At 70.3% G+C, this 112,725-nt stretch carries 97 protein-coding genes and 1 pseudogene (1 of these 98 only partly in view); 50 read left to right on the top strand and 48 right to left on the bottom strand.

Annotation, left to right across the window (positions count from 1 at the left end; genetic code table 11):
- The 5 genes from J2847_RS08905 to J2847_RS08885 all read right to left on the bottom strand — a co-directional run.
- Positions 1 to 1,109, bottom strand: the 5' portion of a protein-coding gene (locus J2847_RS08905; RefSeq protein WP_209778660.1) for a S41 family peptidase. 319 nt of this gene lie to the left of the window's left edge; the window shows 1,109 of its 1,428 coding nt (coding positions 1-1,109); it begins with the start codon at positions 1,107 to 1,109; its stop codon lies beyond the left edge, outside the window.
- 259 nt (positions 1,110 to 1,368) lie between these two features.
- Positions 1,369 to 2,091, bottom strand: coding sequence for a sugar transferase (locus tag J2847_RS08900; protein WP_209778659.1), 723 nt, complete (start codon positions 2,089 to 2,091; stop codon positions 1,369 to 1,371).
- 150 nt (positions 2,092 to 2,241) lie between these two features.
- Positions 2,242 to 3,447 carry a nickel-dependent hydrogenase large subunit gene (locus J2847_RS34810; RefSeq protein WP_209778658.1) on the bottom strand — a complete coding sequence of 402 codons (1,206 nt, stop codon included), beginning with the start codon at positions 3,445 to 3,447 and terminating at the stop codon, positions 2,242 to 2,244.
- A 201-nt stretch (positions 3,448 to 3,648) separates the two neighbouring features.
- A complete protein-coding gene (locus tag J2847_RS08890; protein WP_085552639.1) occupies positions 3,649 to 5,325 on the bottom strand; it encodes a methyl-accepting chemotaxis protein in 1,677 nt (558 codons plus the stop codon).
- 128 nt (positions 5,326 to 5,453) lie between these two features.
- Positions 5,454 to 8,543, bottom strand: a complete 3,090-nt coding sequence (locus tag J2847_RS08885; protein WP_209778657.1) for a response regulator — start codon at positions 8,541 to 8,543, stop codon at positions 5,454 to 5,456.
- A 284-nt stretch (positions 8,544 to 8,827) separates the two neighbouring features.
- Between J2847_RS08885 and hypF the strand changes: the two genes are divergently transcribed.
- From hypF to J2847_RS08870, 3 genes are all read left to right on the top strand, one after another.
- Positions 8,828 to 11,173, top strand: coding sequence for a carbamoyltransferase HypF (gene hypF, locus J2847_RS08880; RefSeq protein ID WP_209778656.1), 2,346 nt, complete (start codon positions 8,828 to 8,830; stop codon positions 11,171 to 11,173).
- 78 nt (positions 11,174 to 11,251) lie between these two features.
- On the top strand, positions 11,252 to 11,707 hold the full coding sequence (locus J2847_RS08875; RefSeq protein WP_209778655.1) for a DoxX family protein: 456 nt from the start codon (positions 11,252 to 11,254) through the stop codon (positions 11,705 to 11,707).
- A 65-nt stretch (positions 11,708 to 11,772) separates the two neighbouring features.
- Positions 11,773 to 13,050 (top strand): hypothetical protein, encoded by a 1,278-nt coding sequence (locus J2847_RS08870; protein ID WP_325169350.1) that lies wholly within the window; start codon positions 11,773 to 11,775, stop codon positions 13,048 to 13,050.
- 208 nt (positions 13,051 to 13,258) lie between these two features.
- Here J2847_RS08870 and cybH read toward each other — a convergent pair whose 3' ends face one another.
- The 6 genes from cybH to J2847_RS08840 all read right to left on the bottom strand — a co-directional run bounded on the left by cybH (position 13,259) and on the right by J2847_RS08840 (position 20,141).
- Entirely contained in the window at positions 13,259 to 14,077 is an 819-nt protein-coding gene (gene cybH, locus J2847_RS08865; protein ID WP_209778654.1) for a Ni/Fe-hydrogenase, b-type cytochrome subunit, read from the bottom strand.
- Positions 14,078 to 14,099: 22 nt separating this feature from the next.
- Positions 14,100 to 15,914 carry a nickel-dependent hydrogenase large subunit gene (locus tag J2847_RS08860; RefSeq protein WP_209778653.1) on the bottom strand — a complete coding sequence of 605 codons (1,815 nt, stop codon included), beginning with the start codon at positions 15,912 to 15,914 and terminating at the stop codon, positions 14,100 to 14,102.
- A gap of 2 nt (positions 15,915 to 15,916) precedes the next feature.
- On the bottom strand, positions 15,917 to 16,990 hold the full coding sequence (locus J2847_RS08855; RefSeq protein WP_179166032.1) for a hydrogenase small subunit: 1,074 nt from the start codon (positions 16,988 to 16,990) through the stop codon (positions 15,917 to 15,919).
- A gap of 217 nt (positions 16,991 to 17,207) precedes the next feature.
- Positions 17,208 to 17,960 (bottom strand): thioesterase II family protein, encoded by a 753-nt coding sequence (locus tag J2847_RS08850; protein ID WP_209778652.1) that lies wholly within the window; start codon positions 17,958 to 17,960, stop codon positions 17,208 to 17,210.
- Between the two features lie 110 nt (positions 17,961 to 18,070).
- Positions 18,071 to 19,810, bottom strand: coding sequence for a sensor histidine kinase (locus J2847_RS08845; protein ID WP_209778651.1), 1,740 nt, complete (start codon positions 19,808 to 19,810; stop codon positions 18,071 to 18,073).
- A gap of 148 nt (positions 19,811 to 19,958) precedes the next feature.
- Positions 19,959 to 20,141, bottom strand: coding sequence for a DUF3553 domain-containing protein (locus J2847_RS08840; RefSeq protein WP_209778650.1), 183 nt, complete (start codon positions 20,139 to 20,141; stop codon positions 19,959 to 19,961).
- Positions 20,142 to 20,262: 121 nt separating this feature from the next.
- On the opposite strand from J2847_RS08840, the gene J2847_RS08835 reads away from it, so the two are divergent.
- Positions 20,263 to 20,916, top strand: coding sequence for a histidine phosphotransferase family protein (locus tag J2847_RS08835; protein ID WP_233474386.1), 654 nt, complete (start codon positions 20,263 to 20,265; stop codon positions 20,914 to 20,916).
- Between the two features lie 93 nt (positions 20,917 to 21,009).
- On the opposite strand, the gene J2847_RS08830 is transcribed toward J2847_RS08835, so the two are convergent.
- Positions 21,010 to 21,183: a hypothetical protein gene (locus J2847_RS08830; RefSeq protein WP_209778648.1), complete on the bottom strand. Its 174-nt coding sequence runs from the start codon at positions 21,181 to 21,183 to the stop codon at positions 21,010 to 21,012.
- Positions 21,184 to 21,385: 202 nt separating this feature from the next.
- On the opposite strand from J2847_RS08830, the gene J2847_RS08825 reads away from it, so the two are divergent.
- The 5 genes from J2847_RS08825 to J2847_RS08805 all read left to right on the top strand — a co-directional run bounded on the left by J2847_RS08825 (position 21,386) and on the right by J2847_RS08805 (position 27,243).
- The gene (locus J2847_RS08825) at positions 21,386 to 24,163 is read left to right on the top strand and encodes a hybrid sensor histidine kinase/response regulator (protein ID WP_209778647.1); all 2,778 of its coding nucleotides are present in this window, start codon (positions 21,386 to 21,388) and stop codon (positions 24,161 to 24,163) included.
- The gene (locus J2847_RS08820; protein WP_085552651.1) at positions 24,160 to 24,660 is read left to right on the top strand and encodes a chemotaxis protein CheW; all 501 of its coding nucleotides are present in this window, start codon (positions 24,160 to 24,162) and stop codon (positions 24,658 to 24,660) included. Before J2847_RS08825 ends, J2847_RS08820 begins: the two co-directional genes overlap by 4 nt.
- Positions 24,661 to 24,757: 97 nt before the next feature.
- The gene (locus tag J2847_RS08815; protein ID WP_209778646.1) at positions 24,758 to 25,123 is read left to right on the top strand and encodes a response regulator; all 366 of its coding nucleotides are present in this window, start codon (positions 24,758 to 24,760) and stop codon (positions 25,121 to 25,123) included.
- Between the two features lie 183 nt (positions 25,124 to 25,306).
- Positions 25,307 to 26,404: a protein-glutamate methylesterase/protein-glutamine glutaminase gene (locus J2847_RS08810; RefSeq protein WP_209778645.1), complete on the top strand. Its 1,098-nt coding sequence runs from the start codon at positions 25,307 to 25,309 to the stop codon at positions 26,402 to 26,404.
- Positions 26,401 to 27,243, top strand: coding sequence for a CheR family methyltransferase (locus tag J2847_RS08805; protein WP_209778644.1), 843 nt, complete (start codon positions 26,401 to 26,403; stop codon positions 27,241 to 27,243). Before J2847_RS08810 ends, J2847_RS08805 begins: the two co-directional genes overlap by 4 nt.
- Positions 27,244 to 27,298: 55 nt before the next feature.
- Here J2847_RS08805 and J2847_RS08800 read toward each other — a convergent pair whose 3' ends face one another.
- The 4 genes from J2847_RS08800 to ctrA all read right to left on the bottom strand — a co-directional run bounded on the left by J2847_RS08800 (position 27,299) and on the right by ctrA (position 29,060).
- Complete coding sequence (locus J2847_RS08800; RefSeq protein WP_209778643.1) at positions 27,299 to 27,526, bottom strand: hypothetical protein; 228 nt, start codon at positions 27,524 to 27,526, stop codon at positions 27,299 to 27,301.
- Positions 27,527 to 27,558: 32 nt separating this feature from the next.
- Positions 27,559 to 27,774: a hypothetical protein gene (locus J2847_RS08795; RefSeq protein WP_085552655.1), complete on the bottom strand. Its 216-nt coding sequence runs from the start codon at positions 27,772 to 27,774 to the stop codon at positions 27,559 to 27,561.
- An 82-nt stretch (positions 27,775 to 27,856) separates the two neighbouring features.
- The gene (locus tag J2847_RS08790; RefSeq protein WP_085552656.1) at positions 27,857 to 28,066 is read right to left on the bottom strand and encodes a cold-shock protein; all 210 of its coding nucleotides are present in this window, start codon (positions 28,064 to 28,066) and stop codon (positions 27,857 to 27,859) included.
- A gap of 253 nt (positions 28,067 to 28,319) precedes the next feature.
- A complete protein-coding gene (gene ctrA, locus J2847_RS08785) occupies positions 28,320 to 29,060 on the bottom strand; it encodes a response regulator transcription factor CtrA (RefSeq protein ID WP_085552657.1) in 741 nt (246 codons plus the stop codon).
- A gap of 264 nt (positions 29,061 to 29,324) precedes the next feature.
- On the opposite strand from ctrA, the gene fliI reads away from it, so the two are divergent.
- The 3 genes from fliI to J2847_RS08770 all read left to right on the top strand — a co-directional run bounded on the left by fliI (position 29,325) and on the right by J2847_RS08770 (position 32,307).
- Positions 29,325 to 30,662, top strand: a complete 1,338-nt coding sequence (gene fliI, locus J2847_RS08780) for a flagellar protein export ATPase FliI (protein ID WP_209778642.1) — start codon at positions 29,325 to 29,327, stop codon at positions 30,660 to 30,662.
- A complete protein-coding gene (locus J2847_RS08775; RefSeq protein ID WP_085552659.1) occupies positions 30,659 to 31,093 on the top strand; it encodes a flagellar export protein FliJ in 435 nt (144 codons plus the stop codon). The genes fliI and J2847_RS08775 overlap by 4 nt, the downstream gene beginning before the upstream one ends.
- Before the next feature lie 323 nt (positions 31,094 to 31,416).
- A complete protein-coding gene (locus J2847_RS08770; RefSeq protein WP_209778641.1) occupies positions 31,417 to 32,307 on the top strand; it encodes a prephenate/arogenate dehydrogenase family protein in 891 nt (296 codons plus the stop codon).
- Positions 32,308 to 32,414: 107 nt separating this feature from the next.
- Here J2847_RS08770 and J2847_RS08765 read toward each other — a convergent pair whose 3' ends face one another.
- Both J2847_RS08765 and J2847_RS08760 read right to left on the bottom strand, forming a co-directional pair.
- Positions 32,415 to 33,011: a cold-shock protein gene (locus J2847_RS08765; protein ID WP_211114671.1), complete on the bottom strand. Its 597-nt coding sequence runs from the start codon at positions 33,009 to 33,011 to the stop codon at positions 32,415 to 32,417.
- A 209-nt stretch (positions 33,012 to 33,220) separates the two neighbouring features.
- A complete protein-coding gene (locus J2847_RS08760; RefSeq protein WP_209778640.1) occupies positions 33,221 to 33,727 on the bottom strand; it encodes a YchJ family protein in 507 nt (168 codons plus the stop codon).
- Between the two features lie 187 nt (positions 33,728 to 33,914).
- Between J2847_RS08760 and J2847_RS08755 the strand changes: the two genes are divergently transcribed.
- From J2847_RS08755 to J2847_RS08745, 3 genes are all read left to right on the top strand, one after another.
- Positions 33,915 to 34,589, top strand: coding sequence for a ribonuclease HII (locus tag J2847_RS08755; RefSeq protein ID WP_209778639.1), 675 nt, complete (start codon positions 33,915 to 33,917; stop codon positions 34,587 to 34,589).
- A 90-nt stretch (positions 34,590 to 34,679) separates the two neighbouring features.
- On the top strand, positions 34,680 to 35,762 hold the full coding sequence (locus tag J2847_RS08750; protein WP_085552665.1) for a site-specific DNA-methyltransferase: 1,083 nt from the start codon (positions 34,680 to 34,682) through the stop codon (positions 35,760 to 35,762).
- A 123-nt stretch (positions 35,763 to 35,885) separates the two neighbouring features.
- Positions 35,886 to 36,269, top strand: a complete 384-nt coding sequence (locus tag J2847_RS08745; protein WP_209778638.1) for a dihydroneopterin aldolase — start codon at positions 35,886 to 35,888, stop codon at positions 36,267 to 36,269.
- A 39-nt stretch (positions 36,270 to 36,308) separates the two neighbouring features.
- Here the strand turns inward: J2847_RS08745 and pcaG are convergent, their stop codons facing one another.
- From pcaG to J2847_RS08705, 8 genes are all read right to left on the bottom strand, one after another.
- Complete coding sequence (pcaG, locus tag J2847_RS08740; protein ID WP_085552667.1) at positions 36,309 to 36,857, bottom strand: protocatechuate 3,4-dioxygenase subunit alpha; 549 nt, start codon at positions 36,855 to 36,857, stop codon at positions 36,309 to 36,311.
- A gap of 3 nt (positions 36,858 to 36,860) precedes the next feature.
- The gene (gene pcaH / locus J2847_RS08735; protein ID WP_085552668.1) at positions 36,861 to 37,580 is read right to left on the bottom strand and encodes a protocatechuate 3,4-dioxygenase subunit beta; all 720 of its coding nucleotides are present in this window, start codon (positions 37,578 to 37,580) and stop codon (positions 36,861 to 36,863) included.
- 74 nt (positions 37,581 to 37,654) lie between these two features.
- Complete coding sequence (locus J2847_RS08730; protein ID WP_209778637.1) at positions 37,655 to 39,061, bottom strand: 3-carboxy-cis,cis-muconate cycloisomerase; 1,407 nt, start codon at positions 39,059 to 39,061, stop codon at positions 37,655 to 37,657.
- Between the two features lie 9 nt (positions 39,062 to 39,070).
- Positions 39,071 to 39,493, bottom strand: a complete 423-nt coding sequence (gene pcaC / locus J2847_RS08725; RefSeq protein WP_459208592.1) for a 4-carboxymuconolactone decarboxylase — start codon at positions 39,491 to 39,493, stop codon at positions 39,071 to 39,073.
- Positions 39,494 to 39,517: 24 nt separating this feature from the next.
- The gene (pcaD, locus tag J2847_RS08720; protein WP_209778636.1) at positions 39,518 to 40,324 is read right to left on the bottom strand and encodes a 3-oxoadipate enol-lactonase; all 807 of its coding nucleotides are present in this window, start codon (positions 40,322 to 40,324) and stop codon (positions 39,518 to 39,520) included.
- Between the two features lie 193 nt (positions 40,325 to 40,517).
- Positions 40,518 to 41,717: a 3-oxoadipyl-CoA thiolase gene (gene pcaF, locus J2847_RS08715; protein WP_209778635.1), complete on the bottom strand. Its 1,200-nt coding sequence runs from the start codon at positions 41,715 to 41,717 to the stop codon at positions 40,518 to 40,520.
- 3 nt (positions 41,718 to 41,720) lie between these two features.
- Positions 41,721 to 42,527: a CoA-transferase subunit beta gene (locus J2847_RS08710; RefSeq protein ID WP_209778634.1), complete on the bottom strand. Its 807-nt coding sequence runs from the start codon at positions 42,525 to 42,527 to the stop codon at positions 41,721 to 41,723.
- Positions 42,527 to 43,405 carry a CoA transferase subunit A gene (locus J2847_RS08705; protein ID WP_209778633.1) on the bottom strand — a complete coding sequence of 293 codons (879 nt, stop codon included), beginning with the start codon at positions 43,403 to 43,405 and terminating at the stop codon, positions 42,527 to 42,529. Before J2847_RS08705 ends, J2847_RS08710 begins: the two co-directional genes overlap by 1 nt.
- Before the next feature lie 350 nt (positions 43,406 to 43,755).
- Here J2847_RS08705 and J2847_RS08700 point away from each other — a divergent pair, with 350 nt between their 5' ends.
- From J2847_RS08700 to J2847_RS08680, 5 genes are all read left to right on the top strand, one after another.
- Positions 43,756 to 44,940, top strand: a complete 1,185-nt coding sequence (locus tag J2847_RS08700; protein ID WP_209778632.1) for an ABC transporter substrate-binding protein — start codon at positions 43,756 to 43,758, stop codon at positions 44,938 to 44,940.
- Positions 44,941 to 45,009: 69 nt separating this feature from the next.
- A complete protein-coding gene (locus J2847_RS08695; protein ID WP_209778631.1) occupies positions 45,010 to 45,879 on the top strand; it encodes a branched-chain amino acid ABC transporter permease in 870 nt (289 codons plus the stop codon).
- Positions 45,876 to 46,904, top strand: a complete 1,029-nt coding sequence (locus J2847_RS08690) for a branched-chain amino acid ABC transporter permease (RefSeq protein ID WP_209778630.1) — start codon at positions 45,876 to 45,878, stop codon at positions 46,902 to 46,904. The genes J2847_RS08695 and J2847_RS08690 overlap by 4 nt, the downstream gene beginning before the upstream one ends.
- Positions 46,901 to 47,659 carry an ABC transporter ATP-binding protein gene (locus J2847_RS08685; protein ID WP_209778629.1) on the top strand — a complete coding sequence of 253 codons (759 nt, stop codon included), beginning with the start codon at positions 46,901 to 46,903 and terminating at the stop codon, positions 47,657 to 47,659. Before J2847_RS08690 ends, J2847_RS08685 begins: the two co-directional genes overlap by 4 nt.
- Positions 47,649 to 48,404, top strand: coding sequence for an ABC transporter ATP-binding protein (locus J2847_RS08680; protein WP_209778628.1), 756 nt, complete (start codon positions 47,649 to 47,651; stop codon positions 48,402 to 48,404). The genes J2847_RS08685 and J2847_RS08680 overlap by 11 nt, the downstream gene beginning before the upstream one ends.
- A 24-nt stretch (positions 48,405 to 48,428) precedes the next feature.
- Here the strand turns inward: J2847_RS08680 and J2847_RS08675 are convergent, their stop codons facing one another.
- Both J2847_RS08675 and J2847_RS08670 read right to left on the bottom strand, forming a co-directional pair.
- The gene (locus J2847_RS08675) at positions 48,429 to 48,773 is read right to left on the bottom strand and encodes a Lin0512 family protein (RefSeq protein WP_233474385.1); all 345 of its coding nucleotides are present in this window, start codon (positions 48,771 to 48,773) and stop codon (positions 48,429 to 48,431) included.
- Between the two features lie 116 nt (positions 48,774 to 48,889).
- On the bottom strand, positions 48,890 to 50,098 hold the full coding sequence (locus J2847_RS08670) for a 4-hydroxybenzoate 3-monooxygenase (RefSeq protein WP_209778626.1): 1,209 nt from the start codon (positions 50,096 to 50,098) through the stop codon (positions 48,890 to 48,892).
- A 177-nt stretch (positions 50,099 to 50,275) separates the two neighbouring features.
- Here J2847_RS08670 and J2847_RS08665 point away from each other — a divergent pair, with 177 nt between their 5' ends.
- The 5 genes from J2847_RS08665 to J2847_RS08645 all read left to right on the top strand — a co-directional run bounded on the left by J2847_RS08665 (position 50,276) and on the right by J2847_RS08645 (position 56,511).
- On the top strand, positions 50,276 to 51,256 hold the full coding sequence (locus tag J2847_RS08665) for a helix-turn-helix domain-containing protein (RefSeq protein ID WP_209778625.1): 981 nt from the start codon (positions 50,276 to 50,278) through the stop codon (positions 51,254 to 51,256).
- A 35-nt stretch (positions 51,257 to 51,291) separates the two neighbouring features.
- On the top strand, positions 51,292 to 52,125 hold the full coding sequence (gene cysE, locus J2847_RS08660) for a serine O-acetyltransferase (RefSeq protein WP_085552681.1): 834 nt from the start codon (positions 51,292 to 51,294) through the stop codon (positions 52,123 to 52,125).
- Between the two features lie 141 nt (positions 52,126 to 52,266).
- Entirely contained in the window at positions 52,267 to 52,980 is a 714-nt protein-coding gene (locus J2847_RS08655; RefSeq protein ID WP_209778624.1) for a glutathione S-transferase, read from the top strand.
- Between the two features lie 258 nt (positions 52,981 to 53,238).
- The gene (gene ppc / locus J2847_RS08650; RefSeq protein WP_209778623.1) at positions 53,239 to 56,025 is read left to right on the top strand and encodes a phosphoenolpyruvate carboxylase; all 2,787 of its coding nucleotides are present in this window, start codon (positions 53,239 to 53,241) and stop codon (positions 56,023 to 56,025) included.
- A gap of 282 nt (positions 56,026 to 56,307) precedes the next feature.
- Positions 56,308 to 56,511 carry a hypothetical protein gene (locus J2847_RS08645; RefSeq protein ID WP_209778622.1) on the top strand — a complete coding sequence of 68 codons (204 nt, stop codon included), beginning with the start codon at positions 56,308 to 56,310 and terminating at the stop codon, positions 56,509 to 56,511.
- A 40-nt stretch (positions 56,512 to 56,551) separates the two neighbouring features.
- On the opposite strand, the gene J2847_RS08640 is transcribed toward J2847_RS08645, so the two are convergent.
- The 3 genes from J2847_RS08640 to J2847_RS08630 all read right to left on the bottom strand — a co-directional run bounded on the left by J2847_RS08640 (position 56,552) and on the right by J2847_RS08630 (position 61,762).
- A complete protein-coding gene (locus tag J2847_RS08640) occupies positions 56,552 to 59,488 on the bottom strand; it encodes a hybrid sensor histidine kinase/response regulator (protein ID WP_325169349.1) in 2,937 nt (978 codons plus the stop codon).
- Positions 59,485 to 60,909, bottom strand: a complete 1,425-nt coding sequence (locus J2847_RS08635; protein ID WP_209778620.1) for a sigma-54-dependent transcriptional regulator — start codon at positions 60,907 to 60,909, stop codon at positions 59,485 to 59,487. The genes J2847_RS08640 and J2847_RS08635 overlap by 4 nt, the downstream gene beginning before the upstream one ends.
- A gap of 82 nt (positions 60,910 to 60,991) precedes the next feature.
- The gene (locus J2847_RS08630; RefSeq protein ID WP_209778619.1) at positions 60,992 to 61,762 is read right to left on the bottom strand and encodes an FCD domain-containing protein; all 771 of its coding nucleotides are present in this window, start codon (positions 61,760 to 61,762) and stop codon (positions 60,992 to 60,994) included.
- A gap of 581 nt (positions 61,763 to 62,343) precedes the next feature.
- Between J2847_RS08630 and lldP the strand changes: the two genes are divergently transcribed.
- From lldP to J2847_RS08590, 8 genes are all read left to right on the top strand, one after another.
- Entirely contained in the window at positions 62,344 to 64,053 is a 1,710-nt protein-coding gene (lldP, locus tag J2847_RS08625; protein WP_209778618.1) for an L-lactate permease, read from the top strand.
- 100 nt (positions 64,054 to 64,153) lie between these two features.
- The gene (locus tag J2847_RS08620) at positions 64,154 to 67,027 is read left to right on the top strand and encodes an FAD-binding and (Fe-S)-binding domain-containing protein (protein WP_209778617.1); all 2,874 of its coding nucleotides are present in this window, start codon (positions 64,154 to 64,156) and stop codon (positions 67,025 to 67,027) included.
- A 14-nt stretch (positions 67,028 to 67,041) separates the two neighbouring features.
- Positions 67,042 to 67,809 carry a (Fe-S)-binding protein gene (locus J2847_RS08615; protein WP_209778616.1) on the top strand — a complete coding sequence of 256 codons (768 nt, stop codon included), beginning with the start codon at positions 67,042 to 67,044 and terminating at the stop codon, positions 67,807 to 67,809.
- A complete protein-coding gene (locus J2847_RS08610; RefSeq protein WP_209778615.1) occupies positions 67,802 to 69,235 on the top strand; it encodes a LutB/LldF family L-lactate oxidation iron-sulfur protein in 1,434 nt (477 codons plus the stop codon). The genes J2847_RS08615 and J2847_RS08610 overlap by 8 nt, the downstream gene beginning before the upstream one ends.
- Complete coding sequence (locus J2847_RS08605; RefSeq protein ID WP_209778614.1) at positions 69,228 to 69,917, top strand: LutC/YkgG family protein; 690 nt, start codon at positions 69,228 to 69,230, stop codon at positions 69,915 to 69,917. Before J2847_RS08610 ends, J2847_RS08605 begins: the two co-directional genes overlap by 8 nt.
- A gap of 129 nt (positions 69,918 to 70,046) precedes the next feature.
- Entirely contained in the window at positions 70,047 to 73,493 is a 3,447-nt protein-coding gene (locus tag J2847_RS08600; protein ID WP_209778613.1) for a pyruvate carboxylase, read from the top strand.
- A complete protein-coding gene (locus J2847_RS08595; protein ID WP_209778612.1) occupies positions 73,493 to 73,705 on the top strand; it encodes a hypothetical protein in 213 nt (70 codons plus the stop codon). Before J2847_RS08600 ends, J2847_RS08595 begins: the two co-directional genes overlap by 1 nt.
- Positions 73,706 to 73,925: 220 nt before the next feature.
- Entirely contained in the window at positions 73,926 to 75,008 is a 1,083-nt protein-coding gene (locus J2847_RS08590; RefSeq protein ID WP_209778611.1) for a PDZ domain-containing protein, read from the top strand.
- A gap of 109 nt (positions 75,009 to 75,117) precedes the next feature.
- On the opposite strand, the gene J2847_RS08585 is transcribed toward J2847_RS08590, so the two are convergent.
- Positions 75,118 to 76,434: a D-amino acid dehydrogenase gene (locus J2847_RS08585; RefSeq protein WP_209778610.1), complete on the bottom strand. Its 1,317-nt coding sequence runs from the start codon at positions 76,432 to 76,434 to the stop codon at positions 75,118 to 75,120.
- 263 nt (positions 76,435 to 76,697) lie between these two features.
- Between J2847_RS08585 and J2847_RS08580 the strand changes: the two genes are divergently transcribed.
- Positions 76,698 to 78,278 (top strand): sigma 54-interacting transcriptional regulator, encoded by a 1,581-nt coding sequence (locus J2847_RS08580; RefSeq protein ID WP_209778609.1) that lies wholly within the window; start codon positions 76,698 to 76,700, stop codon positions 78,276 to 78,278.
- A 341-nt stretch (positions 78,279 to 78,619) separates the two neighbouring features.
- Positions 78,620 to 79,495: a 3-hydroxybutyryl-CoA dehydrogenase gene (locus J2847_RS08575; RefSeq protein WP_209778608.1), complete on the top strand. Its 876-nt coding sequence runs from the start codon at positions 78,620 to 78,622 to the stop codon at positions 79,493 to 79,495.
- Between the two features lie 41 nt (positions 79,496 to 79,536).
- On the opposite strand, the gene J2847_RS08570 is transcribed toward J2847_RS08575, so the two are convergent.
- Complete coding sequence (locus J2847_RS08570; protein ID WP_085552697.1) at positions 79,537 to 80,484, bottom strand: LysR family transcriptional regulator; 948 nt, start codon at positions 80,482 to 80,484, stop codon at positions 79,537 to 79,539.
- Positions 80,485 to 80,773: 289 nt separating this feature from the next.
- On the opposite strand from J2847_RS08570, the gene J2847_RS08565 reads away from it, so the two are divergent.
- The 10 genes from J2847_RS08565 to J2847_RS08520 all read left to right on the top strand — a co-directional run bounded on the left by J2847_RS08565 (position 80,774) and on the right by J2847_RS08520 (position 92,725).
- Complete coding sequence (locus J2847_RS08565) at positions 80,774 to 82,096, top strand: M20 family metallopeptidase (RefSeq protein WP_209778607.1); 1,323 nt, start codon at positions 80,774 to 80,776, stop codon at positions 82,094 to 82,096.
- 39 nt (positions 82,097 to 82,135) lie between these two features.
- A complete protein-coding gene (locus J2847_RS08560) occupies positions 82,136 to 82,912 on the top strand; it encodes a class II aldolase/adducin family protein (protein WP_209778606.1) in 777 nt (258 codons plus the stop codon).
- A 113-nt stretch (positions 82,913 to 83,025) separates the two neighbouring features.
- The gene (locus J2847_RS08555) at positions 83,026 to 84,672 is read left to right on the top strand and encodes an ABC transporter substrate-binding protein (RefSeq protein ID WP_209778605.1); all 1,647 of its coding nucleotides are present in this window, start codon (positions 83,026 to 83,028) and stop codon (positions 84,670 to 84,672) included.
- A gap of 190 nt (positions 84,673 to 84,862) precedes the next feature.
- Positions 84,863 to 85,843, top strand: a complete 981-nt coding sequence (locus tag J2847_RS08550) for an ABC transporter permease (protein WP_209778604.1) — start codon at positions 84,863 to 84,865, stop codon at positions 85,841 to 85,843.
- The gene (locus J2847_RS08545; RefSeq protein ID WP_209778603.1) at positions 85,843 to 86,700 is read left to right on the top strand and encodes an ABC transporter permease; all 858 of its coding nucleotides are present in this window, start codon (positions 85,843 to 85,845) and stop codon (positions 86,698 to 86,700) included. Before J2847_RS08550 ends, J2847_RS08545 begins: the two co-directional genes overlap by 1 nt.
- Before the next feature lie 52 nt (positions 86,701 to 86,752).
- Entirely contained in the window at positions 86,753 to 88,405 is a 1,653-nt protein-coding gene (locus J2847_RS08540; RefSeq protein ID WP_209778602.1) for an ABC transporter ATP-binding protein, read from the top strand.
- The gene (locus tag J2847_RS08535; RefSeq protein WP_209778601.1) at positions 88,402 to 89,397 is read left to right on the top strand and encodes a ketopantoate reductase family protein; all 996 of its coding nucleotides are present in this window, start codon (positions 88,402 to 88,404) and stop codon (positions 89,395 to 89,397) included. The genes J2847_RS08540 and J2847_RS08535 overlap by 4 nt, the downstream gene beginning before the upstream one ends.
- 58 nt (positions 89,398 to 89,455) lie before the next feature.
- The gene (locus J2847_RS08530; protein WP_209778600.1) at positions 89,456 to 90,697 is read left to right on the top strand and encodes a Zn-dependent hydrolase; all 1,242 of its coding nucleotides are present in this window, start codon (positions 89,456 to 89,458) and stop codon (positions 90,695 to 90,697) included.
- 61 nt (positions 90,698 to 90,758) lie between these two features.
- On the top strand, positions 90,759 to 91,808 hold the full coding sequence (locus J2847_RS08525; protein ID WP_209778599.1) for a histone deacetylase family protein: 1,050 nt from the start codon (positions 90,759 to 90,761) through the stop codon (positions 91,806 to 91,808).
- Positions 91,805 to 92,725 carry a DMT family transporter gene (locus J2847_RS08520; protein WP_209778598.1) on the top strand — a complete coding sequence of 307 codons (921 nt, stop codon included), beginning with the start codon at positions 91,805 to 91,807 and terminating at the stop codon, positions 92,723 to 92,725. Before J2847_RS08525 ends, J2847_RS08520 begins: the two co-directional genes overlap by 4 nt.
- 15 nt (positions 92,726 to 92,740) lie before the next feature.
- Here J2847_RS08520 and J2847_RS08515 read toward each other — a convergent pair whose 3' ends face one another.
- From J2847_RS08515 to J2847_RS08470, 10 genes are all read right to left on the bottom strand, one after another.
- Entirely contained in the window at positions 92,741 to 93,427 is a 687-nt protein-coding gene (locus J2847_RS08515) for an HAD family hydrolase (protein ID WP_209778597.1), read from the bottom strand.
- 84 nt (positions 93,428 to 93,511) lie between these two features.
- The gene (locus J2847_RS08510; RefSeq protein ID WP_209778596.1) at positions 93,512 to 94,276 is read right to left on the bottom strand and encodes an ABC transporter ATP-binding protein; all 765 of its coding nucleotides are present in this window, start codon (positions 94,274 to 94,276) and stop codon (positions 93,512 to 93,514) included.
- Between the two features lie 13 nt (positions 94,277 to 94,289).
- The gene (locus J2847_RS08505; protein ID WP_085552710.1) at positions 94,290 to 95,033 is read right to left on the bottom strand and encodes an ABC transporter ATP-binding protein; all 744 of its coding nucleotides are present in this window, start codon (positions 95,031 to 95,033) and stop codon (positions 94,290 to 94,292) included.
- On the bottom strand, positions 95,030 to 96,052 hold the full coding sequence (locus J2847_RS08500) for a branched-chain amino acid ABC transporter permease (protein WP_209778595.1): 1,023 nt from the start codon (positions 96,050 to 96,052) through the stop codon (positions 95,030 to 95,032). The genes J2847_RS08505 and J2847_RS08500 overlap by 4 nt, the downstream gene beginning before the upstream one ends.
- Positions 96,049 to 96,924, bottom strand: coding sequence for a branched-chain amino acid ABC transporter permease (locus J2847_RS08495; RefSeq protein ID WP_209778594.1), 876 nt, complete (start codon positions 96,922 to 96,924; stop codon positions 96,049 to 96,051). The genes J2847_RS08500 and J2847_RS08495 overlap by 4 nt, the downstream gene beginning before the upstream one ends.
- A 222-nt stretch (positions 96,925 to 97,146) precedes the next feature.
- Positions 97,147 to 98,283, bottom strand: coding sequence for an ABC transporter substrate-binding protein (locus J2847_RS08490; protein WP_209778593.1), 1,137 nt, complete (start codon positions 98,281 to 98,283; stop codon positions 97,147 to 97,149).
- A 43-nt stretch (positions 98,284 to 98,326) separates the two neighbouring features.
- Positions 98,327 to 99,163 (bottom strand): shikimate dehydrogenase family protein, encoded by an 837-nt coding sequence (locus J2847_RS08485; protein WP_209778592.1) that lies wholly within the window; start codon positions 99,161 to 99,163, stop codon positions 98,327 to 98,329.
- 5 nt (positions 99,164 to 99,168) lie between these two features.
- Positions 99,169 to 101,082: a bifunctional sugar phosphate isomerase/epimerase/4-hydroxyphenylpyruvate dioxygenase family protein gene (locus J2847_RS08480; protein WP_209778591.1), complete on the bottom strand. Its 1,914-nt coding sequence runs from the start codon at positions 101,080 to 101,082 to the stop codon at positions 99,169 to 99,171.
- A 153-nt stretch (positions 101,083 to 101,235) separates the two neighbouring features.
- On the bottom strand, positions 101,236 to 101,931 hold the full coding sequence (locus J2847_RS08475; protein WP_209778590.1) for a response regulator: 696 nt from the start codon (positions 101,929 to 101,931) through the stop codon (positions 101,236 to 101,238).
- Positions 101,928 to 102,134, bottom strand: coding sequence for a hypothetical protein (locus J2847_RS08470; RefSeq protein WP_209778589.1), 207 nt, complete (start codon positions 102,132 to 102,134; stop codon positions 101,928 to 101,930). The genes J2847_RS08475 and J2847_RS08470 overlap by 4 nt, the downstream gene beginning before the upstream one ends.
- Positions 102,135 to 102,210: 76 nt before the next feature.
- Between J2847_RS08470 and J2847_RS08465 the strand changes: the two genes are divergently transcribed.
- Together J2847_RS08465 and J2847_RS08460 are read left to right on the top strand one after the other, a co-directional pair.
- The gene (locus J2847_RS08465; protein ID WP_209778588.1) at positions 102,211 to 104,115 is read left to right on the top strand and encodes a sensor histidine kinase; all 1,905 of its coding nucleotides are present in this window, start codon (positions 102,211 to 102,213) and stop codon (positions 104,113 to 104,115) included.
- A gap of 140 nt (positions 104,116 to 104,255) precedes the next feature.
- Positions 104,256 to 105,218 carry an AEC family transporter gene (locus tag J2847_RS08460; protein ID WP_209778587.1) on the top strand — a complete coding sequence of 321 codons (963 nt, stop codon included), beginning with the start codon at positions 104,256 to 104,258 and terminating at the stop codon, positions 105,216 to 105,218.
- Here J2847_RS08460 and J2847_RS08455 read toward each other — a convergent pair.
- Entirely contained in the window at positions 105,202 to 106,275 is a 1,074-nt protein-coding gene (locus J2847_RS08455; protein ID WP_209778586.1) for an esterase-like activity of phytase family protein, read from the bottom strand. The genes J2847_RS08460 and J2847_RS08455 overlap by 17 nt on opposite strands.
- A 271-nt stretch (positions 106,276 to 106,546) precedes the next feature.
- Between J2847_RS08455 and J2847_RS08450 the strand changes: the two genes are divergently transcribed.
- Positions 106,547 to 107,245: a sensor histidine kinase gene (locus tag J2847_RS08450; protein ID WP_209778585.1), complete on the top strand. Its 699-nt coding sequence runs from the start codon at positions 106,547 to 106,549 to the stop codon at positions 107,243 to 107,245.
- On the opposite strand, the gene J2847_RS08445 is transcribed toward J2847_RS08450, so the two are convergent.
- Entirely contained in the window at positions 107,229 to 107,669 is a 441-nt protein-coding gene (locus tag J2847_RS08445; RefSeq protein WP_233474384.1) for a NifB/NifX family molybdenum-iron cluster-binding protein, read from the bottom strand. The genes J2847_RS08450 and J2847_RS08445 overlap by 17 nt on opposite strands.
- A gap of 213 nt (positions 107,670 to 107,882) precedes the next feature.
- On the opposite strand from J2847_RS08445, the gene rpoH reads away from it, so the two are divergent.
- Positions 107,883 to 108,755: an RNA polymerase sigma factor RpoH gene (rpoH, locus tag J2847_RS08440; protein ID WP_209778584.1), complete on the top strand. Its 873-nt coding sequence runs from the start codon at positions 107,883 to 107,885 to the stop codon at positions 108,753 to 108,755.
- A gap of 381 nt (positions 108,756 to 109,136) precedes the next feature.
- Positions 109,137 to 109,784 carry a pyroglutamyl-peptidase I gene (gene pcp, locus J2847_RS08435; protein ID WP_209778583.1) on the top strand — a complete coding sequence of 216 codons (648 nt, stop codon included), beginning with the start codon at positions 109,137 to 109,139 and terminating at the stop codon, positions 109,782 to 109,784.
- A gap of 27 nt (positions 109,785 to 109,811) precedes the next feature.
- Here pcp and J2847_RS08430 read toward each other — a convergent pair whose 3' ends face one another.
- From J2847_RS08430 to J2847_RS08420, 3 genes and pseudogenes are all read right to left on the bottom strand, one after another.
- Positions 109,812 to 111,233, bottom strand: coding sequence for a sigma-54 interaction domain-containing protein (locus J2847_RS08430; RefSeq protein WP_325169348.1), 1,422 nt, complete (start codon positions 111,231 to 111,233; stop codon positions 109,812 to 109,814).
- A 300-nt stretch (positions 111,234 to 111,533) separates the two neighbouring features.
- On the bottom strand, positions 111,534 to 112,319 hold the full coding sequence (locus J2847_RS08425; protein WP_209778581.1) for a 3-hydroxybutyrate dehydrogenase: 786 nt from the start codon (positions 112,317 to 112,319) through the stop codon (positions 111,534 to 111,536).
- Between the two features lie 217 nt (positions 112,320 to 112,536).
- Positions 112,537 to 112,725 (bottom strand): annotated as a pseudogene (locus J2847_RS08420) (branched-chain amino acid ABC transporter permease); the annotation flags it as partial.

Genomic DNA, 112,725 nt, shown 5'->3' with positions numbered 1-112,725 from the left:
GAGATGGTCTGCACCGAGCCCTTGCCGTAGGAGCGGGTGCCGAACAGCAGCGCCCGGCCATGATCCTGCAACGCCCCGGCGACGATCTCCGAGGCGGAGGCCGAGCCGCTGTTGATCAGAACCACCACCGGCAGCCCGGCCAGCAGGTCGCCCGAGGTGCCGTGGTAGGCCCGCGTCTCGTCCGGGTCGCGGCCGCGCACGGTGACGATGTCCACCGCCTCCAGCAGCCGGTCGGCGACGTTCACCGCCTGCTCCAGCAGGCCGCCGGGGTTGTTGCGCAGGTCGATCACCGCCCCGGCCAGCCGGCCGCCCGACTGGTGGCGCATGTCCTCCACCGCGGCGTCGAGGGCCGAGCTGGTCTGCTGGTTGAAGGTGGCGATGCGGATGTAGGCGACGTCGCCCTCCAGCCGGTAGCGCACCGGGTGGATCTTGACGATGGCGCGGGTCAGCGAGACCCGGTTGGTGGGGTCGGCCGAGGGCGGGCGCCGCACGGTCAGGGCGACCGAGGTGCCGACCGGACCGCGCATGCGCGCCACCGCGTCCTGCAAGTTCAGGCCCTTGACCTGCACGTCGTCGATGCGGGCGATCAGGTCGCCGCTGCGCAGGCCGGCGCGGGCGGCGGGCGAGCCGTCGATGGGGGAGACGACGCGGATCAGCCCGCTCTCCTCGTCCATCGTCACCTCGATGCCCAGCCCGCCGAACTCGCCCTGGGTCTGTTCGCGCAGGTAGCGGTAGCGCTCGGAATCGAGGAAGCTGGAATAGGGATCGAGCCCGCCCAGCATGCTGTCCAGACCCGCCTCGGTCAGGGCGCGGTCGCTGGCGCGCGGGGTTTCGGCCTTCTTCTTCTGGACGCCGGTCAGCGCCTTGTCGACCAGCACCTGCGGGTCGTAGGGCTTCACATGCTCGGTCAGGACCCGCCGCATGGCGTCGGCGAACAGCACGTAGTTGCGGTCGGAGGGGGACAGGGTTCCGTAGCCGCGCGTCTTGGCGAACTCGGCGCGGTAGCGTTCGAGCGCCGCCACGGTGTCGGCCCGGCTGGTCGGGGCCACCGCGCAGGCCGGACCGATCGCCACCATCATCAGCAGCAAGGCCGCCAGCAATTTCGCCATCCTAGGCCCCTCTCGACTGGCCGGTCCGTCCGGCGGAATCCATCGCATCGTTCACGTGCACCAGGGGTTTCGCCAGCCGGGATTGTCGCTGCCGGGCATCGACCCTAGCACGGTGTCCGCCCATTCTCAAACTCCACCCCCACCGTCCCGGCGGGAGGTGTGAACGGGAAATGGGGCGCGCGGTCCCCATTGTCGCGCCCCCGGAAGGCGACGCGCACGGGCGTGAACGGATGTGCTCCTTCGTCGAAAGGGGGAGGCGTCAGTAGGCGCCGCTGCCCTTCACCATGACCCGCACGGTGCGCAGCATGATGGCGATGTCGCTCCAGAAGTTCCAGCCCACCACATAGGCGGTGTCGAGCTGGACCCGGCGCACGTAATCGACGTCGCTGCGCCCGCTGACCTGCCACAGCCCGGTCAGGCCGGGCCGGCATTGCGTGTAGAAGGGAAAGCAGGCGTGGTAGAAGGCGACCTCGTCGTCGACGATCGGGCGCGGGCCGACCAGACTCATCTCGCCGCGCAGGACGTTGAACAGCTGCGGCAGCTCGTCCAGGCTCGACCGGCGCAGGAAACGGCCGACTCCGGTGATGCGCGGATCGTTGCGCAGCTTGCGGGCGCTCTCCCATTCGGCGCGCGCCTCGGGATTCTCGGCCAGCAGGCGGTCGAGCACCTCGTCGGCGTTCACCACCATGGAGCGGAACTTCAGGCAGGTGAAGGGCCGCCCGTCGGCGCCGACGCGGCGGTGCCCGAACACCGCCGGCCCGCCGTCCTTGGCGACGAGCCAGGCGACCGCGATCATCAGCGGTCCGAACAGGACGATGAGACCCAGCGCGCCGACGACGTCGAAGCCGCGCTTGACGCGATGGCGGTGGAGCGGCTGGCCGCCGGGCAGGCGCGCCATCGCCTGGGCGGCCGACGCGGTTCCGGCCAGCCTGTCCGGGTCCAAACGGGGGGCGCCCAAACGGACGGTGGTGAGCAGTGCCATTGGAACCTCTCTTCGCGGATCGTCCGAGTCCGGGCATAGGATCATCCGAGAGAGGCAACGGCCAGAGCGCGAAAGGGGTCCTTCCGACGGCGCGTCCGGCGCGGCAACGACGGGGTAGCCCGGTGGGCGCCGGCCGTCCGCCGTTCCGTTTCAGCCGCCGGCGCTCCCCGCGCGGCCTGCGCCATCCTCCCCGACGACGCTGATGGCGCAGGCGACGCAGGGGTCGAGCAGGGCGGCCAGCAACCGCGCCCGCTCCGGCAGGTCCGGCCCGTCCGGCAGCCCGGCCAGCCCGCGCGCCAGCGGCCCGTCGGCGGCGAAGTTCCATTCCGTCGGCGCCACCGTGCGGAAATCGGCGATGCGCCCGTCGGGGCCGAGGCGCAGCCAGTGGGCGAGCCGGCCGCGCGCCGTCTCCACCACGCCGCAGCCGGCGCCGGCCCGCGCCGGCCCGAGCGCCAGGGGGGGGGCGGGCGCCACGCGCGCCAGCGCTCCGGCCATCCGCACGGGAAGCTCGGCCAGATCGGCGAGCCGCGCCGCCGCCAGCGCCGCCAGCCCGAAGCCGTGCCGCGCGGCCACCGAAGCGACCAGCGGGTGGCCGGCGCGGCGGGCCAGCGGTCCGGTGTGGGCGGGGGCGCCGTCCCGGTGCGGGCGGGACGAGAAGGCCGGATCGGCGGCCAGCCGTTCGCCGAACCAGGAGGGGCGGTCCTCGTCCAGGGCCGCGATCCCGACGGCCCCCTGACCGGCGAGGCCGGGGGCCAGCAGCCGCGCCGTCAGCCGGGCGGCGGCGGTGGCGCCGCGCGCAGCCCAGCCGGCGAGCGAGTCGAGATCGGCCGGGCGGGGGCCGGCGAAGACATGGGATCCGATCCAGCCGGCGATCCCCTCCACCGCGCGGCCGAGCGCCGCCGGGTCGGGGCGGAGCGATCCGCCGCCCGGCATCAGCCCGTCCCCGTCCGGATGAAGCGCTTTCCCGAGGGCCGCCACGGTGGCGCGCAGCGCGCGCAGGGACTGCGGATCCGGGGATTCGCCGAGCAGCTTCGGCCATTCCATGGCGATCTGCCACGCGTGGTTGTCGGCGGCCTCGGCGTCGAGCATCAGGGAGCGCGCCGCCGCGTGGCCCGAGGCCGAGGCGTCGACACCCAGCGCGGCCTCGCAGGCCAGGGCGGCGGCGAGACCCTGGGCGGTGCCGCACAGGCTGAAAAGCAGGGGCACCAGCCGGGCTGCCTCCTCCGGCCGGCGCCCGACCAGCGCCCGCGCCGCGGCGGTCGGGCGGCGGACCGCGACCTCGGCACGGCGGACCGCCCCGCCGGAGACGTGAAGACGGACCGACACGGCCCCTTCGATGGCGGAGGGCGCGCTCACGCGCGGCCTCCTTCCGAACGCGTGTCCGCGATCCGCATCGGTGAGTCAGGGTGCATGGGCAACAACGCTTCCACAGGTACCGGCGTCGGAAGGGCGGTCGACGCCCCGGTGCGGGCCGTCGGGTTGCAAATGGCGGGAAGGCCGGACGGGAGGTTCCCGTCCGGCCTTCTCCGGCCGCATCGCGTCGTCGTGCGAAACCGGTCAGGCCCGGCGCACCACCGACAGGAAGCTCGACACCTCGCTCGACAGGGTTTGGGATTCGCCGAGCAGGTTGCCGGCGGCCGTGAGCAGCTCCTCGGCGCTCGACCCGGTGTCGCGGGCCTGGCGCGACACGTCCTCGATGCTGGAGGTCACGGCGTGGGTGCCGGTCGAGGCCTCCTGCACGTTGCGGGCGATCTCGCGGGTGGCGGCCCCCTGCTGGCCGACCGCGTCGGACACCGTCGCGGTGATGTCGCTGATGCGGCGGATGGTGTCGACGATGGCCGAGATCGCTCCCACCGCCGCCTGGGTCTCGCCCTGGATGCCGGCGACCTGGGCCTGGATGTCCTCCGTGGCCTTGGCCGTCTGGCTGGCGAGATTCTTCACCTCGCTCGCCACCACGGCGAAGCCCTTGCCGGCCTCGCCGGCGCGCGCCGCCTCGATGGTCGCGTTCAGGGCCAGCAGGTTGGTCTGCGCCGCGATCGAGTTGATGAGTTCCACCACCTCGCCGATGCGGTTGGCGGCGTTGGCCAGCCCCTTCACCGTGTCGTTGGTCGATTGCGCCTCGCTCACCGCGCGCTGGGCGACCTGGGTCGCCTCGCCGACGTGGCGGCCGATCTCGCCGATCGAGGCGGACAGCTCCTCGGCGGCGGCGGCGACGGTCTCGACGTTGCTGGACGCCTGGACGGCGGCGCTCGACACGCTGCTGGCGGCCTCCTGGGTGCTTTCGGCGCTGCTGGTCAGCCGTTCGGCGTTGCCGCGCATGCGCGTCGCGGAGTCGTTGACCGCGCGCACCACCACGTCGATCTTGCCGGCGAAGCTGCGGGTCGCCGCGTCGATCTCGGCGTGGCGGCGGGCCTGCTGCTGCTCGGCCTCGCGCTGGCGCTCGGCCAGCGACTCGGCGTTGGCCAGCCCGTCGCGGAAGCCGGCGACGGCGCGGGCCATCGCGCCGATCTCGTCGGCCCGGCCGGTTTCCTCGACGACGGTGGCGTAGTTCCTGTGGCCAAGCGCGTCGATGGCGGAGGCGAGGTGCTGGAGCGCGCCCATCTGCCGCTTCACATAGACGAAGACGCCGGCGCTCAGCAGCAGCCCGACCAGCAGCGACACCCCGCCGATCCGCCAGCCCAGGGCGCCGATCAGCGCGTGGAACTCGCCCGAGGGCATGCCGACGGCGAAGGCGCCGATCGTCTTGCCCGACTGGTCCTTCAGCGGGACGTAGCTGACCAGATAGTTGACGCCGAGCACCGGGTATTCGCCGAGCAGGCTCTCGCCCTGTCCGACGACGCGCTGGTGGATGTCGTCCGGCATGCGGGAGCCGATGGCCCGGCTGCCGTCCTTGTTCACCAGCGTGGTGGCGATGCGCGTGCTGTCGCGGAACATGGTGACGGTGATGTTCAGCGCCGACTTGATGCGGTCGACATGCTCGAACGTGCCTTCCAGCGCGGTGTCGCCGACCATCAGCTTGCCGTCGGCGATGCGGTAGGGCTGGTTCCTCGGGTTCAGGATTTCCTTGGCGACCCGGATGTTCATGTCCTGCCGGTCGATTTCCTGACGCTTCAGGTCGGTGGCGATGAAATAGAGCGCCACGAACAGCGTCGAGGCACAACTCAGGATGGTGCCAAGCAGCGTCAGCGAGACGAGCTTGTGGGTGAAGGAGAGACGTTTCAGGAACTGGCCCATAGGAAGGCTCCCGCCCCGCTGCGGGGCGAGGCTTGTTTTGCAACGCAAAGGGAAAAACTTTAGTCCCTATAAAATATCAGAGCTTTCTCTTGGGCGGCAACATCGCAATTGTCGCAGCGCCGCAACCTTTAGAGGATATTGCCGAACGCCTGCATGGGAATGGCGGCGGCGCTCCGCTCCGTGTCGGGGGGAAGGGCGATGCCGAGCGGCCGGGCGAAGGCGCGCAGCCGTTCCAGCGCCTCGCCATAGCGCAGGTCGTCCAGCAGATTCGTGATGGCCGTGGCGAAGTCCGGGTGCGCCGGGGCGAGCCGCCCCTGGAGGTAGCGCCAGACATCCTCGGCGCGCAGGTCCGCCCGGTCGAGCAGCTCGGCCAGACGGCCGATCGCCTCCTCCAGCGTCGCGTCGATCGCCGGGTCGGGCGGCGACGGGATCATCGGCGCCAGCGTGGACAGCCGGTCGAGCAGGGCGGCCAGTTCCCCCGCCAGATCCGCCGTCAGCCGCTCGGCCGTGCGGGAATGGGCGTTGCGCAGCGCCTCCTCGACCCGGCCGGCGAGCAGCGACAGGTCGGTCGCCCCGATGTAGGCCGAGGACGAGCGCAGGGCGTGGGCCAGGAAGCGGATCCGCTCGGTCTGCCCGGTCGCGGCGGCCTCGGCCAGGGCTTGGGGATGGCCGGCGCAATCGCGCAGGAAGGTCCGGACCAGCCGGGAGAGCATGGCCGGGTCGCCGTCGACGCGGCGCAGCGCCCCGTCCCAGTCCAGCCCGGCCTGCCGCGCGGCGTCGCGCGCGGCCAGGCCCATGTCCCGGTTCGTATCGGTCCGGCCCGCATCGCCGCCGCCCCTGGCCGCGTCGGGCGCCGGATCCCGCGGCGTCCGGCGTCCGGCGAGACGGACCGGATCGATCAGCCGCAGCAGGGTGTCGAACAGCAGGTCGGGCTCGATGGGCTTGCTCAGATGCTCGTCCAGCCCGGCCGCCAGGCTCGTCCGCCGATCGCCGGACATCGCCTGGGCGGTCATGGCGACGATGGGCAGATCCAGGCAGCCGGGCAGGGCGCGAATGCGCCGGGTCGCCTCCAGCCCGTCCATCACCGGCATCTGGATGTCCATCAGAACGAGGTCGTAGTCGCCGCGCCCGGCCCGCTCCACCGCCTGGACCCCGTTTTCCGCCACGTCCACGGCGATGCGCGCCTCGGTCAGCAGATGCAGCGCCACCTCGCGGTTCAGGGCGTTGTCGTCGACCAGCAGCAGGCGGGCGCCGCGCAGCCGCGACAGGTCGCCGCGCTCCGCCACCGGGGTCGCGCTCCGCTCCTCCGGCCCTCCCAGCAGGGAGGTCAGCCGGTGGCGCAGCCGGCCGGGGCTGACCGGCTTCACCAGCACGCCGTCGGCCCCGCCGCCCGGATCCTGGACGAAGGCCGGCCGGTCGCGGTCGCCGCGCGCGTCGAGCGGCATCAGCGCCAGGATCGGAAGCCCGGCGGCCCGGCCGTTGTTGCGCAGCCGCTCGATGGTCTCCGGGCCGTCCCAGCCGGGCAGCCGCCAGTCGACCAGCGCCGCCGTCACCGGGCGCCCCTCCCTCGCCGCCTGTTCGACCGCCAGCAGCGCCGCCGGTCCCGAGGCGGCCTCCAGCGGTTCGGCGCCCAGCGCCGCGACCATCTCGACCAGGGCGGCGCGGGCGGTCGGATGGTCGTCCACCACCAGCACCCGCCCGCCCAGCGGCGGGGGCGGCGGGGTTTCGGGCGCGGCCAGCCCAAGCTCCACCGCGAAGCCGAAGCGGCTGCCCCGGCCCGGCTCGCTGCTGACCGCGATGCGGCCGCCCATCAGCTCGACCAGCTGCTTGCAGATGGTCAGGCCGAGGCCGGTGCCGCCGAAGCGGCGCGTCGTGGTGTCGTCGGCCTGGACGAAGGGCTGGAAGAGCCGGGCCTGCTGGGCGTGGTCGATGCCGATCCCGCTGTCGGCGACCGAGACCTCCAGCGTCACGCGATCGGCGCCGCCGGGGGCCGCCCCGACGGTCACCAGAATCTCGCCGCGCTCGGTGAATTTCAGGGCGTTGTTGATCAGGTTGGCGAGGATCTGCCCGAGCCGCAACGGATCGCCGACCAGCCGGTCCGGCGTGCCGGGGACGACGCGGATGACCACCTCGACCCCGTCCGCCCCGCCGTTGCCGACGATCAGGTCGCACAGCGGCTCCAGCACCTCGTCGAGGCTGAAGGGCTGCTCGGCGATCGTCACCTTGCCGGCCTCGATCTTCGAGAAGTCCAGCAGGTCGTTGATGATGCCGAGCAGCCGCCCGGCCGAGGCGTTGATCGTCTCCAGATAGCCGCGCTGCCCCGGTTCGACGGCCGACTTCAGGGCGATCCGGCCGATTCCGATGATGGCGTTCATCGGCGTGCGGATCTCGTGGCTGATCATGGCGAGGAAGCGCGACTTGGCGGCGTTGGCGCGGTCCGCCTCCTCCCTGGCGCCGATCATGGCGGTCTGGAGCCGCTTCATCTCGGTGATGTCGACGTGGGTGGTGTAGGCGATGCCGTCGACGCCGCGCTGCTGGGCGACCCGCAGCCAGCGGTCGCCCGGCAGCTCGACCTCGAAGGGGGCGCTGGGAAAGCGCTGCCGCTCCGTCAGCATCGCCGGCAGGCGCGAGCGGTTGCCGCGCCACACCAGCTCCAGCAGCTCCTCGAAGCTCAGCCCGATCAGGTCGGATTTCCGCGGCACGTCGTAAAGGAACAGGGCCTGCTCGTTGGCCTTGGCGATCCGGCCGTCGGGATCCAGCAGCAGCACGCCGTCGGCGACATGCTCCAGCAGCAGATCCTCGGCGTCGGCCTGGGCGCCGGGACGGTTCCACGGCGCCGCCCCGGTCGGCGAGGCGAGCGGGGTCCACACCCGGATGCGCCCTTCCGTCCCGGTCGGCAGCGAGGCGACGCGCAGCCATTGGCCGCGGTGCTGGAAGACGAAGGGCTGGGTCTGGGCGCGGTGGCGGGCGATGCCCCCGTCGATGTAGTCGTCGATCAGCGGCAGTTCGTCCACGGACAGCCGCGCCTGATAGAAGCGGCGCAGGTTGACGGAATAGTGCTCGCCCACCCGGATGTGGCCCTCATGCTCCGGGAACAGGGTCAGGAAGCTGCGGTTCCACAGCAGGGCATGGTCGCCGGAATCGAACAGGCAGAGGCCGACATTCACGCTGTCGAGCAACTCGGCCATCAGGGCGTAGGGGCCCGTGTCCATCGCCATGCAACCACCTTGTGACCATCCGCGCCAGCCGGCCCGCCCGGTTCCGTTTCGGCTGCGGGGTGTGACAGGCCTTGCGGAAAGGGTACAGCGCCGGTCGCCGATCGGCAAAACGCTTGATTGTGATCTATTGCCGCAACGATTGTTTCCGTTTCGTAAATGAACGAATCAGGGAATTCTGCAAGCATCGGGGCTTGGCGCCTTGACCGGATCTTGCGCGGTCTTGACGCGGCGGTCCCGGCCGCCTTCCCATGGGCAAGGCCGGAAATCCAGCGAGCGGGGAAACCATGACATCCGGTGTGGTCGAGCGGGGGGCCGATCAGGCGGCGGGGCCGACGGTCCGGCGGTTGCGGATCCGGGTGCGCGGTCGGGTGCAGGGGGTCGGTTTCCGCCCGCACGCCCATGCGCTGGCCGGCCGCTTCGGCCTGACCGGCTGGGTCCTGAACGACGGCGGGGGGGTGCTGCTGGAAATCCAGGGCGCCGCCATCGCCGCCTTCCTCGACGCCCTGACCGCGGAGGCGCCGCCGCTGGCCCGCGTCGACGCGGTGGAGGCCGTGTCCCGTCCGGTCCGGCCGGACGAGGAGGGCTTCGCCATCCGCCGCAGCGAGGCGGGAAGCGCCGTCACCACCGGCGTCGCTCCCGACGCGGCGGTCTGCCCGGCCTGCCTGTCGGAGCTGTTCGATCCGGCGGACCGGCGCTACCGCTACCCCTTCCTCAACTGCACCCATTGCGGGCCGCGCTTCACCATCACCCGCCGGCTTCCCTACGACCGGCCGCAGACGGCGATGGCGGGCTTTCCGCTCTGTCCGGCCTGCGCCGCCGAATACGCCGATCCGGCCGACCGCCGCTTCCACGCCCAGCCGACCGCCTGCCCGGACTGCGGCCCCCGCCTGTCGCATCCGCCCGAGGCGATCCTCGCCGCGCTGGCGGCCGGCCGGATCGTCGCGATCAAGGGGCTGGGCGGCTTCCATCTCGTCTGCGACGCCACCGACGCCGGGGCGGTCGAGCGGCTGCGCCGGGTCAAGCAGCGCAACGGCAAGCCCTTCGCCCTGATGGTCGCCAACGCCGCGTCGGCCGCGCGCCTCGTCCATCTCGACGCGGGCGAGCGGGCGCTGCTGGAGGGGGCCGCCCGCCCCATCACGCTGCTGCGCCGCCGCGACGACGCGCCGGAACTGGCGCCCGGCATCGCCCCGGGCATCGCTCCGGATATCGCCCCTGGCTTGGCGTGGCTCGGCGTCATGCTGCCCTACACGCCGATCCACTGGCTGCTGTTCCACGAGGCCGCCGGCCGGCCGGCCGGGACCGGCTGGGCGCGGGAGCCGCAACCCCTGGTTCTGGTGATGACCTCGGCCAATCCGGGCGGCGAGCCGCTCGCCATCGGCAACGAAGAGGCCCGGGCGCGGCTGGCCGGCATCGCCGACCTGATCGTCGATCACGACCGCGACATCGTCGTCCGCGCCGACGACAGCGTGGTCCGCCGGCTGGCCGGCGCTCCGGCCTTCCTGCGGCGGGGGCGCGGCCATGTGCCGGAGCCGATCCGGCTCGCCCGCGCCGTTCCGCCCGTGCTGGCGGTCGGCGGCCATCTGAAGAACACGGTCTGCGTAACGCGCGGCGACGAGGCGTTCCTGTCGCAGCACATCGGTGATCTCGACAACCCCGCGACGCTGGATTTCCTGGAGGAGACGGTCGCCCATCTGCTCCATGTCCTGGGGGTGGAGCCGGTGGCGGTCGCCCATGACCGGCACCCCGACTTCCACTCCACCCGCTTCGCCGGGCGCATGGGGCTGCCGACGGTCGCGGTCCAGCACCACCACGCCCATGTCGCCGCCGTGCTGGCCGAGCATCGGATCGATCCCCGGGACGAGGGGCCGGCGGTCGGCCTCGCGCTCGACGGGTTCGGGCTGGGGCCGGGGGGCGAATCCTGGGGGGGCGAGATGCTGCTGGTCGAGGGGGCGTCCTGCCGGCGTCTTGGCCATCTTGCGCCGCTGGCCCAGCCCGGCGGCGACCTCGCCGCCCGCCAGCCCTGGCGCATGGCGGCGGCGGTGCTGGTCCGCATGGGCCGGGCCGGCGAGATCGTCCCCCGCTTCGCCGCCCACGGCCCGGCCGAGGGGGTGCGGCGGATGATCGAGGGCGGCATCAACGCGCCGCCGACCAGCTCCTGCGGGCGTTGGTTCGACGCCGCCTGCGGCATCCTCGGCGTGCGTCCGGTCGCCGGCTTCGAGGGCGAGGCGCCGATGATCCTGGAATCGCTGGTCCGCCGGCCCCGCGTCGCGGACGGCGGGTGGCGGGTGGCGGACGGGGTGCTCGATCTCACGCCCCTGCTGGAGCGGCTGCTGGACGCCGCCGACGCGGCGGAGGGTGCGGAGCTGTTCCACGGCACGCTGACGGCCGCGCTGATCGACTGGTCCCTGCCGGCCCTGCGCGAGCATGGTCTGCGGCGGATCGTGCTGTCGGGAGGCTGCCTGATGAACGGGGTGCTGGCCGAGGGGCTGGCGGCGGGCTTCGCGGCGGCCGGGATCGAGGCGCTGCTGCCGCGGCAGGCCCCGGCCAACGACGGCGGCCTCAGCTTGGGGCAGGCCTGGGTCGCCTCGGCCGAAATCGGCGCCACGGAAATCGGAGGCGCGCGGGAATAGAAGCCCGGCGCGCGGCGTCCTGGGCTCGGAAAGCCGCGCCGGCACCGGGCTGGCGCGGACGCTGGGGAGTTTCACGGGATGATCGACAACGACACGCGCGTCGGCCGGATGGATCGGACGGCGGAGGGCGGACGGGACGCCCTGCTGCTGGCCGCCCGTGTCCTGCTGGGCGCGATCTTCGTCCAGAGCGGGTTCGGCAAGCTGATGGCGCTGGGCGGCTTCATCGCCGGGCTGGAGAGCCAGGGGGTGCCGATGGCGGCGGTGGCCGGCACCGTCGGGGCGGTGGTCGAATGCTTCGGCGGGCTGGCGGTGGTGCTGGGTGCCTGGACCCGGCTGGCCGCGCTGCTGGTCGCCGGCTTCACCGTCGCCGCCACGCTGATCGCCCACCGCTATTGGGACGCGGCGCCCGAGGCGATGAAGATGCAGCAGATCCAGTTCATGAAGAACCTCGCCATCATCGGCGGTTATCTGGCGCTGGTCGCGTCGGGCGCGGGGCGCTTCAGCGTCGACGGTTTCCGCGGCCCGCGCCGCTGATTGTCGCAACCGGTTGCCGGGCGTTGCCGGGCGGTCCATATCTGGCCCAGTCGTGAACTGCGCCGGTGGCCGGAATCGTCATGGGGTTGATGGGCAAGGGACGCCGCTCGGCGTTGGGGATGACGCTGGCCGGAGCAATGCTGACGCTGCTGCCGGGGGGCGCCGCGCGCGCCGAGGGCGCCGGGCCGGCGGCCGAGCTGGCGGCGAGGACCTGCGCGACGCTGGCGGCGCGGGTGGACGAGATCGCCGGCTCCGGCCCGGTGTTCCTGCGCAGCTACGACAACGCCTACGCCCCCGGCCCGACCTCCGAGCCGGCGCTGTCCATCGCCGCCTTCACCTACGACAACGCGCTGGCGGTCATCGCGCTGAACGGCTGCGGCAAGCGACCCCAGGCGCTGCGCATCGGCGAGGCGCTGCTGGACGCAGTGACGCTCGACCGCGCCGGCTACAAGGGCCGCCTGCGCAACACCTACCGGGCCGGCGCGCAGAAGCAGCGGCCGATCCCGCCGATGGGCTGGTGGGACGCCGTGGAGAACCGCTGGCTGGAGGACCCCTACCAGATCGGCACCGCCACCGGGAACGTCGCTTGGGCCGGGCTGGCGCTGGTGACGCTGGGCGAGGCGACCGGCGAGAAGCGTTTCCGCGACGGCGCCGCCGAACTGGCCCGCTGGGTCGCCGACAAGACCGCCGACCCGCGCGGGCCGGGCGGCTTCAACGGCGGGGTGCAGGGCTTCGACAACGCGCCGCAGCTCCTGACCTGGAAATCGACCGAGCACAACACCGATCTGGTCGCCCTGTTCGGCCGGCTCGGCAAGGGGTGGGAGGCTCCGGCCCAGGCGGCGCGCGGCTTCCTCGACGCCGCCTGGGCGGCCGGCAACGGGCATTTCCCGGTCGGCACGACGCCGGACGGGGTGACGATCAGCCACGCCACCTCGGGGCTCGACGCGCAGCTCTGGCCCCTGCTGCTGCGCGACGCGCCGGAGGCGTGGCGCGGCGCGCTGGCCTACGCCGAGCGGGCGCATGGGGTGGACGGTGGTTTCGACTTCAACGACGACCGCGACGGCGTCTGGGTGGAGGGCACCGCGCAGGCGGCGCTGACCTACCGGGCGCTTGGCCGGCGGGCCGACGCCGACCGGCTGTTCGCCGGGCTGCTGGAAGACATCAGCCCCGGCGGCTTCCTGTGGGCGACCCGCCCGGCGGTGCTGACCACCGGGCTGGCCATCGGTCCGGACAGCAAGACCGACGATTTCCTCTATTACCGCCGCCCGCATCTGGGAGCGACCGCCTGGGCCACGCTGGCGGCGCTGGGATTGAACCCCTTCACCGGAGCGCGGGTGCCCTGAGCGTTCCGGTAGGAGGGAGCGGGGTCCGTTCACACTCTCTTCCTTGCGTCATGACCGGGCTTGTCCCGGTCATCCACGCGCAAGCTTCAGGGGATGATTTGCGGCCGTGGATGCCCGGCACAAGGCCGGGCATGACGGGTGAGGGAAAGAGTGGCGGCAGTTCCTCCCCCGCCCAGCGGGGGAGGTTGGGTGGGGGCAAGACCCGGGCTCAGCCGGCCGGCTCCAGCGCCTTGGGCGAGGCCGGCTTGGCCGCCTTCGGTTCCGGCTCGTCGGCCGGGGCCTCGGCGTCCTTGAAGGTGCGCACGCCGCTGACCATCGTCGAGATGATCGACTGGCGGGACATGATGTCCTCGCGCACCGCAGCGTAAACGTGGACCATCACGAACAGGATGATCACCCACATGCCCAGATGGTGCCAGGTGTGGACGTCCTGGCTCTGGCCGAACAGCGGGATGACCCAGCCGAACAGCCGGTCCTGCCAGCTGTCCACCCCGGCCCCCTCGCCGTAGAGCGCGAAGCCGGTCACGATCATGAAGACGCTGCCGACCGCGATGGTCCAGAACATGGCGAACTGGGCCAGCGGGTTGTGCCCGACATAGAGCTTCGGCTTGCGCTCCAGGAACAGGTACCAGCGCGCCTCCAGGAACAGCTCGCCCCACCAGTGGCCGTCCCAGAAGGGGAAGCGGAACAGCTGCTTGGCGTGGTGGTTGCCGGCGAAGGCCCAGTAGAGCCGGCCGAGGAAGCCGATCGCGAAGATGTAGCCCGCCGCGAAATGGGCGAAGCGGATGTAGCCCATCAGGTAGTTGGCGCTGGCCTCGCCGGGCATGCTCGGCAGCGGGCTGCCGATCAGATAGCCGGTGACGGCCAGCACGGTGATGGCGAGCGCGTTGACCCAGTGCCACAGGCGCACCGGGACCTCGTACACGTAGATCGCCTTCAGGAAGCGCGCGGGCGCCGCCGGGGCGGACGGATCCTCCGCCCCCCCCGGCGCCGCGCCGTCCCGTTTCCCGTGGTCGAGAGGTGCCATGGCGAAACCCTCCGGTCTGGGATCAGCGCACGGTGACGCGGGCCAGCTCGGCCCCGTCCGGCGCCATCACGTGGGTCGAGCAGGCGAGGCAGGGGTCGAAGCTGTGCAGGGTGCGCAGGATCTCGACCGGCTCGTCCGGACGCTCCATCGGCGTGTTGAGCAGTGACGCCTCGAAGGCGCCGATGTTGCCCTTGGGATCGCGCGGGCTGCCGTTCCAGGTCGAGGGAACGACGCACTGGTAGTTCTCGATCTTGCCGTCCTTGATCTTGATCCAGTGGCCGAGTCCGCCGCGCGGCGCCGCGACGACGCCGACGCCCTTGGCCTCCTTCGGCCAGCTCTTGGGATCCCACTTCTCGACGTTGGCGGTGGCGGTGTCGCCGGCCTTGATGTTGGCGACGAGGCTGTGCCAGTCGTCCAGCATCATGGTCGCGCAGTACTGCGCCTCCAGCGCGCGGGCGAGCGTGCGGCCGATGGTGGTCGGCAGCGCCTGCTGCGGCGTGAAGCTGGTGCCCGACAGGCTGTTGAAGCGGCCGAGCGAATCGGTGATCTGGTCGCGCACGTAGGTGACGTTCTGGGCGTAGGCCAGGATGTAGCGGGGCAGGGGGCCGACCTCCACCGCGTGGCCGCGCCAGCGCGGCGCCTTGATCCAGGAGTATTTGGCCGCCTCGTCCAGCTCCTTGATGTCGGTGCGGCTGCCCTTGGTGTTGGGGCCCAGTTCGAACTTCGCCTCGGTGACGCCGTCCCAGGGATGCAGGCCCTTGTTCTCGTCCTCGTAGCTGTACCAGCTGTGGGCGACGAACTCCTGCACCTGCGCCGGGTCGCGCGGGTCGATCGGGTGCACCTCGTTCCAGTTGCCGTTCAGGATGACGCCGCCGGGAAGCTGGCAGGTCGAGCGGTCGTAGGGGACCTTCTCGTAGTCGCCGTAATCCATCACGTTGGTGGCCGACAGCCCGCCGCCGTAGAGCCAGCCCTTGTAGAAGCTGGCGATGGCCAGGACGTCGGGGATGTAGACGTTGTCGATGAAGGCGGCGGCCTCCTGCATGCGGGCCAGAACGAAGTTCAGCCGCTCCATGTTGACCGGCGCGCCGGCCGCTCCGGTCCCCTCCATGTTGATGGCGCAGGGCACGCCGCCGACCATGTAGTTGGGGTGCGGGTTCTTGCCGCCGAACACCGCGTGGATCTTGACGATGTCCTTCTGGAGGTCGAGCGCCTCCAGGTAATGCGTGACCGCCATCAGGTCGGCCTCGGGCGGCAGCTTGTAGGCCGGGTTGTCCCAGTAGCCGTTCTTGAAGATGCCGAGCTGGCCCGATTCCACGAACTTCTTCAGCCGGTTCTGCACGTCGCGGAAATAGCCGGGGCTGGATTTCGGGTGGCGCGGCGACACCGACTGCTGGAGCGCCGAGGTCGCCTGCGGGTCGGCCTTCAGCGCGTTGACCGGGTTGACCCAGTCGAGCGCGTGCAGATGGTAGAAATGGACGATGTGGTCATGGACCTGCAACGTCTTCGCCATGATCTCGCGGATCAGGTGGGCGTTCTTCGGAATGCGGATCCCGAGCGCGTCCTCGACCGCGCGGACCGAGGTCAGGGCGTGGCAGCCGGTGCAGACGCCGCAGATGCGCTCGACGAAGGCCCAGGCGTCGCGCGGGTCGCGACCCTTGAGGATGACCTCCAGCCCGCGCCACATGGTGCCGGTCGAGACGGCGTTGCGGATGATGTTGTCGGAATCGACGTTCACCTCGCAGCGCATGTGCCCCTCGATGCGCGTCACCGGATCGACGACGATGCGCCGGCCGCCATTGTCGAGGGCGAAGCCGTTGGGGGTTTGCAGAACGGCCATGGTCAGACGTCTCCCTTGTGCTGCGCGCGCTTCAGGGCGCTGACCGCCGCGTGCGCGGCGATGACTCCGCCGACGCCGATGGCGGCGGTGGCGCCGACCTGATCGGCGTTGGCCTCGATCCCGAACTGGTGGAAATCGGACAGGCGGGCGTACCAGGACCCCTTGTCCCAGAAGCCGTCCTCCGAGCAGCCGATGCAGCCGTGGCCGGCCTGGATGGGGAAGCTGGTCCCCTCGTTCCAGCGCACGGTGGAGCAGGCGTTGTAGGTCGTCGGACCCTTGCAGCCGACCTTGTAGAGGCAATGGCCCTTGCGCGCGCCCTCGTCGTCGAAGGCCTCGACGAACTGGCCGGCGTCGAAATGCGGCCGGCGGTAGCATTTGTCGTGGATGCGCTGGCTGTAGAACATCTTCGGGCGGCCCTGGCGGTCCAGCTCCGGGATGCGGTCGAAGGTCAGCATGTAGGTGATGACGCCGGTCATCACCTCGGCGATCGGCGGGCAGCCGGGCACCTTGATGATCGGCTTGTCGGTGATGACCTCGTGCACCGGGGTGGCGCGCGTCGGGTTGGGCCGCGCCGCCTGGACGCAGCCGAAGCTGGCGCAGGAGCCCCAGGAGATGATCGCCTTGGCGTCGCGCGACACCTTGCGCAGCTGGTCGAGGAAGGGCTTGCCGCCGATGATGCAGGACATGCCGTCCTGGTTCAGCGGCGGGTTGCCCTCCACCGCCAGGATGTAGTTGCCCTTGTACTTCTCCATCACCTCGTCGAGGATCGCCTCGGCCTGATGACCGGCGGCGGCCATCAGCGTGTCGTCGTAGTCGAGCGAGATCATCGACAGCACCACGTCCTTCACCAGCGGGTGCGCCGAGCGGATGAAGGATTCGGAGCAGCAGGTGCATTCCAGCCCGTGCAGCCACAGCACCGGGGTGCGCGGCTTGGTCTCCATGGCGTGGACGATCTGCGGCACCAGCTCCGGCCCCAGCCCGAGGGCGGCGGCCGTGAGCGAACAGTATTTCAGGAACGAGCGGCGGGTGATGCCCTGCCGCCGCATGACCTCGTAGAAGGTCTCCAGCGCAGCCATTCGGAATGTCCTCTCCCAACGTGGCGCGGCGTTTGGGAGGGCCGCCGCGCCCTTCTCGGAAGGGGTAGAGGCAACATTCGTGCCGATATACGAACAATCGGCGCGGCAATGGTTGGGAGTGTTCCGGAGCGCCGCCGGCTGGCAAGCGGCTGTCCGGAATGGCCGTGGCGGTGGAAGCGGCGTTGCCGGTGGCTGGGAAGGTCCCTTCGGGTCGGACTCAGGCGGCGGACAAGAGGGCGTCGAGGATGGTCCGGCGCTGCGCGTTCAGGAAGAAATGATCGCCGGGCAGGCGGTGCAGCGCGAAGCCGGCGCCGGCCAGCCGCTCCCACTCGGCCACGGCCTCGACCGGGACCTCGGCGTCGCCGGTGCCGGCGAAGGCGACCAGCGGGATCGGCAGCGGCGCGGGGGCCGGCTCGAAGAAGCGGTCGGACATGCCGAAGTCGGCGCGCAGCAGCGGCACCATCAGCTCCATCAGCTCGGCCGAGGCCAGCACCTCGGGCGGGGTGCCGCCCAGCGCGTGCAGCTTGTCGCGGAACTCGGCCTCGCTCAGATCCTGGGTGGCGGTGCGGCGCAGCGTCACCTGCGGCGCGCGGCGTCCCGAGACGGCGAGCAGGCGCGGCGGGTGGCCGCGCCCGATCAGCGCGCGGGCGGTGGCGTAGGCCAGCGCGGCGCCCAGCGAATGGCCGAACAGGATCAGCGGCCGGTCGAGGCGTCCGCCCAAGCGTTCGGTCAGCGCCTCAAGGACCGGCGGAACCGCCTCCGCCACCGTCGTCAGACAGGGTTCGCCGAAGCGGTGCTCGCGGCCGGGCAGGCGGACGGCGAGGAGCTCGTCCTCCGGTCCGGCGTCGCGGTGCCAGTCGCGGAACAGGGCGGCCCCGGCCCCGGCGTAGGGGAAGCACAGCAGGATCCGGCGTGGATGGGCGACGGGGCGGAAGCTGTGCAGCCAACGGTTCGCGGTCGAGGCGTTCACGGTCATGGTTCCTGGGCCAACCCTGAAATTCGTGGATGGGGCACGCGTCGCCGGAGTTGCGCGATCCCACGCATCAGAAAGGTTGGAAACCGTCGCTTGTCAAACGCTTCTCACGCCAGCGCCCCGGCGGCCCGGACGGTTTCAGCCTCCTGCGGGGCGACGAAGCGCCCGGCCGGCAGCACCACCGTCGCCGTGGTGCCGCGCCCCAGCACGCTGGTCAGGCCGAGGCTGCCCTGGTGCATCTCGACCAGCGACTTGACCAGCCCCAGCCCCAGCCCGGTTCCGGCGTAGCGCCGGGTGTGGGAGTTGTCGACCTGATGGAACGGCTCCAGCACCTGCTCCAGCTCGCCTTGCGGGATGCCGATCCCGGTGTCGGTGACGCGCAGGCGCAAATCCAGCTGGGCCCGGTCGGCGATGACGACGATGTGGCCGCCGGCCGGCGTGAACTTCACGGCGTTCGACAGCAGGTTCAGCAGGATCTGCCGCAAGGCCCGCTCGTCGGCCAGCAGGTCCGGCAGATCGGGGTCCAGCGAGACGGAGAGCCCGATTCCCTTCTGCACCGCCAGCGGCTCGATCTGGCGCAGGCATTGTCCGACGACCGCGCGGACCGCCAGCCGTTCCTCGTGCAGGACGTACTTGCCCGATTCGATCTTGGTGGTGTCGAGGATGTCGTTGATCAGGCTCAGCAGATGCAGGCCGGAGCGCCGGATGTCCGACACATACTCCGTCTGCTTGGCCGACATGGCGCCGAAGATGCCGCTCTCCAGCGCCTCGGCGAAACCGATGACGGCGTTCAGCGGGGTGCGCAGCTCATGGCTCATGTTGGCGAGGAACCGGGTCTTCGCCTGGTTGGAGGAATCGGACGCCTGCTTGGCGGCGATCAGTTCGGCCTCCGCCCGGTGACGGGCGGCGATGTCGAGAATCAGCCGGCGCTGGCTGTCGCGCAGGGCGCCCTCGCTGGCCTGGAGATCCTCCAGCATCCGCTCGCGGCGGCCGGCCTCGCGGACCAGCGTCAGGGTCAGAAGCCCCAGCATCAGGCTGGCGCCGAGCGCCGCCGCCAGTTCCACCACCGCGCGCATCCGCCAGGGAGCGAGCACCGCGTCGCGGGCCAGCGACACCGTGACCACCAGCGGAACCTCGGACGATGTCCGGTGGCTGGAGATGCGGTCCGTTCCCTCGTCCCGCCCGCCCGCCCCGTCCCGGACCGGGCGGCCGACGAAGCGCTCATGGTCGGGAAAGCGCGCCACCACCGGACCGTCGGCGTGGTGGAGCGTCACCACCGCGTCGTTGCGCAGCTTCAGCGATTCGTAGAAGCCGCGGAAGGCCGCCGGCTCGACGACGGCGACGGCGACTCCGGCGAAGCGCCCGTCGGGCGTCTCCAGCCGGCGGCTCATGCTGACGAACCAGGCGCCGGACGTGCGTCCCTCCACCGGAACGCCGAGATAGACGGTGCCGGCCGGCCCGTCGCGGTGGGCCAGCAGATAGTCGCGGTCGGACAGGTCGAGGTCGGCGGGTTCCAGCGTGTCGGTGTCGTGGATCAGCCGCCCGTCGGCCGACACCACCAGCAGGGCGCGGGTCAGCGGCGAGAGGGCGAGCTGGCGCCGCAGCAGCGCGTGCACCTCGGGCGCGCCGCGGGTCCAGCGGTCGCCGCGCACCGCCAGCACCTCGGCGACTCCCGCCAGGGTCTTGGCGACCCCGGAAAAGCTGTCGGTGGCGTGGCGTTCGAGGACGAGGGCCAGCGACTGCGTCTCGTCGCGCGCCTGGTCGACCAGGGTGCCGTGCTCGCGCAGCAGGTCGTAGCCGATCATGGCGTTGAGGCCGAGGATCAGCACCACCCCGAACGCGCTCATGCCGCCCTTGAGCCGTGAAAACACGCGGAGCCCCGTGCTGTTGAAGGGCGTCGAGGTCAGGGCCGGTCCGCCCGGAGGCGGGACGGCGCTCCATGAAAGCAAAGCGGACGCGGCGGCGCAACCGGGCTCGGCCCTGATCGGGGCCGGGTCAGGACCCCCGATCGGGATCCACCACCGTGAGCGCGATGACGTCGGAGTCGATCAGCACCTTGCCGGCATGCTCGAAATTGACGGTGACGCGGTTGCGGATGGCCGACTGCACCTGGCCCAGCCCCCAGTCGGGCTGGCTCGGGTGGCGCACCCAGGCGCCGGGAACCAGGGAATCGTCCATCGCGCATCCTTTCCGGAACTCGAATCGCTGTGTCGATGGTAGGATATCGGATATGGATCCGGGTGCGCACGCGGCAATCGCCGCCGCGACCGGACTTTTCCGCCTTGCTGGAGACGCCACCTTGACCATCGACATCCGGGTGCTCGAACTGCTCGCCTCCAAGCTCTGCCACGATCTCGTCAGCCCGGTGGGGGCCATCCGCAACGGGCTGGAACTGATCGAGGAGATGCAGGACGACGAGGACGGCGCGCCCGCCGGCGGATTCGTCGGCGAGGCGGTGAAGCTGATCGACCATTCCTCGTTGCAGGCCGACCGGCGGCTGCGGGTGTTCCGGCTGGCCTACGGGGTCGCCGGGCGCGACCAGAAGGGATTCGGCGACGCCCGCAACGCCGCCGCCGGCTGGCTCGACGGCGGGCGCACCAAGCTGGACTGGCCGGAGCGGGTGCCGAGCGACATGATCGCCTACCGGCGCGGCGTCGTGAAGACGCTGCTCAACCTCGTGCTGCTGGCCGACGAGGCGCTGACCCACGGCGGCATCATCCGCGTGACGGGGGAGGGCACCGAGGAATCGGGCCGCCTGACCGTCACCGCCGAGGGCCGCCCCGGCGCGCTCAACCCGGCCACCGCCGCCGCGCTGGCCGGAACGGAGGCGGCCGAGCTGACGCCGCGCAGCGTCCACGCCTATCTGGCCGGCCGCTTCGCCGAGGATGACGGGTTCCGCATCGCCGTCACCCCGTCGGGCCCCGACCGGCTGGTCCTCACCGCCGACTGGTGAGGGGCCGGGGCATCTTTCATCCGTCGTGACCGGGCCTGTCCCGGTCATGACGGTACGCGGGGGAAGACAGGGGGTTGCCGGCCGGACGGCCCCTCACAGCTGCTTGAAGATGCGCGGCTCCACCACGACCCGCTCGACCCCGCCGGTCGTCTGGTGCGCGGTGGTGCGCAGCGTCACCGCCAGATTGTGCCGCGCCGCCTGGGCCAGCGCCTCGTTCAGGGTTGCCACCGCGTCGCGCACGGCCTTGGCGAGATCCGCATCCTTCATCGGTCCTCCTGTGACAATCCGCGCCGCGTTTCCTCGGCGGGGTGTTGCACGAACGTCCCTATCAAAAGAGGTAAGGTTCTCTTAATCAGTGTTTGACACGCTCCGGTCACACCTGGACTGGAACGCAACCGGCGACGCTCGACGTCGCCCGTTCGGGCCGCGGGCCGGCACGGACCATAACATTGGGCCTGGGGAATGCGACATGGATGATCTGCTCTCCGAATTTCTGACGGAAACCAACGAAAACCTATCGGTGCTCGACGTCGAGTTGGTCCGATTGGAGCAGAATCCCAACAATCCGGAACTGCTGTCGAACATCTTCCGCCTCGTCCACACCATCAAGGGCACCTGCGGCTTCCTCGGCCTGCCGCGCCTGGAGAAGGTGGCGCACGCGTCGGAGAACGTGCTCGGCAAGTTCCGCGACGGCGAACTGACGATCAACCCGGAAGCGGTCTCGCTGATCCTCCAGGCGCTCGACACCATCAAGAGCCTGCTCGCCGTGCTGGAGGCCACCGAGGCCGAGCCGCCGGGCGACGACCTGCCGCTGATCGAGCGGCTGAACCTGTGCGCCGAAGGCAAGCTGGGCGGCCCCGCCCCGGCTCCGGCCGCCGCCCCGCCGCCCGCCGCCCCCACCGCCCCGGCCGTCGCCGCCGCGGAGGAGCGCCCGGTGACGCTCGACGAGCTGGAGGCGCTGTGGAATTCCACGCCCGGCCCGGCGACCCCGGTTCCCGCCCCGGCCAGCACCGCGCTGGCGCCCCGCGCGCCCGAGCCGGCCGATGAGCCCGCCCCCTCCCAGGATCTGGTCGTTCCGGAACCGGAGCCGGTTCCCGCCGCCAAGGTTCCGGTCGCCGCGACCCCGGTCACCGGCGGCGGCGCTGGCGGCAACGACGGCGGCACCGAGGCCGCGACCAAGGAATCGGCGGTCGCCGCCCAGACCATCCGCGTCAACGTCGACCTGCTCGAAAACCTGATGACCATGGTCTCGGAGCTGGTGCTGACCCGCAACCAGCTGCTCCAGATCCTCCGGTCCCAGAAGGAGAGCGAGTTCGCCGCGCCCTTGCAGCGCCTGAACCATGTGACGTCCGAGTTGCAGGAAGGCGTCATGAAGACGCGCATGCAGCCGATCGGCAACGCCTGGGCCAAGCTGCCGCGCCTGGTGCGCGATCTCGCGCACGAACTGAACAAGAAGATCGACCTCCAGATGCTCGGCGCCGACACCGAGCTGGACCGCCAGGTGCTGGAGCTGATCAAGGATCCGCTGACCCACATGGTGCGCAACAGCGCCGACCATGGGTTGGAGATCCCGGCCGAGCGCGTCAAGGCCGGCAAGATCGAGACCGGCCGCATCACCCTCAACGCCTATCACGAGGGCGGCCACATCATCATCGAGATCCAGGATGATGGTAAGGGTCTGGCGATCGACCGGATCAAGCAGAAGGCCATCCAGAACAACATGGCCTCGGAGATCGAGCTGGCGTCGATGACCGACCAGCAGATCATCCAGTTCATCATGAAGCCCGGCTTCTCGACCGCGGCGAAGGTCACCAACGTGTCGGGCCGCGGCGTCGGCATGGACGTGGTCAAGACCAACATCGAGAAGATCGGCGGCACGATCGAGATCAAGTCGACCCAGGGCAAGGGGTCGACCTTCGTCATCAAGATCCCGCTGACGCTGGCCATCGTCTCCGCCCTGATCGTCGAGTGCGCCGGCGAGCGCTTCGCCATCCCGCAGATCAGCGTGGTCGAGCTGGTGCGCGCCGCCGCCGACAGCGAGCACACCATCGAGCGCCTGAAGGGCACGCCGGTGCTGCGCCTGCGCAACCGCCTGCTGCCGCTGGTCTCGCTCCAGCAGCTCCTCAGGCTCGACGACGCCGCCGAGGCCGCCAAGAAGACCGAGGACGAGACCTTCATCGTCGTCACCCAGGTCGGCACCTACACCTTCGGCATCATGGTCGACCGCGTGTTCGACACCGAGGAAATCGTCGTCAAGCCGGTCGCCCCGATCCTGCGCCACATCGAGATGTTCTCGGGCAACACGATCCTGGGCGACGGCTCGGTGATCATGATCCTCGACCCCAACGGCATCGCGTCGGCCACCGGCGAGCTGGGCGGTGGCGAGAGCGCCGGCAAGGAGGCGGCCACCGTCCAGACCCAGCGCCAGGAGGACAAGATGGCGCTCCTGCTGTTCCGCGCCGGGGAGGGCGCGCCCAAGGCGGTGCCGCTGTCGCTGGTCGCCCGCCTGGAGGACGTCGATCTCGCCACGGTCGAGATGTCCAACGGCCTGCCGATGGTCCAGTACCGCGGCAAGCTGATGCCGCTGGTCCCGATCGACCCCAACTTCATGATCGGCCAGGAAGGCCGCCAGCCGGTGCTGGTCTTCGCCGACGGCGACCGCTCGATGGGCCTGATCGTCGACGAGATCGTCGACATCGTCGAGGAGAAGCTCCAGGTCCAGCTCGCCGCCGAGCGTCCCGGCCTGATGGGCTCGGCGATCATCGCCGGCAAGGCGACGGAGGTCATCGACGCCGGCTTCTTCCTGACCCAGGCCTACAAGGACTGGTTCGGCTCGGCCACCAACGAGGGGTTCGAGGAGGAGAAGCTCCAGCGCGTGCTGCTGGTCGACGACAGCCCCTTCTTCCGCAACCTGCTGACGCCGCTGCTGTCGGTCGCCGGCTACGACGTGACGGCGGTGGAGAACGCCGGCGACGCGCTGGCGCTGTGCGAGGCCGGCGAGGACTTCGACGTCATCGTGTCGGACATCGAGATGCCGGGCATGAGCGGCTTCGACTTCGCCGAGGCGGTCCGCCACGGCAGCCGTTGGCATCATGTGCCGATGGTGGCATTGTCGAGCCACGCCAGCCCGCGCGACCTCGATCGCGGCCGGATCGCCGGTTTCAACGACTATGTCGCCAAGTTCGACCGTGACGCGCTGCTCTACGCCCTCCAGCAGACGCTGACCGAACAGAAAGGTGCCGCATGAGCAACGCCAAGCTGCCGTCCACCGTCCGGAAGTCGAAGGGCGACGACCTCGTCGCCACCGGCAACCAGGATTACGTGACCATGACGATCGCCGACCAGATGTTCGGCATCCCGGTCCTTCAGGTGCAGGACGTGCTGGGGCATCAGCGGATCACCCGGATCCCGCTGGCGCCGCCCGAGGTGGCCGGCTCGCTGAACCTGCGCGGCCGCATCGTCACCGCGATCGACGTCCGCCTGCGGCTCGGCCTGACCGGCCGGCCGAAGGACAAGCCCGGCATGTCCATCGTCGTCGACCTGCGCGGCGAGCTGTACAGCCTGATGGTCGACTCGGTCGGCGAGGTGCTGAGCCTCACCAACGAGGATTTCGAGCGCAACCCGGCGACGCTGGATCCGCGCTGGCGCGAGGTGTCGACCGGCATCTACCGCCTGAACGGCCAGCTGATGGTGGTTCTCGACGTTCCGCGCCTGCTGAACTTCACGACCGTCGAGGCGGCTTAAAGTCGGGGCGGCTTGACGCCGCCCACCGGACCGGGGAGGGTGTGACCCCTTCCCGGCCCCTCCGCCGGAATTTCCGCATGCCCGAGGCTCTACCGAGATGAAATCCTGTCTGGTGGTCGATGACAGTCGAGTCGTGCGCAAGGTTGCCCGCAAGATCCTCGAGGAACTGAACTTCGCCTGCACCGAGGCCGAGGACGGCAAGCAGGCGATGGAGGCCTGCGCGAGGCAGATGCCCGACGCCATCCTGCTGGACTGGAACATGCCGGTGATGACGGGGATCGAGTTCCTGCGCCGCCTGCGCAAGATGAGCGGCGGCGATTTCCCCAAGGTGGTGTTCTGCACGACCGAGAATGATCTCGCCCACATCCAGGAGGCGCTGTCGGCCGGGGCCAACGAATACATCATGAAGCCCTTCGACAGCGACATCATCCAGACCAAATTCGCCCAGGTCGGGCTGCTGTGACGCGTCGGCGCCGCGCAGCAACCGTCCCGGTGTTGGATTGAAAGGCGATTCGCCGTTATGTCGGACAGTTTTGGCAGACCCTTCAGCGCCGCGCGGCCGGCCGGCCTGGGAACGACGACCGGTTCGGGGCTTGGCGGCTCCGGGGGCGGCTCCGGGGCGGGCGGCGCGGATCCCATCCGCGTCATGGTGGTCGATGATTCCGCGGTCATCCGTGGCCTGCTGACCCGCGCGCTGGAAGGCGACGCGGACATCCGCGTCGTGACCTCGGTCGGCGACGGCCAGATGGCCGTCAACTCGCTCCAGCGCAACTCGATCGACGTCATCGTGCTCGACATCGAGATGCCGGTGATGGACGGGTTGACCGCCATCCCGAAGCTGCTGGCGGTGGCGCCGCAGGTCAAGATCATCATGGCCTCGACGCTGACGCTGCGCGGGGCCGACGTGTCGATCCGCTGCCTGTCGGCCGGGGCCGCCGACTATATCCCCAAGCCGACCTCGACCCGCGAGATCGGCGGGGCCGAGGATTTCAAGCGCGAGCTGGTGTCCAAGGTCAAGGCGCTGGGCGCCGCCGCCCGCCGCGCCGGATCGCGGACCCGCGGCGAGATCCGTCCGCTGTCGCCGGCGCCGCTGCCTTTGTCGGCGCTGAAGCGCGAGGTCGGGCCGATCACCACCCGGCCGGCGCCGGTCGGCCTCCAGGTGAAGCCCGACGTGATCGCCATCGGCAGCTCCACCGGCGGGCCTCAGGCGCTGTTCGAGGTGCTGTCGCACATGAAGGGCGGCGTCACCCAGCCGATCCTGATCACCCAGCACATGCCGGCGACCTTCACCACCATCCTGGCCGAGCACATCACCCGCCAATGCGGCATCAACGCCCAGGAGGCGAAGGACGGCGAGCCGGTGGTGCCGAACCGCTGCTACATCGCGCCCGGCGACTTCCACATGCTGGTGGCCCAGCGGGCCGGGGTGAACGTGATTTCGCTGACCAAGGATCCGCCCGAGAATTTCTGCCGGCCGGCGGTCGACCCGATGATGCGGTCGATCCTGAAGGCCTATGGCGGGCGCAAGATCCTGGCCTGCATCCTGACCGGCATGGGGCAGGACGGGCTGAAGGGCTGCACCGACGTCGTCAACGGCGGCGGCACCCTGATCGCCCAGGACGAGGCGTCGAGCGTCGTCTGGGGCATGCCGGGCGCGGTGGCCCAGGCCGGCATCTGCCAGTCGATCCTGCCGCTCAAGGAAATCGGTCCCTACATCCGCAAGTTCGCCTCGAGGGCAGCATGAGAGTCGAAGATTTCGACATGTTCTCCACGCTGCTCAAGCAGCGCTCCGGCTTGGTCCTGACCCGCGACAAGGCCTATCTGCTGGAATCCCGGCTGATGCCGGTGGCCCGCAAATGGAACATGAAGGGGCTGGAGGAGCTGGCGACCACCGTCCGCACCCGCAAGGACGAGGCGCTGCTCCGCGACATCACGGAAGCGATGACGACCAACGAATCGTCCTTCTTCCGCGACCAGAAGCCGTTCGACCAGTTCCGCCAGCTCGTGCTGCCGCGGCTGATGGAAACGCGGGCGGCCAAGCGGAGCTTGCGCATCTGGTCGGCCGCCTGCTCGTCCGGCCAGGAAGCCTATTCGCTGGCGATGATCCTGAACGACGAGGCGGCCAAGCTGGCCGGCTGGCGGATCGAGATCGTCGGCACCGACATCTCGGGCGAGATGGTGGAGCGCTGCAAGGCCGGAGTCTACACCCAGTTCGAGGTGCAGCGCGGCCTGCCGATCACCATGCTGGTGAAGCATTTCAAGCAGAACGGGGACAAGTGGCAGATCAGCCCGCAGCTTCGCCAGATGGCGTCGTTCCGGGAATGGAATCTGCTGGGCGACCTGTCGCCGCTGGGGCAGTTCGACATCGTCTTCTGCCGCAACGTGCTGATCTATTTCGATGGGCCGACCAAGGCCAAGGTGCTGGAGGCCATCGCCCGCCAGATGCCGCAGGATGGCGTGCTCTATCTCGGCGGCGCCGAGACCGTGCTGGGCATCACCGACCGTTTCAAGCCGGTCGAGGGCCAGCGTGGCCTCTACAGCCTGGGCGGCTTCTCGGCCGCGGGGATGAAGGCGGCGGGCTGATCCGCCTCCCGCATCCCTGATGGCGCATCCCTGAGGGCGGGGTGCCGGCCGGCGCTCAGGCGTCCGAGCGGGTGATCGACTTGATCGGCCCGCGCGGGTTTCCCGACATTTCGGCAATCTTGCGATCCTGCGCCTCGATGAAGGCGCGGACCGAGGCTTCGTTGTCAAAGCTGTCGATTTCGGCCGTCGGAACCTTGCGGTTCGAGGTGCGGGCGCCGTCCTGGTAGAAGACGTCGTAGAGGATGAAGCTGGCGTCCGCCGGCTGTTTCTTGCTGCGTGCCATGTCGCACTCTCCTGAAAGGCGTGATCGGTGACTCAACCGTTGCCGGTCGTCTCGGTGTCCGTTTGGCCGGGCGCGTCGTCCGCGAGCTTGTCGGCGTCGCCAACCTCGGAATCAAGGTCGGGCGGCAGGCCGGCGGCGCGGCGGGCGGCCACCTCCTCCTCGCGGCGCTGCAACTTTTCCTGCTTCTTCTGCTCTTTGGCGCGGTTGCGCTCGGCGCGCTGCTGGTTGTAATTCGGTTTGAAGGCCATGGGTGCGGACTCCGGATCGGGAAACACGGAAAAAGGGCATCGGTTTCCCGATGCCCTTTTCTCTGGAATCGCTAAAGACGGATCAGACCGCCTTCAGGTTTTCCGCCGAGGTCTTGCCACGCTTCGGATCGCGCTGCTCTTCGTAGGAAACCTTCTGGCCTTCCAGCAGGCTGCGCAGCCCGGCGCGCTCGACGGCGGAGATGTGAACGAACACATCCGCCCCGCCGCTTTCCGGCTGAATGAAACCGAAGCCCTTGGTGCTGTTGAACCATTTGACGGTGCCGACGGGCATCTCTGTCTCCCATAGCGCTAGTGGCGGCGCATCACCGATGCGCCGCATCAGACTGGATTTTGGATTGGCCGCAATCTGGCAAGCTCGCGAAGCGAGATCGTGGGCGTAACAGGCCCGGGCAGTCCGAAGCAGAATGACACCCTAGAAGTGGGGGCTGCACCCACCCTGTTCAAGCGAAAACCGGCGGAGCCTGGAAATATGGCCACGCCGGCGCGCGGGAACCCAAGGGAAAGAGCGGGGAAAGCAGCGGCCTTCAGCCCGTCGGCTGCTGCTGCTGCACGCGGGGCGGCGGGGGCGGGTTGCCCTCGGCGATCGCCTCGTGCGGGTCGCGCAGCACATAGCCGCGGCCCCACACCGTCTCGATGTAGTTGTCGCCCTGGGTGGCGGCGGCCAGCTTCTTGCGCAGCTTGCAGACGAAGACGTCGATGATCTTCAGTTCCGGCTCGTCCATCCCGCCATAGAGATGGTTGAGGAACATCTCCTTGGTCAGGGTGGTGCCCTTGCGCAGGCTCAGCAACTCCAGGATGCCGTATTCCTTGCCGGTCAGGTGCAGCGGCTGGGTGTCGACCTCCACCGTGCGGGTGTCGAGGTTGACGGTCAGGCGGCCGGTGCGGATGACGCTGTCGGAATGGCCCTTGGACCGGCGGACGATCGCCTGGATGCGGGCGATCAGCTCGCGCTTGTCGAACGGCTTGGTCAGGTAATCGTCGGCGCCGAAACCCAGCCCCTTGATCTTGTTGTCCATCTCGGTGAGGCCCGAGAGGATCAGGATCGGCGTGGTGACGCGGGCAGCGCGCAGGCGGCGCAGCACCTCGTACCCGTCGATGTCCGGCAACATCAGATCGAGGATGATGATGTCGTAATCGTAGAGCTTGCCGATCTCCAGCCCGTCTTCACCCAGGTCGGTAGAGTCGACGATGAACCCTTCCGTGTTCAGCATCAATTCGATGCTTTTGGCGACGGAGGAGTCGTCTTCAACCAGCAGAACCCTCATGGCGATATCCCGACGTTTGATGGCGCGCTTTCGCAACCGGAACCCTGGCGCGGCACCCGCTCCTTCATGAACGGTTTACCCCCCGCCGTTTACACAAGTTAACAGACGATTCAGCTTAACGCCAGCGTGATGCGCTTCATCCAACGTTAATGCTTCCATCGGAAGATGCGGACATGGTGGTTAACGGAAAACGGGTCCACCGCTCTACCTCCTCTTTGTTAACCCTTCGCCGCCCTTTTCGTTCCGACGCTCTGGACCGGGACCATGCCAGCCGACATCGCCCAGCTGATCCGCGACATCGACGCCATTCCGGGCCACAGCCGCTTCGGCCGCGTCACCGCCGTGTCCGGCCTGATGGTCGAGGTCGGCGGCATCGAGAAGGAGCTGTCGGTCGGCGGCCGCTGCCTCGTCGAGACGCGCGACGGCCGGCACATCCCCTGCGAGGTGGTCGGCTTCCGCCAGGGCCGCGCGCTGCTGATGCCGTTCGGCGCGCTCGACGGGGTGGGGCTCGGCTGCCGGGCGCTGGTGGCGGGCGACCAGCCCTCGATCTTCCCGACCGACGCCTGGCTCGGCCGCGTGGTCAACGCGCTGGGCGAGCCGGTGGACGGCAAGGGGCCGCTGCCCAAGGGCCCCCGCGCCACGCCGATCCGCAACAACCCGCCCAACGCCCACGCCCGCGCGCGGGTCGGCGAGAAGCTCGACCTCGGCATCCGCGCCATCAACGCCTTCCTGACCTGCTGCCTGGGGCAGCGCATGGGCATCTTCGCCGGCTCGGGCGTCGGCAAGTCGTCGGTCATGTCGATGCTGGCGCGCTTCTCCGGCGCCGAGATCGCGGTGATCGGGCTGATCGGCGAGCGCGGCCGCGAGTTGCAGGAGTTCATCACCGAGGATCTCGGCGAGGAGGGGCTGGCGCGCAGCATCGTCGTCTGCGCCACCTCCGACGAGGCGCCGCTGATGCGCCGGCAGGCCGCCTACATGACGCTGGCGGTCGCCGAGCATTTCCGCGACGAGGGCCGCAACGTGCTGTGCATGATGGACAGCGTGACCCGCTTCGCCATGGCCCAGCGCGAGATCGGCCTGTCGGCCGGCGAGCCGCCGACGACCAAGGGCTACCCGCCGACCGTCTTCGCCGAGCTGCCCCGCCTGCTGGAGCGCGCCGGGCCGGGGCTGGTCGGCTCGGGCTCGATCACCGGGCTCTTCACCGTGCTGGTCGAGGGCGACGACCACAACGAGCCGATCGCCGACGCGGTGCGCGGCATCCTCGACGGCCACATCGTGCTGGAGCGCCAGATCGGCGAGCGCGGGCGCTATCCGGCCATCAACATCCTGCGCAGCGTCTCGCGCACCATGCCGGGCTGCAATTCCCGGAACGAGAACGAGCTGGTCGGGCACGCGCGGCGCCTGCTGTCCTCCTACGACAACATGGCGGAGATGATCCGGCTGGGCGCCTACCGCAAGGGCTCCGACCCGCAGGTGGACGAAGCCATCCATTACCAGCCGGCATTGGAGGCCTTCTTGAAGCAGGGCAAGCGGGAATCGACCGATCTGGCGACCAGCTACGCCCTTCTGGCTGAAATCTTCGGGGTGCAGTGGCCGCAATGAGCCTCAAGACCATCATCCGCCTGCAAAAGCTCCAGCTCGACGAGAAGCGCCGTGTGCTGGCCGAATTGCAGAATCTCGGCGACCGCCTGAAGGCGGAGATCGAGCGCCTGAAGGAGGAGATCGCCCGCGAGCAGGCGACCGCCCGCGAGGATTTCGCGGTGTCCTTCACCTACGCGAACTTCGCCCAGGCGGCGCTGGAGCGCGGGCGGCGGCTCGGTGAATCACTGGCTCAGGTCGAGGTGCAGATCTCGGTGGCGACCGACCAGATGGCCGAGGCTTACCAGGAGTTGAAGCGCTACGAGCTGGCCGAGGAGGAGCGGCTGAAGCGCGAGAAGGAGAAGCAGAAGCGCAAGGACGCCAACATGCTGGACGAAACCGCGCTGATCGGTTTCCGGCGCCGGCAGGCGGAGGAAGAGGCGGCGGGCGGGTGATGTTCCTTGAGAAGGGCAAGGATGTTCGCCCCGTTTTTTTTTGACACAGATGAACACAGATGGACACAGATGGACACAGATGAACGGAGATGATCTCCGGATTGCACCGATGAGTTTCCCGATGCTGAGGAGTTCATGAAAAACAATCGATATTCATCTGTGTCCATCTGTGTTCATCTGTGTCAAGAATCAAAGCCCCATCCCGCGGGCCTTTCCGGTCGGGTCCTCTCCGCGCTCCGCAAAGTTTCGCTTGGTCCATCCGCGCCGAGGTGGTTTAAAACGGGGCGTTTTTCGCCTCCGCAACCCGTCTTCGGTGGATCCCCATGACCGACACCGCTCCCCTGTTCGACCGCGTCGCCATCGTCGGCATCGGTCTGATCGGCTCCTCCCTGGCGCGGGCGATGGCGGAGTATGGGATCGCCCGGCAGGTGGTCTGCGCCGACCGCAGCAAGGACGCCTGCGTCAAGGCGATGGAACTGGGCATCGTCGAGATGGCGACGACCGAGATCGAGGTCGCGCTGGACGGCGCCGATCTGGTGGTGCTCGCCACCCCGGTCGGCAGCTTCGCCGAGGTGGGCGAGCGCATCGGCCCGCATCTGGCCCCCGGCACCATCGTGACCGACGTCGGGTCGGTGAAGCAGGCGGTGTTCCGCGACGTCGGCCCCAACCTGCCGGACGGCGTGCATCTGATTCCCGGCCATCCGGTCGCCGGCACCGAGCATTCCGGGCCGGAGGCCGGTTTCGCCAGCCTGTTCCAGGGCCGCTGGTGCATCCTGACCCCGCCGACCGGCGCCGACGCCACGGCTCTGGACAAGGTGACGGAGCTGTGGCGCCGGGTCGGCTCCACGGTCGAGATCATGGACGCCAACCACCATGACCGGGTGCTGGCCATCACGTCCCACCTGCCGCACCTGATCGCCTACACCATCGTCGGCACCGCGTCGGACCTGGAGGACGACACCAAGTCCGAGGTCATCAAATTCTCGGCCGGCGGTTTCCGCGACTTCACCCGCATCGCCGCCAGCGACCCGGTGATGTGGCGCGACGTGTTCCTGAACAACCGCGAGGCGGTCCTGGAGATCCTCCAGCGCTTCACCGAGGATCTGACCGCCCTCCAGCGCGCCATCCGTTGGGGCGAGGGGCAGCAGTTGCAGGACCAGTTCACCAAGACCCGCGCCATCCGACGCGGCATCATCGACGCCAAGCAGGCGTGATCCACGCTCCCGGCCGTCTTCGGGCCGGATCGTCCCGCGTCGGGCCAGCAAAAAGCCCCCCGCTCCGGTGGAGCGGGGGGCTTTTCACATCACATCACGAGACGAGATTACGGCAGCTCGATGCGCTGAGCTTCCGGACCCTTGGCGCCCTGGCGGATGGTGACGCGGACCTGCTCGCCGTCCGACAGACCCTGGATGCCCGAACGCTCCAGAGCGCGGATGTGGACGAAGATGTCCTTGCCGCCGGTGGCCGGGGCGATGAAGCCGAAGCCCTTGGTGACGTTGAACCACTTCACCGTGCCGTCGACGACCTCGCCGTCGGCGTCGTCGCCGTAGCCGCCGCGGCTGCTGTAGCCGCCGCCGCCGTAACCGCCGTCATTGCCCCAGGAGTCACGCTCGCGCGCCGGGCGCGCCGGACGGCTGGGGGCCGCCGTCGAGGTGTCGACGGCGTGGATGGTGGCAACCTGCGGGCCCTTCGGGCCGCGCGACAGATCGCAGGTGATGGTGGCGCCTTCGTCCAGGCTGTCATGTCCGCAGAATTGCAGAACCGTGGAATGCAGGAAAGCATCCGGCGAACCGTCTTCGGGCGTGACGAAGCCGAAGCCCTTGGTGGCGTTGAACCACTTGACGGTGGCGCGGATGTCGCGCTGGGTGATCTCGGGAGCGCGGAAGGAGTTGTTGTTGCGCTGCGGACGGTCGAACATCAGTGTAGTCTCATCTGTCGTGATAGGCCGCACTCCGAAACGCCGGAACACGGCACGCGGAAGATGATCCGTTCCCGATCATATTTCAATCAGGATCGCATCGGGGCGCACGAAAGACTCGAGAAACCCCGATCGCGGCCCGCCGGGCGGGCGCGTCGGGGGCGATGAAACAAGCCGGACAACCGCATCGCGGGTGGAGGACGACCGAATCAGGCCGCCGCCCCGTGGCATTTCTTGTACTTCTTGCCGCTGCCGCACGGGCAGGGATCGTTGCGGCCGACCTTGGGGCCGCTGCGCGGACGGGCGCCCAGCGTGCCGTCGACGTAGTACCAGCGGCCGTCCTGGTGGGCGAAGCGGCTGGTCTCGTGGTGGGTCATCGGCTTGCCGTTCATCGAGAAGCGGGCGACGAACTCGACCACCCCTTCGCTGTCGCCCGGCTGGCCGGCCTCGGTCCCACGGATCTCCACCCCGGTCCAGACGCTGTTCCTCGCCCAGTTCTCGATCTCCTCGCGGTTGAAGTCGTCGCGGGTGTTGGGCAGCAGCGTGTCGTGCAGATAGTCGATGTTGCCGGTGGCGAAGGCCGAATAGCGCGACCGCATCAGCGCCTCCGCCGTCGGGGCGGGCAGGCCGGCCAGATAGGGGCCGCAGCAGGCGTCCAGGCTCTTGCCGGACCGGCAGGGGCATTCGGCGGAAGCGGGGGTGGTTTCGGCGGTCATGGCGAGCGGATCCCGGCTGGCACGCGGCGGCGCCATGCCGTCGCGGGGCGCATCCATACCGCAGCCGCGAACCGCTTCTCAAGGGGACAGATCAAAAGATGGGCAGGGAGGAGGCGCGCGGTCCTTGCCGCCGGCGGCCGGCGGTCGCTATCAAGCGGACCGTTCCTCCCCACCTCGCGATTCCACCATGCCCCGCAAAGCCGCCTCCGCCACGCCGCGCGCCCCGGCGCCCCGCCACCGCCCCGACCTGTCCCTCGAGGCCGCCTTCGGTCCCGGCCGCCGGGTCTGCGGCATCGACGAGGTGGGGCGCGGGCCGCTCGCCGGGCCGGTGGTCGCCGCCGCCGTCGTGCTGCCGCCCGAGGGATTGCCGCCGGAGATCGCCGCCCTGATCGACGACAGCAAGGCGCTCGCCCGCCGCCTGCGCGAGGAGATCGAGCCGGCCATCCGCGCCCACGCGCTCGCCTTCGCCATCGCCGAGGCGTCGGCGGCCGAGATCGACGCGCTGAACATCCACAAGGCGACGCTGCTCGCCATGAAGCGCGCCTACCACGCCCTGGCGGGCGCGGCGCCGGACGCCGCCCTGATCGACGGAAAATTCCTCCCCGACATCGGCTGCGAGGCGGTGGCGGTGGTCAAGGGCGACAGCCGCAGCCAATCCATCGCCTGCGCGTCAATTCTCGCCAAAGTGGCGCGCGACAGCGAGATGTTGCGGTTGTCGGCCGGGCATCCACACTATGGCTGGGACCGCAACGCCGGCTACCCGACGCCCGAGCATCTGGCCGCGCTGAGTGTCCACGGCGTCACGCCGCACCACCGAGTCTCTTTTGCACCAGTCGCCCGGCAAAAGGCCATAACCGGCTGACTCTCCTGACTCTTGCCGAAAAAAGCTGTTGACGGCGACTCGGGCCCGACTCATTGTCCGGCCGAGTCCCCGCTTCATTCGGTTGCCCCAATGCTCCCTCACAATCGTATCCTCGTCGGCGATTGCATCGCTCTCATGAACGAGCTGCCGGCCGAGTCGGTCGATCTCGTCTTCGCCGACCCGCCTTACAACCTCCAATTGGGGGGTGAGCTGCTGCGGCCGAACCATTCCCGCGTCGCCGGGGTGGACGACGAGTGGGACAAGTTCGAGGATTTCGAGGCCTACGACCGCTTCACCCGCGACTGGATGGCGGCGGCCCGCCGCATCCTGAAGCCGAACGGCTCGATGTGGGTGATCGGCAGCTACCACAACATCTTCCGGGTCGGCGCGACCTTGCAGAATCTGGGCTTCTGGATCCTGAACGACATCGTCTGGCGCAAGACCAACCCGATGCCGAACTTCCGGGGCACCCGCTTCGCCAACGCCCACGAGACGATGATCTGGGCGTCGAAGGACAAGGACGCGCGCTACCAGTTCAACTACGACGCCATGAAGAACCTCAACGAGGATCTCCAGATGCGCAGCGATTGGTTGCTGCCGATCTGCACCGGCGGCGAGCGGCTGCGCGACGGCGACGGCAAGAAGACCCACCCGACGCAGAAGCCGGAGGCGCTGCTCTACCGGGTCATCATGTCCTCGTCGCGGCCGGGCGACACGGTGCTCGACCCGTTCTTCGGCACCGGCACCACCGGCGCCGTCGCCAAGCGGCTGGGCCGCAAATGGATCGGGCTGGAGCGCGACGACAGCTACGTCAAGGCGGCGCAGGCCCGCATCGACGCGGTGGAGGAGGCTCCGGAGGGCGCCATCCTCGACACGCCGCCCAAGCGCAGCGCGCCGCGCATCCCCTTCGGCTGGGTGGTGGAGCGCGGGCTTCTGCGCCCCGGCTCGACCCTGTTCGACCAGCGCCGCCGCGTCGCCGCCAAGGTGCGCGCCGACGGCACGCTGATCGGCTCCAGCCCGCGCGGCGACCATCGCGGCTCGATCCATCAGGTGGGCGCCGCCATGGCCGGGCTGCCGGCCTGCAACGGCTGGACCTTCTGGCATTACGAGGACGGCGACGCCCTCCAGCCGATCGACGTGCTGCGCGAGCGCATCCGGGCCGAGGCACACTGAGCCGGTCCAGCGGGCCGATCCGCCGGGCCGGCCCATCCGGCGGAGCGCCGCCCGCCGGGGCGGCCCTGCCTTGCGGCGGCGGCGGCTTGGCAGCGCGCCGCCGTCCGTGTATAGGCGTTTCCCATGAACAAGCTCTTCGCCACCGTCACCGCCCCGCTGCCGCGTTCGGCCCCGGCGGTGCTGTCCACCCGCTGCTTCGTCCGCGATCTGGTTATGGACGCGCTGATCGGCGTCTACGCGCATGAACGGATCAAGTCCCAGCGCATCCGCCTGAACCTCGACCTGGAGGTCGTGGCGCCCGGCGTGACCGGCGAGGACATGGCCGTGCTGGTCAAGGGCGTGGTGACGCAGGGCCATGTCACGCTGGTGGAGACGCTGGCCGAGCGGATCGCCGAGCGCTGCCTCGCCGACGCGCGGGTGGCGTCGGCGAAGGTCCGCGTGGAGAAGCTGGACGTGTTCCCCGACGCCGCCAGCGTCGGCGTCGAGATCGAACGCGCCAGAGGGTAAGGGGTTTTCCCCCTCTCCCGGCGCGGGAGAGGGCATCCCTCAGCAGTCGAAGAAGACCGTCTCGTTCTCGCCCTGGATGCGGATGTCGAAACGGTAGACGGTGCCGAAGCTGCCCGCAGCGCGGGTGGCGATCAGGGTCGCGCGCCGCTCCTCCGGCACCGTCGCCAGCACCGGGTCGGCGGCGTTGGCGCTCTCCTCGTCGGAGAAATGCACGCGGGTGAAGGCGTGGCTCAGCATGCCGCGGGCGAACACCGTCACCGCGATGTGCGGCGCCTGCCCGTCGCCGAGCGCTCCCGGCTTCACCGTGTGGAAATGATACTCGCCGGAATCGTTGGTGGCGCAGCGGCCGAAGCCGGCGGTGCCGGGCTGGTGCTTGCCGGCGGCGTCGGCCTGCCAGATCTCGACCACGCAGTCGCGGACGATGGCGCCCTCGCCGTCATAGACGACGCCCTCCAGGCGGATGTGCTCGCCGGTGGTGCCGTTGCGGGTCAGGTCGTTGGTCGCCAGCGGGCGGCGCCCGTAGGTTTCCGGCGTCCAGGCGTAGGCGAAATAGGGGCCGACGGTTTGGGACGGGGTCTGCTTCAGCATGGTTCAGGCCTCCATCGGCGTGGCGTGGCGTCCGCGCAGGACGATGTCGAATTCGTAGCCGAGCGCCCAGACCGGCTCGGTCACGTCGATCGAGAAGCGCGAGACCAGCAGGTCGCGCGACCCCTCCGGCACGCCGTTGAAGATCGGGTCCAGCGGCAGCAGCGGATCGCCGGGGAAATACATCTGGGTGACCAGCCGGGTCAGGAAGGACGGCCCGAACAGCGAGAAATGGATGTGCGCCGGGCGCCACGCGTTGTGGTGGTTGCCCCAGGGATAGGCGCCGGGCTTGATCGAGACGAAGCGGTAGCGCCCCTGCTCGTCGGTCATGCAGCGCCCGGCCCCGAAGAAGTTCGGGTCGATCGGCGCGTCGTGCTGGTCCCAGCGGTGGACGTAGCGGCCGGTCGCGTTGGCCTGCCAGATCTCCAGCAGCGTGTTGGGCACCGGCCGGCCGCTCTCGTCCAGCACGCGGCCGGTGACGATGATGCGCTCGCCGATCGCCTCGCCGTTGACGCGGCCGTTCTGCGTCAGGTCGGAATCCAGCGGGTCGAGGCTGTCATGGCCGAACGCCGGGCCGGTGCGGACCGACAGGCTCTGCCTCATCGGGATCAGCGGCTTGCGCGGCGAGCGCAGCACCGTCGACTTGTAGCCGGGCGACAGGTAGGGCGGGTGCTGGGCCCAGTCGCGCGGGGTGAAATCGGCTTCCGCCGGATTGACCGTGTCCATCTCGGACGCCTCCTGTGGGGACATTGTTTCCTCCTCCTGCGCCGCTTCCGTTGCCTGGCGGCGCGTTGGCACTCTCAATTCCGTGCGTGCTCCGCCAGCACGCGGTCGATGAAGACCGCCGCCGAGCCGGTGTAGTTCAGCGGGTCGAACAGCCGGTCGAGCTCGTCGATCCCGAGCGCCTGGACGATCTCCGAATCCTCGGCCAGCACGTCGCGCAGGGGGCGGCGTTCGGTGACGGCGCGGCGGCTGGCCTCGGCGACGCGGGAATGGGCGGCGAGCCGACCCATCCGCCCGCCGAGCGCCATCGTCACCGCTTCCGCCAGGATCAGCCCGCGCGTCAGGTCGAGGTTGGCGCGCATCCGGTCGGCGTCCACCGTCAGGCCGGCGATCATCGAGGCGGCGTGGTGGGCGGCCCCGGCGACGAGGCGGGCGAGGTCGGGCAGGGCCTGCCATTCGGCGTGCCAGCCGCCCAGGCCGCGCTCGTGCTCCTGCACCTGCGCGGCGAGCAGCCCGCCGACCAGGGCCGGGGCGCGGACGGCGGCCGACAGCAGCACGGCGCAGGAGACCGGGTTGCGCTTGTGCGGCATGGTGGAGGAACCGCCGCGGCCGGGACCGGCGGGCTCGAAGGCTTCGGCGACCTCCATCTGCATCATCAGCGACACGTCGCGGCCGATGGTGCCCAGCGTGCCGGCGAGGATGCCCAGCGCGGCGGCCGGCTCCGTGATCCGGTCGCGGCTGGCGTGCCAGGGCAGGGCGGGCAGGGGGAGGTCCAGTTCGCGGGCGAGCGCCTCGGCCACCGCCGGGCCGGCCTCGCCGAGCGCCGCCAGCGTGCCGGCGGCGCCGCCGAACTGGAGCGCCAGCCCGCCGCGCGCCACGGCCAGCCGCCGCCGGTCGCGGCCGAGCGCGTCGAGCCAGCCGGCGGCCTTCAGCCCGAAGGTGGTGGGAAGCGCGTGTTGCAGCCAGGTGCGCGCCACCATCGGCGTCGCGCGGTGGCGGTCTGCGAGAGCGGCCAGGGCGTCGGCCAGCCTCCCCAGATCGGCGTCCAGACCGTCGATGAAGCCGCGCAGTTGCAGGACCAGCCCGCTGTCCATGGCGTCCTGGCTGGTGGCGCCCCAGTGGACGAAGCGCGCGGCGTCCGGGTCGGCGGCCTTGACGCTGGCGGTCAGGTGCTTGACCAGCGGGATGGCCGTGTTGCCGGCCAGCGCCGCCTCCGCTCCCAGCCCGGCCGGATCGTAGAGGGCCGCGTCGCAGGCCGCCGCGATGGCGGGAACCGCCGTCGCCGGGATGACACCCACGGCGGCCTCGGCGCGGGCGAGCGCCGCCTCGAAATCCAGCATCCCCTGCACGCGCGCGGCGGGGGAGAAGGCGCGCGCCGCCGCGGCGGTGGTGAAGAGGGGGTCGAGCAGCGGATCGGCCAGGACATTGGCCGGGACATCGGCCGGGACATCGGCCGGGGCATCGGCGGGGCGCGGGTCGGTCATGGCGGGGCCTCAGCCTCCCTGCGCGTTCGTGGCCGCGTCTTCGGCGTCCATCTCGTCGTAGACGGCGCGGGCCAGCGCGATGGCGTGGTTGGCGGCGGGGACCCCGGCGTAGACGGCGGTTTGCAGCAGAATCTCCTTCACCTCGTCGCGGGTCACGCCGGTGTTGCGGGTGGCGCGGATGTGCAGCTTCAGCTCGCCGTCCTTGCCCAGCGCCGCCAGCATGCCGATGGTCAGCATGCTGCGCGTCCGGATGTCCAGCCCCGGCCGGGTCCAGACCGAGCCCCAGGCCTGCTTGGTGATGTATTCCTGGAAATCGGCGTCGAACGGGGTGGCGCGGGCCAGCGAGCGGTCGACATGGGCGTCGCCCAGCACCGCCCGGCGGACCACCAGCCCGCGCTCGTACAGATCCTTGTCCAGCATCTCGTCGGTCATCGGCTTGGCCTTGTCGGTGTGGTCTTATCGGAGTGGCAGGCCGCGCAGGAACCCGTCGATCAGGGCGGCCAGCTCGTCCGGGCGCTCGACGCAGGGGATGTGGGCGGCGTCGGGCAGCAGGGCGAAGCGGGCGCCGGGGATGCTGTCGGCCAGTTCGCGGGCCAGGGCCGGCGGTGTCGCCAGATCCTGGTCGCCGACCACCACCAGCGTCGGGGCGGCGATGCCGGCGTTGGCGGCGCGCAGGTCGGCGTCGCGGATCGCCATCGCGCAGCCGACATAGCCGTCCTCGGTCGTCCGGCCGAGCATGGCGGCGTAGCCTCTGACCTGAGCGGGGTGCTCGGCGCGGAAACGCTCGGTGAACCAGCGGGCCATCACGCCGTCGGCGATGCCGGCCATGCCGCGGGCGCGGATCGCCGCGATGCGGTCGGCCCAGACCGACGGCGGACCGATCAGCCCGGCGGTGTCGCAGAGGATCAGGCCGTTCACCCGCCGCGGCGCCTTGACGGCCAGCCGCTGCGCCATCATCCCGCCGATCGAGAGGCCGCAGACATGCGCCCGCGCGATGCCCAGCGCGTCGAGCAGCGCCGCCGCGTCGTCGGCCAGCGTGTCCATGCCGTAGCCGGCGTCGCCGGTCACCGGCGTCGCCTGGGTCAGCCCGTGGCCGCGCATGTCGTAGCGCAGCACCCGGTAGCGCTGGGCCAAGACAGGGACCATCGCGTCCCAGATGTGGAAGCTGGTGCCGATCGAGTTGGCGAACAGCAGCACCGGCGCGTCGGCCGGGCCGGTCAGGTCGTAGTGGACCGTGATGCCGCCGGCGTCGATGAAGGGCATGGTGTCTCCCGGTTTCGTTGGCCCTTCTCCCCTTGTGGGGCGGGGCTGGAGGGTGCCAAAGGCGACCGTAGGCATTGCTGGTCGGGATGAGGGGTAGCCGCCGAAGGCGGAGGAATTCGCTCTGCCCCCTCACCCCGACCCCTCTCCCGCGAGGGGAGAGGGGCTTTGTTGACGCCTGTGGGGTTCCCGAATCCTACACCCGCTCGATCACCAGGGCGATGCCCTGGCCGACGCCGATGCACATGGTGCAGAGCGCGCGGCGCCCGCCGCCGTGCTCCAGCTCGTGCAGCGCCGTTGTCACCAGCCGCGCGCCGCTCATCCCCAGCGGGTGGCCGAGCGCGATGGCGCCGCCGTTCGGGTTGACGTGCGGCGCGTCGTCCGGCAGGCCAAGCTCGCGCAGCACCGCCAGCCCCTGCGCGGCGAAGGCCTCGTTCAACTCGACGACGTCGATGGCGCCGATGCCGAGCCCAAGCCGCTCCAGCAGCTTGCGGGTGGCCGGGGCCGGGCCGATGCCCATGACGCGCGGCGGCACCCCGGCGGTGGCGCCGCCGACGATGCGGGCGCGCGGCGTCAGGCCGAAACGCTTGACCGCCGCCTCGGACGCGATCAGCAGGGCGCAGGCTCCGTCGTTGACGCCCGACGCGTTGCCCGCCGTCACCGTGCCGCCGGGGCGGACCACCGGCTTCAGCGCGGCCAGCGCCTCCAGCGTCGTCGCGCGCGGGTGCTCGTCGGTGGACACCACCGTCTCGCCCTTGCGGCCCTTGACCACCACCGGGACGATCTCCTTCGCCAGCCGCCCCTCGGCGATGGCGCGGGCGGCGCGCTGCTGGCTGAGCAGGGCGAAGGCGTCCTGGTCGGCGCGGGAGATTTTCCAGTCCTTGGCGACGTTCTCCGCCGTCTCCGGCATCGAATCGACGCCGTACCTCGCCTTCATCAGCGGGTTGACGAAGCGCCAGCCGATGGTGGTGTCGTGGATGTCGGCGGCGCGCGCGAAGGCGGTCTCCGCCTTGCCCATCACGAAGGGGGCGCGGCTCATGCTCTCGACGCCGCCGGCGATCATCAGCTCGGCCTCGCCGGCCTTGACGGCGCGCGCCGCCGTGGCGACGGCGTCCATGCCGGAGCCGCAGAGCCGGTTCATCGTCGTGCCCGGCACGGCGTCCGGCAGGCCGGCCAGCAGGCTGGACATGCGGGCGACGTTGCGGTTGTCCTCGCCGGCCTGGTTGGCGCAGCCGAAGATCACGTCGTCGACGGCGGCCCAGTCGACCCCGGCGTTGCGCTCCATCAGCGCCCTCAGCGGGACGGCGCCGAGATCGTCGGGGCGCACCGGCGACAGGGCCCCGGCGTAGCGGCCGATCGGGGTGCGGACGGCGTCGCAGATGTAGGCGTCACGCATCGCTCAACCCTCCCCGCCGGCGGATTGGCCGTGCGCCCTGGCGGTGCGCGCCTGGAGGTCGCGCAGGGCGGCCAGCGCGGCGGCGTCCGGGATTTCGGTGGTCTTCAGGTCGGGGGAAATCCTCAGGTCCCAGCCGGTGGCCTCCTTGACCTGCTCCACCGTGACGCCGGGGTGGATGCTGGTCAGGGTCAGCTCGCGCGTCACCGGGTCGGGGGTCAGGATGCCGAGGTCGGTGATGACCGCCGTCGGGCCGCCGCCCGGAATGCCGGCCTTCTCGCGCGCGTCCCCGCCGTCGAGGAAGCCGGCCGAGGTGATGAAGGGCAGCTTTTCGACGAAGGCCTTCCGGCTCTGCTTGAGCACGATGAAGACCTCCTTGGCCTGGGCCGCGATCTCCGGCGCGCCGCCGGCGCCCGGCAGGCGGACCTTGGGGGCGTCGTAGGCGCCGATCACCGTGGTGTTGATGTTGGCGAAGCGGTCGACCTGCGCCGCGCCGAGGAAGCCGACGTCGATCCGCCCGCCCTGGAGCCAGTAGCGGAAGATCTCCGGCGTGCTGACCACCGTGTCGGCGGTGAGCGCCAGGTCTCCGTCGCCGATCGACAGCGGCAGCACGTTGGGCTTGGCGCCGATCGGGCCGGATTCGTAGATCAGCACCACCTCGGGGGCGTGGGTCAGGCGCGCCAGGTTGGCCGCCGTGGAGGGCAGGCCGATGCCGACGAAGCAGACCGTGCCGTCGTGCAGCAGGCGGCTGGCCGCCACGGTCATGATCTCGGTCGCCGAGAAATCGGCGGAGGACGGAACCGCTTCAGCCATCACGCAACCTCCTGTCCGGCCGCCTTGGGGCCGGCCGTTTCGGCGAGCACGCGCCGGAAACCCGCGAAATCCTCGGTGTCGAGGACGTGGCGCTTCATCCAGTCGCGGAAACCGTCGCGCGAGCGCGCCACCGGATCCCAATCCTTGTAGAAGCGGTTGTCGCGCTCGTAATAGCCCTGCGCGTAGGACGGGTAGGCGCCGCCCGGCTCATGGCAGACGGCCGACAGCGCCCAGCCCGGCAGCACGCAGGCGTTGGGCGGCGCCTCCAGGTCGTCGACGATCTCCTCGACCGTGACGATGGAGCGCTTGGCGGCGAGCACCGCCTCCTTCTGGACGCCGAGGATGCCCCACAGCAGCACGTTGCCGCGCCGGTCGGCCTTCTGGGCGTGGATCACCGTCACGTCGGGGCGGACCGACGGGATGGCGGCCAGCCTCTCGCCGGTGAAGGGGCATTCGACGAAGCGGATGTTCGGGTTGACCTTGGGCAGGTCGGAGCCGGTGTAGCCGCGCAGCAGCGCGAAGGGCAGGTTGGAGGCGCCGGCGACGTAGGCGTTGGCCATGCCGGCGTGGCTGTGCTCCTCGATCTCCAGCCGCCGCGGCCAGCCGCCCTCGACGGCGTCGCGGAAGCGGTGGAGCGAGCCGACGCCGGGGTTGCCGCCCCAGGAGAAGATCAGCTTGCGCACGCCGCCCATGCCGATGATCTGGTCGTAGATGAGGTCCGGCGTCATGCGGACCAGGGTCAGGTCCTTCTTCGCCTGACGGATGATCTCGTGCCCGGCGGCGTGGGGGATGAGGTGGGTGAAGCCTTCGAGGGCGACGGTGTCGCCGTCGCGCACGAGGCTCGACACCGCCTCGCGCAGGGGCGTGATAAGCGCCATATGACCTCCCGAGTGTGCGAAGATCGCACCTGTGTCCTTGTTTGCGCACAGAGTGGACGGAATGTCGCAGGCGTGTCAAGGGCGATTTTGCACATGTTCGTTCGATAAACGCCCATATTGCGGCGCAGCATAAGCGAATTCCCAAAATGGAGGCGATGCTTATGCCGGAACATCATGGTAAAACATACTGTTGCTAGGAATCGGCTCATCGTGCGATTATCGCCCCAGAATTCCAATATCGCACTTGACGGTTGGGATGTCCCTCAGTACGCTCGGCCAAACACTTGAAGATCGGGCGGTGTCCGGCATCCGCTCACGGTCGAAATCACGGGCAAAAACTGGGAGGAACCATGGCGACGCATCTTCGTACGGCGTTGTTCGGGGCGGTGTTCGGCCTCGCGCTGGGGGTTGGCGGGGCATCGGCGGCGACGGTCAAGGTGGGCGTGATCGCCCCATTCTCCGGCCCCTTCGCCATGGTCGGCAAGACCTTCAAGGAGGCCATCGCCGTCTATCAGGCCGAAAACGGCAAGACCGTCGGCGGCGACACCGTCGAGTTCATCTTCAAGGACCTCGACCAGGCCAACCCGGCCCAAAGCAAGGCGCTGGCCCAGGAGCTGATCGTCAAGGAGAAGGTCGGCTACCTCGCCGGCTTCTTCTTCACCCCCGACGCGCTCGCCGTGGCGCCGCTGATCGACGAGGCCAACATCCCGGCGGTGATCTTCAACGCCGCGACCTCGGCGATCACCGAGAAGTCGCCGCGCTACGTCCGCACCTCCTTCACCCTCTGGCAGAACACCGTGCCGCTGGCCGAGCACATGGCCAGGCAGGGGATCAAGACGGTGGTCACCGCGGTCAGCGACTACGGCCCCGGCATCGACGGCGAGACCGCCTTCAAGACCACCTTCGAGAAGTCCGGCGGCAAGGTCGTCGACACCATCCGCATGCCGCTGAAATCCAACGACTTCGCCCCCTTCATGCAGCGGATCAAGGATTCGGGCGCCGAGGCGATCTACGCCTTCCTGCCAGCCGGCCCGACGACGCTGGCCTTCGCCAAGGCCTTCGCCGACAACGGCCTGAAGGAGAAGGGCATCAAGTTCTTCGGCCCCGGCGACATCACGCAGGAACCCGACCTGCCGGCGCTCGGCGACGCCGCGCTGGGCATCACCACCACCTTCAACTACAGCCAGGCCCACGATTCGGCGAAGAACAAGGCGTTCCTCGCCAAGCACAAGGAGCTGTTCGGCTCCAGCGACACCGTGACCTTCACTTCGGTCGGCGCCTATGACGGGGCGCACGTCATCTACCAGATGATCCAGAAGACCGGCGGCAAGCCCGACGGGCTGAAGGCGGTCGACGCCGTCAAGGGGATGAGCTGGGAGAGCCCGCGCGGGCCGCTGACCATCAACCCGGACAGCCGCCACGTCACCCAGACCATCTACCTGCGCACGGTGGAGAAGGTCGACGGCAAGCTCCAGAACACCGAACAGGCCGCCTTCGCCGACCAGCCGGATTACGGCTACAAGGTCGGGAAGTGACGCGCGCCGCCCTCTCCCGTCCCGGGAGAGGGCGGCATGACCGGCCATTGACGAGGGCGCAGCAGAGCCATGGAAACCATGTTCGGCATCGCCGTGGACGGCGTTGCCTATGGGATGATCCTCTTCATCATCTCGGTCGGCCTGTCGGTGACGCTCGGGCTGATGCGGGTGGTCAACCTCGCCCACGGCGCCTTCGCCATGGTCGGCGGCTACGTCGCCTCCTACGCCGCGCAGACGCTGGGGCTGCCCTACGCCGCCGCGCTCGTGGTCGCGGTGGCGCTCACCGTGCTCGCCACCCTGCCGCTGGAGACGCTGCTCTACCGCCGGATCTACGGCCACGCCAACGAGCTGTCGCAGGTGCTGCTGACCATCGGCCTGACCTTCGTCATCGTCGCCTGCGTCAACTACCTGTTCGGCCCGACCCTGAAGCGCATTCCGCTGCCCGACGCGCTGCTCGGCACCGTGTCGCTCGGGCCCAAGGCGATCCCGACCCACCGCGCCTTCGTCATCGGCATGGGCGCCGTCACCCTGCTCGGGCTGTGGTGGCTGCTGGAGCGCACCGACTTCGGCATCCGCCTGCGCGCGGCGGTCGACGACCCGGCGATGGCGGCGGCGCTGGGCATCCGCACCGAGCGGCTCTACATGGCGACCTTCGCGCTCGGCACCGGGCTGGCGGCGCTGGGCGGCGTGCTGGGGGCCGAGCTGCTGCCGCTGGAGCCCTATTACGCCATCCGCTACATCGTGCTGTTCCTGGCGGTGGTCGCCGTGGGCGGGGCGGGCAGCATCTTCGGTTCCGCCGCCGCCGCGCTGGCGCTCGGCGTCACCGACACCGCCGGCAAGTACCTGATCCCGAATTTCGGCGAGTTCTTCTTCTACGCCGCCCTCATCCTGATCCTGTTCCGCTGGCCGCACGGCTTCTTCAAGGGGAGGACGGCATGACCGCCGCCGCGACCGACCGGGCCAAGACCGACAAGACCGCCGCTCCCGCCGCCGCGCCCGCGCGCCGGCCGCGCGACCTCGGCTGGCTCGGGGTGCCGGTGACGGCCGCCGCCGGGCTGGCCGCCTTCTGGCTGTTTCCCGAGGATCTCGGGCTGCTGACCCGCATCCTCGCCACCGCGCTCTACGTGCTGTCGCTCGACCTCGTGCTCGGCTATTGCGGCATCGCCACGCTGGGGCAGGCGGCGATGTTCGGCACCGGCGCCTACGCCGCCGGCATCGCCGCGGTGCATTGGATCGGCGATCCGCTGGCCCTGCTCGCGGTCGGCGGGTTGGCCGGCGGGCTGATCGCGCTGCTGACCGGCGCGCTGATCCTGCACGCCCGCGGCCTGACCCTGCTGATGCTGACCATCGCCGTCACCCAGATCGTCCAGGAGGTCGCCAACAAGGCGCGCGACTGGACCGGCGGCAGCGACGGTCTGTCCGGCATCGACCCGGCCCCGCTGCTCGGGCTGTTCCGCTTCGACATGTTCGGCCGCACCTCCTACCTGTTCGCGCTGGCGGTTCTGCTGGCCGGGCTGCTGGTGGCGCGGCGCATCGTCCGCTCGCCCTTCGGGCTGGCCTGCCGCGGCGTCAAGGAGGATCCCTTGCGGATATCCGCCATCGGCGGCTCGCCCAAGGCCTATCTGGTGGCGATGTACGCGGTGGCCGGGGTCTTCGCCGGGGTGGCCGGCGCGCTGACCGCCGTGACCAGCGGCATCGTCGGGCTCGACAGCGCCAGCTTCTCCTGGTCGGCCGAGGCGCTGGTGATGCTGGTGCTCGGCGGCACCGGGCGGCTCTACGGCGCGGTCCTCGGCACGGTGTCCTTCATGGGCGTCCACCACATCCTGGCGGCCAGCGACCCGTTCCACTGGATGCTGTTCATCGGCCTGTTCCTGATGGGGGTGGTGCTGTTCCTGCCCGGCGGCATCCTGTCCGGAATCGAGCGTCTGGGCGGCCTGTTCCGCGCCAAGGGGGGAAAGGCATGAAGCCGGCGCTGCTTGAGGTCGAGGGGCTGAGCAAGAATTTCGGCGGGCTCCAGGTGTCGTCCGACATCAGCCTGAGCCTGCATCCCGGCGACCGCTGCGCCCTGATCGGGCCGAACGGGGCGGGCAAGACGACCTTCGTCAACCTCGTCACCGGGGTGATCCCGCCGAGCGCCGGGACGATCCGCCTCGACGGCCGCGACGTCACCAGGCTGCCGGCGGCGGAGCGGGTGCGGCGCGGGCTGATCCGCAGCTTCCAGGTCGCCCGCCTGTTCAAGTCGATGACGGTGCGCGAGCATCTGGAGCTGGCCGTCCTTCAGCGCGATGGGCGGACCTTCCGCCTCTTCGCCTCGGTGGCGCGGGTGCCGGGGCTGGCCGACGAGGTGGCCGGGCTGCTCGACATCATGGGGCTGGGGGCGGTGGCCGCGACGCCGGTCGGCTCGCTCGCCTATGGGCAGCAGCGGCTGCTGGAGATCGCGCTGGCGCTGGCGATGCGGCCGAAGGTGCTGATCCTCGACGAGCCGGCGGCCGGCGTGCCGCATTCGGAAAGCCAGCGCATCCTCGACGCCATCGACCGGCTGCCGAAGGATCTGGCGGTGCTGATGATCGAGCACGACATGGATCTGGTGTTCCGCTTCGCCAGCTCGATCGTCGTGCTGGCGCAGGGACGCCTGCTCTGCCGGGGCACGGCGCAGGAGATCGTGGCCGACCCGCGGGTGCGCGAGGTCTATCTGGGGAGCCGGGCGCATGCGCACTGAGGCGGGAGCGGGGGCGGCGGGAGCGGGGGCGGCGGGGGCCGACGCGAAGGGGCTGCTGGAGATCGCGGGGCTGAGCGCCGGCTACGGCCGGACGCTGATCCTGGAGGGGGTCGGCTTCACGGTGCCGGCGGGCGGGCGGCTCGCGCTGCTCGGCCGCAACGGGGTCGGCAAGACGACGACGCTGGCGACGCTGGTCGGGCAGACGACGCGCCACGCCGGCTCGATCCGGCTGGACGGGGTGGAGCTTGGAGCCCTGCCGTCCTCGGCGCGGGCGGCGGCGGGGCTGGGCTACGTGCCGCAGACGCGCGACGTGTTCAAGTCGCTGACGGTGGAGGAAAACCTCGTCACCGGCCTGAAGGGCCGGCCGCGCGCGGCGCTGGAGGAGGCCTACAGCCTGTTCCCGCGCCTGGGCGAGCGGCGGCGCAACGGCGGCGGCGAGCTGTCGGGGGGCGAGCAGCAGATGCTGTCGGTGGCGCGCGCTCTGCTCGGCCGGCCGACCGCGCTGCTGCTCGACGAGCCGCTGGAGGGGTTGGCCCCGGTCATCTGCGACCAGTTGATGGCGGCGCTGTCGCAACTGGACATGACGGTGGTGCTGGTCGAGCAGCAGGTCGACCGGGCGCTGGATTTCGCCGACAGCGTGGTCTTCCTCGACCGTGGCCGCGTCGTCCATGCCGGACCGGCCCATCAGGCCAAGGCCGACCACGCGCTGCTCGAACGTCACCTCGGCGTCGCGCTGGCGGCGTGAGGGGCGGGCCAGAGCGCCTCTCCGTCAGACCCCGACCTCGACCGCCGCGTTGACCACGTAGATCAGTTCGTTGCGGTCGTTCTTGTCGGCCAGGAAGATGCCGCTCGGCGCCAGCATGCCGCCCGAGGTCACGCGGATCGAGACGTCGCCGTAGGGAAAGACCGCCCGCACGGCCTCGTGATCGAGCCGGTCGGCGTCGGCGGGAACGGCCAGCGTGACGCGCACCCGCATCCGGCTGGTGTCGCCGTCGACCAGCGCCCGCATGCCCGGCATGGAGTTGCGCTCGATGGCGTTGCGCACCGCGCGCACCGCCGCCTTGGTGACGTCCTGCCCGTGCAGGTCCACCCCCATGCCGAGTTCGACGAACATCACCCGTTCCATCGCCACGCACCCCGCCGCCCTGTTCCGGTCCGCCAGGATGCCGGAATCCGGCCGGGGGGAACAGGGTGTTGCGACGGCTTTTCCGCCGTTTGGAAACCGCCCGGTCAGTCCATCGGCAGGCCGACGTAATTCTCGGCCAGCGCCGTCATCGCCGCGCGCGACTGCACCAGATAGTCCAGCTCGGCCAGATGGATGCGCTGCTCGAACGGCGATTCCGCCGGATTCCGGTGCAGCATCGTCGTCATGTACCAGGAAAAGCGCTCGGCCTTCCAGATGCGGCGCAGGCAGGTCGCGCTGTAGCCGTCGAGCCCTTCGGTCGAGCCGGTCCTGTAGAAGGCGGCCAGCGCCCGCGACAGCACCAGCACGTCGGCGACCGCCAGATTCAGGCCCTTGGCCCCGGTCGGCGGCACGATGTGGGCGGCGTCGCCGGCGATGAACAGGCGGCCGTGCCGCATCGGCTCGCAGACGAAGCTGCGCATCCCGATGATGCCCTTCTGGAAGATCGGCCCCTCGGTGAGCGTCCAGCTGTCGCGGTCCTCCAGCCGGGCGTGCAGTTCGGACCAGATGCGGTCGTCGGACCAGTGGGCGATGTCGTCGCCGGGATCGACCTGGAGGTAGAGCCGCTGCACCTCGGGCGAGCGGGTGCTGAGCAGCGCGAAGCCGCGCTCGTGGTTGGCGTAGATCAGTTCGGGGTGCGAGGGCGGCGCCTCCGTCAGGATGCCGAGCCAGCCGAAGGGATGGACGGTCTGGAACTCGTTGCGCAGCGCCGCCGGGATCGCCGGGCGGCTCGGCCCGTGGAAGCCGTCGCAGCCGGCGATGAAATCGCAGCGCAGCTCCTCCGGCGGCCCGTCCGGGGTGCGGCGGAAGGCGATGCGCGGGGCCGTGCCGTCGATATCGAGCGGCTGCACGTCGGACGCGCCGAAGACGATTCCGCCGCCCTCCTCCAACCGGGCGGCGACCAGATCGCGGATCACCTCGTGCTGGGCGTAGACGGTGACGCGTTTCCCGCCGGTCAGATCCGCCATGTCGATGTGGTGGCTCCGGTGGTCGAAGCGGAGCGTGATCCCGGAATGGAAATGGCCCTCGCGCATCATGCGCCCGCCGAGGCCCATCCGGTTCATCAGGTCGACCACCCACTGTTCCAGCACGCCGGCGCGGATGGTGCCCTCGATCCCGGCGCGGCTGCGGCTTTCCAGGATGACGGACTCGATGCCTTGGCGGTGCAGCAGATGCGCGAGAAACAGGCCGGCCGGGCCGGCCCCGATGATGCCGACCTGGGTCCGTGTGATGGAGTTGGGCGTGGCCTGCGCCATGTCTCTGCTCCTTCTTCGGGGATTTTTCAAAGAAGCGCGATTCTTCAAACGATCTTGATGCCGAACTGTATCGACTCGATCATAATCGTTCGTTCCCTCGGCCGGACATGGACGAACCGGCCGATCTCTTGCACTTTCCATCGCCACAGCGCCTTGCCGGACCCGCCATCGCCGCCAATGCCCCAGACCGCCGAACCCATCCCGCGCTATTGGCTTTACGGCGAGCCGCCGGCCGTCCCGGAGCTGCGCTTCGTCCACATCGAGAGCATTCCCGACCGCATGCGCTTGCACAATTGGGAGGTCCGGCCCCACCGCCACGACGGCCTGAGCCACGCCCTGCTGGTCAGCGGCGGGGGCGGGCGGCTGACGGTGGACGCGGCGGACTGGTGGTTCCGCGCCCCGGCGCTGATCGCCGTGCCGGCCCAGGTGGTGCACGGCTTCCGCTTCGATCCCGGCACCGACGGCCATGTGCTGACCATGTCGGAGGGCTTCCTCTCCGGCGTGCTGGCCGCCGCCCACGAGGAGGATCCGCGCGACGCCCTGGCGCTGCCCTTCGCCCACGACCTCGACCGGGCCGCGCCGGAGCTGGCGGCGCTGGAGCGCGCCTTCGCCGACATCGTGGCCGAGTTCCGCGCCCATCATGTCGGGCGGGCCAGCGCCATCGCCGCGCATGTGACGCTGCTGCTGGTGACGGCGGCGCGGCTGCTCGCCGCCCGGCGGATCGCGGCGGCGGGCGGGGCGGGGCAGGGGCGCTCCCCCGACCTGCGGCTGCTCGCCCGGCTGCATCACCTGATCGAGGAACGGTTCCGCGAGCATTGGCCGATCGAGCGCTACGCCGGGGCGCTCGGCGTTTCCGCCGGGCGGCTGAACGCGGCCTGCCGGCGCGTTACCGGCCGCTCGACCCTGCAACTCGTCCATGCCCGGGTGATGCTGGAGGCCAGGCGGTCGCTGATCTACACGAGCCACGGCATGGCCGAGATCGGCTACGCGCTGGGCTTCGAGGATCCGGCCTATTTCTCGCGCTTCTTCACCCGGCGCGACGGGCGGTCGCCCCAGGGCTTCCGGCGGATGCACGCGGCTGCCGACAGCCATGCGGCGCCGCCGGGCGGTCGCGGCGGCAATGGGCTTGACCCGGAGGGGCCGTCGTCACCAAAGTAGCGCTTTCTTGATCGGTGGCTGGGAAAGACGGACGGATGGACACCCTCGGCCTTGCGGTGCGCGACCCGTCGCCGGTCGGGCAGGATTTGTGGCGGACCCTGTGCGCCGACGCCGCCCGCGTCGCGGCGGAGGAACGGACGCTGCGCGTCTTCCTGAACGAATCGGTCCTGTCGCACGACTGTTTCGGCTCGGCGCTCGCCGCGCTGCTGGTGCGCAAGCTGGCCGACCGGGTGATGCCGCCCGACCGTCTGGCCGTGACCGTGCAGGAGGCGATGGAGGCCGACGCCGGCATCGTCGAGGCCGCCGCCACCGACCTCGCCGCCATCCTGGCGCGCGACCCGGCGGCCGACAGCTGCCTGACGCCCTTCCTGTATTTCAAGGGCTTCCACGCCCTGCAATGGCACCGCGTCGCCCACTGGCTGTGGGGGAACGGGCGCCACAACCTCGCGCATTTCCTCCAGAGCCGGGTGTCGGAGACCTTCGCGGTGGACATCCACCCGGCGGTTCCGGTCGGGCGCGGGGTGTTCATCGACCACGGCACCGGCGTCGTCATCGGCGAGACGGCGGTGATCGGCAACGACGTCTCGATCCTCCAGAACGTGACGCTGGGCGGCACCGGCAAGGAGCATGGCGACCGCCATCCCAAGGTGCGCGACGGCGTGCTGCTGGCGGCCGGCGCCAAGGTGCTGGGCAACATCACCGTCGGTGCCCACGCCAAGGTCGGCGCCGGCAGCGTCGTGCTGAAGGACGTTCCCGGCTGCGCCACCGTGGCCGGCATCCCGGCGAGGATCGTCGGCTGGTGCCGCGACGAGGTCGCCCCGGCGCTCAGCATGGACCAGAGCCTGCAACAGGGCGACTACAGCATCTGACCCGACGGGCCGCGCGGCGCCGCGCCCGGCTGACGGCCGCCGGCGGTCCCGACGCGACGATCCGCCCCGTTCCCGTGTTGTAGGCTCGTTCGGGACCGCCGGTTCGCCGGCCGGGGGAGGCGGAGCAGGGAGGATGCGCCGATGTATGAGCTTTACTATTGGCCGGAGATCCAGGGGCGCGGCGAATTCGTGCGCTTGGCGCTGGAGGCCGCCGGTGCTCCCTACCGCGACGTGGCGCGCGGGGAGGGCGGGGTGGAGGCGATGATGCGCCTGCTGGAGGCGCCGGACGTCCGCACCCCGTCCTTCGCGCCGCCCTTCCTGCGCGACGGGGAGATTTTGGTGGGGCAGGTGGCAGCGATCCTGCATCATCTCGGGCCCAAGCTGGGGTTGGCACCCGACGACGCGGCCGGGCGGCTGTGGCTGCACCAGATCCAGCTGACCGTCACCGATTTCGTCGTCGAGATCCACGACACCCACCACCCCGTCGGCAACCGCTTCTACTACGAGGAGCAGAAGGCCGAGGCGCTGCGCCGCGCCGCGCAATTCCGCGAGGACCGCATCCCGAAGTTCCTGGGGTGGTTCGAGACGATCCTGACCCGCAACCCGGCGGGGCCGGAGCATCTTGTCGGCGACCGGCTGAGCCACGCCGACACCTCGCTGTTCCAACTGGTGGAGGGGTTGCGCTACGCCTTTCCCAGGACGATGGCCAGGATGGAGCCGGCTTGGCCGAAGACCGTCGCCCTGCACGACCGGGTGGCGGCGCTTCCCCGCATTCAGGCCTACTGCGGCTCCGGCCGCCGGATTCCCTTCAACGAGAACGGCATCTTCCGGGCCTATCCCGAACTGGACGGCTGAAGCCTTCCCCCAAGGGGTTCGGGGAGGCTTCCTCGGGGCGGCGCCATAAACACATAAGTCTGGTTATGGAAAATATTTTGCGCCTGCACACGGATGGTTGAAACTTGAACAGGAATAGGCATTCTGTGGGTGTTGGTCTGACCACTTCGTGCGCAGACCGGATCTTGCCGGATTTTTGACCACGGCCCAACATTGAAGTCGGCCGCCGACCCTGTCCACGCTCGTTCCGCCACGCTCGCCCCGAGGATACCGCCGCCCATGTCCGCCATCGTGCTCACCCAGGACGAATCCGAGAAGGACCACCCGCTGCGCGACGACATCCGTCTTCTCGGCCGCATCCTGGGCGACACCGTCCGCCGCCAGGAAGGCGAAGCCGTCTTCGACATCGTCGAGCGCATCCGCCAGACCTCGATCCGCTTCCACCGCGACGAGGACCAGGGCGCCCGGCGCGAGCTGGAAGGCATCCTGAACAGCCTGTCGCCGCCGCAGACGGCCCGCGTCGTCCGTGCCTACAGCTTCTTCTCGCACCTGTCGAACATCGCCGAGGACCAGCACCACATCCGCCGCACCCGCGCCCACGCGCTGGCCGGCTCGGCGCCGCGCGACGGCACCATGGCGCACGCGCTCGACGAGGCCCGCAAGGCCGGCGTCACCACCCAGCAGCTCCAGGATTTCTTCGCGACGGCGCTGGTCAGCCCGGTTCTGACCGCCCACCCGACCGAGGTGCAGCGCAAGAGCATCCTGACCGTGCAGATGGACCTCGCCCGCCTGCTGGCCGAGCGCGAGCGCGGCCCGATGACCGAGGAGGAGGAGCAGGCCAACCTCGAAGGGCTGGAACGCTCGGTCCTGACCCTGTGGCAGACCTCGATCCTGCGCTGGACCAAGCTGGCGGTGATCGACGAGGTCGCCAACGGGCTGACCTTCTACGACTACACCTTCCTGCGCGAGATGCCGCGCTTCTACGCGGCGCTGGAGGACCAGCTGCGCAAGATGGACCCGGCCTGGACCACGACCGAGCTGCCCTCCTTCGTGCGGATGGGAAGCTGGATCGGCGGCGACCGCGACGGCAATCCCTTCGTCACCGCCCCGGTGCTCCAGCAGGCCCTGCGCATGCAGAGCACGCGGGCGCTGCGCTTCTACCTGGACGAGCTGCACAGCCTGGGCGCCGAGCTGTCGCTCAGCACCCGCGTCATCGCCGTGTCGGAGCCGCTGCGCCAGCTCGCCGAGCGTTCCCCCGACACCTCGCCGCACCGCAGCCTGGAGCCCTACCGCCGCGCCATCTCCGGCATCTACGCCCGGCTGGCGGCGACCGCGAAGCAGCTCGACGGGCACGAGGCGGCGCGTCACGCGCTGGGCGACGCCCCGGCCTACGCCAACGCCGCCGAGCTGCGCGCCGACCTCGACATCCTCGACCGCTCGCTGACGGTCAACGGCTCGGCGGCGCTGGCCAAGGGACGGCTGCGCAGCCTGCGCCGGGCGGTCGACCTGTTCGGCTTCCACCTCGCCAGCGTCGACTTGCGCCAGAACTCCGACGTTCACGAGCGCACGGTGGCGGAGCTGCTGGCCTTCGCCGATCCGTCCGTCGATTACAAGGCGCTGCCGGAGGATGAGCGGATCGAGCGGCTGCTCGGCGAACTCGAGAGCAACCGCCCGCTGGCCTCGCCCTACGCCGATTATTCGGAGGAGACGAAGTCGGAGCTGGCGATCCTGCGCACCGCCGCCGACTGCCGCGCCCGCCTCGGCGCCGACGCGGTGGTGAACTGCGTCATCTCCAAGACCGACGGCGTGTCGGACATCCTGGAGGTCGCCGTCCTGCTGAAGGAGGCGGGGCTGCTGCGCCCGAAGGACGGCGCGCTCGACCTGAACATCGCGCCGCTGTTCGAGACCATCGGCGACCTGCGCAACAGCGCCGCCACCATGGACCGCCTGCTCTCCCTGCCCGTCTACCGCCGCTTCCTCGAGAGCCGCGGCGGCTTGCAGGAGGTCATGCTCGGCTATTCCGACAGCAACAAGGACGGCGGATTCCTGACCTCGGGCTGGGAGCTGTACAAGGCCGAGATCGCGCTGGTCGAGGTCTTCGCCCGGCACAAGGTGCGGCTGCGGCTGTTCCACGGCCGTGGCGGCTCGGTCGGCCGCGGCGGCGGCCCCAGCTATCAGGCGATCCTGGCCCAGCCGGCGGGCGCCGTGCAGGGCGCCATCCGCATCACCGAGCAGGGCGAGGTCATCGCCGGCAAATACTCGAACCCCGAGGTCGGCCGCCGCAACCTCGAGACGCTGGCCGCCGCGACCCTGGAGGCCACCCTCCTCCACCCGGAGGCCGCCGCGCCCTGCGAGGAGGTCTTCCTGGCGACGATGGAGGAGCTGTCGGCCCACGCCTTCAAGGCCTACCGCGGGCTGGTCTACGAGACCGAGGGATTCGAGACGTATTTCTGGGAATCGACGGTGATCGGCGAGATCGCCAACCTGAACATCGGCAGCCGCCCGGCCTCGCGCAAGAAGTCGACCAGCATCGAGGATCTGCGCGCGATTCCCTGGGTGTTCAGCTGGTCGCAATGCCGCCTGATGCTGCCGGGCTGGTACGGCTTCGGCTCCGCCGTCAAGGCGTGGCTGGCCGACCATCCGGAGAGCGGGCTGGAGCGGCTGCGGGCGATGCACCGCGACTGGGGATTCTTCCGCACGCTGCTGTCGAACATGGACATGGTGCTGGCCAAGTCGAACATCGCCATCGCGTCGCGCTACGCCGAGCTGGTGTCGGACCCGGCGCTGCGCGAGGCGATCTTCACCCGCATCCGCGCGGAGTGGCAGGACAGCATCGAGGCGCTGCTGGCGATCAGCGGGCAGCAGGCGCTGCTGGAAGGCAACCCGCTGCTGGCGCGCTCGATCCGCAACCGCTTCCCCTATCTGGACCCGCTCAACCACGTCCAGGTCGAGCTGCTGAAGCGCCATCGCGGCAACACCCCCGACACCGACACCGACGGGCAGATCGCCCGTGGCATCCATCTGACCATCAACGGCATCGCCGCCGGCCTGCGCAACAGCGGCTGAGGCGCTCCTCTGACCGGACGCGCCATGCGAGCCCTTCCCCCTTTTGCGGGAGAGGGGCCGATGCCGGCGCCCGTGACACTTCCGCAATGTCGGATTGCAGCGAAGCCCGCCCCAACTGGGGCGGGTTTTTCGTTGCGCCCCTGGACATTCCATATGGTGGAAACAAAAAGATGGCCTTGCCGATTGTCTTGACTCGGACAATCCCGGATTCGATTGTTGAAATCCATCTTGATTCGGTCCGGCGCCTCCGCTAGAAGAGCGCCCTCCACAGGAGGAATTGGTATGACCACTCGATCCCAGCAGCAAGAGCAGATGTCGCAACCGGCCAATGCGCGGCCGGACGGCAGCGGTGGCACGACCCAGGCCGGCGCGTCCGACGGCTTCGTCGGGGCGGCTTGTGGTGCCGGCGCCGGGGCGGCGATGATCTGGCAGCCGGTGACGGTGCGCGGCGACGGCCGCCGGAGCGGTCAGCGCGGCGGCCAATGAAACGTTGATCACGCCCGCCGCCGGTTCCTGACGCGCGCCTTCAGCGCGCGGCGGCGATCCGGCGGCGCAGGGTGCGTTCGAGCCGCCCGGCCTCGCGCAGCAACTCCGGCAGCAGGGCCTCGGCCTGGGCGCGCTCGCCCTGCCGGCCGGACACCTCCAGCCGCCACGCCAGATGCATGACCCGTGTCCCGCCGAAGCTGCCCGCCGTGCTGGACAAATCATGGGCCTCGCTGGCGAGCGCCCGCAGGTCGAGGTCGCCGGAAGCCATCGCCTCGCCCATCACCGTCAGCCGGCCGACCCGTCTGGTGATGTCGCCCAGGAAGCTGTCGATGATCCGGCCCAGGCTCTCCGGTCCGACGCTGTCCGCCAGTTCATTCAGGACTGCCTCGTCGATCACGTCGCCATCCGGCTCGGAGCCTGCCTCCCGAACGTCCGCCGACGGCGCCGCCTCGACCGGCGCTTCCGCCGCCGGCGACAGCCAGCGGTCGAGCGCCGCCACCAGCGTCGGCCGGCCGATCGGCTTGGTGATGTAGTCGTCCATTCCGGCGGCGAGGCATTCCTCGCGCGTGCCCGGCATGGCGTCGGCGGTCAGGGCGACGATCGGGACCGTGGCGCACGGCCCGCCCAGGGCACGGATCGCCCGCGCCGCGTCCAGCCCGTCCATGACGGGCATCTGCACGTCCATCAGGATCAGGTCGACGCCGCCGGCCATGGCGAGGGCAAGCGCCTGCCGGCCGTCCTCCGCCACCTCCACGTCGTAGCCCAGCCGTTGCAGCAGGGTGGTGGCGAAGAGCTGGTTGGTCCGGTTGTCCTCGGCCAGCAGGATGCGGCCGCGCCGCACCACGCCGTCCGCCTGCGCGGCGGGCGGCGCGGCTGGGGCCGGGCGCATCCCGTCGCCGAACAGCGTGGCGAGGCAGGACACCAGCGCGGCCTGCCGCAGCGGCTTGGTCAGGGTCGCGTCGGCGAGCCCACCCTCGCCGCTCCCGGCCCCCGGTCCCAGCGAGGTGACCAGAACCCGCTTGACCCGGCCCAGCCGGGGCCGCTCGGCCATCGCCGCCAGCAGCGCGTCGCCGCCCATCACCGGCATGGTCTGGTCGATCAGCGCGATGTCGAAGGGGCGCCCGGCGGCGGCGGCGCGCTCCAGCGCGTCGAGCGCTTCGAGCGCGCTGTCCACCGCCACGGTCTCGGCCCCCTGCCCCTCCAGCATGGAGGAAAGGACGCGGCGGTTGATCGCCAGATCGTCCACCACCAGGACACGCCGGCCCGCCAGCGATTGCGCGGCGGGTCCCTCCTCCGCGCCGACGCCGAGCGGGAGATCGACCTGGAAGCGGCTGCCGACGCCGGGGGTGCTCTCCACCGTGATGCCGCCGCCCATCAGCTCCGTCAGTTGCCGGCAGATCGCCAGCCCGAGGCCGGTGCCGCCATACCTGCGGGTGATCGAACCGTCGACCTGCTGGAACTTGCCGAACAGGGTGGGCAGCGCGTCGGCCGGGATGCCGATGCCGCTGTCGCTCACCGTGGCCCGCATCACCAGACGGTCGCCGCCGCTTTCCAGCGCCTCCAGTTCCACCGTCACGCTGCCGCGGTCGGTGAACTTGACGGCGTTGCCGACCAGATTGACCAGGATCTGGCGGATGCGCGTCGGATCGCCGACCAGCGTGCGGTGGAGCCGCGGGTCGATGAAGAAACCGATCTCGATCTCCTTCTCCCGCGCGCGGGGGGCCAGCAGCTCGACCACCCCCTCGACCAGATCGGCGGGGGCGAAGGGCAGCGCCTCGATGGAGACCTTGCCGGCCTCCAGCTTGGAGAAGTCGAGGATGTCGTTGACGATGGTCAGCAGCGCGTTGGCGGAGCTGCGCACCGCCTGGGCGAACTGGCGCTGCTCCGGCGTCAGCGGGGTGTCGAACAGAAGCTCGCTCATCCCCATGATGCCGTTCATCGGCGTGCGGATCTCATGGCTCATGGTGGCGAGGAAATCCGACTTGGCGCGGGTCGCCGCCTCGGCGGCGGAGCGCTGCCGGTCGGCGTCCTCGCGGGCGGCGTCGAGCCCCTCGGCCAGCGCGCACATGTCGGCGGCCTGGCGTTGCAGCTCGGCCTCGGCGCGCTTGTGCTCGGTGATGTCGGTGCGCGTGCCGACCAGGGCGCCGCCGGCCGTCCGCTTCTCCGCCACCCGGATCCAGCGCCCGTCGGCCAGCTGCCGCTCGAAGGGCTGGTCGGGCGCCCGGTGCCGGGCGAGTTCCCCCTGGATCCAGCTCTCGGAATCGGCGCGGCCGTCGGGGGCGCGGCCGAACTCCCCGTTGGCGATGCCGGCGCGCAGGATGGTCTCGAACGGCGCGCCGGGAACGATCGCGGGGGCGGTTCTTGGGTGCGCGGCGCGGTAGCGGCGGTTGCACAGGATCAGCCGGTCGTCGGAATCGTAGAGCACCAGCCCGTCGGGGATGGCGTCGATGGCGTCGGCGAGCGTCTGGCGGATCCGGCGCTGGTCCAGCAGCTCCACCACCAGCCGGGCGAGCTGCTCCAGCGTCTCGGCGTCCCGGTCGGCGAAATCCGAACGGGGAACGGTGTCGACGACGCACAGGGTGCCGAGCCGGCGGCCCGCGACCACCAGCGGCGCCCCGGCATAGAAGCGGACGCCCGGCTCGCCGGTCACCGCCGGGTGGGCGGCGAAGCGCGGATCCCGCGTGGCGTCGGGAACCATCATCACGTCGTGGCCGGCGATGGCGTGGGCGCAGAAGGCGAGGTTGCGCGGAGTCTCCGTCGCGTCGAGGCCGACGCGGCTCTTGAACCACTGGCGGTCGCGGTCGATCAGCGACACCAGGGCGATCGGCGTGCGGAAGACATGGGCGGCGAGCCGGGTGACGCCGTCGAAACCGGGCTCCGGCGGCGTGTCGAGGATGCAGCAGGCGTCCAGCACGCTCTGGCGCTCCGCCTCGTCGGGCAGGGTCGGAGGCAGGGTCGGACCGGCCGCCGCGTTCACGCCGCCCGCTCCTCGGACAGGCGCCATTGCTGGAGCTTGCGGTAGATGGTCGAGGGGCTGATCTCCAGCAGCAGGGCGGCGCGCGGCACGTCGTCGCCGGTCAGGCGCAGCGCCCGCTGGATCATCTCCTTCTCGACCCGCCACAGCGGCAGCACCGCGTCGCCGTCGGCCAGGCCGCCGCCGTCCGGCTGGCTGCCGTTCGCCGCCCGCGCCGACGGGGCGGCCCCCTGCGGCATCATCTGCGGCGGCAGCATGTCGAGCGTCACCCGAGGGCCGTCGTGCAGCACCGCCACGTTGCGCAGGACGTTCTGCAACTGGCGCACGTTGCCCGGCCAATCGTGGGCGCGCAGCCGCGCCTCGACCTCCGGCGCGAAGCCGGCGAGCGCCTTGCCCTCCTCGCGGGCGTAGTCGGTCAGCAGGGCGCGGGCGATCTCCACCACGTCCTCGCCGCGCTCGCGCAGCGGCGGCAGGGCCAGCGGGATGACGTGCAGGCGGTAATAGAGATCCTCGCGGAACCGCCCGCACTGAACCTCGCCCAGCGGGTCGCGGTTGGTGGCGGCGACGAAGCGGACGTCGACCCGCTGCTCCCGCCCGCTGCCGACCGGGGCGACGGTGCCGGTCTGCACGAAGCGAAGCAGCTTGCTTTGCAGGTCGATCGGCATCTCGCAGATCTCGTCGAGGAACAGCGTGCCGCCGTCGGCCAGCAGGGCCGCTCCCGGCCGGTCGCCGGTGGCGCCGGTGAAGGCCCCCTTCACATGGCCGAAGATCTCGCTTTCCAGCAGATCCTTGGGGATGGCGGCGCAGTTCAGCGCGACGAAGGCGCGGTCGCGGCGCGGGCTGGCGCGGTGGATGGCCTGGGCCGCCACCTCCTTGCCGGTGCCGCTCTCGCCGGTGATGAAGACGTTGGCGCGGCTGGCGGCGACGCTCTCGATGGTGCGGTAGACCGCCTGCATCTCCGGCGAGCCGCCGATGAAGCCGTGGAAGCGGCCGCGGTCGAGATCCTTGCGGTAGCCGGCGACGATGCTGGCCAGCGCCCGCCGCTCCAGCGCGTTGCGCAGGGTCAGCTTCAGCCGGTCGGCGTTGAAGGGCTTGACGATGAAGTCGAAGGCGCCCAGCCGCATCGCCTCCACCGCGATGTCGATCGAGCCGTGGGCGGTGACGATCACCACCGACACGCCGGGGTCGCGCGCCTGGAGCGCCTTCAGCACCTCCAGCCCCTCCATGTCGGGGAGCTTGAGGTCGAGCACCACCGCGTCGGGCGGGTCGGCTTCCGCAGCCGCCAGCGCGTCGCGCCCGGTCGTGACGTGGGTGACGGCGAGCGGTTCGGCGCGCAGGTACTCGACATACAGCGTCGCGAGCGGAAGCGTGTCCTCGATCAGCAGGATTCTGCGCTTGGGGGAAACTCGCGGCGATGCTGGCATGGCGTCGGTCGGTCCCGTTTCGGTGACGAAGTGTAGCGCGCGCGGCCGGTTGCAGCCAGACGCCCTTTTTACCATCCGTTGGTTAAGCGGACGTATCGATCAGGTCGGTGCGGCCGACCCGGCGCAGCGAAACCTCCAGCCGGGCGTCGTTCTCGCGGATCTCGCGCAGGGTCTTCAGCGTGTACTCGACATGCGCGGTCGCCGCCGCGTGGGCGCGGGCCGGGTCGCCGGTCAGCACCGCGTCGGCGATGTCCAGATGCTGGGCCAGCAGCAGGTCGCGCACGCCCTGGCGCGAGTAGAGGTCGGCGCGGTTGTAGAACACGTCGTTGCGCAGCATGTTGGACAGGGTCCGCATGATGTGCAGCATGACGATGTTGTGGGCCGCCTCGTAGATCGCCAGATGCAGGTCGGCGTCGGAGTCGGCCTCCTCCGAGCTGTCGTCCTTGCCGTGGGCGGCCTTCATGCGGGCGACGATGGCGCCGATGCCGGCGCGGTCGAGGTCGGTGGCGCGCTGGGCCGCCAGCATCGCCGCCTGCGCCTCGATCGAGCCGCGGAACTCCAGATAGTCGAAGGTCGTCTTTGGGTTGTTCTGGAGCAGCGCCACCAGCGGGTCGCCGATGTGCGAGAGGAACTGCGCGATGTGGGTGCCGTTGCGCCCGGTCACCAGCAGCCCGCGCTCCTCCAGCTTGGCGATGGCGTCGCGCAGCGAGGGGCGGGACACGTCGAGCTTGGCCGCCAGCTCGCGTTCGGCCAGCAGCTTCTCGCCCGGACGCAGCGCGCCCTCCAGGATCAGCTTTTCCAGATGCTCGGCAATGGCGTCGGCCAGCTTGGCGGGTTTGATCGTCCCCTGCATTGGGTAGGCGGTCCTTCTGCGCGTCTCGGTGTCTTCAATACCCCATGGATTCCAACAGCGTCCACTGCCGCCGCATCCCGGTGGCCCCACCCCCCTACGAAAGTGCATCGACCACCCAATGATTTTACCGTTGCACGGTATGGTCAAATCTTTTATCCAGCAAACGTCATATGGATAAGAGACGTCCAGACTGAGGTCCCCGGCGAAGGATTCTGTCCCGATCCGGTTCCTGGTCAAGGGTGTCCATCTGTTCTGGGGATAGGACGGACCCGCCGAGAAGGCGTTCCGCGTCGCCGCCGGTCCGGCGGCGGCGAACGCTGTTGGCTTGCCGCATGGCGGGCCGACCGACGACCGGCCTCCTCCCCGACTTTTCTAGGTCTGGAACCCACGCCCCTCGCGGAGGAAGCCCTCGGATGATCCGGTCCCGCACCCACGCCCCGATGAACGGCACGGCCCCGCCGGCGCCGTTCGCGCCGATGTGGGGGCCGGCCACGGCGCCGATGGTCGCCTTCGGGTTCTGATCGCGCCGCCGCCGGCCTTTGACGAGGGACGGCGCGGTCAAACTTTGAATGGAAGATAAAATGCAACCTTGGATGCAAGTCTATGATCCGGCGGGGAACCTGTGGGTTTCGGCGCTGGTCGCCGCGCTGCCGATCATCTTCTTCTTCGTCGCCCTGGCCTTCCTGCGGATGAAGGGGCATGTCGCGGCCACCATCACGGTCGCCATCGCGCTGCTCGTCGCCATCTTCTTCTACAAGATGCCGCTCGGCATGGGCTTCGCCTCGGCGGTCTACGGCTTCCTGTACGGGCTGTGGCCGATCGCCTGGATCATCGTCGGCGCCGTGTTCCTCTACAAGATCACGGTCAAGACCGGGCAGTTCGACATCATCCGCTCGTCGATCCTGTCGATCACCGAGGACCAGCGCCTCCAGATGCTGCTGGTCGGCTTCTCCTTCGGCGCCTTCCTGGAAGGCGCCGCGGGCTTCGGCGCGCCGGTCGCCATCACGGCGGCCCTGCTGGTCGGCCTCGGCTTCAACCCGCTCTACGCCGCCGGCCTCTGCCTGATCGCCAACACCGCCCCGGTGGCCTTCGGCGCCATGGGCATCCCGATGATCGTCGCCGGCCAGGTGACGGGTCTGGACGCCTTCAAGATCGGCCAGATGGCCGGCCGCCAGCTGCCGCTGCTCGCCGTGTTCGTGCCCTTCTGGATCGTCTTCATCATGGACGGCTTCCGCGGCGTGCGCGAGACGTGGCCGGCCGTGCTGGTGGCGGGCACCTCCTTCGCCGTCGGCGTGTTCTTCACCTCGAACTTCATCGGCCCCGAGCTGCCGGACATCACGTCGGCCCTGTTCAGCCTCGTCTGCCTGACGCTGTTCCTGAAGGTGTGGAAGCCCAAGCGCATCTTCCGCTTCGAGAACGCCGGCGCCATGGGCGCCCCTGTTCGCGGCCCGGCGGCCGCCTCGGTCGGCGCCATGGCCACCCCGGCCTCCGCGCTGGCCGGCAACGCCCCGGCCTACACGTCGGGTCAGGTGATCAAGGCGTGGTCGCCCTTCCTGGTCCTGACCGCCATCGTCACCGTGTGGAGCCTCGCCCCCTTCAAGGCGCTGTTCGCCAAGACCGGCGCGCTCGCCTCGACGGTGCTGTACTTCCCGGTCGAGGGGCTGCACCAGCTGGTGATGCGCGTCGCCCCGATCGTCGCCTCGCCCAAGCCCTACGACGCGGTCTACAAGCTGGACCTGCTGGCCGCCACCGGCACGGCGATCCTGCTGACCGCCATCGTCACCGTCTTCTTCCTGCGCATGAAGCCCTCGACGGCCGTCTCGACCTTCGGCGAGACGCTGTTGGAGCTGCGCCGCCCGATCTACTCGATCGGCATGGTGCTGGCCTTCGCCTTCATCGCCAACTACTCGGGCCTGTCCTCGACGCTGGCGCTGCTGCTGGCCGGCACGGGCAACGCCTTCCCGTTCTTCTCGCCGGTGCTGGGCTGGCTCGGCGTGTTCCTGACCGGGTCGGACACCTCGTCCAACGCGCTGTTCTGCGCCCTCCAGGCGACCACCGCGCAGCAGCTCGGCCTGTCGGACATCCTGATGGTCACCGCCAACACCACCGGCGGCGTCACCGGCAAGATGATCTCGCCGCAGTCCATCGCGGTGGCCTGCGCCGCCGTGGGTCTGGTCGGGCGCGAGGCGGACCTGTTCCGCTTCACCCTGAAGCACAGCCTGTTCTTCGTCGCCATCATCGGCGTGATCACGGTGCTCCAGGCCTACTACTTCCAGTGGATGATCCCCTGATCCTCCGCGACCGACTCTCCTGACTGCGGTCGGACGGGTTCGCCCGTCCGACCGGCCTTTTCCTTGAAGCCATCTCATTCCAGCCGAAGGAACCGGACCGATGCTGCCCGTCCCCTACGAGCGCGTGCTGACCGAGCTGCGGGAGTTCATGCCCGAAGCCCGCCTGATCACCGATCCGCTGCGGACGCTGGCCTACGGCACCGACGGCAGCTTCTACCGTCTCATTCCCAAGATCGTCGCCATCGTCGAGACCGAGGAGGAGGTCGTCCGCCTGCTGCGCGTGACGCGCGGGCACAAGGCGCCCGTCACCTTCCGCGCCGGCGGCACCAGCCTGTCGGGTCAGGCGGTCAGCGACAGCGTGCTCGTCCTGCTGGGCGACGGCTGGCGCGGCTGCGCGATCGCGCCCGACGCCGCGACGGTCACGCTCCAGCCCGGCGTCATCGGCGCCGAGGCCAACCGCAAGCTGGCGCCGCTGGGCCGCAAGATCGGTCCCGACCCGGCCTCCATCGCCACCGCCAAGATCGGCGGCATCGCCGCCAACAACGCCAGCGGCATGTGCTGCGGCACCGCGCAGAACACCTACCGGACGCTGGCCTCGATGCGGCTGGCGCTGGCCGACGGCACCGTGCTCGACACCGGCGACGCCAGCAGCCGCGCCGCCTTCTGGCGCAGCCACAAGCCCCTGCTCGACAGCCTGGCGGAGCTCGGCGCGCGGACCCGCGCCGACGAGCCCCTGGCCGAGCGCATCCGCAACAAGTTCCGCATCAAGAACACCACCGGCTACAGCCTGAACGCGTTGGTCGATTACGAGGATCCCATCGACATCCTCCAGCATCTGCTGGTCGGGTCGGAAGGGACGCTGGGCTTCATCTCCGCCATCACCCTGCACACGGTTCCGGAGCACGCCGACAAGGCGAGCGCCCTGCTGTTCTTCCCCGACATCGCCGAGGCCTGCCGCGCCGTCGCCCTGCTGAAGGCGACTCCGGTCTCGGCGGTGGAGCTGATGGACCGCGCCTCGCTGCGCTCCATCGAGGACAAGCCGGGCATGCCGCCGCAGATCAGGGGCTTCGGTCCGGACGTGGCCTGCCTGCTGGTCGAGACCCGCGCCGAGAGCCCGGCCGCGCTCGACGCCCAGCTCGCCGAGATCGCCGCCGTGCTGGCGACGACCGTCACCATCGGCGAGGGCGCCTTCACCACCGACGCCAAGGCCTGCGAGGGCTTCTGGAAGATCCGCAAGGGCCTGTTCCCGGCGGTCGGCGCGATCCGCGAACTCGGCACCACCGTCATCATCGAGGACGTCGCCTTCCCGCTGGAGCGGCTGGCCGAGGCGACGGTCGAACTCCAGGCGCTGTTCCTCAAGCACGGCTACAGCGAGGCCATCATCTTCGGCCACGCGCTGGAAGGGAACCTGCACTTCGTCTTCACCCAGGCCTTCGACACCGACGCCGAGGTCGACCGCTACCGCCAGTTCATGGACGACGTCTGCGCCATGGTGGTGCAGGGCTATGACGGCTCGCTGAAGGCCGAGCACGGCACCGGCCGCAACATGGCCCCCTTCGTCGAGATGGAGTGGGGGCCGCAGGCCTACGGCCTGATGAAGGAGATCAAGGCGCTGTTCGATCCGGAGGGGCTGCTGAACCCCGGCGTGATCCTGAACGGCGACCCCGAGGCGCATCTCAAGAACCTCAAGCCGATGCCGCCGGCCCACCCGCTGGTCGACACCTGCATCGAGTGCGGCTTCTGCGAGCCGACCTGCCCGTCGCACAAGATGACGCTGTCGCCGCGCCAGCGCATCGTCGGCTGGCGCGAGATCTCCCGCCTGACCCGCGACGGCGCCGACCCGGCCCGGCTGGCGGCGCTGAGCGACGCCTACGACTACCAGGGCATCGACACCTGCGCGGCCTGCGGCCTGTGCTCCACCGCCTGCCCGGTCGGCATCGAGACGGGGCTGCTGATCAAGGCGCTGCGCGGCCAGAATCGCGGCGCCGTCGCCCGGAAGGTCGGTGATTTCGTCGCCGACCACATGGGGGGCGTGCTGGGCGTGGCGCGCACCGGCCTGCGGCTGGCCGACCTCGCCCGCCGCGTCGCCGGTCCGGAAGCGGTCAGCACCGCCGCCCGCGCGCTGACCGCCGGCCATCTGCCCGGCCTGCCGCGCAACATGCCGACTCCGGTCCGCTTCACGCCGCTGGCGGAGAAGGCGGCGGAGAGCCAGCCGGCGGCCCAACCTGCTGTCGTCTACATCCCGAGCTGCGTCAGCCGCACCATGGGCCCGTCGGCCGGGGATCCGGAGCAGGTCCCGCTGCCCGAGAAGGTCGAGGGGCTGATGCGCAAGGCCGGCTTCCGGGTGATCTACCCGGAGGAGCTGTCCTCGCAATGCTGCGGCATGTCGCTGGAGAGCAAGGGCCTCGCCGACCAGGCCGACGCCAAGGCCGACGCGATGCTGGCGGCGCTCGCCAAGGCCAGCGGCAACGGCGCGCTGCCCATCGTGATGGACACCAGCCCCTGCGCCTTCCGCCTGAAGAAGCGGGCGGCCGAGAGCGGCCTCGGGATCCTCGACATCGCCGAGTTCCTGCACCTCCACGCCCTGCCCCGCCTCGACATCGTCAGGAGCGATGAGCCGGTCGTCCTGCACCTGACGTGCAGCACGCGCCGCATGGGGTTGGACTCCACGCTGACCGCCATCGCCAGGACCTGCTCCAGCAAGGTGGTGGTGCCCGAGGATGTGGGGTGCTGCGGCTTCGCCGGCGACAAGGGCTTCTCGACGCCGGAACTCAACGCCCACGCGCTGCGCCACCTGAAGAAGGACGTGCCGGCGGGGGCCAGCTCCGGCTACTCGACCAGCCGCACCTGCGAGATCGGCCTGTCGGACCACGCCGGCCTGCCCTACCGCTCGATCGTCTACCTCGTCGACGCCTGCTCGCGCCCCAAGGCCGCCACGGCCCCGGCCGCCCGCGCGCCCGAACCCGCCTTCTGACAGGACACCGTGCAATGACCACCGCCACCGCGCCCCAGCCGACCCCGCCCCGGCCGAGCAAGGTCTATTTCTTCGGAACCTGTCTGGTCGATCTGTTCTATCCCGAGGCCGGCATGGCCGGCATGGAGCTGCTGAAGGCCCAGGGACTGACCGTGGTCTTCCCGCAGGGGCAGAGCTGCTGCGGCCAGCCGGCCTACAACTCCGGCTACCGCGACGAGGCGCTCAAGGTCGCCCGCGCCCAGCTCGACCTGTTTCCCGAGGATCTGCCCATCGTGGTGCCCTCGGGCTCCTGCGCCGGCATGATGAGGAAGCACTGGCCCCACCTGTTCCACGGCGAGCCCGACGAGGCGAAGGCGGTGAACGTCTCGTCCCGCGTCTGGGAGCTGACGCAGTTCCTCGTCCAGGTCCTCGACGTCAGGCTGGAGGACAAGGGCGAGCCGATGCGCGTCACCTGGCACGCCTCCTGCCACGCCCAGCGCGAGATGGGCGTGGTCGAGGAACCGAAGGCGTTGCTGCGCCAGCTCGCCAACGTCGAGCTGGTCGAGCTGAAGCGCGAGAAGGAATGCTGCGGCTTCGGCGGCACCTTCGCCGTCCGCCACCCGGAGATCTCGGCGGCGATGGTCGGCGACAAGGTGGCGGACATCGAGCAGACCGGCGCCAGGCGGGTGGTGTCGGGCGACTGCGGCTGCCTGCTGAACATCAACGGCGCGTTGGAGGGCGGGCGCAAGCCGGTCCAGGGCCAGCACATCGCCCAGTTCCTGAAGGAGCGCCTCCATGGCTGAGCATCCCCCCCAGGCCGTGAACTTCGCCGCCGCGTCGAAGGCGGCGCTGCTCGACCCGCAGCTTCGCGGCAACTTCCGCCGGGCCATGGACGGCCTGATGAGCAAGCGCGCCGTCCAGTTCGCCGACGCCAAGGAGTGGCACGACATGCGGGCGCTGGCGGCCAGCGTGCGGCTGCGCACGCTCGCCAAGCTGCCGGAACTGCTGGAGACGCTGGAAGCGAACTGCACCCGCAACGGCATCCAGGTGCATTGGGCCTCGACCACCGCCGAGGCCAACGCCATCGTGCTGGGCATCATGAAGCGCGTCGACGCCAAGCTCGCCGTCAAGGGCAAGTCGATGGTGACGGAGGAGATGCACCTCAACGCCTTCCTGGAGCAGCACGGCATCGAGGCGCTGGAGGCCGATCTCGGCGAGTACATCGTCCAGCTCGACGGCACCATGCCGTCGCACATCATCATGCCGGCGATCCACCTGAACACCAAGCAGATCGCCCACCTGTTCAAGCGCAAGATCAAGGAGGCGGAGAGCATCGAGGACGCCGCCTACCTGACCGATCTGGCGCGGCGCATCCTGCGCAAGAAGTTCATGACCGCCGACGTCGGCATGTCCGGCGTCAACGCGGCGGTGGCCGAGACCGGCACGCTCTGCCTGATCGAGAACGAGGGCAACGGCCGCATGTGCACCACGGTGCCGCCGGTCCACATCGCCTTCATGGGGCTGGAGAAGGTGGTCGAGCATCTGGAGGACGTGCCGCCGGTCATCAGCCTGCTGCCGCGTTCCGCCACCGGCCAGCCGATCACCACCTACGTCAACATGATCACCTCGCCGCGCAAGGAGGGCGAGCTGGACGGCCCGCGCGAGATCCATCTGGTGATCCTCGACAACGGGCGGTCGTCGGTCTACGCCGACCCGGAGCTGCGCGACACGCTGCGCTGCATCCGCTGCGGCGCCTGCATGAACCACTGCCCGGTCTACACCAAGGTCGGCGGCCACGCCTACGAGGCGCCCTACCCCGGCCCGATCGGCAAGATCCTGGTGCCGCAGATGGAGGGTCTGGCCAAGCGCGGCGAGATGCCCCACGCCTGCACCATGTGCAACGCCTGCGTCGAGATCTGCCCGGTCCGGATTCCCATCGTCGAGATCATGGGCCGGCTGCGCGTCGAGGCGGTGCGCCCCGGCGACGCGGTGAAGGATGCCGGCGCCCAGGCCAGCAAGGCCGAGGCGATGGTGTGGAAGGGCTGGGCGGCGATGAACGCCTCGCCGACCGCCTACAAGATCGCGACCATGGCGATGAGCAAGCTCGGCAACGCGGCGCCCACGGGGCTGCCGCTGCTGAAGGAATGGACCAGCGTGCGGGCCAAGCCGCGCTTCGCGTCGCGCACGCTCCATGATCTGGCCCGCGAGAAGGGGATTCCCGATGTCTGACGCCCGTTCGGCCATCCTGGCCAAGCTGCGGACCAACCGCGACGCCCATCCGGTGACACCGCCGCCGTCCGACACCACCGTGCTGGCCGAGAAGCGCTGGGCGCCGGAGGAGCGGCTCCCCCGCATCCGCCGCCTGATGGAGGCGGTGCACACCGAGTTCCTGGAGGCGACCGAGGCCGATTGGTCCGTCGTGGTGCGGGAGTTCCTGGTGCGCGAAGGGGCGGCGACCCTGCTCTACGCCCCGGCGACGCCGGATGGCGCCACTCTCGCCTCCGCTTTTCCCCCCTCTCCCCCCCGGGGAGAGGGTCGGGGTGAGGGAAACCTAACCCTCGTCCCCTACGACCGTCCGGTCGAGGCCTTCAAGGAACGGCTCTTCGAGGGCATCGACGCCGGCCTCACCTCCACGCTGGGCGCCATCGCCGAGACCGGCAGCCTGATCCTGTGGCCGAGCGTCGAGGAGCCGCGCCTGCTCTCGCTCGTTCCCCACATCCATGTGGCGCTGCTGCGCGCCGACGCGCTGTACGACACCTTCTGGCAGGCGATGCGCGACAACCGCTGGGCCGAGGGCATGCCGACCAACGCGCTGCTGATCTCCGGCCCCAGCAAGACGGCCGACATCGAGCAGACGCTGGCCTACGGCGTCCACGGTCCGAAGCGGCTGATCGTCGTCGTCATCCGCTAGGAGGCCGCTGACAAGCGGTCCGCCGACACGTTGATCCATCATGACCGCCGGTGCGCCTCCGCGCGCCTGCCCCTCGCGCCTGCCCCTCGCGCCTGCCCGCCCTCTCGCCCATCTTCGAGGACCCGCGCCATGCCGACGCCCGCCTTCCGCAAACTCCTGGTCGCCAACCGCGGCGAGATCGCCATCCGCGTGCTGCGGGCGGCCACCGAACTCGGCATTCCCACCGTCGCGGTCTATTCCACCGAGGACCGCTTCGCGCTGCACCGCTTCAAGGCCGACGAGAGCTACCGCATCGGCGAGGGCAAGGGGCCGATCGAGGCCTATCTCGACATCGACGCCATCATCGCCGTCGCCCTCCAGACCGGCGCCGACGCCATCCACCCCGGCTACGGCTTCCTGTCGGAGAATCCGGCCTTCGCCGACGCCTGCGCCGCCAACGGCATCACCTTCGTCGGCCCGTCGCCGGACACCATGCGGCTGCTCGGCAACAAGGTGGCGGCCCGCAACCTCGCCGTCTCGGCCGGCGTGCCGGTGATGCCCGCCACCGGCGCCCTGCCCGACGACCCGGCCGAGACCGCGCGCCTGGCCGGGGAGGTCGGCTACCCGCTGATGCTGAAGGCGAGCTGGGGCGGCGGCGGGCGCGGCATGCGCGTCGTCGAGACGGCGAAGGACCTCCCCGACCTTGTCGCGGCCGCGCGGCGCGAGGCCCAGGCCGCCTTCGGCAACGGCGAGGTCTATCTGGAGAAGCTGGTCCGCCGCGCCCGCCACGTCGAGGTGCAGATCCTCGGCGATGCCGCCGGCAACCTCGTCCACCTGTTCGAGCGCGACTGCACCGTCCAGCGCCGCAACCAGAAGGTCGTCGAGCGCGCCCCGGCCGTCTACCTGACCACCGACGAGCGGCTCGGCCTGTGCGACGCCGCGCTGAAGCTGGCCCGCGCCGCCGGCTACCGCAACGCCGGCACGGTGGAGTTCCTGATGGACGCCGACAGCGGCGCCTTCTACTTCATCGAGGTCAACCCGCGCGTCCAGGTCGAGCACACGATCACCGAGGTCGTCACCGGCATCGACATCGTGAAGGCGCAGATCCGCATCGCGGCCGGCGCCCTGATCGGCGGCGGCGCCAGCGGCGTTCCGGAACAGCGCGACATCCGCCTGACCGGCCACGCCATCCAGTGCCGGATCACCACCGAGGATCCGGACAACAGCTTCATCCCGGACTACGGCCGCATCACCGCCTATCGCGGCGCCAACGGCTTCGGCATCCGGCTCGACGGCGGCACCGCCTTCTCGGGCGCGCTGATCACCCGCCATTACGACAGCCTGCTGGAAAAGGTCGTCTCCTGGGCGCCGACGCCCGAGGAGGCCATCGCCCGCATGGACCGCGCGCTGCGCGAGTTCCGCATCCGCGGCGTGGCGACCAACCTCGCCTTCCTGGAGGCGCTGATCGACCACCCGCAGTTCCGTGGCGGCACCTACACCACCCGCTTCATCGACACCACGCCCGAACTGTTCCAGCGCGAGCCGCGCCGCGACCGCGCCACCCGGCTGCTGACCTTCCTGGCCGACGTCATGGTCAACGGCAACCCCGAGCTGAAGCCCGGCGCCCACCCCCGCCCGGCCGAACCCAAGGCCCCGCCGGTCGGCCGCGTCGCCCCGCCGCCCGGCCTGAAGCAGACGCTCGCCGCCGAGGGCGCCGAGGCCGTCGCCCGCTGGATGAAGGCGCAGACCCGCACGCTGGTCACCGACACCAGCATGCGCGACGCCCACCAGTCGCTGCTGGCGACCCGCGTGCGCAGCCACGACCTGCTGGCGGTGGCGCCGGCCTACGCCCGGCTGCTGCCCGATCTGTTCTCGGTCGAATGCTGGGGCGGGGCGACCTTCGACGTCGCCATGCGCTTCCTCAGGGAGGACCCGTGGGAGCGGCTCGACGGCCTGCGCGCCGCCATGCCGAACCTGCTGCTGCAAATGCTGCTGCGCGCGTCGAACGCGGTCGGCTACGCCAACTACCCCGACAACGTGGTGCGCCACTTCGTCCAACAGGCGGCGGCCGGCGGCATCGACGTCTTCCGCGTCTTCGACAGCCTGAACTGGGTCGGGAACATGCGCGTCGCCATCGACGCGGTGCGCGAGACCGGGGCGCTGTGCGAGGCGGCGATCTGCTACACCGGCGACCTGCTCGACCCGGCGCGGCCGAAATACGACCTGCGCTATTACGTGAGCCTCGCCAAGGAGCTGGAGGCGGCCGGCGCCCACATCCTCGGCATCAAGGACATGGCCGGCCTGTGCAAGCCGGCCGCCGCCTCGCTGCTGGTGCGCACGCTGAAGGAGGAGGTCGGGCTGCCGATCCACTTCCACACCCACGACACCTCGGGCGCCAGCGCCGCCAGCGTGCTGGCCGCCGTCGAGGCCGGGGTGGACGCGGTGGACGCGGCGATGGACAGCCTGTCCGGCCTGACCTCGCAGCCGCCGCTGGGCTCCATCGCGGCGGCGCTGCGCCACACGCCGCGCGACACCGGGCTCGACGCCGAGGCGATCCGCCGGATCGGCCATTACTGGGAGGAGGTTCGCGCCGCCTACGCGCCCTTCGAGAGCGCGATCCGCTCCGGTTCCTCGGAGGTCTACTGGCACGAGATGCCGGGCGGGCAATACACGAACCTGCGCGAGCAGGCGCGCTCGCTGGGCATCGAGGAGCATCACTGGGACGACGTGGTGCGCGCCTACGCCACGGTGAACCGGCTGTTCGGCGACATCGTGAAGGTGACGCCGACCTCCAAGGTGGTCGGCGACATGGCGCTGGTGATGGTGACCGGCGGGTTGAGCGAGGACGACATCCTCGACCCCGCGAAGGAGATCGCCTTCCCGGAATCGGTCGTCCAGCTCATGCGGGGCGAGTTGGGCCAGCCGCCGGGCGGCTTCCCCGACGCCTTGCAGCGCAAGGTTCTGAAGGGCGAGGCGCCGCTGACGGTGCGGCCCGGCGCCATCCTGCCGCCGGCCGACCTGGAGGCCGAGCGCGCCGCCGTCGCCGCGAAGCTCGGCCTGGTGATCGACGACCGGCAGCTCGCCTCGCACCTGATGTACCCGAAGGTGTTCGCCGACTTCTGCCAGCACCGCAAGACGCACGGCGACGTGTCGGTGCTCTCCACGCCGGTGTTCTTCCACGGCCTGTTGCAGGGCGAGGAGACCGGCGTCGAGCTGGAGCCGGGCAAGGCGCTGCTGATCCGCTATCTGGCGACCGGCGAGGCCGACGAGGAGGGCCGCCGCGCGGTGTTCTTCGAGCTGAACGGCCAGCCGCGCACCATCAAGGTCAGCGACCGCAAGGTGGCCCCGGCCCGCGCCGCCCACCCGAAGGCGGAGGACGGCAACCCGTCCCATGTCGGCGCCCCGATGCCCGGCCTCGTCACCGGCATCCTGGTCCAGCCGGGCCAGGCGGTGGAGGCCGGCGACGCGCTGCTGTCGCTGGAGGCGATGAAGATGGAGACCACGGTGCGCGCCGAGCGGGCCGGCACGGTCGAGCGCATCGTCGCCCAGCAGGGCCGCAACGTCGAGACCAAGGACCTGCTGCTGGTGCTGGCGTGATGGAGCGGCGCACCCTCGCGGAGGAGCCGGCGCGGCTCTACGAGGCGATCCTGCATCTGCGGCGCCTCGGCCATCAGGTGCGCCGCCACCCCGGCCCGCACGAGAAGGGCGCCGCCCGGCATCTGCTGGACGGCGCCCCGGTGAGCGACTCGGCGCTTCTGGAACTCGCCATGACCCGCTTCCGCCGCGCGGCGCGGGCCATGGGGCGGTAGGACGGCGGACGTGCGGTGCCGCCCCCATCGCAACTTGCGATGTTTTGGCTGGTGAATGGCGCGGCTCACGATTCCCGCCGCTTTTCTTACCACTTTGGAGCGGGCACACTGCGTCCCGAGACGGGCGGATGGGCCTCCCGTCCGGGAAATCGTCGCTCAAGGTTTCGATGCGCCGATCATGCCGGACATGGCCGCCCGCCACATGGGGGAGACGGGGTTGATGCAGCGGGTTCGCACAGGGGCCACGGCATGGATGGCGGCGTTGGTGGCGGCTTCGGGAGCGGCGCTGCTGTCGGGTTGCGCGCTTGATCCGGCCGGGCTGGCGATCGGGGCGATGAACGCGGCGAGCATGCCGTCGGAGGCGTCGCTGGTGGCCGACACGGTTCCCTCCTACCGGGGCACGGACTGCCAGACGCTGGCGACGCAGCTGCGATGGCACAGCGACCAACTGCGCTCGGTGGATCCGGCGTACCGTGAGGCGGTGGTGGTCAACGTCAAGGCGGTGCGCCAAGTCATGGCGGAGCAGCGCTGTGCGGCGGCGGACACGGGAGCGGTGGCGGGTGCCGGTGGTGCGTCGCCGGCACCGGCGGTGGCGAACGAACCGCAGGGGGCGATGGGGGCGGCCGTCGGCCCGTTGACGGCCGAGCTGGCGCGGGCCGTGGGGCTGGAGGCGCCGCGTGGTCTGCTGGTGACGGAGTTGATGCCGGGCCGGGCGGCCGAGCTTTCGGGCATCCGGAGCGGCGACGTGATCCTGGAGGTGCGTGGCGTCGCGGTGGGCGATGCGGCGCAGATTCGCCGCGCTCTGGGCGTGGTGCCCGACGGGCAGAGTGTGCTGGTGAAGCTGTGGCGCGCCCGCGAGCTGCGCGAGCTGATCGTTGGCCCCATCGCCAGCAGCACCCCGGCGCTGCCGCCGGGCGCGGTGTATGCCGATGCGCCGGTCCTGGCCCCGGCACCGGAGCGCGAGCGCTACTGCGTGGCGCAGCTGGCGACCTCCAGCTTCTTCACGAGCGGCGTGCGCTCGCCGCTGCTCACGGTGCGCAACGACGGCAGCGAGGGCGAGAGCGCCAAACTGGTGGCCGCCTTCCAACTGGCGGCGCAGAAGGCCCAGCCCGGCAAATGGCTGGCGCCGCTTCGGCGGCTGAACTGCAACCGGGATTCGAAGGTGTGCTCGTCGGTCAGCGCGGACGCCGAGGTGCTGCTGATGCTGTGCGAGACGGAGCGCGAGAAGGGCGCGGCGGTGTACGAATCGCTGCGGCAGAGCAAGCCGCTGACGGAGTTGGCCTGGTCGCCGCCGGCGCCGTGAGGCGGAACCGGCGGGCAGGCAACTCCTGGGTAATGGTTCGCGGTCGTGAATGCCCGGCGCAAGGCCGGGCATACGAAGGGAGACGTGGAGCCGGTCGCCCCGCGTGCCTTTACGACCGGGCGTCGGCCGGACGGACGGCGCCCGGACGCGAGACGGCCGTCGCGGCGGGCTTGCGGCCGTAACGCTCGACGGTCAGGCCGTCCAGGTCGATCTCGGTCTGGCGGCCGCCGACCGCGTCGGCGACCAGCCGGCCCGATCCGGCGGCCATCGTCCAGCCCAGCGTGCCGTGGCCGGTGTTGAGGAACAGGTTGCGCACGGGGGTCGGGCCGACGATCGGCGTGCCGTCCGGCGTGTTGGGGCGAAGGCCGGTCCAGAACTCGGCCTTCGACAGGTCGCCGCCACGCGGGAACAGGTCGCTGACCACATGGTCGAGCGGACCCCGGCCGCGCGGGCGCAGCGTCAGGTCGAAGCCGGCCAGTTCGGCGGTGCCGCCGACGCGGATGCGGTCGCCCAGCCGGGTGACGGCGACCTTGTGGGTCTCGTCCATCACCGTCGATTCCGGGGCGCCGGCCGGATCGGTGATCGGCAGCGTCAGCGAGTAGCCCTTCACCGGGTAGACCGGCAGGTCGAGCCCGAAGGGCTTGACCAGCTTGGGCGAGTAGCTGCCCATGGCGACGACGTAGCTGTCGGCGGTCAGGGTGCCCTGGTCGGTGACGACGCCGGTGACCTTGCGGCCGTCGCTCTCCAGGCCACGGATGTTCACGCCGTAGCGGAACGCGACGCCGCGCTTGGCGGCGAATTCGGCCAGCCGGTTGGTGAACAGGAAGCAGTCGCCGGTCTCGTCGCCCGGCAGCAGCAGGCCGCCGACCAGCTTCTCCTTCACGCCCTCCAGCGCCGGCTCGACGGCGCTCAAGCCATTGCGGTCGTGCAGGCTGTAGGGCACGCCGTAGCGCTCCAGCACCGCCATGTCGTAGCCGGCGGCGTCCATCTGCTTCTGCGTGCGGAAGACCTGGAAGGTGCCCTTCGTGCGCTCGTCATAGGCGATGCCGGTCTCGGCGCGCAGGGCCTTCAGGCAGTCGCGGCTGTATTCGGCGATGCGGACCATCCGGCTCTTGTTGAGCTGGTAGCTGGCCTCGTTGGCGTTCATCAGCAGCTTCAGGCACCAGGACCACATCGCCGGATCCAGCTTCGGCCGGATGACCAGCGGGGAGTGCTTCATGGTCATCCACTTGATGGCCTTCAGCATCAGGCCCGGCGCCGCCCAGGGGGCCGAGTAGCCCGGCGAGACTTCGCCCGCGTTGGCGAAGCTGGTTTCCAGCGCGGGGCCGCTCTGGCGGTCGATCACCGTCACGTCATGGCCGGCGCGCGCCAGATAATAGGCGGTGGAGACACCGATGACGCCGCTGCCCAGAACGATCACGCGCATGTGACTGGCTCCCGAGGATCATGAAGTCGCTTGGAAGGCGGGTTAGCAAGAGCGATGCCAGACGGTGCGGTGGCGGAAACGCTGGAGATTGGGGAACGCTGGGGAGCCCGGCTGTACACAGAAGTTTACGGGCCGACCGTCCCGATCAAGTGGAGAAGGGAAATTTCTTTCAGTTTCAGTGAATTACTGTCACTGTAAAGATTTTGATACGGCGTAAATTTTCCGGTACAGTTTTTGGCGCCTGCTCCCCGCCAAGGTCCGCCATGCGCATCGAGGTCACCTTCGCCGACCGGGTCGGCATCGCCCACGAGATCCTCGCCGTGCTGGCCATCCGCCGGCTGAACGTCGTCGGGGTGGAGGTCGATCCGCCCCACATCCACATCGACGCCCCCGGCCTCGATCCGGCCACCCTTCCGGCGCTCGGCGACGCCCTGCGCGGCATCGAGGGCGTGCGGTCGGTCACCGCCATCGACATGCTGCCAGGAACGCGGCGGCGGCTGCACCTCGACGCGCTGCTGGCGGCCTTGCCCGATCCGGTGCTGGCGGTCGACCGCGCCGGCCATGTCGTCGTGGCGAACGCCGCCGCCGCCTCGGTGGCCGGCGTCCCCGAGGCGGCGCTGACGGGAGCGGATCTTGGCGCGCTGCTCGGCGACCCGGCCCTGACCCGCGATCTGACCGGCGGCGGCTTCCGCATCCCCGGCCGCGAGGCGACGCTGAACGGCCAGCCCTTCCTGATCGACGTCACCCCGATCATCGACCAGGACGCGGCGGACGCTGCCCAGGGTGCCGTCCAGGGTGCTGTCCAAGGCGCCGTCGTCACCCTGTTCGCCCCGGCGCGCATCGGCGAGCGGCTGGACGCCTTGCAGAATTTCGACGAGGGCGGTTTCGAGAAGATCCTCGGCGACTCCCCGCCGGTGCGCGGGCTGAAGGCGCGGGCCGCCCGCGTCGCGGCGGTGGAGGCGCCGCTGCTGATCCTCGGCGAGACCGGCACCGGCAAGGAGCTGATCGCCCACGCCTGCCACCGCGCCAGCCCGCGCGCCGACAAGCCCTTCCTGGCGCTGAACTGCGCCGCCGTGCCGGAGAATCTGGCCGAGAGCGAGCTGTTCGGCTACGCCCCCGGGGCCTTCACCGGAGCGCAGCGCGGCGGCAAGCCGGGGCTGCTGGAGCTGGCGCACGGCGGCACCGTCTTCCTCGACGAGATCGGCGAGATGTCGGCCTATCTCCAGGCCAAGCTGCTGCGCTTCCTCAACGACGGCAGCTTCCGCCGCGTCGGCGGCGAGCGTGAGCAGAAGGTCGACGTCCGTGTCGTCAGCGCGACCCACCGCCCGCTGGAGGCGATGGTCGCCGAGCACGGCTTCCGCGAGGATCTGTTCTACCGCCTGAACGTGCTGTCCCTCCATGTGCCGCCCTTGCGCGAGCGCGGCGACGACATCCTGCTGCTGGCCCGGCACTTCATCGCGCGGGCCTGCGCCCAGACCCGGCGCCCGCCCTGCCGGCTGACCGCGGCGGCGGGGGCGGCGCTGCTCGCCAACCGCTGGCCGGGCAACGTCCGCCAATTGGAGAACGTCATCTTCCGCGCCGTGACGATGAGCGACGGCGCCTTCCTCGACGCCGCCGACCTGGAACTGGCTGGCGCCGGCATGGAGCCGGGTAACCCCGGCGCGGCGGCCGACGGCGTGGATGAGGTCGAAAGCTGGGAGGCGGCGGTGGAGGGATTCGAACGGGCGCTGCTGCGCCGGCTCTATCCCCGCTTCCCGTCCAGCCGCAAGCTGGCGGCCCGGCTCGACATCTCGCACACCATGATCGCCAACAAGCTGCGGAAATACGGGATTCCGGACCGATGAGGATGCCGCTGGGGCCGGCTTTCCGGAGCGCCGAGTCGGGCCCGGCCGATGGCGCGGAGGCGGCGGATGCCGGTCGTCGGCCTTTCCTTCCCCCCGGCGACCGCCCCGGCCACGGGACGGAGAAGGGAGTGGCGGGGGAGCGGGGCGGACCGATGACAATTCGTTGGCAAAGCAATCGAAACCGCGCCGCGTGGATGGCCGGGACCGGCCGGATTCGCCTGTGCGCGGAGGGCTGCGACACCCCCTGCGGCAGCGTGGCCGATGGACAAGTCATCGCAGTGCAACAGGAAACGGTGTAGAAGCTGCTGCACCCGCGAGACCAACAAAGGGACATTGGGACCATGACCGAGAGCACGGGAACCATCGCCATCGAGACCATCGGCGTCATCGGCGCCGGCACGATGGGCAACGGCATCGCGCAGATCTGCGCGGCCGCCGGCCTGACCGTGGTGATGACCGACATCTCCGAGGAGGCCGTCGCCCGCGGCCTGAAGACGGTCGGCGGCAGCCTCGACCGTCTGGTCAAGAAGGAGAAGATGACGGTCGAGGCCCGCGACGAGGCGCTCGCCCGCATCACCGCCACCACCGACAAGGCGAAGCTCGCCAACTGCGATCTGGTGATCGAGGCGGCGACCGAGAACGAGGGCCTGAAGGTCAAGATCCTGAAGGAGCTCTGCGAGACGCTGAAGCCCGAGGCGCTGCTCGCCACCAACACCTCGTCGATCTCGATCACCAAGCTGGCCGCCGCGACCGACCGCCCCGACCGCTTCATCGGCATGCACTTCTTCAACCCGGTGCCGATGATGGCGCTGCTGGAGCTGATCCGCGGCCTGCAAACGTCCGACGCGACGCTGGCGGCGGCGGAAACCTTCGCCAAGCGCGTCGGCAAGGCGCCGATCACCGCCAAGAACAGCCCCGGCTTCGCCGTCAACCGCATCCTCTGCCCGATGATCAACGAGGCGATCTTCGCGCTTCAGGAGGGTCTGGCGACCGCCGAGGACATCGACACCGGCATGAAGCTGGGCTGCAACCACCCGATCGGCCCGTTGGCGCTGGCCGACCTGATCGGTCTCGACACCATGCTGTTCGTCATGAACGTCTTCTACGAAGGCTTCAACGATCCGAAGTACCGCCCAGCCCCGCTGCTGAAGGAGATGGTCGACGCCGGCCACCTCGGCCGCAAGACCGGCAAGGGCTTCTACGACTATTCGAAGTAAGCGGGCGCTCTTGTCCCTCTCCCGTCCCGGGAGAGGGACAGCTACACCTCCGCCGCGACCGTCTGCAAATACTCCAGGAACGCGCGTTCCGCCCGGTTCAGCTTGCCCTGCTCGCTCCAGATCAGGTGGATGTTGACGGGGGCGACGCCCTCGTAGGGCGGCAGCTCCCACAGGAGCCCGTCCTCGACGTCGCGCGCCGCGATGTGGTCGGGCAGCGGGCCGATGCCGAGCCCGCACAGGATCAGCCGCCGCACCTCCTCCAGATTCGCGGACGACGCGACGATGCGGCCGGCGAAGCTCTCGCGCGCCCGGAACAGGGTCAGCGGCGACAGGGCGCCGTCGATCTGGTCCGAGGTGAAGGACACGAAATTCTCGCGCCGCAGCTCGGCGATGTCGATGTCGCGCCGGCCGAACAGCCGGAAGTCCGGCCCGCAATAGAGCCGGTAGGTCTGGCGCAGGAACACCATGCTGGCCAGCCCCGGAATCGGCTCGCGCAGCAGGCAGATCGCCATGGCGCCGATCCGCTGCTGCAACGCGATGTGCGCGTCGGCCGACGCCATCACGTCGATGCGGAAGGTCACCTGCGGGTAGAGCTTGTGGAACTCCCGCAGCGAGCGGTCGAACAGCGCGGTCTGGATGCGGCTGGTCATCAGGATGTGGACGTGGCCGCTGACCCCGTCCTTGGCGTCGCGCACCAGGGCGCCCAGCCGCGACACCGTGCCGTGGATCGACACCGCCTCGTCATAGACCTGCTCGCCGGCGGCGGTGACGGCGAATCGCCCCGGTCCCCGGTCGATCAGCGGACGGCCCAGCTGTTCCTCCAGCCGCTTCAGGGCGAGGCTGACCGCCGGCTGCGTCAAAAACAGGCGCACGGCGGCCTTGGTGATGCTGCCCTCCTGCACGATCACCATGAAGGTGCGCAGCAGATTCCAGTCGAGCTGCTGCCCCAGACGGGCCAGAGCTTGGCGCTCCGCCTCGGTTTCGTTCACCGCATCCCTCGTTCGCTCGGCTGCCTGTTCGGGTGGCAGGCTTGGGTCTGGCCAAATTCTATGCACATGAACGCCCAGTGAGCAACTGCGGCATAAATCAGATTCATGGGCAAAATGAAAAATGCTTATTTGCGCCATGGCCGGTCGGGACGGCCTAATCATTCCATCGCGGCCCCAAACATCGCCGCAACGCACAAAGCATAAGATCACAGTATGGCGGCCATATCCGGAAGGATAGGGCCGAAACCCTCATGGCTTGTCTTTTTCTAAAACGCGACGGGAAACAGGAATGAGCGTTTCGAAGGCCCCCACCAGCGAAAACGGATTGCCCGACGCCGGATTGCGCGCCGCCATCATCGACGCCGCCGACGCGGCGCAGGCGCGCTGCGTCGGGCTGCTGTCCGATCTGGTGCGGCAGCCCTCGCTGCTGGGCGCGGAGGCCGGGGCGCAGGCGCTGATGGCCGACCGTTTCGCTGCGCTGGGGCTGGAGGTCGACCGTTTCGAGGTGGACGAGGCGGCGATTTCGTCGCTGCCCGGCTTCTCCCCGCCGGTTCTGCCGGACGCCTACGCCGGCCGCGCGAACGTCGTCGGCGTGCACCGTCCGCGCGAGGCCAGGGGCCGCTCGCTGATCCTCAACGGCCACATCGACGTCGTGCCCACCGGCCCGGCCGAGCTGTGGACCACCCCGCCCTTCGAGCCGCGCATCGCCGATGGCCGCCTCTACGGGCGCGGAGCCGGCGACATGAAGGCCGGCATCGCCGCCTACACCGCCGCCTTCGAGGCGCTGGCGAGCCTCGGCTACCGCCCGGCCGCCCCGGTCTATCTCCAGTCGGTGATTGAGGAGGAGTGCACCGGCAACGGCGCGCTGGCCTGCCTGCACCGAGGCTACCGCGCCGACGCGGCGGTGATTCCGGAACCCTTCAACCACACGCTGTCGATCGCCCAGGTCGGCGTCATGTGGGTGCGGCTGGCCGTCACCGGCACGCCGGCCCATGTGCTGGACACCGCCGCCGGCACCAACGCCATCGAGGCCGCGACAACGCTCGCCGCCCACCTGAAGGCGCTGGAGGTCCGCTGGAACGAGCCGGGCCGCCGCCACCACGCCTTCTGCGACCACCCGCACCCGCTGAACATCAATCTCGGGCGGATCGAGGGCGGCGAGTGGACCTCCTCGGTGCCGACCCGCTGCGCGGTCGATCTGCGGCTCGGCTTCTACCCCGGCCAGGATCCGCGCGCCGTGCGCGACGAGGTTGCCGACGCGCTGGCCCGCGCGCTCAGCGACGACCCGGCCCTGGCCGGCGTGTCGGCCGAGCTGGTGTGGACCGGCTTCCAGGCCGAGGGCTGCGCCATCGACCCCAAGCACCCGCTGCTGGCGATGCTGGCCGACAGCCACCGCGCCGTGCGCGGCGACGAGCCGCGCCACGTCGCCCTGACCTGCACCACCGACGCCCGCTTCTTCGCGCTGTACGGCGACACCCCGGCGACCTGCTACGGCCCCGAGGCGACGCGCATCCATGGCATCGACGAGTCGGTGTCGCTCGACAGCGTGCGCGACGTGACCCGCGTGCTGGCCCTGTTCATCGCCGGCTGGTGCGGCCTGGAACCCGCCTGATTCCGCCTGTTTTCGAGCCTCCCGAGAGACCGACACGCCATGATCGCCAACGCCACCCACGCCCCCCGCTCCACCCGCCGCTGCTCCGACGTCGAGTGGAAGGCGCGGACCGATCTCGCCGCCGCCTACCGTCTGTTCGACCGGCTGGGCATGACCGACCTGATCTACACCCACATGTCGGCCCGCATCCCCGACACGCCCGATCATTTCCTGATCAACCCCTACGGCCTGATGTTCCACGAGGTCACGCCGGACAATCTGGTCAAGGTCGACATCGACGGCAATCTGGTGGAGGCGCGCGACGGCGACGCCGTCAATCCGGCCGGCTTCACCATCCACAGCGCGGTGCACCGGGCGCGGCACGATGCCGGCGCCGTCATCCACCTGCACACCGACGCCGGCATGGCGGTCAGCGCCCAGGCCGACGGGCTGCTGCCGATCACCCAGCATTCGCTGCGCTGGTACAACCGCATCGCCTACCACGCCTACGAAGGCATCGCGCTCGATCTGGCCGAGCGCGAGCGGCTGGTCGCCGATCTCGGCAGCCACCACAGCCTGATCCTGCGCAACCACGGCCTGCTGACCGTCGGGCGCGACGTGCCGGAGGCGGCGATCCTGATGTACTACCTGGAGCAGGCCTGCCGCCAGCAGGTGATGGCGCTCGCCGGCGGCCGCCCGCTGATCACCCCGCCGCACGATGTCTGCGAGCACACCGCCCGCCAATACGAACACGCCTACCCGCGCGCCGGCGTCCTGGAATGGGACGCGCTGCTGCGCTGGCTCGACAGCACCACCGGCCCGACCGGGCCGCGATGACCGGCAGCCCGACCGGGCCGCGATGACCGGCAGCCCCACCGGGCCGCGCTGAACCAAAAAACCAGGAAACAGGGTCGCCACAGCCTTTCCCTTCGGAGACGAGGACAACCGCAATGACACGTTCGATTTCCGGCTTCCAGTTCGGCCTCCCCCTCGCCGTGCAGCGCGCGACGGCCGCCGGCCTGCTCGCCGCCGTGCTCGCCATTCCCGCACTCTCCGGCCTGACCGCTGCCCCCGCCATGGCGCAGGAGACTCCGGTCAAGGGCGGTGTCCTCAACAGCATCGTGCAGCCCGAGCCGCCGACCCTGATGCTCGGCCTGAATCAGCAGGGCCCGACCCAGACCGTCGCCGGCAAGATCTACCAGGGCCTGCTGACCTACGACCAGAAGCTCAACCCGCTGCCCTCGCTGGCCAAGAGCTGGACCGTCTCGCCGGACGGGCTGACCTACACCTTCAAGCTGTTCGAGAACGTGACGTGGCACGACGGCAAGCCCTTCACCGCGAAGGACGTCGTCTTCTCGGCCTCGAAGTTCCTGATGGAGGTCCACCCGCGCGCCCGCGCCGTCTTCGCCCGCTGCGAGTCCATCACCGCGCCCGACGAGCTGACCGTCGAGTTCAAGCTGAAGGAGCCGTTCCCGGCTTTCCTGCAATCCTTCGAGGTGTCGTCGGCGCCGATCGTCCCGGCCCACCTCTATGAAGGCACCGACTTCCGCGCCAACCCGGCCAACGCGACGCCGATCGGCACCGGCCCCTTCAAGCTGAAGGAATGGGTCAAGGGCAGCCACATCCAGCTCGTCCGCAACGAGGCCTATTACAAGGCCGGCCTGCCCTACCTCGACGGCATCACCTTCCGCGTCATCCCCGACGCCGCCAGCCGCTCGCTGGCGCTGGAGAGCGGTCAGGTCCAGCAGACCCAGTACAGCGACGTCGAACCCTTCGAGGTTCCGCGCCTGAAGACGCTGGCGAACCTGGAGCTGAGCACCAAGGGCTATGAATTCGTCGCGCCGATGTCCTGGCTGGAGATCAACCACCGGGTCAAGCCGCTCGACGACAAGCGCTTCCGCAAGGCCATCGCCTACGCCATCGACCGCAAGTTCATCCGCGACAAGATCTGGTTCGGCCTCGGCCGCGTGCCGACCGGCCCGATCAACTCGGTGGTCAAGTTCTACGACCCGAAGGTCACCACCTACGAGCCGAACATCGAGAAGGCCAAGGCTCTGCTGGATGAAATGGGCCTGAAGCCGGACGCCAAGGGCGTGCGCGCCACCGTCAAGATCATGCCGATGCCCTACGGCGAGACCTGGACGCGGCTCGGCGAGTATCTCAAGCAGGCGCTCGGCAAGGCCGGCATCGCCGTGACGCTTGAGAGCACCGACGCCGCCGGCTGGAGCCAGCGCGTCGCCAACTGGGACTACGAGATCACCACCAACTTCCTCTACCAGTACGGCGACCCGGCGCTGGGTGTGGCGCGCACCTACATCTCGGACAACATCCGCAAGGGCGTGCTGTTCACCAACACCATGGGCTATTCCAACCCCAAGGTGGACGCGCTCTTCGCCAGTGCGGCGCGCGAGATCGACCCGGCCAAGCGTCAGGCCGACTACAGCGAGGTCCAGCAGATCCTGGCCGACGAGCTGCCGGTCGTCTGGCTGCTGGAGATGGAGTTCCCGACCTTCCTCGACAAGCGGGTCAGGAACGCCAACAAGACCGCCATCGGCGTCAACGACACCTACGAGGACGTCTGGCTGGCCGCGAAGTAAGGCCGTCTCCGTTTGACTTTCCCTCTCCCGCCCCGGGAGAGGGAAGGGGCCCGCGAAGCGGGAAGGGTGAGGGGCTATCGGGCGTGCGACCTGATCCATGCTCCGATGGCCCCTCACCCTCCCCACGCTTCGCGCGGGTCCCCTCCCTCTCCCGGGACGGGAGAGGGCGTTCAGCTTAGGAACCACGCCCATGCTGGGATTCGCCCACCTCTTCGCGAGCCGCCTCGTCAAGGCGCTCGCGATCCTGATCGCCATCGTGGTGATGAACTTCTTCCTCGTCCACGCCGCCCCCGGCGACCCCGCCATGGTCATGGCGGGCGAGGCCGGCGCCGCCGACGAGAAGTTCGTCGAACAGCTCCGCCAGCAGTTCGGCCTCGACCGCCCGCTGCACGAACAGCTCGCCACCTATGTCGGCAAGATCGCGCAGGGCGACCTCGGCTTCTCCTACCGCCAGCAGCGGCCGGTGTGGGACATCCTGGCGGAGCGGCTGCCGGCGACGCTGATCCTCACCCTGACCGCCTTCCTGCTGGCGCTGGCCGCCGGTGTCGCGCTCGGCACGCTGGCGGCGATCACCGTCGGCACCTGGGCGGACAGCGCCATCACCGTCGTGGCCCTGCTGGCCTACGCGACGCCGATCTACTGGATCGGCCTGATGATGAGCCTGCTCTTCTCGATCCAGCTCGGCTGGCTGCCGGCCTTCGGCTACGAGACCATCGGCGCCGGCTACACCGGGCTGGCCCACGCCGCCGACGTGGCGGCGCACCTGATCCTGCCGGTGATCACGCTGGCGCTGTTCTACATGGCCGGCTACGCCCGCCTCACCCGCGCCTCGATGCTGGAGGTGCGCGGCCAGGATTTCGTCAAGACCGCCAAGGCCAAGGGCCTGTCGCAATCCCACATCGTCACCCGCCACGTCCTGCGCAACGCCATCCTGCCGGTCATCACGGTCGCCGGCATCCAGGCCGGGCAGCTGGTCGGCGGCTCCATCCTGATCGAGACGGTCTTCGCCTGGCCCGGTATCGGGCGGCTGGCCTTCGAGGCGGTCTTGCAGCGCGACTATCAGGTCCTGCTCGGCATCTTCCTCGTCACCTCGGTGATGGTGATCCTCTTCAACATCCTGACCGACATCCTCTACGGCCTCGTCGATCCTCGCATCCAGGCGGCACGCTGATGTTGAAACTTTCCTCCTCCTCCGGGGATTTCTGGAAGGCCTTCGCCCGCAACAAGGGCGCCGTCTTCGGCCTCGTCATCCTGGCTGGAATCCTGGTGCTGGCGGCCTTCGCCTCCGTCCTGTTCCCCGGCGATCCGTGGGACATGGCGACCGCGCCGTTCCAGCCGCCGCTGTCCGAAGGCTCGCCGCTGGGCTCCGACATGCTGGGGCGCGACATCGCGGCCGGCATCGCGCATGGTGCCAGGGTGTCGCTGCTGATCGGCCTGACCTCCACCGCCGCCGCGCTCGCCATCGGGGTGACGCTGGGCGCGCTGGCCGGGTTCCACGGCGGCCGAGTGGACGACGCGATCATGCGCTTCACCGAGCTGTTCCAGACCATCCCCAACTTCGTGCTGGCCGTGGTGCTGGTAGCGATCTTCACGCCGAGCCTGACCACCATCGTCGCCGCCATCGCCATCGTCAGCTGGCCGCCGCTGGCCCGGCTGGCCCGCGCCGAGTTCATGAGCCTGCGCACCCGCGAGTTCGTCCAGGCCGCCATCACCACCGGCCAGTCGAACACCACGATCATCCTGCGCCAGATCCTGCCGAACAGCCTGTCGCCGATCATCGTCTCGGCCTCGCTGATGGTGGCGACGGCGATCCTGCTGGAAAGCTCGCTGAGCTTCCTCGGCCTCGGCGACCCCAACGCGATGAGCTGGGGCTACATGATCGGCGCCGCCCGCACCGTGATCCGGCAGGCATGGTGGATGAGCTTCTTCCCCGGTCTGGCCATCGTGCTGACCGTGCTGGCGCTGAACCTCGTCGGCGAGGGGCTGAACGACGCGCTGAACCCCAAGCTCGCCCGCTCGCGGGGGTGAGACCATGACCCGCCCCTCTTTCCCAGGCCACAGCGTGCCGGAGACGACCGACATGACCGTTCCCTTGCTGGACGTTCGCGGCCTCAGCATCGCGCTGCCGCCCGGCGCCGACCGCCCCTTGGCGGTGGACAATCTGACCTTCACGCTCAACGCCAACGAGATCCTCTGCGTCGTCGGCGAATCCGGCTCGGGCAAGTCGATGACCGCCCACGCCATGATGGGCCTGCTGCCGCACCCCCATGTGCGGGTGGCCGGCGGCAGCCTGCTGTTCAAGGGCAAGGACGTGCTGGCCATGCCGGAGGCCGAGCAGCGGAACTTGCGCGGCGGCCGCATCGCCATGGTGTTCCAGGAGCCGATGACCGCGCTGAACCCGCTGATGCGGGTCGGCCGCCAGATCGGCGAGTCGCTGCGCGCCCACACCCCCCTGCCCGCCCCGGCCCGGCGCCAGCGGGTGGTGGAGCTGCTCGATCAGGTCGGCCTGCCCAACCCGGCCGAGCTGGCCGACGCCTACCCGTTCCGCCTGTCGGGCGGCCAGCGCCAGCGCGTCATGATCGCCATGGCGCTGGCCTGCCAGCCCGACATCCTGATCGCCGACGAGCCGACCACGGCGCTCGACGTCACCACCCAGAAGCAGATCCTGGACCTGATCCGGTCGATCCAGGCCGAGCGTCACATGGGCATGATGTTCATCACCCACGACTTCGGCGTGGTGGCGGAGATCGCCCACCGGGTCGCGGTCATGCGCCACGGCAGGCTGGTGGAGTATGGCGCGGCGAGCGACGTGCTGAACCGCCCGCAGCACCCCTACACCCGCCAGCTCATCGCGTCCGTCCCCCACTACATCGAGCACCGCGAGGACCACGCCAAGGTCGGAAAGCCGCTGCTGGTGGCCGAGAAGGTGCGCAAGACCTTCCATGTCGGCGGCGGGCTGTTCAGGAAGTCCAAGCCCGTGGTGGCCGGCGACGACCTGTCGCTGACCATCCATCCCGGCGAGACGGTCGGGCTGGTCGGCGAGTCCGGCTCCGGCAAATCGACGCTCGGCCGCAGCATCGTCGGCCTGATCAAGCCGGATTCCGGCCGCATCCTGTTCGAGGGCACCGACCTGCTGTCGCTCGACGCCAAGGGCTTCCGGCCCTACCGCCGCGCCGTGCAGATGGTGTTCCAGGACCCCTACGCCTCGCTGAACCCGCGCCACCGAATCGGCGACATCATCGCGCAGGGCCCCGTCGCCTTCGGCGAGGACCGGGGCAAGGCGCTGGCCCGCGCGCGGGAACTGCTGGCGATGGTCGGGCTCGACGGCTCGGCGGCGGACCGCTTCCCGCACGAGTTCTCCGGCGGGCAGCGCCAGCGCGTCGGCATCGCCCGCGCGCTCGCCATGGAGCCGAAGCTGCTGGTCGCCGACGAGCCGGTCTCGGCGCTCGACGTGTCGGTGCAGGGGCAGGTGCTGGAGCTGCTGGACGACATCCGCAAGCGCCTCGGCCTCGCCATGCTGTTCATCACCCACGACCTGCGGGTCGCGGCCCAGGTCTGCGACACCATCGCGGTGATGCGGCGCGGCAAGATCGTCGAGATGGGAAGTTCCCGGCAGGTCTTCACCCACCCGCGCGACGCCTACACCCGCTCGCTGCTCGACGCCATCCCCGGCAAGGCGTGGCACATCCCGGACGACCTGCAAAAGGCGCCGATCGTGGGAGCCGCTTCATGAAGGTCGCCATCGTCGGGGCCGGCGCAGTCGGCGGGCTGCTGATCGCGCGGCTCGGCGCCATCGGCGCCCCTGGGGCGGAGGTGACGCTGGTCGCCCGCCCCAACGCCGCCGCCGCCATCCGGCGCGACGGTCTGACCATGGTCACGCCGCTCAACCGCGTCGCCCGCCTGACGCCGCGCGTCACCGACGATTCCCTGTCGCTGGGGCCGCAGGACGTGGTGATCCTCTGCGTCAAGGCGCACGCCCTGCGCGGCACTGTGGACACCATCACGCCGCTGCTGGGGCCCGACACCGCCATCGTGCCGATGGTCAACGGCGTCCCCTGGTGGTACCCGCACCGCCAGCCCGAGCCGCTGGCCGACCGGCCGCTGCGCAGCGTCGATCCCGACGGGCTGCTGTGGCGTTCCATCGACCCCGACCGGGTGGTCGGCGCCACCACCTTCGTCGCGGTGGAAGGCGACGGTCCGACCCGCATCCGCCACATCAGCGACCAGCGTTTCGTCTTCGGCGACGCCGCCGACCGCGACCGGCCCGTGGTGGACCGCATCGTCACGCTGTTCGGGCAGGCCGGCTTCCAGCCCGCGCGCACGTCCGACATCCGGCAGGCGGTCTGGGTGAAGCTGTGGGGCAATCTCGGCTTCAACCCCTTGAGCGTGCTGACCGGCGCCACGCTGGGCCGGCTGTGCAACGACCCCGGCACCCGCGACGTCGGCCGCAGCCTGATGCTGGAGGCCAAGGCGGTCGCCGAGCGGCTGGGCGTCACCTTCGCCACCAGCGTCGACGAGCGCATCGCCATGGCCGCCGGCGTCGGCGAGTTCAAGACCTCGATGCTCCAGGACTACGAGGCCGGCCGCCGGCTGGAGTTGGACGCCATCCTCGGTTCGGTCATCGAGCTGGCCGAGCGGGTCGGCGTCGCGGTGCCGATGATGCGCGCGGTGCTGGCGCTGGTCGATCTGCGGGCGCGCGAGCGGCGCAGCGAACTGGCGGCGTGAGGCAAGGCCTGTCCCCACCCTTCTTCCCTTCATTCCCCCGCTCCCTGGAGCCATAGCCATGTCCCTGCCCTCCAACCTGCCCATCAACCCCGACCGGCTGTGGGCCAGCCTCGCCGCGATGGCGGAGGTCGGCGCCACGGCCAAGGGCGGAAGCTGCCGCCTCGCGCTGTCCGACGAGGACAAGGCCGGGCGCGACCTGTTCGTGTCCTGGTGCGAGGACGCCGGCTGCACCGTCTCGGTCGACCGCGTCGGCAACATCTTCGCCCGGCGCCCCGGCAGCGATCCCGGCCTGCCCCCGGTGGTGATGGGCAGCCATCTCGACACCCAGCCGACCGGCGGCCGTTTCGACGGCGTGTTCGGCGTGCTGGCCGGGCTGGAGGTGATCCGCTCGCTGAACGACCGGGGCCTCGCCACCCGCCACCCGGTCGAGGTCGCCGTCTGGACCAACGAGGAGGGCTCGCGCTTCTCGCCGCCGATGATGGGCTCGGGCGTCGTCACCGGCGTGTTCGGGCTGGACGAGATCCTCGGCAAGATCGCCCAGGACGGCGCCCGGCTCGGCGACGAGCTGGTCCGCACCGGATACGCCGGCGACGCGCCGGTCGAGCACCCGATGCACGCTTATCTGGAGGCCCACATCGAGCAGGGTCCCGTGCTGGAGGTCGAGGGCAAGGAGATCGGCGTCGTCACCGGCGCGCAGGGGCAGCGCTGGTACGAGGTGACGGTGACGGGCACCGAGGCCCACGCCGGCCCGACCCCGATGCGCCTGCGCCGCGACGCGCTGGTGGCCTCGGCCCGCATGGTCCAGGCGGTGCAGGCGCTGGGGCTGGAGACTCCCGGCGACGCCTGCACGACGGTCGGCATCCTCGACGTGCACCCGCACTCGCGCAACGTCATCCCCGGCCGGGTCTTCTTCACGGTGGACCTGCGCCACCCCGACGCCGCGACGCTGGCCGGCATGGACCGCCGCTTCCGCGAGGACGTCGCCGCCATCGCCGCCGAGGCGGGCGTGACCGCCGAGGTCGCCGATTTCTGGGAGTTCCCCCCCACCCCGTTCGACAGGACGCTGGTGGATCGCGTGCGCGACGCGGCGGCCGGCTTCGGCTTCAGCCACCGCGACATCGTGTCGGGCGCCGGGCACGACGCGGTCTATGTGGCGGGCAAGGTGCCGACCGCGATGGTCTTCATCCCCTGCGAGGACGGCATCAGCCACAACGAGGTCGAGAACATCAGCCCCGCCGACGGAGCGCGCGGCGCCGCCGTGCTGTTCGAGGCCCTGGTCGCCACGGCCGGAACGCCCTGAGCCCTTCGTCTCCCTCTCCCGGGGCGGGAGAGGGAGAGTACATCCTCCCGGAGTTTCCCCGATGAAGTTCGTCCACCATCCCGACGCGGCGCTGCACCGCCCCTCGACCTACTTCAACAAGGGCCAGCTCCGCGCCCTGCCCGAGAAGCCCGAGCGGCTGGGCGCGCTCGCGGCCCTGGTCGGGAAGCGCGGCGGCGCGCTGATCCGCCCCGACGACTACGGTTCGGCCCCGCGCGCCGCCGTCCACACCCCCGCCTATCTCGCCTTCCTGGAGACCGCCCACGCCCGCTGGATGGCCGAGGGCGGCATGGGCGACGTCGTGCTGCCCAACGTCCACAAGATGCAGCGCGTTCCCTCCTACCCGGCGTCCATCGTCGGGCAGGCCGGCTGGCACATGTACGACACGGCCTGCCCGATCGACGCCCACACCTGGACCGCGACCTGCGCCGCCACCAACGCCGCCATCCACGCCGCCCGGCTGGTCGCCACCGGCGCCGACTGGGCGGCCTACGCGCTGTGCCGCCCGCCCGGCCACCACGCCACCCGCGACATGGCCGGCGGCTTCTGCTACCTGAACCACGTCGCCGTCGCCGCCGAATCCGTGCTGCCCATCCTGCGGGGCCAGGGCAAGGCGGCGCGCGTCGCCATCCTCGACGTGGACGTCCACCACGGCAACGGCACGCAGGACATCTTCTACGAGCGCGACGACGTGTTCTTCGTCTCGGTCCACGGCGACCCGGCGCATTTCTACCCCCACATGGCCGGCTACGCGCAGGAGCGCGGGATCGGGCGCGGCGAGGGCTACACCCTGAACCTGCCGCTTCCCATCGGCAGCGACGAGGCGACGGTGCTCGCCACCATCGGGCAGTCGCTCGACGCCATCGCCCGCTTCGCCCCGGACATGCTGTTCATCTCGCTGGGCTTCGACACCTTCATCGACGATCCGCTGGCCGCCTTCGGCGTCACCACCCCCGGCTTCGCCCGGATGGCCGCGCTGATCGCCGACGCCGGCCTGCCGACCGTGCTGGTGCAGGAGGGCGGCTACGCGGTGGACGACCTCGCCGCCAACCTCGGCAGCTTCCTCGACGGGTACGAGGCCGCGCTGGGATGACCGCCGCCGCCGCCGGCCTCTCCGGCCCCGCCCCGGCCCGGGATCCGATGAAATACGCGCTGATCGCCATGGTCGCCCTGTTCTGGGGCCTGAACTGGCCGGCGGTGAAGACGATCCTCTCCCAGGTGCCGCCCTTCAGCCTGCGGGCGATCGGCTTCACGGCGGGGGCGGTGCTGCTGCTCGGGCTGGCCCGGCTGTCCGGCCACCGGCTGCGGGTCGACCGGGACGAGCTGCCGGCGCTGGTCGCCGCCGGCCTGTGCAACGTGCTGGTCTTCAACCTGTGCACCGCCTTCGCGCAGACGATGATGGTGACCTCGCAGGCGGCGATCATCGCCTTCACCATGCCGGTGTGGGCGACGCTGATGGCGATTCCCATCCTGGGCGAGCGGCCGGGGCCGCGCCAGATCGCCGGGCTGGTCTGCGGCCTGTCCGGCCTGTTCGTGCTGCTCGGGCCGGAGGCGCTGTCGGCCCCGCCCAAGGCGCTGCTCGGCCCGGCGCTGATGCTGGTCGCGGCGCTGGCCTGGGCGCTCGGCACCATCCTGATGAAGCGCCGGGTCTGGCGGGCGCACCCGACCGTCATCACCGGCTGGCAGTATGTGGTCTGCGCCCTGCCGATGATCCTCGCGGCCATGGGCGAGAGCCGCCCCGCCCTGGCCGAGATCCACGGCGCCGTGTGGGCCGGCTTCGCCTGGCACCTGATCTGCTCGCTCTGCGCCGCCCAGGCCCTGTGGTACGTGACCGTGCGGCGGCTGACGGTGGGCGAGGCGGCGGTCAGCACGCTGCTGATCCCGATCGTCGGCGTCAGCGGCGCCGTGGTCATCCTCGGCGATCCGGTGACGCCCCGGCTGGCGGTGGCGCTCGCCCTGATCCTCGCCGCCGTCGCCTGCGTGCTGGGGGCGAGAAAGCCGGCCCGGTAGCGGGCCGGCAAGTCCTCAACCGACCCCGATGAGCGCGGCCAGCCCGTGCAGGTCGCGCACGATCGCGGTGCCGGCCGGGAAGGGATCGGGCACGTCCGGCGGCACCACCCCGGCGAAGGGCGCGCCGATGTGGCGGGCGCCGACCAGTTCGGTCAGCGAATCGCCGACGATCAGCGTGCGCTCCGCCCGATGGGCGTGGGTGGCGACGAGGCCGGCGAAGACCGCCGACTTGTCGTTCGGCGTGCCGTCGTCGGGCGCGCCGGTGACGGTGACGAAGAAGCCGCCCAGCCCCTTGCGCGCCACCGTGTCCAGCAGGGTGCGGTGCGGCGTGCCGGACACCAGATGGCAGGGCGTGCCGTCCAGCGCCCGCAGCAGTTCCGGCGCGCCGTCGATCAGCGGGCAATCCTTCACGGCGTCGTCGACCATCGCGGCGTAGCGGCCGGCGAGTTCGGCCACCCGTTCCGGCGTCGGCTCGCGACCGAAGACGCCGCGCTCCAGCACGGCGATCGAGCCGGTGCGGGTCAGCCCGCCGTTCTGCCAGACCGTCTGGCGGACGGCCGCCTCGAAGGGGCCGTTCCGCGCCCCGAAGAGATCGACCATGGCGTCGGTCTTCATGCGGGCGGAATCGAGGATGACCCCGTCGAAGTCGAAGATCACGGCCGCGGGCGGGTTCGGGACCGGCGGGCGGATGGCGCTGGGCATCGGGCAACCTTTTCGTTCACGAATGGCTTGGCACCCTACACCAAACCGGCGGCGGCGGGAGCCTCCGGCCGCCGCCCCTTTCGGTCAGGCCGCCACCCCCTTCTCCTCCAGGGAGCCGCCGAGGAAGAGCTGCCCGACGCGCGGGTCGGCCAGGATGGCCGGGGCGGTGTCGAACAGGCGCGTCTGCCCGAGTTCCAGCACCAGCCCGTAATCGGACATGGCGAGCGCCGAGCGGGCGTTCTGCTCGATCATCAGGATCGACACGCCCTTGTCGCGCTGCTCGGTCAGGATCTGGAAGGTCTCGGCCACCATCATCGGCGACAGGCCGATGGAGGGCTCGTCGATCAGGATCAGCTTGGGATCGAGCAGCAGGCCGCGCACGATCTCCAGCTGCTTCTGCTGGCCGCCGGACAGGGTGGAGGCCTGCTGGTCGGCCTTCCGGCGCAGGATGGGGAAGCGGTCGAGCGCCGCCTCGATGCGCGCCGGCATGTCGGTGATGCCGCGCCCGGCGGCGACCGCGCCCATCTCGATGTTGTGGCGGACCGACAGCTCGGGGAAGATGTTGCGCCCCTGCGGGACGTAGCAGATCCCGGCCTCCAGCAGGTCGCGCGGCTCCTTGTTGGTGACGTCGCGGCCGTTGAAGGCGACGGTCCCCTCCCGCGCGTTCAGCAGGCCGAAGATGGTCTTGAAGACGGTCGACTTGCCGGCCCCGTTCGGGCCGATCACCGTGGTGATCGAGCCGCGCGGGACGGAGAAGCTGGTCCCGTTGAGGATCGTCATCTTGCCGTAGCCGGCGACGACGTTCGACAGGGTCAGGATGGGCTGGGCCGGAACGGCTTGGGCGGTCATGGCGGGGTTCCCCTCAATGGCCGAGATAGGCTTCGACGACGGCCGGGTCGGCGCGGACGGCGGCGGGGGACCCCTGCGCCAGCACCTTGCCCTCCGCCATCACGACGACGCGCGAGCACAGGCTCATGACGAACTCCATGTTGTGCTCGATCACGACGAAGGTGGCGCCGAGCTCGCGGTTGATCGCCTGCAACCGCTCCTTCAGGTTGGCCAGCATGGTCAGGTTCACGCCGCCCGCCGGCTCGTCGAGCAGGACGAGGCGCGGCCCCGCCATGAAGGCCATCGCCGCGTCCAGCAGCTTCTGCTGGCCGTAGGACAGGCCGCCGGCCTTCTGCTCGGCCAGATGCTCCAGTTTGAAGAAGGCGATCATGCGGTCGGCGTCCGGAGTCAGCCCGGCGTCGCGCGGGCCGAACAGGCGCTTCAGCATGGTTCCCTTGTGCTCCTGCCCGGCGAGGATCAGGTTCTCGCGCACCGACAGGTTGGGGAAGACCTGGAGAAGCTGGAAGGTCCGCGACACGCCCAGCCGGTTGAGCTGCGACGGGTAGAGGCCGGTGATCGCCTTGCCGTCCAGCCGCACCTCGCCGTCGTCCGGCGAGAGCTGGCCGAGGATGCAGTTGAACAGGGTGGACTTGCCGCAGCCGTTCGGGCCGATCAAGCCGAGGATCTCGCCCTCGTCGACGTGGAAGGACACGCCGTCCACCGCCTTCACGCCGCCGAAATGCTTCCGGATGCCGTTGACTTCGAGAACGCGGGTCATGACGCGGATCCTTGCTGGGGTCCTTGCCGGGCGCCCAGCGTCGGGCGGGCGGCGGCGCGGATGGTGGCGGCCCTGCGCTGGGAGCGGTGGTCGCGCCAGCGGTCGATCAGGCCGAGCAGGCCGGTCGGGCTGACCATGACCAGCACCAGCACGACGGCGGCGTAGATGATGAGGTACCAGCCGCCGGTCGCCCGCAGCAGCTCCGGCAGCATGTAGGAGAAGAAGGCGCCGACGAACGGCCCGAAGAAGGACCCCGCCCCGCCGGCCACCACCGTCAGCAGCAGCACGAAGGAGGCCGAGAGCGCGAAGGGCGCGGGGTCGATGAACTCGACCAGCGGCGCGTAGAGCGACCCCGCCGCCCCGCCGAAGGCCGAGCCGATGGCGAAGGCCAGCAGCGTGTAGGCGCGGATGTCGATGCCCAGGCTGGCGGCGCGCAGCGCGTTCTCGCGGATCGCCAGGAAGGCGCGGCCCCAGGGGGAGTGCAGCAGCCACCACATCACCAGCGTCAGCACCAGCGTGACGCACAGCACGAAGCGGTAGAAGGCCAGCCCGCCGCCGAGGTCGATGCCGAACAGCACCGGGCGCGGGATGTTGGCGAGGCCGAAGACGCCGCCGGTCAGCCATTCCTCGTTGCGGGCGACCAGGAAGACCACCACCGAGAAGGCCAGCGTGACGAAGGCGAGGTAATGGTGCTTCACCCGCAGGGCCGGGAAGCCCAGCACGATGCCGACCGCGAAGGACAGGCCGGTGGAAACCAGGAAGGAAGCCGGCAGCGACCAGCCGGCCTTGACGGTGAGGATGGCGGTGGCGTAGGCGCCGATGCCCAGGAAGGCGCCCTGCGCCAGCGAGGTCAGCCCGGCGTAGCCCAGCGTCAGGTTCAGCCCCATGGCGGCGATCGACATCACCAGCCACAGCGCCACGACGTAAAGGCCGTAGCTCTTCAGCCCGGCGGGGGCGAACCACAGGATCGGGAAGGCGAGCAGCACGATCAGCAGGGTCGGGTTCAGCTTGCGGGTCATACCGTGCGCTCCTCCTTGCGGCCCAGCAGCCCCTCGGGCTTGACCAGGATGACGACGACCAGGACCACGAGCGGCACGGCGGTCCGGTAGGCGCTGGACACGTAGGCGGCGGCGAGGTTGTCGATCAGACCGATCAGGAAGCCGCCGGCGAGCGCGCCGCGGATCTGGTTGAAGCCGCCGACGATGGCGGCGATGAAGGCGGCCAGCCCGATGTGCTCGCCGTTGGAGAATTTCGCCAGATAGACCGGCGAGATCAGGTAGGAGGCGACCAGCGCCAGCGCCGCGTTGATCAGGAAGGTCAGCAGGATCATGCGCTGGACCGGCACGCCGAGGATGCGGGCGACGGTCGGGTTCTGCGCGGTCGCCTGCATGGTGCGGCCGGTGCGGGTGTGGGTGATGAAGGCCTGGAGCCCGAGGATGGCGGCCACGGCGACGACGAAGATGGCGAGGTCGCGCACCGACACGGCGGCCCCCAGCATCGACAGCGTGCCTTCCGGCACCAGCGAGGGGAACTGCTGCGCCTCGGCGGAGAAGCCGTTCTTGGCTGCCTCCTTGATCAGCACCGACAGCGCCATGGTGGCGATGGCCAGCGGCAGCACGCCGTGGCGCTGCATCGGCTCGACCAGGAAGCGCTTGAAGCCGAAGCCGAACAGCAGGACGAAGCCGACCGTCCCGACGACGAAGGCGAGCCACATCGGCAGCCCGACATGGGACGCCGCGAGCACGAGGATCGCCGGCAGCATGACGAACTCGCCCTGCGCGAAATTGATGGTCTGGGAGGTTTGCCAGACCAGGGTGAAGCCGATGGCGGCCAGCGCGTAGATCGCGCCCGTCGCCAGCCCGGCGACGATGAGCTGAAGGAACTGGTCCATGTCAGCGTTCCTGATGTTCTTCTCCCTCTCCCGCCCCGGGAGAGGGAAGGGGCCCATGCGCAGCATGGGAAGGGTGAGGGGTTGCCCGAGAATTCTACGGGGGCGGGGGCGCGGAAGCTCCATGGTTGGACTCCATGTTCCGATCGCCCCTCACCCTCCCCGCGCTCCGCGCGGGTCCCCTCCCTCTCCCGGGGCGGGAGAGGGCTTTCTCAAGAAACCGCCTTACGGGTTGATCATCGGCAGCGTCGCCTTGACCACCGGCTTGCCGTTCGTCACCTCGACCAGGAAGCTCTCGCGGTCGACGTCGCCGTTCGCCAGCCACTTGGTGTCGATCAGGATGCCCGGCTCCTGCGCCACGTCGATGCGGGCGCCGTGCAGGGCCTTGGCGAAGGCCTCGCGGTCGAACTTGCCGATGCGCTCGGTGATGGTCTTCACCGTGTAGACGGCGGTGTAGCCCTTGATGCCGTTGTGGTCCGACGTGAAGCCGTACTTGTCCATGTACTTCTTGCCGAAGGCCTGGAAGCCCGGATTGGGCGCGTCGACCAGCAGCCCGACATGGCCCTTCACCCCGTTGGCGGCGTCGCCGGCCAGCTCGATCACCTTGGCGCCGAGCAGGGTCGTCTCGCCGATGATCGGCTTGGCGATGCCCTGCTGGCGGACGGCGCGCAGGAAGCGGGCGCTCTCCTCCTCGTTCAGATAGACGAAGACGGCGTCGGCGTTGGCGTTCTTCACCTTGATCGCGTCGGCGGCGAAATCGGCCTGCCCGGATTCCGTGGCGATGTCGGCGGCGACCTGGATGCCGCGCTTCTGAAGCTCCGGAATGATCGCGTCGCGGCCGCCCTTGCCGAAGTCGTTGTTGATCCACACCACCGCCACCGACTTGGCCTTCACCTCGTCGCGCAGGTAGTTGGCCAGCTTCGGCATCGAATCGGCCTGGTTCAGCGAGGTGCGGAAGATGTAGGGGTTGCCCTGCTTGGTGAAGGCCGACGCCTCGCCGCCGACGATCTGCGGCACGCCGGCCCGCTGGGTGATCTGCATTGAGGCGCTGATCGGCCCGGAGAAGATCGGCCCGAGCACGACGTAGGCGTCCTCGTCCACCGCGCGCTGCACGGCGGCGCGGGTGGCGCCGGGGTTGGTCTGGCTGTCGTAATGGATCAGCTCGATCTGCTTGCCGAGGATGCCGCCCTTGGCGTTGATCTCGGCGACCGCCAGATCGGAGCCGTTCTTCCAGTTGGTGCCGGCCGGCGCCCCCGGACCCGACAGCTCGATCACGTCGATCAGCTTGACCGTGTCGGCGAAGGCCGGGGCGGCGAAGGCCGCGGCGAGCGCGACGCCGGCGGCGAAGGTCTTGAACGTCATTGGATGATCCTCCCGTTGGATTTTTTGAACCGGTTCTTGAACATCACGCGGGAATCGCCGCGAGAACCCGATCCGCCCCGGCGTCGATCCCGAAGAAACGCAGCGCCGGGGCGAGCTGGTGATCGAGCATCGGGCGCCCCGGCTGCACCGGATGGCCGAGCGCCGAGGCGGCGCGCAGCAGCGCCGTCACCGGCGGCTTCATGATGACGTCGGCGACCAGCGTGCCGGACGTCAGCGCCGCCGGGTCGAAGGGCAGCGGGTCGCCGGCGCCGAGCCCGCAGGGCGAGGCGTTGACCGCCAGATCGCAGCCCTCCGGCGCCTTGCCGGAAACGGACAGCGCCACCGCCGGGAAGAGGCCGGCCAGCCGCGCGACGCACGCCTCGGCGCGGGCGCGGTCGAGATCGGTCAGCGCCAGCGCCGCCGCCCCCGCCTCGCACAGCGCCGCCGCGACGGCGGCCCCCGCCCCGCCGCTGCCGACCAGCCAGACGCGCTTGCCCGCCGGTTCGAAGCCGCGGGCGCGCAGTCCCTCGACGAAACCCAGCCCGTCCACCATGTCGGCGGTCAGCGAGCCGTCCGCCTCGAAGCGCAGCAGGTTGGCGCCGCCGGCGGCCCGCGCCCGGTCGCTGGCGCGGTCGGCGGCGGCCAGCGCGTCGGGCTTGTGCGGGATCGTCACCGACAGGCCGCCGAGGTTGCGCACCCGCCGCAGGCCGTCGAGCGCGCCCCTCAGTTCGCCGGGGGCGATGTCCAGCGCCAGCCACGCCGCGTTGACGCCGAGCGCCGCGAAGACCGCCGGCATGATCAGCGGCATCCGGATCTGCGCCACCGGATGGCCGATGGTGAAGAAGAGCCGGGTCGAGCCGTCATGCGCGGAGGCGTGCATGCCCCTCACCCGACCAGCGTGTCGTTGGCGCCGAGCTGGCTGAAGGCGGCCATGCGGATCGAGGCGTTGGCCGCGCCATACTGGTCGTAGCCGCCGCGCCGCTCGACCAGCTCGAAGAAGAAGCGCCCCTCGAAGGGCTGGGTGTAGAGCTGGAAGAACTCGCCGTCGCCGTTGCGGTCGTAGAGGATGTTCAGCCGGGTCATCGCCGCCAGCAGATCGTCGTCGAGGTCGAAGCGGGTGGCGAGGTCGTCGTAATAGTTGGTCGGAATCGGCAGGATCGCGGTGCCGGTCGCGCGCAGCGCCTCGGCGGCGGCGAAGAGGTCGGCGGTTTCCAGCGCGATGTGGTGGACCCCGGCGCCGAGATAGGTCGAGACCGACTTGGCGGTCGTGGTGTTGCGGCCGCTGGCGATGTTCAGCGGGAAGCGCACCCGGCGGCGGCGGTCGGAGATCGCCCGGCTGCGCACCAGGCCGAAGGGGTCGGGCAGCACGAAGACCGGCTCCGGCTCCAGATCCAGCACGGTGCGGTGGAACAGCACGGCGGCGTCGAGCGCGCCTTCCGGCAGCACCTGCGCGATGTGGTCGATGCGGCGCAGGTCGCCGGGCGCCTCCCCGCTGTCCTCCAGGATGAAGTCGGTCTCGAAATCGATCGAGCCGTCGGCGCGGCGGCGGGTGAAATAGACCAGCTCGCCGCCGATGGAGCGGATGCCCGGCAACGACAGCTCGTTCGGGCCGACGCGCCCCTCGAAGCGCGGGCAGCCGAAGGCCTCCGCCCGGCCGAGCGCCCGCAGCGGGTCGTCGACCTCGTAGGCGACGGCGCAGACCGAGGTGCCGTGCAGCAGATAGTAGGAATGGGCGGTCGAATGCGGCTCGGCGTTCAGCACGAAGCGGATGTCGCCCTGCCCGTAGAGGGTGACGTCCTTGCTGCGGTGGCGGCCCAGCCGGCGGAAGCCCAGCCGCGTCAGTTCGTCGGCCAGCTTCGCCTGCGAGGCGTGGCTGACCGCGAACTCGACGAAGGCGATGCCGTCGAGCCGGGCCGGGGTCGGCGGGTCGAACAGCTCGACCCGGCGCGGCGGCGCGGCGGCGGCCGGTTCCCGACGGGCCGCCTCGACCCGGCGCACCCGCTCCTCGACGTGCAGCAGGGAGCGCATGGCGTCCTTGGCGGTCTGGCGGGCCGGGGCGCTGCGCATGGCGTCGCTGAAGATCTCCAGCGACAGGGTGCCGGTGTAGCCGGCGCGCAGCACCGCCTCGGTGAAGCCGCCGACGTCGAACTCGCCCTGCCCCGGCAGGCAGCGGTGGTGCCGGCTGAGCATCAGCGTCGCCATGTCCAGGCGTGGCGCGTCGGCGAGCTGGACGAAGAAGATGCGGTCGCCCGGCAGGTCGCCGATGCCGCTCCAGTCGTGGGGCAGCGCCAGCGTGTGGAAGCTGTCGAGGATGAGGCCGAGATGCGGGTGGTCGGCGCGCTCGACGATCCGCCAGGCGTGGTCGTAGGTGGAGACGTTGGTGCCCCAGGCCAGCGCCTCGTAGCCCAGCCGGATGCCGCGCCGGCCGGCGCGCTCGGCCATGGCGCGGAGCTGTTCGGCGGCCAGCCCGTCGTCGTCGATGGCGTCCGGCTCGACGTTGGAGCAGACCAGCATCAGCGTCGTGCCCAGCTCTCCCATCAGGTCGAACTTGCGCTCCAGCCGGTCGAGGCCGCGGGCGAAGCGGGCGGGCTCGACGCCCTCGGCGTTGCGGAAGGGCTGGAACAGGTCGATGGTCAGGCCAAGGTCGGCGGCCATGTCGCGGATCTCGCGCGGGCGGCCGTGGTGGCCGGTCAGGTCCGGCTCGAAGATCTCGACGCCGTCGAAACGGGCGGCGGCGATGGCCTCCAGCTTCTCCGGCAGCGTGCCGCTGAGCGACACGGTCGCGATGGACCGACGCATTCCCTCATCCTCCCGTCCCGCGCGGCTCTTGCCGCCATTCTTGGGGGCAGTATCGGCCGGAAACGGCGGCGGCGACAGCTGCCGGGCGTCACATTGCGACGTGACGAAAGTCATAATATCAAACAATCCGCGATCATGCGCATTCGGAAAGGTTCAGCGCTTCGGGGTCCGCACCGCCTTGACCGCCAGCTCGGTGCGCGACTGCACGCCCAGCTTCTCCATGATGCGGCTGACGTAGTTCTTCACCGTCCCCTCGGCCAGGAACAGCCCGCCGGCGATCTGCCGGTTGCTCTGGCCCTGGGCGATCAGGTCGAGGATGGCGTGCTCGCGGTCGGTCAGCTCGGTCAGGTCGGGCAGGCTGGCGCCCTCCGGCGGCGCCGCCGGGCGCGAGCGGCGCAGCTCGTCGAACAGCTTGCGGGCGATGTGCGGCGAGATGCGCGTCTCCCCGCGCATCACCCCGCGGATGGTGTCGAGAATCTCCGCCTCCGAGGCGTCCTTCAGCAGATAGGCGGCGGCCCCGGCGGAGATGGCGCCGAAGACGAGGTCGTCGGTGTCGAAGGTGGTCAGCACCACCACCTGGGTGGCGGGGAACTCCGACAGGATCTGCTTGGTCGCGGCGATGCCGCCCAGCCGCGGCATCTGGATGTCCATCAGCACCACGTCGGGCCGGAAGCGGCGGCACAGCTCCACCGCCTCGGCCCCGTCGGGGGCCTGGCCGACGATCTCGATGTCGGCCTCCAGCGACAGCAGGTTGGCGAAGGCGCGGCGGATCAGCTGCTGATCCTCGGCGATGACGATTCGAATGGGAGGGCTGTTCGGGGGACTGTTCGGGGGACTGGGCGGGATCATGGCGGGCCGGGCTCCGGATGGCCCTCCAGGAAAGGGGCTTCCCCGTCCTCGGTCAAGATCCGCTGGAGCCGGCCGAAGACCGGCGAGGGCAGCCGCGCCGCCAGCAGCGGCAGGAGCGCGTCCAGTGCCGCCGCCGTCTGGGCGACGGGAACGCCGGACCGGGCCGCGACCTCCTCGACAAGCGCCTGCGCCGCATGCTTCATGGAACCAACCTTCCGTTGGCGAAATCATGACTCACGTGGGCGGTGTTCGAACATTGACGAAAGACACGGATCGGGCATGACGAACGTCACTTTCGGCGGTGGCGGTGGCGGTGGCGGCGGTGGCGGCGGCGTCGGGGAAAGCGTGGGGGAGACCGGCGCCGGTCCCCTGCTGCGCAGCGTCGACCCGCGCTGGCGGCTGGCGGCGGCGATCGGCTGGTCGATCGCGCTGGTGTCGCTGGCCGTCGCCCTGTTCGTCGGCTTCTGGACGATGCGCGAGGCGCGGCAGGCGCTGGAGCGCGAGATCGGCCAGCTCTACGCCACCCACGCGCAGCGGCTGATCGACACCATCGACACCAACCTCGCCGGCCGCCGGGAATGGGTCGCCGCGTCGGCCACCCTGATCGGCGTGCGGGAAGGCGGGCTGGCCGGGCCGAACACGGATCGGGCGCTGGCCGACCTGAAGGGCGCGCTGGCCGAGATCGAATGGGCGGGCATCATCGACCTGAACGGCACGGTGGTCGCCGGCACCGGCGGCGTGCTGGTCGGTCAGTCGGTGGTGCTGCGCCCCTGGTACACCGGCGCCTTCCTCGGCCCCTACATCGGCGACACCCACCGCGAGCTGCTGCTCGACCGGCTGCTGCCGCCGCTGCGCAACGGCGAGCCGCGCCGCTTCGTCGAGCTGTCGGCGCCGGTGCTCGACCGCGCCGGGAGCATTCGCGGCGTGCTGGCGGTGACGCTCGGCTGGTCGTGGATCGAGGCGTTGCAGCGCGGCACGCTCGCCACGCTGAAGGACCGGCCGGGGGCCGAGGTGCTGCTGCTCGGCATCGACGGCACCGTGCTGTTCGGGTCGCGGCAGACTCCGCGCGGCACCCGCATCGACCTGTCGGCCCACCCCTTCGGCACCAGCCACAGCGTCGAGGGCGGGCTGCTGAGCGGCATCGCCCGCAGCAGCGGCTTCGCCGACTTCCCCGGCCTGGGCTGGAGCGTCATGGTGCGCGAGCCGGTGGCGACCGCCTTCCGCACCGCCGACCGCGCCTCGGTGTCGATCTTCACCGCCATCGCGCTGGGCGGGCTGGTCGCCACGCTGCTCAGCGTGCTGGTCGCCAGCCGGATCATGCGCCGGCTGACGGCGATGGCCGAGGCCGCCGACGATCTGCGCACCGGCCGCAAGACCGGCTTCGAGGGGCCGACCGGGCGCGACGAGGCCGGACGGATCGGCCGCTCCATCGCCTCGCTGGTCGGCACGCTGCAACAGGCGAACGCCGAACTGTCGGCGAGCAACGAACGGCTCGACGCGCGCGTCGAGGAGCGCACCCGCGAGATCGAGCGGCTGAGCCACGAGACCCGCGCCGCCGCCATCGTCCGCGAACGGCTGCGCATCTCGCGCGACCTGCACGACACGGTGGCCCACACGCTGCTCGGGCTGCTGACCCAGATCCGGCTGATCCGCAAGCTGGTGGAGGTCGATCCCTCGCGCCTGCCCGAGGAGATCCGCCGGGCCGACGAGGCGGCGCAGGAGGGGCTGGCGCACGCCCGCGGCGCGGTGTCGCAACTGCGCTATTCCCCCGTGCGCGACGACGGATTCGGTCCGGCGCTGCGCCGTCTGGTCTGCCAGATCCAGGACCGCAGCACCGCGCGCCTGTCGCTGGCGGTGGATGACGGGGCCGAGGGGATGACGGGCCAGGCCGCCGAGACCCTCTACCGGATGATCGAGGAGGCGTTGCGCAACGCCGTCCGCCACGCCGACGCCACCAGCGTCGCGGTCTCCGTCGCGCTGGTGGAGGGCGGCGACGGTGCCGCGGCGTTCCAGGCCAGCGTGCGCGACGACGGGGTCGGCTTCGATCCCACGGCCGATCAGGCGAACCATTTCGGGCTTCTCGGCCTGCGCGAACAGGCCGAGCTGATCGGCGCCGCGCTGACGCTGGACAGCGCGCCGGGACGCGGCACCGCCGTCACCCTGCGCTGGCCCTGGGCCGGCTGACCGCCCCGGCCGCCCCGACCACCGGACGGACGGGCGGGCGGGCGGGGACGGCCGACACCCGCGAAATCCGCAGGGCCGCATCGCGTCGGAACCGGGAGCATGGCGGTTCTCCGGCCGGCGGACTTTGCTATACCGGGGCCATGCAGGACATCGACATCGCCACCGTCACCGCCCCGATCTTCCTCACGATCGCCATCGGCTACCTGACCGTCCGCTCCGGCGTGATGAGCAAGGCCGACGTCGCCGGGCTGGGCAAGTTCGTCATCAACCTGTCGCTGCCGGCCCTGCTGTTCCGCTCGCTGTCGCAGCATCCGCTGGGCGAGATCCTGAACGGCACCTACCTGCTGGCCTACGCGGCGGGATCGCTGACGGTGCTGGCCTTCGGCATCGCCGTCGCCCGCTTCGGCCGCAAGCTGAGCCTGCCGGCCAGCACGATGAACGGCATGGGCATGTCCTGCTCCAACAGCGGCTTCATCGGCTACCCCATCGTCCTCCAGATCCTGGGGCCGACGGCGGGGGTCGGGCTGGCTCTGACGATGATCGTCGAGAACATGCTGGTCCTGCCCATCATCCTGGCGCTGGCCGAGAGCGGCGGCCCGCAGGGCGGCTCGCCCTTGCGGGCCGTCGCCGCCAGCTTCCGCCGGCTGGCGCGTAACCCGCTGATCCTGGCGATCGTCGCCGGCTTCGCCTTCGCCCTGCTCGGCGCCCCGCCTCCGGGGCCGGTCGCGCGGGTCATCGATCTGTTCGCCGCGGCGTCGGGGGCGGTGGCCCTCTTCGCGGTCGGCGGCACGCTGGTCGGCCTGCGGGTGCGCGGGATGCTGCCGGACCTTCTCCAGATCGTCAGCGGCAAGCTGATCCTGCACCCGCTGGCCGTCCTTGCGGCGCTGCTGCTGCTGCCGCCGATCGACCCGAAGCTCCAGATTGCCGCCATCCTCTTCGCGGCGGCGCCGATGCTGACCGTCTATCCGATCTTCGGTCAGAAATACGGGCGCGAGGGAGTCTGCGCGGCGGCCCTGCTGGTGGCGACCGCGCTGTCCTTCGTCACCATCAGCGCCGGCCTCGGCCTGATGGAGGCCGGCGGCCTGCTCAGCGTCCCGCGCTGACCGCGCGGGGCGCCTCCTCCCCCAGCGCGAACAGCGCCAGATAGGTGCGCTGGAGCGCGTTGAAATTGTCGTCGGACAGCAGATAGACCAGCACCTCACCCGCCGGCCCGCGCCGGGTGGCGATGGCTTCGAAATTGTCGTTGAGCAGCGGGGACTCCAGCCGGGCAAGCTCCCGCCCCTCGACCGCCGCCCCTTCCCGCAGGTCGGCCGCCGCGACCCGGACGACCCGCGACGACCAGCCGCCGAGCAGCGACACCCGCCGTTCCAGCACCAGCGCCCCGCCGTCGGGCAACGGCGCCACGCCGGTCGGCCGGTAGCGCGGCGCCGTCCGGTAGGCCAGCGGCCGCCAGTCCTCGCGGGACTCCGGCAGGGCGGCGGTGCGCGTCACCCAGGCGCGCCGGTCCTGGAGTCCGTCCGCCCCCTCCTCAATGGTCAGGAAGCGTCCGTCGGACAGTCGGGTCAGCGATTCCAGGCCGCTGTTGGGCGGGCTGCCCTCCGCGACGTCAGGGGGGACCGGCACCGGGACGGGGGTGCCGTCCGGCCCGCCCTCCCCGGCCGGGTAGCGCAGGATGCGGTGATCGCGCTCGAACGCCACCAGCCATCCGCCATCGTGCCCTTCGTCGTCGGGCAGGCGCGCCAGCTCCTCCGCGTCGGAGCGGCGCTTGCGTCCGGGAATGCCCTCCTCGACCGCGAGCGGACGCACCCGCAGGTCGCGCGCGCCGGTCAGCCGGCCGGCCGGATCGTGATCGAGGCGGCCGGTCGCGACGAGGCCGGTGTCGGCGACGGCGACGAAACGGTCGCCCTCCGGCGCCACCCACAGGCCGGACAGTCCGCCGAGTCCCTCGGCCCTCAGGTCGAGAGCGCCGAGGAAGCGCAGGCCGCCGACCCGGTCCACGCCCGGCCGTTCGCGGTCGAGCATCACCGGAATCGCGGCTCCCGGAGTCGCGCCCTCCGGGGATGCGGCGGCGTTCGGCCGGTCGGTGCCGACCAGCGCGGCGCAGCCGCCGGACAGGGCCAGCAGCAACAGGGCGGAGAGGGTTTTCGTGCGCGTCGTCATGCCCGCACTCATGCCACGCCCGTTCGATCGAGGGAACCACCCGTTGGGTGTCGCCCGTTCGCCGAAGCCCGGAAGCGAAGGGGCGGCCAAGTCCCGGCCGGCGGTGGAAGGCCGGCGGCCCTTTCGACTAGGCGCGCCGGATTACTCCCTTAGAACTGGTTTGGACGGCACGCCGAGGGCCTAGATTGAAGCAGGTTCCCTCGTGACGCCGTGCCGACCCATACTGTTGCCCCATCGCCCCCATCCTGCCGCCCGAGCCGAGACCGTCCCGATGCCGATGTCCCTGCGGCCCCGCGCCGCGCTTCTTCCCCCGGACCGAACCGGCGGCGCGCCCGAAGCGGAGGCGCCGGAAGACCGGCTGAACCGCCGCATCCAGGAGCTGGAATCGGAACTGCGCGAGCTTCAGCACCGCGCCAAGAACAGCCTGCAACTGGTGATCAGCCTGCTGAAGCTTCAGGCCGGCCGCATCCGCGACCCGGACGCCCGCGCCGCCTACGAGCAGACGATGCTGCGGATCGAGGCGCTGGCCATCCTCTACCGCCAGCTTCACGAGACCGGATCGGGCACCCATGTCGATCTGGGCCGCTACGTCGAGGCTTTGTGCGAGACGGTGAAGGAGGGCACGCCGGGCGGGCTGGCCCGCATCCCCGTCCATGTCAGCTCCGACCCGATCCAGGTCGGGCTCTACGAGGCGATGCCGCTCGGCCTGATCATCGCCGAGCTGGTGACCAACTGCCTGCACCACGCCTATCCCGACGACGGCTGGATCCGGGTGTCGGTGCGGCAGGAGCCGAACGGCCGCGCCCGCCTGACGGTGGAGGACAACGGCCGCGCCCTGCCCGCCGGCTTCGACACCACGGCGGAGGATGGGCTGATGCTGGCCGAGGCTCTCGCCGGCCAGCTCGGCGACACGCTGTCCACCGATTCCGACGCGAGCGGAACGACCGCCGGGGTCAGCTTTCCGATCTGACCGGCTCACCGCCGCCATGGCCCTGGTGCCCGTGGTCGTGGTGCCCGTGCGCGTGGTTGTGGTCGTGGTGCTCGTGCGGGTGGGCGGGCTCCCCCGCCGTCTTCACCGCGCCGGCGAACCAGTCGCGGATCGCCTGGAGCGGATCGGTTTCGGTCGTCGTCACCGGCTCGATCCCACGGCGTCTCATGTGCGCGACGAAACCGGCGCCGGACGCCCCGACGACGACCACGCCCACCGCGTCGATCGGGTGCGGCCGTCCGTCGCCGCACAGATGCAGGACCTCATCCTCGGCCAGCTCGATCCGGCCGGTCTCGACCGGGGCGGCGCCGGCCTCCGCCTCGAAGACCAGGAAACGGCGCGTCCGGCCGCCATGCGTGGCGATGGTCCGGAAATCCTGGGTCCCGACCGCGATTTTCATGGGCATTGGTGCTCCTGCTTGTCCGCGATGACGCACCCGACGACCCTCCCTCCTGCCACGCGCGTGGCAGTCCTGCACTGAGCGAGGTCAATGTTCGGGCCAAAAGCTTGACAGGCCCGGCCAATTTCTTAAGATTAACCAACCTGCTCCGTCGGAGAGGCCGGATCCCGCCGCATGGGGGGTCCGTTCCCGTCATATCGCTTTGCATGAGGATGTGACATGAGCACCGCGCTCGCACTCCGTTCGCCGGAAACCGGCGAATCCCTGACCCGCTACATCAACGAAACCCACCGTTATCCGGTGCTGGCCGCCAACGACGAGTTCATGCTGGCCAAGGCGTGGACCGAGCATGGCGACGTCAAGGCCGCGCACGCGCTGGTCACCAGCCATCTGCGGCTGGTCGTGAAGATCGCCGGCGGCTACCGTGGCTACGGCCTGCCGCTGTCGGACCTGATCGCCGAGGGCAATCTCGGCCTGATGACCGCCGTCAAGAAATTCGAGCCGGAACGCGGCTTCCGCCTGTCCACCTACGCGATGTGGTGGATCAAGGCGTCGATCCAGGACTACATCCTGCGCTCCTGGAGCCTCGTGAAGATCGGCACCACCGCCGCCCAGAAGAAGCTGTTCTTCAGCCTGGGCCGCCTGAAGCGCAAGCTGGGCGAGCTGGGCAACGGCGACCTGGCCCCGGAGAGCGTCACCCGCATCGCCAACGACCTGGAGGTCGGCGAGAGCGACGTGGTGGCGATGAACCGCCGCCTGTCCGCCCCGGTCGCCTCGCTGAACGCGCCCATCGCGGCGGAGGGCGATTCGGAATGGCAGGATCTGCTGGCCGACGAGCGCCCGACCGTCGAGGACCATCTGATCGAGCGCGGCGAGGCCGGCCGCCGCAGCGCCCTGCTGCGCGAGGCGATGACGGTGCTGAACGACCGCGAACGCGACATCCTGACGTCGCGCCGTCTGTCGGAGCAGCCGCTGACCCTGGAGGATCTGGCCGTCCGCTACGGCGTCAGCCGCGAGCGCATCCGCCAGATCGAGGAGAAGGCCTTCTCCAAGGTCGCCAAGCAGACCCTGGAGCTTGCCGCCGCGGCCTGACGCCGGTTCGCGCGCCCTGCTCCGCCCCGTTTCCCCGACGCGCCGCAATCCCGATTGCGGCGCTTTTTTTTGCCCCGTCGAATAACTCATGGTGAGTTATTTATTGACGCCTCCCGGACGATCTGTAAGAGTCGAAACCGGATCGCGGCCTTGCCGCGCGACCTCCTTTCCATTCGAAACGGGCCCCCTTGGGCGACCGCTTCGCCGTGTTTTCTGGAATGCGCTCCTCCTCGGGTGCGTCGGGCTTCCGCTTCCTGGCGGAGGCTCACCTTGCGGCCGGACGGTCTGTCACCGTCCGGCCTTTTCTTTTGTCGAGAGTGTCGGCACGCCGCGTGACGGCCCGACGTGACGGCGGTTGGAACAAGGTCCGGAGAGAAAGTCATGCGCACCGTTCTGCTGACCGGCTTCGAGCCTTTCGCGGGCGAATCCGTCAACCCGTCCTGGGAGGCGGTGCGCCGGCTCGCCGATTGGGAATGCCGGGGCCATCGCGTGGTGGTCCACCGCATCCCCTGCGTCTTCGGCGCGGCGCTGACGGCGCTGGAGCGGACGGTGGCGCTCGCGGATCCGGTGGCGGTGCTCGGTGTCGGCCAGGCGCAGAGCCGCGCCGATGTTTCCGTGGAGCGGGTGGCGATCAACCTCGACGACGCCCGCATCCCCGACAACGCCGGCCGCCAGCCCATCGACGAGCCGGTCATTCCCGGCGGTCCCGACGCCTATTTCGCCAGCCTGCCGGTCAAGGCCATCGTCGCGGCGGTGCAAGCCGCCGGCCTGCCGGCCTCGGTGTCGCAGACGGCGGGGACCTTTGTCTGCAACCATCTGTTCTACGGCGCCTGCCACCTGCGGGCGCGGCATCGGCCAACGATGCGGGTCGGCTTCATCCATGTTCCGCTGTCACCGGAGCAGGCGGCGCGCCATCCGGGAAGCCCGTCGATGAGCGTCGACAGCGTCGCCGCCGCGCTGCGGATCGCGGTGGACACCCTGCTGGCCACCCGGACCGATTCCCGGATCGCCGGAGGCCGGCTGGACTGACGGCACCGGGCCAGGCGGCCCGCCGGGTCACTGGGGCGAGGCACCCAGCCCCAACGACATCATCCGCTCATAGAGCGAGGCGCGCGAGATGCCGAGCAGCTTGGCCGCCCGTGCCTTGACGCCGCCGGCCTCCTCCAGCGCCGCCGCGATGGCCATCCGTTCGGCGGCGCTCAGCACCTCCTGCAAGGGCCGGGTGCCGGGATGCGCGGCGAGCGCCGAGGCGCCGGCCGGGTGATGATGGACGCCGGGCAGCACGCTGCGGATGCGCGGCGCCGTCAGGATCGGCGCGTCGGTCAACGCCACCACCCGCTCCAGCGTGTTGTAGAGTTCGCGGACGTTGCCCGGCCACTCATACTCGCGCAGCACCTGCACCGCCGATTCCAGCAGCTCGCGCGGCGGTGTGCCCTGCTGGATCGCCAGCTGCTCCAGGATGCGGTCGGCGATGCTCTCGACGTCCTCCGGCCGGTCGCGCAGCGGCGGCAGGGTGATGGGAATCACGTTGAGCCGGTAATAGAGGTCGGCGCGGAACTGCTTGTCCTTCACCAGCCCGAGCAGGTCGCGGCTGGTCGCCGCGATGATCCGCACATCGACCCGCGTCACCTTGTTGGAGCCGAGCGGCTCGATCTCCCGCTCCTGCAACACGCGCAGCAGCTTGGCCTGGAGCGGCAGCGACATGTCGCCGATCTCGTCGAGGAACAGGGTGCCGCCGTTGGCGAGCTGGAACTTGCCCTCGCGGTGACGCCGGTCGGCACCCGTGAAGGCTCCCGGGGCGACGCCGAAGAACTCGGCCTCCAGCAGCGTTTCCGGGATCGCCGCGACGTTCACCCCGACGAAGGGGCGGTTGGCGCGCGGGCCGGCGTTGTGGATCGCCTGGGCCAGCAGCTCCTTGCCGGTCCCGGTCTCCCCCAGCAGCAGGACGGTGGAATCCATCTGCGCGGCACGGCGGCCCAGCCGCTTGATCTCGCGAACGGATTCGCTGGCTCCGAGGAACTGCGAGAAGGAGTATTTGGCCCGCCGCTCATGCGCCAGCTCCTGCTGGGCGCGGACCAGCTCCTCCTGCAACTGCTCGTACTTCTTCACCAGCGGGCGCAGATACTCGGCGCGGTCGAACAGCACGAAGCCGATGGCGCCGATGACGGCGCCGTCCGGCCCGCACAGCGGCAGGCGGGTGACCACGAAGGAACGGTCGCCGAACTCCATGATGTCCAGCGGCATCGGCTGGCCGGTCTCGATGACATGGCGCAGCAAACTCTTGGGAAGCACATCCTCCACCGGCTTGCCGCGCGGATCGCCCTTGAACCCCACCAGCGCCTTGTACTTGTCGTCCATCCAGGCGATGCGGGCGTTGTGGTCCACGGTGACGGCGCCGACGCACATGCTTTCCAGATGTTCGGAGAGGGAGTGGACCGCGCGCTGGCGCAGCGCTTCGAAATCGACGTTGTCGCCCACTCCACCCTCCCAGACAGGACCGACTGGTGTCGTCGCGGCGTCGGCCTTCGCTGCACCGCAGCGATTTTCCCCAACATTGTCGGAGGTCTGCATGGTAGCCCATCCTGGCTGACGAAGGGAAGGCGTGTATCGGGAAGTGGAGCGCCAGTGACGCGCTCCGTCTCTCCACCGATTTGACCTTTCCCCTGCTTCAGTTTCTTGGGGATTTACGGCAAGGGAACTGCGGCATGGGGATACACAAGGTCTCTGATGATCGAAGGAACGGGACGGAGCCCGCTCCAAGCGTCGGCCTTCGAAGAATTACTGGGAGGTCCAGCCGCCGTCCATCGTCACCGCGGAGCCGGTCATCTGGTCCGCCGCGCCGGAGCACAGGAACACCGCCAGCTCGCCGAGCTGGGCGGGGGTGACGAAGCTCTTGGAGGGTTGCTTCTCGCCGACCAGCAGGCGGCCCGCCTCCTCGACCGAAATCCCCTTGGACAGCGCCAGCGCGTCGATCTGCTTCTGCACCAGCGGGGTCAGCACCCAGCCGGGGCAGATCGCGTTGCAGGTCACCCCGCTGCCCGCCGTCTCCAGCGCCACCACCTTGGTCAGGCCGACGACGCCGTGCTTGGCGGCGACATAGGCGGTCTTGTTGACCGAGCCGACCATGCCGTGGACCGAGGCGATGTTGACGATGCGGCCCCAGCCGCGCTGGCGCATGCCCGGCAGGGCGTGGTGGATGCCGTGGAACACCGCCGACAGGTTGATGGCGATCACCGCGTCCCACCGCTCGACCGGGAACTCCTCCACCGGGGCGACGTGCTGGATGCCGGCGTTGTTAACCAGAACATCGACGCGGCCGAACTCGGCCTCGGCGTGGGCGACCAGCGCGGCGATCTCGTCGGGCTTCGACAGGTCGGCGCCGTGGTGGGTGGCGCGCACGCCGAACTCCGAGGCGATGGAGCGGCGCAGATCCTCGATGGCGTCCCGCTCGCCGAAGCCGTTCAGCACCAGATCGGCCCCGGCCCCGGCCAGCGCCCGCGCGATGCCCAGGCCGATCCCGCTGGTGGACCCGGTGACGATGGCGGCCTTTCCCTTCAACAGCATGGCGTTTCCTCTTCCCGTTCTTTTGTCTTCGTTGTGGGTTGTCGAGGGCATGGGCGCCCGCCGCACGGCGGCACCGGCCTTTCAAATAGAAAAAACAAATGGATCGGCTTGCGATCGATGGATCGCGCATCCCCGAAAAGGCAGGGGGCCATGACGGCCCCCCAAGGGGAACAACCGCAAAACGAAATCTCTCGCGTCCGGCCTGTTCCGGCGCGGATCAGCGGGCCCGGCCCGGAAGACGGGCCAGAATTTCGCCGACGATGCCCTTGCGGAAGAGCAGGACGCAGACGACGAAGATGGCGCCGATGACGACCGGGACCGGGAGGCTGGTGGCGGCCAGATAGCTCTCCAGCGTGACGACCAGCGCGGCGCCGACCACCGGGCCGAACAGCGTGCCCATGCCGCC

The organism is Azospirillum agricola, from assembly GCF_017876095.1.
Classification (GTDB): domain Bacteria; phylum Pseudomonadota; class Alphaproteobacteria; order Azospirillales; family Azospirillaceae; genus Azospirillum; species Azospirillum agricola.
Note: the sequence above shows the minus strand (reverse complement) of the source record. Positions and strands in the feature narration are given on the sequence as shown.

What these genes read in the sequence shown, in the direction of transcription:
- J2847_RS08775 (WP_085552659.1), top strand. Translation starts at nt 30,659, where the DNA reads ATGAGCCTCAAGACCATCATCCGCCTGCAAAAGCTCCAGCTCGACGAG.
- J2847_RS08700 (WP_209778632.1), top strand. Translation starts at nt 43,756, where the DNA reads ATGGCGACGCATCTTCGTACGGCGTTGTTCGGGGCGGTGTTCGGCCTC.
- J2847_RS08535 (WP_209778601.1), top strand. Translation starts at nt 88,402, where the DNA reads ATGAAGGTCGCCATCGTCGGGGCCGGCGCAGTCGGCGGGCTGCTGATC.
- J2847_RS08665 (WP_209778625.1), top strand. Translation starts at nt 50,276, where the DNA reads ATGCCCCAGACCGCCGAACCCATCCCGCGCTATTGGCTTTACGGCGAG.
- J2847_RS08490 (WP_209778593.1), bottom strand. Translation starts at nt 98,283, where the DNA reads ATGACGTTCAAGACCTTCGCCGCCGGCGTCGCGCTCGCCGCGGCCTTC.
- J2847_RS08755 (WP_209778639.1), top strand. Translation starts at nt 33,915, where the DNA reads ATGCCCCGCAAAGCCGCCTCCGCCACGCCGCGCGCCCCGGCGCCCCGC.
- J2847_RS08610 (WP_209778615.1), top strand. Translation starts at nt 67,802, where the DNA reads ATGGCTGAGCATCCCCCCCAGGCCGTGAACTTCGCCGCCGCGTCGAAG.
- J2847_RS08505 (WP_085552710.1), bottom strand. Translation starts at nt 95,033, where the DNA reads ATGACCCGCGTTCTCGAAGTCAACGGCATCCGGAAGCATTTCGGCGGC.
- J2847_RS08515 (WP_209778597.1), bottom strand. Translation starts at nt 93,427, where the DNA reads ATGCCCAGCGCCATCCGCCCGCCGGTCCCGAACCCGCCCGCGGCCGTG.
- J2847_RS08730 (WP_209778637.1), bottom strand. Translation starts at nt 39,061, where the DNA reads ATGACCGACCCGCGCCCCGCCGATGCCCCGGCCGATGTCCCGGCCGAT.
- J2847_RS08710 (WP_209778634.1), bottom strand. Translation starts at nt 42,527, where the DNA reads ATGGCTGAAGCGGTTCCGTCCTCCGCCGATTTCTCGGCGACCGAGATC.
- J2847_RS08590 (WP_209778611.1), top strand. Translation starts at nt 73,926, where the DNA reads ATGCAGCGGGTTCGCACAGGGGCCACGGCATGGATGGCGGCGTTGGTG.
- pcaH (WP_085552668.1), bottom strand. Translation starts at nt 37,580, where the DNA reads ATGGACACGGTCAATCCGGCGGAAGCCGATTTCACCCCGCGCGACTGG.
- J2847_RS08495 (WP_209778594.1), bottom strand. Translation starts at nt 96,924, where the DNA reads ATGGACCAGTTCCTTCAGCTCATCGTCGCCGGGCTGGCGACGGGCGCG.
- J2847_RS08540 (WP_209778602.1), top strand. Translation starts at nt 86,753, where the DNA reads ATGACCGTTCCCTTGCTGGACGTTCGCGGCCTCAGCATCGCGCTGCCG.
- J2847_RS08475 (WP_209778590.1), bottom strand. Translation starts at nt 101,931, where the DNA reads ATGATCCCGCCCAGTCCCCCGAACAGTCCCCCGAACAGCCCTCCCATT.
- rpoH (WP_209778584.1), top strand. Translation starts at nt 107,883, where the DNA reads ATGAGCACCGCGCTCGCACTCCGTTCGCCGGAAACCGGCGAATCCCTG.
- J2847_RS08805 (WP_209778644.1), top strand. Translation starts at nt 26,401, where the DNA reads ATGAGAGTCGAAGATTTCGACATGTTCTCCACGCTGCTCAAGCAGCGC.
- J2847_RS08860 (WP_209778653.1), bottom strand. Translation starts at nt 15,914, where the DNA reads ATGGCCGTTCTGCAAACCCCCAACGGCTTCGCCCTCGACAATGGCGGC.
- hypF (WP_209778656.1), top strand. Translation starts at nt 8,828, where the DNA reads ATGACATCCGGTGTGGTCGAGCGGGGGGCCGATCAGGCGGCGGGGCCG.
- J2847_RS08510 (WP_209778596.1), bottom strand. Translation starts at nt 94,276, where the DNA reads ATGACCGCCCAAGCCGTTCCGGCCCAGCCCATCCTGACCCTGTCGAAC.
- ppc (WP_209778623.1), top strand. Translation starts at nt 53,239, where the DNA reads ATGTCCGCCATCGTGCTCACCCAGGACGAATCCGAGAAGGACCACCCG.
- J2847_RS08645 (WP_209778622.1), top strand. Translation starts at nt 56,308, where the DNA reads ATGACCACTCGATCCCAGCAGCAAGAGCAGATGTCGCAACCGGCCAAT.
- J2847_RS08500 (WP_209778595.1), bottom strand. Translation starts at nt 96,052, where the DNA reads ATGACCCGCAAGCTGAACCCGACCCTGCTGATCGTGCTGCTCGCCTTC.
- J2847_RS08810 (WP_209778645.1), top strand. Translation starts at nt 25,307, where the DNA reads ATGGTGGTCGATGATTCCGCGGTCATCCGTGGCCTGCTGACCCGCGCG.
- J2847_RS08890 (WP_085552639.1), bottom strand. Translation starts at nt 5,325, where the DNA reads ATGGGCCAGTTCCTGAAACGTCTCTCCTTCACCCACAAGCTCGTCTCG.
- J2847_RS08425 (WP_209778581.1), bottom strand. Translation starts at nt 112,319, where the DNA reads ATGCTGTTGAAGGGAAAGGCCGCCATCGTCACCGGGTCCACCAGCGGG.
- J2847_RS08750 (WP_085552665.1), top strand. Translation starts at nt 34,680, where the DNA reads ATGCTCCCTCACAATCGTATCCTCGTCGGCGATTGCATCGCTCTCATG.
- J2847_RS08615 (WP_209778616.1), top strand. Translation starts at nt 67,042, where the DNA reads ATGACCACCGCCACCGCGCCCCAGCCGACCCCGCCCCGGCCGAGCAAG.
- J2847_RS08575 (WP_209778608.1), top strand. Translation starts at nt 78,620, where the DNA reads ATGACCGAGAGCACGGGAACCATCGCCATCGAGACCATCGGCGTCATC.
- pcaC (WP_459208592.1), bottom strand. Translation starts at nt 39,493, where the DNA reads ATGACCGACGAGATGCTGGACAAGGATCTGTACGAGCGCGGGCTGGTG.
- J2847_RS08555 (WP_209778605.1), top strand. Translation starts at nt 83,026, where the DNA reads ATGACACGTTCGATTTCCGGCTTCCAGTTCGGCCTCCCCCTCGCCGTG.
- J2847_RS08900 (WP_209778659.1), bottom strand. Translation starts at nt 2,091, where the DNA reads ATGGCACTGCTCACCACCGTCCGTTTGGGCGCCCCCCGTTTGGACCCG.
- J2847_RS08455 (WP_209778586.1), bottom strand. Translation starts at nt 106,275, where the DNA reads ATGACGACGCGCACGAAAACCCTCTCCGCCCTGTTGCTGCTGGCCCTG.
- J2847_RS08470 (WP_209778589.1), bottom strand. Translation starts at nt 102,134, where the DNA reads ATGAAGCATGCGGCGCAGGCGCTTGTCGAGGAGGTCGCGGCCCGGTCC.
- J2847_RS08485 (WP_209778592.1), bottom strand. Translation starts at nt 99,163, where the DNA reads ATGCACGCCTCCGCGCATGACGGCTCGACCCGGCTCTTCTTCACCATC.
- J2847_RS08530 (WP_209778600.1), top strand. Translation starts at nt 89,456, where the DNA reads ATGTCCCTGCCCTCCAACCTGCCCATCAACCCCGACCGGCTGTGGGCC.
- J2847_RS08675 (WP_233474385.1), bottom strand. Translation starts at nt 48,773, where the DNA reads ATGTTCGTCGAACTCGGCATGGGGGTGGACCTGCACGGGCAGGACGTC.
- J2847_RS08830 (WP_209778648.1), bottom strand. Translation starts at nt 21,183, where the DNA reads ATGAAGGATGCGGATCTCGCCAAGGCCGTGCGCGACGCGGTGGCAACC.
- pcp (WP_209778583.1), top strand. Translation starts at nt 109,137, where the DNA reads ATGCGCACCGTTCTGCTGACCGGCTTCGAGCCTTTCGCGGGCGAATCC.
- J2847_RS08695 (WP_209778631.1), top strand. Translation starts at nt 45,010, where the DNA reads ATGGAAACCATGTTCGGCATCGCCGTGGACGGCGTTGCCTATGGGATG.
- J2847_RS08450 (WP_209778585.1), top strand. Translation starts at nt 106,547, where the DNA reads ATGCCGATGTCCCTGCGGCCCCGCGCCGCGCTTCTTCCCCCGGACCGA.
- J2847_RS08815 (WP_209778646.1), top strand. Translation starts at nt 24,758, where the DNA reads ATGAAATCCTGTCTGGTGGTCGATGACAGTCGAGTCGTGCGCAAGGTT.
- J2847_RS08600 (WP_209778613.1), top strand. Translation starts at nt 70,047, where the DNA reads ATGCCGACGCCCGCCTTCCGCAAACTCCTGGTCGCCAACCGCGGCGAG.
- J2847_RS08605 (WP_209778614.1), top strand. Translation starts at nt 69,228, where the DNA reads ATGTCTGACGCCCGTTCGGCCATCCTGGCCAAGCTGCGGACCAACCGC.
- J2847_RS08800 (WP_209778643.1), bottom strand. Translation starts at nt 27,526, where the DNA reads ATGGCACGCAGCAAGAAACAGCCGGCGGACGCCAGCTTCATCCTCTAC.
- cysE (WP_085552681.1), top strand. Translation starts at nt 51,292, where the DNA reads ATGGACACCCTCGGCCTTGCGGTGCGCGACCCGTCGCCGGTCGGGCAG.
- J2847_RS08465 (WP_209778588.1), top strand. Translation starts at nt 102,211, where the DNA reads ATGACGAACGTCACTTTCGGCGGTGGCGGTGGCGGTGGCGGCGGTGGC.
- J2847_RS08480 (WP_209778591.1), bottom strand. Translation starts at nt 101,082, where the DNA reads ATGCGTCGGTCCATCGCGACCGTGTCGCTCAGCGGCACGCTGCCGGAG.
- J2847_RS08520 (WP_209778598.1), top strand. Translation starts at nt 91,805, where the DNA reads ATGACCGCCGCCGCCGCCGGCCTCTCCGGCCCCGCCCCGGCCCGGGAT.
- J2847_RS08760 (WP_209778640.1), bottom strand. Translation starts at nt 33,727, where the DNA reads ATGACCGCCGAAACCACCCCCGCTTCCGCCGAATGCCCCTGCCGGTCC.
- J2847_RS08690 (WP_209778630.1), top strand. Translation starts at nt 45,876, where the DNA reads ATGACCGCCGCCGCGACCGACCGGGCCAAGACCGACAAGACCGCCGCT.
- cybH (WP_209778654.1), bottom strand. Translation starts at nt 14,077, where the DNA reads ATGGCACCTCTCGACCACGGGAAACGGGACGGCGCGGCGCCGGGGGGG.
- J2847_RS08635 (WP_209778620.1), bottom strand. Translation starts at nt 60,909, where the DNA reads ATGCCAGCATCGCCGCGAGTTTCCCCCAAGCGCAGAATCCTGCTGATC.
- lldP (WP_209778618.1), top strand. Translation starts at nt 62,344, where the DNA reads ATGCAACCTTGGATGCAAGTCTATGATCCGGCGGGGAACCTGTGGGTT.
- J2847_RS08445 (WP_233474384.1), bottom strand. Translation starts at nt 107,669, where the DNA reads ATGCCCATGAAAATCGCGGTCGGGACCCAGGATTTCCGGACCATCGCC.
- fliI (WP_209778642.1), top strand. Translation starts at nt 29,325, where the DNA reads ATGCCAGCCGACATCGCCCAGCTGATCCGCGACATCGACGCCATTCCG.
- J2847_RS08620 (WP_209778617.1), top strand. Translation starts at nt 64,154, where the DNA reads ATGCTGCCCGTCCCCTACGAGCGCGTGCTGACCGAGCTGCGGGAGTTC.
- J2847_RS08840 (WP_209778650.1), bottom strand. Translation starts at nt 20,141, where the DNA reads ATGGACGATTCCCTGGTTCCCGGCGCCTGGGTGCGCCACCCGAGCCAG.
- J2847_RS08680 (WP_209778628.1), top strand. Translation starts at nt 47,649, where the DNA reads ATGCGCACTGAGGCGGGAGCGGGGGCGGCGGGAGCGGGGGCGGCGGGG.
- J2847_RS08765 (WP_211114671.1), bottom strand. Translation starts at nt 33,011, where the DNA reads ATGTTCGACCGTCCGCAGCGCAACAACAACTCCTTCCGCGCTCCCGAG.
- J2847_RS08705 (WP_209778633.1), bottom strand. Translation starts at nt 43,405, where the DNA reads ATGGCGCTTATCACGCCCCTGCGCGAGGCGGTGTCGAGCCTCGTGCGC.
- J2847_RS08595 (WP_209778612.1), top strand. Translation starts at nt 73,493, where the DNA reads ATGGAGCGGCGCACCCTCGCGGAGGAGCCGGCGCGGCTCTACGAGGCG.
- pcaG (WP_085552667.1), bottom strand. Translation starts at nt 36,857, where the DNA reads ATGCTGAAGCAGACCCCGTCCCAAACCGTCGGCCCCTATTTCGCCTAC.
- J2847_RS08525 (WP_209778599.1), top strand. Translation starts at nt 90,759, where the DNA reads ATGAAGTTCGTCCACCATCCCGACGCGGCGCTGCACCGCCCCTCGACC.
- J2847_RS08655 (WP_209778624.1), top strand. Translation starts at nt 52,267, where the DNA reads ATGTATGAGCTTTACTATTGGCCGGAGATCCAGGGGCGCGGCGAATTC.
- ctrA (WP_085552657.1), bottom strand. Translation starts at nt 29,060, where the DNA reads ATGAGGGTTCTGCTGGTTGAAGACGACTCCTCCGTCGCCAAAAGCATC.
- pcaD (WP_209778636.1), bottom strand. Translation starts at nt 40,324, where the DNA reads ATGCCCTTCATCGACGCCGGCGGCATCACGGTCCACTACGACCTGACC.
- J2847_RS08820 (WP_085552651.1), top strand. Translation starts at nt 24,160, where the DNA reads ATGAGCAACGCCAAGCTGCCGTCCACCGTCCGGAAGTCGAAGGGCGAC.
- J2847_RS08770 (WP_209778641.1), top strand. Translation starts at nt 31,417, where the DNA reads ATGACCGACACCGCTCCCCTGTTCGACCGCGTCGCCATCGTCGGCATC.
- J2847_RS08845 (WP_209778651.1), bottom strand. Translation starts at nt 19,810, where the DNA reads ATGAGCGCGTTCGGGGTGGTGCTGATCCTCGGCCTCAACGCCATGATC.
- J2847_RS08745 (WP_209778638.1), top strand. Translation starts at nt 35,886, where the DNA reads ATGAACAAGCTCTTCGCCACCGTCACCGCCCCGCTGCCGCGTTCGGCC.
- J2847_RS08565 (WP_209778607.1), top strand. Translation starts at nt 80,774, where the DNA reads ATGAGCGTTTCGAAGGCCCCCACCAGCGAAAACGGATTGCCCGACGCC.
- J2847_RS08550 (WP_209778604.1), top strand. Translation starts at nt 84,863, where the DNA reads ATGCTGGGATTCGCCCACCTCTTCGCGAGCCGCCTCGTCAAGGCGCTC.
- J2847_RS08670 (WP_209778626.1), bottom strand. Translation starts at nt 50,098, where the DNA reads ATGGCGCAGGCCACGCCCAACTCCATCACACGGACCCAGGTCGGCATC.
- J2847_RS08875 (WP_209778655.1), top strand. Translation starts at nt 11,252, where the DNA reads ATGATCGACAACGACACGCGCGTCGGCCGGATGGATCGGACGGCGGAG.
- J2847_RS08585 (WP_209778610.1), bottom strand. Translation starts at nt 76,434, where the DNA reads ATGCGCGTGATCGTTCTGGGCAGCGGCGTCATCGGTGTCTCCACCGCC.
- J2847_RS08580 (WP_209778609.1), top strand. Translation starts at nt 76,698, where the DNA reads ATGCGCATCGAGGTCACCTTCGCCGACCGGGTCGGCATCGCCCACGAG.
- J2847_RS08560 (WP_209778606.1), top strand. Translation starts at nt 82,136, where the DNA reads ATGATCGCCAACGCCACCCACGCCCCCCGCTCCACCCGCCGCTGCTCC.
- J2847_RS08685 (WP_209778629.1), top strand. Translation starts at nt 46,901, where the DNA reads ATGAAGCCGGCGCTGCTTGAGGTCGAGGGGCTGAGCAAGAATTTCGGC.
- J2847_RS08790 (WP_085552656.1), bottom strand. Translation starts at nt 28,066, where the DNA reads ATGCCCGTCGGCACCGTCAAATGGTTCAACAGCACCAAGGGCTTCGGT.
- pcaF (WP_209778635.1), bottom strand. Translation starts at nt 41,717, where the DNA reads ATGCGTGACGCCTACATCTGCGACGCCGTCCGCACCCCGATCGGCCGC.
- J2847_RS08825 (WP_209778647.1), top strand. Translation starts at nt 21,386, where the DNA reads ATGGATGATCTGCTCTCCGAATTTCTGACGGAAACCAACGAAAACCTA.
- J2847_RS08545 (WP_209778603.1), top strand. Translation starts at nt 85,843, where the DNA reads ATGTTGAAACTTTCCTCCTCCTCCGGGGATTTCTGGAAGGCCTTCGCC.
- J2847_RS08630 (WP_209778619.1), bottom strand. Translation starts at nt 61,762, where the DNA reads ATGCAGGGGACGATCAAACCCGCCAAGCTGGCCGACGCCATTGCCGAG.
- J2847_RS08855 (WP_179166032.1), bottom strand. Translation starts at nt 16,990, where the DNA reads ATGGCTGCGCTGGAGACCTTCTACGAGGTCATGCGGCGGCAGGGCATC.
- J2847_RS08460 (WP_209778587.1), top strand. Translation starts at nt 104,256, where the DNA reads ATGCAGGACATCGACATCGCCACCGTCACCGCCCCGATCTTCCTCACG.
- J2847_RS08885 (WP_209778657.1), bottom strand. Translation starts at nt 8,543, where the DNA reads ATGGCGATGGACACGGGCCCCTACGCCCTGATGGCCGAGTTGCTCGAC.
- J2847_RS08795 (WP_085552655.1), bottom strand. Translation starts at nt 27,774, where the DNA reads ATGGCCTTCAAACCGAATTACAACCAGCAGCGCGCCGAGCGCAACCGC.